This window comes from Flavobacterium sp. ASV13 (assembly GCF_000745775.1).
Lineage (GTDB): Bacteria > Bacteroidota > Bacteroidia > Flavobacteriales > Flavobacteriaceae > Flavobacterium.
Genome location: NZ_JQJY01000001.1, coordinates 230,687 through 346,029 on the forward strand (window position 1 = coordinate 230,687; position 115,343 = coordinate 346,029).

Here is a 115,343-nt window from a genome sequence, read left to right on the forward strand (position 1 = left end):
TATGAACATCTCCATAATATTGTGCTTCAGGAACATTCAATTTATAGTTTTTAGCAAATAATTCAGGTAATCTGCTTTCCCATAATGAATGAATTCCTTTTTGATCGCTTAATTGTCCGTCGTGATTTGCAGATGTATGCAAAGGCATGTGAGCATCTCCAATGTAATGACCTAAATCTGCAGCAAGAAATAAAATCTCAGCTCTGTTTTTATCTTTAAAAGCTTTAGTCAGCTTTGCCATCATATCTTCAATATACCAAGGCAAAATTCCGTTATCATTCAAAAATTTAGCATCGTATTTTTTCTTAGCTTCTTCCATAGTTTGCGGAATACTATCCACAACTCCGAAATTTTCCATGTCAAAATAATGTCTTGGATTTTCGTCTTTATAATTTAAGGCATACTTACGAATGTCTGGAACCGAAGCTTCCTGAGTAATAAAATCAATGTGATTGTAAAAGAATACTTGTAATTGTTTTGGTAAAGCCATTACAGCAGCTTTATTAATTCTTTCATGGCCTACAATTCCCCATGACAGAGTAAAAAAACCAATAATTAAGGCAAAAAAAGCAATTAACTTTGGTCTCATCTTGAAGTTTTTCATTTGTTTTTGTTATTTGAGGGTTCAAATTTAGCTTATTTTAAAGATAATTCAAAAGAGAACCATTTAAGATTCTCTTATTTTAACTTTTTTTAGTTTTTAAATACTATAACTACAATAAGTTCACATCTTCAACCATTTTTTCTTTGTATGTTTGTTATAGTTCAAAATCCATTTTATGCGTCTTATTCATACAAGTTTTCTTTTTATAGCTTTTAATTTTTTCAGTTTTTCCCAAACGCCAGAAGTTCAACTAAAAAATGTCAGCGACACTATACTAAATACTTCCAGATCACTTAAAATAGCTGATCCTTTTGACGGCATAAAAACCATGCAAAAATTGTTTCCAGGAAAGTTATATCATTTAGCAGATAAAAACACTTTTATAAGCTGGACTTGCAAAAACTGCAAACCAATTTCATTTATAGATGTTAATGGTGTTGAAGGCGATCAATTATTTCCTTATTCTGAAGGAGTCGCAACAAGACTTCTGTCTAATATTGATTATTCTGATTCAAAAGGAAATCAATTTAAAATTCTAACTTTCAATCATTCTGTTTACGACGAAGACGGTTTACAAACTGGCCGATTTTTCGGAGGATTATTAGGAATTGCCAAATTTGCAAAAAACGGAACATTATGGGAAATGAAATCCTTTCAACCCGGTGTTGCCGCTTTTGGTGCATTTGCTCAATGTCCAACGCCAAAACTTTTACAAATTGGTGAAGATCAATATGCTTTTACACTTTTGCATGTAAATGGAGGTGCGGGCGGGCCATTTGAAGGATATTTGTATTTAGTAGCTGGTTTTGGAGGTAAATATCAGCCTATTTTGGAAGTTCCTGAATATCAGCTCACCAATGTTGCAAGCACAACATGGACAAGTTCTTATGCAATTGCTCCCGATTCAAATAAAAAATATTTTAAAGATATTATTATTAAAACAAACGGTTCATTTGACAAAGCCGCTCAAGCTGACGATGAATTTGAAGTTAATCTTCCTGCCGAAATCAGTGTAATGGCCAAAACTAAAAAGCAATTTAATTTTGATATTGAAAGACGGTTTTTGTTTAATGGAAAACGTTATAATTTGATCGGAAAACCAATTGTGAAATTTTCAAACATTAAATAGTATATTATTTCAGAAAAATAATTGCGATTAATGCCAGAACCGCTATAAAAATCCAAAGAAAAATGCCTTGAAGCAAAGGTTTCACTCCTACTGTTTTTAAAGTGTTAAAATTTAAAGTCGCACCTATAAGAAACAAAGTTATTGTCAATCCTATTTTGGCAATATTTACAATATGTGGTGAAAAATGAGAAATATTCGGAACGTAAGAATTCAACAACATTGCCAAAACAAACAATCCGATGAAATAAGGAATTTTTATTTTTGAATTTTTGTTCTTGAAAATCAAAGCAGTTATAATAGAAATTGGAATAATCCATAATGCTCTCGCCAATTTAACTGTTGTTGCAATTTGCAAAGCTTCAGCACCATATTTATTAGCTGCACCAACCACAGAACTTGTATCATGAATAGCAATTGCACACCATAATCCAAAATCTTTTTGGGATAAATCCAATTGATGTCCAATAAAAGGAAAAACAAACAACGCGATTGAATTCAATATAAAAATGACGCCCAAAGCAATTGAAGTCTGATTTTCATCTGATTTAATTACAGGAGAAATGGCCGCAATGGCACTTCCGCCACAAATTGCTGTTCCGCATGAAATTAAGTGAGATGTTTTTTTCTCTGTTTTCAACCATTTTCCTAAAAGAAATCCGAAGATCAAAGTGCTGAAAATTGAAAATACAGTGAGTATAAAACCTTCTTTTCCTGCTGAAATTGCGCTAGAAGCATTCATTCCAAAACCTAGACCAACTACAGAAAATTGCAATAAAAAAGTGATTGCTTTTCCATTAAATTCTACAAATGGATTTCCAAAAACATTTACCAGAACAACTCCTAATAACAATGCAATTGGTGGAGAAATAATCGAAAATAAACACAACAAAACTATTACGGCAAAAAGTACTTGCTGTAAAGATTCATTGATTTCAAATAATTGTGATGCCGATTGTTGTTTCGTTTTCAAAATGTGATAATTGATATTTTACTCTGCAAAGGTCAGTTCTTTTTATTACAATCGCCAATCGCAAATAACAATCTCCTATAACTTCAAGTTATAATGAGATGAAATATTCTGAATAAACAATTCAGATAAAGGATCTGATTTACCTAATAAAGTAATAATGTAGAAATATCTATCTATGGTCAAATTTTCAACATCCAAAACAATCAATTCTTTATTTTTCAATTCATTACCTACAGCGTGAATAGACATAAAAGCAAAACAATCCGAATTTAAAAGATAGGATTTTATGCTTTCTGTACTTCCTAACTGCATTTCAATCTGCAAATCAGAAAGTTTTAAGTTTAAATTTTTCAAAGCATATTCAATAACTTCAAGTGTTCCGGAACCTCGTTCTCTGGTTATGAATTTCATTGATTTTAAATCATTTACTGAAATTTCATTTTGTTTCGCAAACGGATTTTTACTGCTGCAAACCAAAACTAATTCATCTTTCAAAAACGGAATATACTTAATCGACTGATTTTTAGATTGTCCTTCAACAATTCCGATTTCGATTTCTTTGTTGATTAAAGCATTTTCAATTTGCTCTGTATTTCCATTCAGCAAATTGACTTTTATGTCTTTTTGTTTCTGATGAAAACGTGCCAAAACTGGAGAAATAACATATTGCGAAATAGTTGTACTTGCTCCTAAACGTAGCAAACCTTGGCGTTCACTGATAAACGAACTCATTTCAAAATCTATTTCACGATAAATTTCAAAGATATCTTTTGTATGTTTCAGCAGAATATGCCCGGCAGGAGTTAATGCAATTTTAGAACCGTTTCGTTCAAACAACTTTGTTTTATAAGTTTCTTCTAGTTCCTGAATATGTTTTGAAACGGCTGGCTGTGTAACATATAACTCGGTTGCCGCTTTAGTAAAATTAAGGCGGAGTGCAACGGTATAGAAAACTTTTAACCTGAAATCCATAATCATAAATTTTTAATTCGTAATCCACTTTCCTCCGTAATATTTTTTTGAAATAAAATAATTTTAAAATTTATAACAAAAATTCAGGTCGATACTCAAAATGCATTGTGTCATAATGTTTCCAATTTCCTCCCCAAATAAAACCATATTTTTCAAAAATCGAAACTAGTTTGAGAGGAATTTGATTTCTATACAAAAGAGTCGCATCTTCATTTTTACATTTACAATCCCATTGCCAATAACTAGAATTTTTGACATTAATATCTATTGTCATTCCAAAACTATGCATACTCAATCGGTTTGTTCCTGAAATTTTTCTCCAATTAAATGTCCCTCCAATATCAGTAATGTATTTTTTAAATTCTGGATTATCATCTAATTCTGCTGAGAGTTTTTTCACTATTTTATCAATCCCATTTACGGTTGTTACTTTTACTTTTTGATTGACTAATTTCGGACACCAAATAATTTCAGTCATTTTTGATTCAACTTCTGATTTTGAATTTCCGTAAATTTTCTTAAAAAAAGCTTCATTTCGAATTCTTCCTGCATCTTCCTTTGGAATTAAATTCTTATCTGCTTTATTATAAACAAACTTAAATTGATCCTCAATATCAGGATTATCTAATAATTCTTGATTCGTTTTATTTTTAAAATCATCATAAATTAAACTCGATTTATCTCTAAAAATAATTTTATTGTCTTTATAACCAACAATTTGATCTGGATATGCTTTGATTAATTTTTGAACATTCAATGGGATTTCTTGCGAAAAAGCATTTTGAAATATAAGGACTAAAAAAAAGAATCGTTTCATTTAAAAACGTTTTAATTGTGAGGAACTAAAAGTCCATTCGGGTGTTTTTAGAGAAGCTCCAAAATCGACAGCGTACCAAGGACTCAACGAACTATTATTTGGATTTTTCAATATTTGAATTTCCTGTGCAGGCATATAACTTTGTGCTAATAGCATAATTTTTTGATTGTTTTTTGGATTCACAGCTATGTCAACTATAATGACAGCGTGACCCGGAAAGCCTCCTTTTATAAAAACATCCCCTATTTTTATGTCTGAAGCATTAATTGGTTTTAGTTCTTTTTCTAACGAAGCTGTTCCTGCATACATAAAAACCGTCTCTAAGTATTTCCAATAACTTTCATAACTGTCAGATGGTTTTGCAGTTTTAACCCAACTCGTTTTGTTGCCTTTAACTGCAATTCTGAAACCTGCGGCCCATTTACTAAAATCAGCTCGAAAACCATTTGTAAAATTAAAATGTATTTTATCGTACTCTTTTTGGCTATAAAAATAATCAGCTCGTAAACGCATCACGGCATCAGCACATTGATGCAAATCCTGTTTCCCAATGGGTAAATCCACAACCGCTTCATAAACGTTTCGATTTGGTTTTATAGTTCCATCAAAATACAAAACATTTGAACCCAAGGGTTTTAATGGAAGATTTCGTAAAAAAAAGTCAAACGAAGTTTTAGATTCCTCTTCTCTCACAAATCCCTGAGGCAGTTGAAAACGTTGTTGAATCGTGTTTCCCAAAAGATTGCTTTTGATGGTATTATTTGTCTCTGAAAATGAAAAAAGACAAAAAATTACCATCAAAATTGCTACAGTAAAAAAGTATTTAACTTTCATAATTTTGACTATTAAATTATAACCACAAGATTACAAAATGGCAGAAGGAATTCGATTATATTCCATCACAGCAATCCGTTATATTTTCTAACAAACCATTCCGTTGTTAATAAAGCAGCAATTAAGATTAACAACCAAACCCAATCTATTATTAGAGTTTTGGTGGTTACATTCTTTTCTATTGATTTGTATTCCTTATTTTCTAAAAGTGCATTAATCAAATCATCTGCCTGATTTTCGAAGAAAGCTTTTCCGTTTGTCTGTAATGCCAATTGCTTTAATTTTATAACGTCAGGATTTACAAATTGTTTTTCGATATCAAAATCTAAAATTTCAAAATGACTTGAATAAGAAGTGTTTGAATTTAATTCTTTTACTGTAAAATTATATTTTCCAGCCGTTAATCCATCTAGATTTACGGAGTATGAATTATTTCCTTTCAATAAATCGTAGTTTTTGCTTTGCTTCGTTTCAGAATTTGTAACCGAAATTGTTAATCTCGCTTTTTCATCAAATTCGTAGTTTTTATTGAAATACTGTGCGTTGATTACAAGTTCATCTCCTGAATTATAAAAGCTTTCATGCGTAACAACCAATGATTTTTTTGAAGCTGAAGTCGCTAAAAACTGAATAATCTTATCAATAAAAACATCGTATTTTTCAAAAGACTGATTATCAATATGACTTTGCAAACGCCATTTCCAGCTATTTTCTCCTAAAAGAAAAGCAGTTCTTTTTCCTTGATTTTCGGCGAAAGCCAATAAAGGTGCGTTTGTAGAAACATTTCTGATTCTTGAAGAAAGTAAAACAGAAAGATTTCCATTTGTAGTAATGGTTCCAAATGCGTTTTGCAATGGAGGAAAATTTTCAAAACCAATATTATCAATGGCAAACAAATTAAACTGAGATTGGAATTCAGATAAATAATCCTCAGTTTGTCCGCTCATTTTAAAAATCAGATTATTTTGCTGCTGATTTAAAAAATTGAAATCGGTATTGTTTCCTGTTATTATAAAAGTATTTCTTCCTGCATTTTTATTGTTGTCGAAAACCGATTTAAATGAAGCATTTGGCTGATATAAAACCAAAACAGAAGCTTCTTGTAATTGATTGATATCATTCGGTTTAACCAAAATCACTTTACGTTGTGCATTAACTTCAATTGAACGTTTCAATGCCGCAATATCAGGATGATTTATAGCTGAAACAATTGCAATTGTAGATTTTTGATCTATTATTTCAACCGCAAAATTCTTGATATTATTGTAACTGTTTTTCTCTTTTGCATTTGAAGAAATTGAGGCTCTAAAAATTTGCAATCCTACTTTATCTGCTGGTAAAAGCAAATTCAAAGAAGCTGTTTTTTTAGATGGAGAAAAAGAAACTTTCTCTTTAACAACAACCGAATTTCCTTGTGAAATTGTAAAATCGGCAGTTGCGGCTTTATCTCCAGAATACTGTAGAAAAACTTCGACAGGAAATTTATTCTTATGGAAAGCGTATTTATTTACGTTGAGCTGATTGATTTTTAAATCAAAAAAAGTGGTTGTATCTCCCACAACCAAAGGATAAACTTTATTGACAGGATCAAATCGATAAACATAATCGTTTCCTGTAGTCTGATTTCCGTCAGTAATAATAACCGTTGGAAAAATCAGATTTTTGTTGATGCTTTTTAGATTTTTGGCAACTTCATCAAGATTGGTTTGTTTTCCTTTAAAATCAAATTTATCAGAAGATTTAAAATCGGCATCAAATTGATAAGACTGAATGTCAAATTTCTCTTTCAGAGCAGGGTTTGAAATCAGTTTTTGATATAATTCAACTGCTTTTTTATCTGATTTCAAAACTTCGATCGAGCTCGAATTATCAACAGCAATTGCTAATGGCGTTTTGGTGATTTCAAGCGAACTTTTAGAAATTATTGGATTTATTAATAAAACCAATAACGCAAAAATGGCCAGAAAACGTAAAAAAGCCAAAAACCAAATCAGATTCGATTTGTTTTTGGCTTTAAAAAAATATTGAAAATACGACAAACCACCAGCAATTATTAAAGAAAGCAATAATAAAAAAATTGTGTTTGTAGTCATATATATTTAGTATTCAGTATCAGTTTGCAGTGATCAGATTAAAAATTGTGTTCTGTTCCAGAGTCAGATTAAAAAACTTAGCACCTCAGAACCTTAGCAACTTAGAATCTTAGGTAAGCATTCCTCCGCAAACATTAAGAACTTGTCCTGTAACGTATGCACTCATATCTGAAGCTAAGAAAAGACAAGCATTTGCAACATCTTCTGTAGTTCCTCCACGTTTCAACGGAATTCCTTCTCTCCATCCTTTTACTACATCTTCAGGTAATTTTGCAGTCATTTCAGTTTCGATGAAACCTGGAGCGATTGCGTTGCAACGGATGTTACGAGAACCTAATTCAAGTGCTACAGACTTTGTAAAACCAATTGCACCCGCTTTTGAAGCAGCATAATTAGTTTGTCCAGCATTTCCAGAAACACCTACAACAGAACTAATATTGATTATAGAACCTGCTCTTTGTTTCAAGAAAGTTTTTTGAATTGCTTTTGTCATATTGAAAACAGATTTCAAGTTAACATCAATAACTTGATCAAAATCAGCTTCAGACATACGCATTAATAAATTATCTTTTGTAATTCCGGCGTTGTTGATCAAAATGTCTACAGTTCCAAAATCAGCCAAAACAGCATCAACAAAAGCTTGTGCTTCATTAAAATCAGCTGCATTTGATTGATATCCTTTAGCTTTAACTCCTAAACCATTCAATTCAGCCTCAAGAGCTTCTGCAGATGCAGCAGATGAACTATATGTAAATGCTACGTTTGCGCCGTGTTTAGCAAAAACTTCAGCAATTCCTTTTCCAATTCCGCGGCTAGCGCCTGTAATAATTGCTACTTTTCCTTCTAGTAATTTCATATTAAGGTATTCGTTTTTATTTTTTGAAATACAAATATAGATTATTTGGGCGTTTAATAAAATAACAATACTATTATTTATAAGTGAATGAAGTCTAAAAAAAACCGTTTCATAAATTATGAAACGGTTTAATATTGAGAATTCTTATCGTAGTTTATAACTATCAATTAAAAAAAACTTGCTTTAAGGCTCGAATGGTTCTAATGGCTCTACAGGTTCATATATCTCAGCACATGGATAATTAGGATAGATTGCAGGATTTGCACCTGCAGGAGCCCAATTTTTACATTGAGCCACAGTTTGTCCTCCAAAAATAATTTGTTGTTGATTCCTAGTTAAAACTTCTACTCCATTAAAGTTTAAAATTGTTTTTAACATAATAAAATAATTACAAAAGTTAAATATCTCAATCATTTTAAGTCTGTCGAGTTTCAGACAAAGAACAAAGCCTAAAAGGCTAATTATCCATATATAAATGTAAGAATAATTTTCTATTATCAGTGGAATATGTTATTTTTCTTATCTAACAAAAAAAAGCAACTCAAAAAATATGAGCTGCTTTACATTCAAAATAAAAACAAAAATAAAAATTAGATGTGATTTTGTTTTGTTATAAAATACATAATTACTAGTAATACTGCCATAAAAATTATCCTATAAACTGCTGATTGAAATTTTATTGTTCCATTTTGTTTGTCTTCTTTTCTTTGTTTTACCAGATTGACAATCATTACTGGAAGAATAAAAAGAATTGATGCATATAAAAAATACCTTGTGTATTGTGGATATGATTCTGAGAATGTCACTAATACTAATCCCCAAAAAAGGAAAATAACATTTACTGGTGTTACAATTTTTTTTATCATGTTTTCTAAATATTTAATTTATTTAAAAATGATATTCATTCTTTGCAAAAGTGAAAAAAAGCAGCTCAAATTCTGAGCTGCTTTTCCTCCAAAATTAAAAACAAAACTAAAAAGTTTATAAAAATTTATCTTTCTAAAATCGTTATTGAAATGCGTAAGTTGTCAATCTAAAACCGTTATTGTTTGCATTAGCAAACGTGTATAACTTATTAGATGCATTAAATGTAAATGCTTCTTTTTTTGCATATAATCCTTTTGAGTTTGTTAATTCGGCGTCGATCTTTTTCAACAAATCTGGCTCAGGAATAGTTTGTCCTAAATTATTTTCCCAAGTTCCAGAAATCAATTGTAAAATTTTGTTCGCTGCATCTTCTTTTAGAGTTATATTATGATAGATCGTTGTTTTTCCTCCAGTAAAAGTATAAGCAATATAGCTATCTCCATTTGCATCATTAAAAGTAAACTGCACTCTATTTACTTTTTGTGTTGAAGGCAAATTATTATTTATCTCGTTCAATAATGCATTACATAAAGCAGAATTTGTAGGCGCAGTTGCTAGATTTGCTGCAATATATCCATAAGCAGTAGATGGGCTTTTTAACATCACTTTATAATCATCTGTAATTACAAAAGGAATATTTGAATATTTGATTGACGCACTAATACCGTTTGTACCAGTTGCAGTAAAACTTCCATCTGTATTATTATAAACAAAATTGCTTAATTTTTGTCCCCCAACTACAATAGCAGGACTTACAACTAATCCATTTGGCGCATATCCAATACCTAATACATTATTTGCCGAAGCATCACTATAACTTGTTGATCTAGTAATTGTTGAAAAAGGATTAAAATCATACGTTTTTTTGTTTGTGCCATCTACAATTTCCAAACCTCTATTAGCACCAAATGCATTTTTACCAATAATATTTGGAATCATCAAGAAATTCTTCGGCAAATCTGCCCAATCTTGAGCTGTTGCTTTTACAAAGCGAATTTCTTGTTTGTTTCTGTTGGCTTTAAAAACAATATCTCCGTTTTCTTGTCCATAATATAAAAACTGAAAATCTCCTAAATATCCTTTCGCTCTTAACGACGCAATTGGATAATTATCTGATTCTGATAATAAATGTATTCTGTTGGCAGTCGTAAAAACTAGACTCACTGTACTTCCAAGCTGAATAGCGTATTCACTTTTGTAAATATTTGTATCGGTATCAAAATCAGAAGCCATTTCTACAGTTCCATCTTGAGCAAACTTAAACAAATGTGTATAGCCACCTAAAACGGTGTTATCTGTAAAATAAACTGCTTTCCATCCAAATTGTGAAGACAATAATGCATCGTTAAGTTCGGATTTTTGATTATTCAAACGTGTCGTCGGATTTTCATCAAATAATTGTTCTGCATCTGTATTGCTGCAGGCGCTTAATTGCAGTACCAAAATACCAGCAATTAAGTACTTATATATGTTTTTCATTTTCATAATACTTCGTTTAATTGTTAATTACTGCTGTTGTATTCTTTTCTGCTTCATCTCTTAAAGCATAAAAATCCATTTCATAAGCTTCTTTAAAATACTTCACGACTAACGCTTCTTTAGCTTTTAACGCGGCAAGTGCTGTTGGACTTTTAATTTTAGATAAGAATGTCGCATATTCTGCTTTAGTACTTATCAAAATCATTGCTGCTGTTTCTGCAAAATCTTCGTTAATATTCAATCTTGCATAACTGGTAATAAAACCAATTTCATTAGAAACTGGAATAGAATAATTATACCAGTCTGCAGCATATCCAGCCGGAGTTATAGCACCCCATGCCTTTTCATCAAAAGGTTTATGCTGATTTAAAATATGAATGTATTCATGCTGAATAGTATGGATAAATTCAGTTACGTTAGCGCGGTTTGTTCTTTCTATGTAATCTGTTTCAAACAAGGTTACACGCTGTCCTCCTTCGGCCAAACCTAATGTTCTTGTTCCAACACTATTTAAGTTAACACCACCAATTAAAACAATTTCTCGTGGAGAGATCTTTTTTACAAAATCTGGTCCGCCAATAGTTGCATAACTATTCAACCATATTTTTTGCACAATTTCGAGTGCTGGTTGTACTCTATCAATTGTAGGTGGAAATAAATAACGACTATTATCTACTGTATTTTGATTCCATTTATATTGAACATTGATATTATATGGATTCAAATAATTCGTCGTAATCCATTTATCCAAATTTGTCTGAACAGGCGACGTGTAATCTAATTGACTTTCCTTTGGCTGCTCTTCGTGCTCACATGAAAAAAGCAATACTGAAGTAAGTGCCAAAACTAAAATTTTATTATATTTTAAAAGTTTCATACGAATTTAATTTAAGATTATCTAGGATTCAGTTCAACACCCGTGCTAGAAGCATGCAAAGGAATTTGCAACGCTCTGCGTTTATCATCTTTTACTAGAGTATTTGTTGGTTTATTAAATGTTTCGTGATTGACCACGATATTGAAACGCTTAACATCAAACCATCTCATTCCTTCATGAATAAAATCTCTTCTTCTTGTTTCTGCAATTGCTTTTACATATGAGGTTTGAACTGGAGTCATTGCATAAAAAGGAGTATATTCATTAGCAATTACAGGATATTTCGCCTCTACTTTGGCTTGTGTCACTTTATCTGTTGCTACATATCCAGTTGTTCTTGTCGATAAAAAGTATTCTAACTCATCATTTGCCAACGCAATTTGTCCTTTCATTACATGTGCTTCAATACGATTTAGAAAGAATTCATCATTGCTTAATAAAACTTCAGCAACGTATGGTTCTCCAATTCCAGCAGTTACATTTGTGTATTTAAAATATTCGTAGAATTTTGGACAAAAAAGTGTTATACTTGAATTGTAAGTATAAAAATTGTACAGCCATGTTTTATTAAATAAGCTTGTCGCTGCTCCAAACAATTCTGGTTGTCTTGGACCAGATAAGTAAAATCGATTATAACGTGCTGATCTTTGAACAATAGTGTTTGCAGATACAACTAACAAATTCGTTTCTGCACCACTGCTTGCATAAGCAATCATTTGATTCTCTGGAGTAAGAAGCTTATAACTTGCAAAGTCTCTTAATTTGCCTACAGGTCTAGAGCCTAAATCGTCAGATAATGAAATTACTTTATCCCAATCTCCTTTAATTAAATAGAAACGGCTTGCAAACGCTTTAGCAGCATTTTTATTGAAATGAAATTTAGGTTCTTTGTAATCGTTTGTTACTAAAGGAAGTCCATCTGTGATATCTTTTTCAATCATATCAAAAACTTCTTTTACAGTGTTTCTTGTGTACTTTACAACTAATTCTGTTTCTGGTTTTGTAACATAAGGAATTCCTAAATCAGTAGTTGCAGTTGCTGGATTATAACGCTGAGACCAAAAAGAAACCAACATAAAATGTGAATACGCTCTTGCTAATAAAGCTTCTCCTTTTTGCGGATTTAAACTCGCAGGATTGCCCAATTCTTCAATAGCTTGTAACGCTTTATTAGCGTGAGCAATTGCTCTATAACAAGCGTCCCAATAGAAAGCTTGAGTATCTATTTTGGCAGTTTCAGTATTTATTAACCAATTATAATTTTGCTCATCTTTAATCAGTGTTTCTGGCATTCCGCTGTCAAATGAATTATCAGACATTGTTTCAGCAATATCAAAATAACTCATTGTAGGATACGCTTCTACTAATAATTCAGATATTTTTTCAGGAGTATCAATTTCGGTTCTATTATCTGGTTTTTCAGAAAGAAAATCATCACAGCTATAAATACTTATGAGTATCAATAGTGATAAAACTATTTTTATTTTTTTCATAATTTCAAATATTATAATGAAAGATTTAAAGTAAAAGTATATTGAGATGTAACAGGTAACGCTACACCACCAGAATTACGAAACTCTGGATCCTGGCCATTTAATCTTTTGTCTGAATAAATCAACCAAGGGTTTACTGCAGATCCTTTTAAAGTAAAAGTACTAACACCTATTTTTCTCTTAAAATCACTTGGAAATTCCCAGCTTAAAGAAATGTTTTTCAATCTTACAAAATCACCATCAGCAATACGAACATCTGAGTAATTATATGTATTGTAAGCTCTAGCCAAAGTACGTGCACCTCCATAATTAGAATTCAAACGTTTATCAGCTATTACAGGAACATTAGTAAATTCTTCATCACCTGGATTTATCCATCTGTTTGTAAAATCTTTTGTGAATACAGTTAAATCATCATAAGTACTGTCATAAACAGGATTTAAACGAACTTTGTTTCCTCCTGATCCAACAAAAAACACATATAATGACCAGTTTTTATAAGTAAAAGTATTAGCTAAACCTATAGATTTATTAGGTTCAATTGATCCTTCATATTTTAAGTATTTGGTAACATCTATGTTATCCTGAAAATCAGCACCTGTAATATTACTATCAGCTCCATCTTGCATAACAAAAGTTGGAAGACCTTCATTATTTAAACCTGTAAATTGATATGAATATAACGAGTTACGAGGATGACCTACAGTATTTCCACCATTTGAATCAATTAAATCAAATGCAGTTGGCGTATTTTGCAATCTTGTGATTTCTTGATGATAAACAGAAAAATTAAGGGTTGTTGACCACTTGAAATCTTTATTGTCAAAATTTTTAGTTGTGAATCCAATCTCAAGACCTTTAGTCTCCATATCGGCATTATTTCCTTGTCTGATTCTTTGCCCTCCAATTCCTGAAGTGATTACATAATCAACCAAATCAAAGGCTTTACGACGATAAACATCTGAAGTAAATTGAACTCTATTATTGAACATTCCTAGATCAACACCAATGTTTGTCTCAAATTGTTTTTCCCATGTCAAATTTCCATTTTGAAGTTCATCAATTCGAATTGAAGTTTCTCTGTCATCAAGACTAAAACGATCAGTTATATAACTTTTATAAATTGCTAAAGAGTTCGTCGCAGGTCCCGCAGTTGCAGTCAAACCATAAGAAGCTCTTAACGCTAATGTATTGATAGACTCAACATTTTTCATGAATTTTTCCTCGGCAACATTCCATTTTCCACTAAAAGTATAAGTTGGAAGCCATCTTGACGAACCACTGTCGCCTTGTCTGTTTGAACCATCATAACGACCTGTAACAGAAGCTGTATAACGACGATCGTAAGTATAACCTACTTTCCCAAAGAAACCAACAGTTCTTTCTTTTTCTTCATTAAAACCATAATAAGAATCACCTCCATTTATAATTTTTTCAATAATTCTTGGATCTGTAAATGCTGTCAAACCTCTGTCATATTGCAAACCTGCAGCAGTAAAATTATCGCTGGTTCTGTCTACAACTCTCATCTCTGTTCCAAACAATCCTTCTAATTCGTGTTTCTCATTAAAAATATTTCGGTAATTAACACTGTTTCTTAAATTATAAGATGTCATGTCATTGGTGAACTTTCTTAAAAAACCTCCATTTGGTAAAACAGAAACTTTTGGAGCTGTTAAATCATTAGGATCTTGAAATAAAAAAATATTGTCATTACGAACTAAGGTGTTTACACCGTCTTCTCCTTGAGGAGTTCCTGCACGATATGCTCCTGCAACATTTGAGCCTTCTAAAATCTTATGTTCACGGCTAGTATTTGCATAACGAGCTGAACCTGTTAAGTTATAAGTTAAATGTGGCGATATCTTGTAATCTAGATCCAATTGAAAGCGAATGTCTTTCACTTCGATTTCCATATAATTATTAGCCAACTCATTGATAATATTCATTTTGGCCCAGTTATTTCTGTAATATTCTAGATTTCCATTATCATCATAAGGTCTTAAAGTTCTGCTTGTATTCAAAACATAATTAAATGGGTTGATATCAAAATCACGAGTTACTTTACCAAAAACAACATCTTTTTCGCTCTCATAACTTCCTGGCGCGCCCTGATCACGAACAGATGCCAAAGTAGACAACGTAATATTCAACTTGTCATTTACGTAGAATGTCCCTTTAATGTTGCTTGAAATTTGTTTTACATCATCAGCAATTGTCCAACCTGGATCTGTATAATATCCCAAAGAGGCATAAAAAGTGTTGTTCTTTCCTCCACCTGAAAAACTTAATGAATGATTTTGTGTTATAGAAGGTCTAAATAAAACTTTAAACCAATCAGTATTTGCCAATTCATATTTTTTCAAGAAATTATTTCGGCTTACTGGATCATTATTTACTAAATAAGTTCCCGTTTCAGGATTGAAAGTATTTATAGCTCTACCTAAAATATTGTATGCCCCACCATATCTTCCATTTACTGTAGTAGGCAAATCTAAGTAACCTTTTGATTCCATTTCTTTTAAAATACTCATCGTTTCTTGAGAATTTAAAATATCATATTGCGTATAACTAGGAACCGCTCTAACAGTTTGTTCTAAACCATAAGTAATTTTCAATGGAGAATCTCTTCTTCCTTGTTTTGTAGTTACAACAACAACTCCGTTTAACGATCTTGAACCATAAATTGACGTAGCCGATGCATCTTTAAGAATTTCAATGCTTTGTATATCATTGGCATTTAATCCGGCAACAGATGAGCTTAATAAGGTTTCAGAATTCCCGGAAGTCAAATCAGCAAATGACAAGTTAATTATGTCCTCTTGAACAACACCATCAATTACCCAAAGCGGTTTTGTATCTCCAAAAATAGAAGATGAACCACGAACTGTAATTTTTGGAGCTGTACCAAAAGTACCTGTAACATTCTGCACAGTAACCCCCGCAGCTTTTCCTTCGATCATTCGGCTTACGTCAACTACACCATCAACTTTTAATTCGGCACCAGAAATTTTGCTTATGGCACCAGTAAATGTTCTTTTAGAAGTTTTTTCATAACCAGTTGTAACCACAACTTCTTTCAAATTTTGACCTAATTCAGTCAAGACAATAGTTGGTGAAGTATTTGAAATACCGATTTCTTTTGTTTCCATCCCAACATAAGAAATCACTAATGCTGTACTGTTTGCAGGCATTTCGATAGAAAAATTTCCATCAAAATCTGTTAGAACGGCAATTTTAGATCCTTTTGCCATTACTGTTGCTCCAGGAAGCGGACTACCCGATGCATCTGTTACTTTTCCTTTAATAACAGGACCTGCAGTAAAAATATTTGTTAAACCATCATGATTTGCTGTACTTGAAAATGAGTCTGTCGACACACTTTTTTGCAAAACAATCTGATTGCTTACTTCTGAAAAAGTTATATTAAATGGAACCAGAATTCTGCTAAGAATACTAGCTAATGTTTCTTGATTTGCTTCAATGCTTACTTTTTGGTTTAATTGAGGTAATCTTGAATTATAAGAAAATTTTACTTGTGCAGACTTTTCAATTTTAGATAATGCATTATCTAAAGTTAAATTTTCAACTGTAATTGTAACTTTAGTATCTAATTTTTTTTGCCCATTTACACTGTTTGCCATTGTAACACTTGAAAATATAAGTGCTAAGACAAACTGAAATAGTGTTATTTTCATGATTCGATGGAGTAATCGTTGTTTACCAACTGGTTTTTTCATAATTTTGGTTTGTTTTGATTAATACTGATTCGCGTGTATTTTAAGAAACGAACTGAATGTCTCTTTACAGAGAGAAATTCAATCCAAATAAGTGTCGATAATGTTACAGCATTTCGGCACTTTTTTTATGCAATTGTTTTTACATAGGCTTATAATATTAGTTTTGGTTTTGGTTAATTTTTAGTTTAGTTGAAAAAAGACAGAAATTAAAAATGAATTATAATTACAGTTATAAAACACAATTAATTACAACCTTCAGAAGTTATAATTATCTGATTACCATTCATTTCGAAATTGGTTTCAGCACTAATACTTTTACAAACAATTTTTAATTTTTCCGGCAAAGGCTGATCACTGAGCGACGTTGTCAAATGACAGTCTTTCAATTTATTTACAGGGTAATCAATCTTAACCAAATATGCTTGTTCGATTGTCTCGAAGATTTGTGAAACCGGAATATCGCTAAATTCGAAACTTAGCTGCTCAATATTGCCTACATTCTGTACCAGCTCTTTATCTTGAGTGATGTTTGTGATTTTATTGAATTTCAAATCACTTCTAAAGAACCGAAGTGCCTGATTGGGCAAAAGAATCACTTCTTCCTGATTTGAATTGGCAACCAAGTCATTTGATTTTACCTTCACTTTACCGGTGCGAACAAGAACTTCTACATCAGGCTGATCAGAATAAGCTTTAACTCTAAAACTAGTTCCAACTACCTTTGTAACAATCTCATTAGCGTAAACGAAAAAAGGCTTTTTAGGATTTTTACTAATTTCAAAGAAACCTTCGCCGGATAAATACACCTTTCTTTCGTTCCCGGTAAAGATTTTAGGGTAACTCAATTTACTATTTGGCTGTAATAAAACAGAACTTCCGTCTGATAATGTGATGATTTGTGGATTGTCAGAATTATTGGTTTGTTCAACTAATCCTTCACTATTTTCTGCTATCAGTTCTTTATAGGTAACAATATTGTCTGCAGGAATATAATTTTTATAATACCAAATCGAAATCAGGCAAAAGAATAAACTAGCCGCAATACCGGTTAAAAAATAGTTTTTAAAAAACTTTGTCCCGGCATTCTTGCTGAAAAGTATTTCATTTTCCTTTTCTTCAATTTTAATCCAGGTGTTTTGTAGTGCTTTTTGAACATCAGAAGTTGATAAATCAGATTCTGGAACTTTCATTGCCAACAACAAAAGTCTGGCGTCTTCAACAAGTTTAGCGCGCTGCAGACTTTCTAGAGTCCACTCTTCCCAGCCGTCCTGATCAATTTTAAGCAAAATCCAGGATTGGAATGATTCGTCTGACAAGAAGTCTTCAATTTGAGTATATGTGTTACGTTTTTGCATCTAAAAATAAGGTTACAAAAACATAGAGGACAGCTCTCTTATTATATACTCACCAAATTGTGATTTTTTTTATATTTTTTGAAATAAAATTAAAAACTACTTGCAGATAGCAGAAGAAATAAGGAAAAAGTCCCTTTCCAATCCTTGCGAAGACTCATTAAACCGCGATGCAATAAATTACTTGCAGATTGATAATTCACATCCAGCATTTCGGCAATTTGTTCTACACTAAGACCTTGATGATAACGAAGATACAAGGCTTCTTTTTGTCTTGTCGGCAAATCATTCAGCAATTTATTTAAGTGAACTATTTTTTCTTTTGCATCATCATCTGCGTCATCTAAAAGTTCATGATCAACTGAAAATTCCAGAAGAAAAGCAATAGAATCTGTACTGGCAGTTTTGCGAAAGATATGATCTCGCTCATGTAAACGTGCAATTCTTTTTCGGACACTCGCTAATAAATAAGCTTTAACTACAACTGAATTTTGAAGTGAATTTCGATAAATCCAAATATCTGTAAAAACATCCTGAATACAGTCCTGCACTTTTTCTTCAAATGGAGAAAGAGAATTACCATACCGAACTAAATCGGCATAATATCTTTCAAATAACATTGAAAATGATTTTTCATCACCATCTTTCAATTTATTCCAAAGTGCATTATCGTCAAAAAGACTTGGAGTTAAAGTTGATATATTCATTCTTGTTGGGGCTGTATTCTAAAAGAGTTTAGTTTTTATTTAATGAAAAGATTTTAGTTTTTTAACATTATCCTTCACTTTTGTTCGATAAATATATAAAAGCAAATATTTAAAAACAATTATTTTACACAAAAGAGACAGTTTCCTAATATAGAAAACTGTCTCTCTTTATTGATTTAGCTAAGCTTATGACTAAATGTTAAAATTAATTCTATTAACTAACTATAGTTATATTGTAAGATTTTATCGCCTATAGATTTTATTAGTGTTTAACGAATTTTGCAGCTGTAATTCCTGAATTTGTTTTAATTTTTAAAATGTAATTCCCTGCCTGAAGTCTTGAAACATCAATATTTGAAACATTTTCAGCATGTGGCACAGCAATAACTAATTGTCCTAACATATCATAAACATATATCGCTTGCTTTTCTGTTTCCTTTTTAGTGTTGATATTTAAAACATCTTTTACAGGATTCGGATAAATGTTGAAATACTGTGAAAACTCAAAGTCCTGAGTTCCTAACGTACTAAAAGTTGAACTTGCTTTATTTGTTAAGATTGGGAAATTATAATCAAAGTAAATATTGGCTTCATTTGTAAAAGAATCCCCAACTTTTAAAGTAGCCAAGGTTTGGATTTTAAAAGCAATATAGCCGTCATTATGTGCATCATCAAAAGGAAGATTGATTTTTTCAAAGATAAACTCCACTTTATTTCCATCGGAAATTTTGGTTATAAATGAATGACTCGCATTAGTCGGAACCAAAGTCGAAATATCAAATTTTGACAAATCAATCATATCTTTAACTACAATATTTTCTGCTGGATAGGTTCCTGTGTTTTCAAAACGAATTAAATAATGCACATACTCCCCAATTAGTTCTGGTTTAATTACATCTCCTTCGAGACAAGTTTTATCATTCGGATCGTATGAGCCAACAACAATCTGACGTAGTGCAAACGAATTATCAACAGGTTTTTCATCATTTGCAATTGGCATTATTAAAGCATTAAAACTCAAACGATCATTAATGTTTACAGCTGGGGTTTCCATTGGAGAATTTGCATTTAGGGTAAGTAAAATTTCTCTGGTTTCAAATGGCTGTAAATTTTCGTAATTCCAAGTCAACTTATTTGTTGCTTGACTAGTAACTGGTGGCATTGCAGAAACAAAATCTAAAACCGCATCATTAAAATCAAGTGTTACTGAACCTGACTTTACTTGATTCCCTTTGTTTTTAAAAACTATTTTATATGTGGCATCAAACCCTGGTCTTGCAGGGATTACAGGCACAAAAACAATTTCTAAATCTTGGTGGATGCCATTTGGAGTAACACAAAAGTTTTGAATCGATGGACTTGTTTCTGTTGGAAAAACAACGGAAATAGATCCCGGAGAAACGTTAAAATAAGTTGAATTTTCAATCATTGGAGTTATTGTATGTTTTCCTACTCCCATCTGAATTTCATAATTCCCGCTTGAATTTGAAATAATATTTGATGTTTTAATTCCGTCACTAATTTTATAATTTAAACTATTAAGCATAATATCAGATTCATCGCATCCATTATTATTACTGTCAAATGTATTTTTACCCTTAATAACATAATAAACTCCACCCGGTGTAAATGAACAATATGAATTTAACGAAAATGGATAAGGTGCATTACGGCTAGGAAATAAAAATTCTAACTCATCTTCATCACAGCAAATATATTTTAGATTGTTGTTATCAGAACATTGGTAATTACTCTTTTTAATTCCATTCTTTTGATTAACAAATACTAAATTATTGTTATTAATATGAAGGTTTGCTAATAAAGGACATTGGCTAATGTCTAAAGTTTCTAAATTATTAAAACTTACAATTAGCCATTCTAACTTCTTCAAACTGCTTACATCAATGGAGGTCAAATTGTTGCGTGAACATGACAAATTTTTAAGATTCAACAGTTTTTCAACTGCTAAAGAACTTATTTTATTGTTATCACAATTTATATCTTCGAGATTATTAGAATTTTCAAGATTTAAAACCTGCAATTCATTACTCAGTACAGAAATGCGTTTAAGATTTGGCAAATTTGAAACGTCAAGAGTAGTCAATTTATTAATCCAAGCATCTAATTCAGATAGACTTGTACAGCCTGACAATTTTAATGAAGTCAATTTGTTATTATAGACATTTACTTTTTCAAGTTTTGACAAACCTGTTAAATCTAAAGAAACCAGCTCACCAGAATCCATCATAACTTGATTTAAATTTTTACAACTAGTCAAATCAAGAGTTTGTATTTGATTGCCAATAGCAAACAATGTTTTAAGACTTAATAAACCATCTATCTTTAACGAGGTTAAATGACTACCATTACATTGAAGAGTTTCTAACTTTGTATATGGTCTCAAATCAATAGTTCCTATATTAGTGCTGTTGATATTAAATGATGTAAGATTTGTACAGCCTGAAAAGTTAAGATTTACAAGATTATAATTTGATTCACAATTAAATTCTTGAAGCTTTACAAGCATACTTATATTTAGTGACTTTACATCATTATTATTAACGCCTCCTTCATTACCAATATCCAAATAATTTAATTGAGTAAAATTTTCAATTCCTGATAAGTCAGTGATTAATGAATTTCCTGCACTCAACCAACTTATATTTTGAGCTTCAGATACTTGTATTTCATAATCATAATTTGAATCGATCCTGCAATAATTTCCTTGTAAATCTTTAGCTATTAAATTGTTAGAGCTAGATTGAAGCAATCGTGTCTTAAAATTTTGATCTTTAAAATCAATAGTTTGTGCATTTAATTTAAAAAATAAAAAAAGTACCGTTAGTACAAAGTAGTTTTTCTTCATAAAAAGTTTTTTGGAATCGTAAATATAATATTTTAACTCGTAAACCAATTCGTGCAAAAATATTTTATTAAGAATTTATTAAGAAAACTAAAATGTCTTCATTTGGTTAATTATATTTGTTTTTCTATCTCTATTATTTTTAAAATTTCTAATGAAGAAACTCCTACTTGTCATTGTATTTATATTTGTTTCAAACTTTGTAAGAGCACAATTAATTATTGACAATACAAGTTTTACTCCTCAGCAATTAGCACAAAATGTGTTGCTTGGACAAGGAATTAATATTTCAAATATTAAATTTAATGGATCTTCATCAAATGCTATAAGTGACCAAATTGCTCTTTTTGACAACGGATCTACCACTAACATTGGAATAAATAAAGGAATAATTTTAGGAACTGGAAATACAATTATTGCCAAAGGTCCGAATGACCGTTCCTTGGCTACTCTTCCAACATCAAACTCTTTTGAAGGTGATGCGGATTTATCTATTTTAACCAATAATCAACCCATCCGAAATGTTGCCGTTTTAGAATTTGACTTTGTTCCAATAGGAAACAAACTCACTTTCAATTTTGTATTTGCTTCTGATGAATATCCTGAATTTGTAAATGATCTGTATAACGACAACTTTGGTTTCTTTTTAAGTGGCCCGGGAATAAGTGGTCCGTATACCGGAAATGCAAAAAACATTGCTTTGATTCCTACCAGCACATTGCCAGTATCAATAAATAACTTAAATAACGGAAAATCAAACGCTGGTCCATGTGAATACTGCCAATACTATATTGATAATACAAATGGCGCAACAATACAATATGACGGATTTACAAAAGTTATACAGGCAAGTTCAGATGTTGAATGCGGGCAAACTTATCATATAAAACTAGCAATTGCCAATGTAGATGATAATAATTATGACTCGGCAGTTTTTATAGAAGGCGCAAGTTTTAAATCTTCCGGTATTGATTTGGGTGAAGATTTAAAAATTTGTTCAGCCACAACTTATACTTTAAAAACGGGATTAGATCCTTCAGTTGTACATGAATGGAAATACAATGGAACAGTAATTCCATCTCAAACTGGTCCGGAAATAACCGTTAATCAATCTGGAACTTACGCTGTAAAAGCAACTCCTAGCGGAATTGGATGCCCTGTTTCTGATGATATAAAAATAGATTTTGCTACGATTGCTCAACCCTATCTTTATTGTGGCACAAAAACGTCCAATTCCATTACTTTTGATTGGTTGGCACTAGGATATGCAGAGTTTTCTGTTGCTTACCAAATAGGCAGTAATCCAAAAGTAGATGTTGGATTTTTAGGCAAAGTATATTCCTATACTGTTCAAAATGTACCAGCTGGTGAAACTGTTACCATTACGGTTACCCCTATTGGAACACCTGCAGAATGTTATGGTCCAAACTCCATTTCTTGTATTCTTGACACCTGTGTTATTACTCCCACCTTAACTCATAGTCAAGGAGCTGTCTCACAACAAGTTTGTCAAAATACAGCAATAGCGGACATTGTTTATATTATTGGCGGAGGAGCCACAAGTGCATCAATTACTTCTGGAAATCTACCAGCGGGCGTGACAACAAGTTTAGTTGGAAATACATTTACCATTAGTGGTATTCCAACTTCATCAGGAACGTTTAATTATACTATTTCTACTCAAGGTGGTTGTGGCACGAGTGCAACAGTAACAGGAACTATAATTGTCTATGCTAAAACTGATCCTTTATTTACAACTATTGCTCCAATATGTGAAGGTGAATTATTCACGCTCCCATTACAATCAAACAACGGAATAACTGGAACCTGGACACCTGCTTTAAACAATTTAACTACAACGGAATACACTTTTACTCCAAATTCTGGACAATGCGCCAATACAACAAAATTAACGGTAAGTGTAAAAACCAAAACAGTTCCAACATTTAATACCATTGCGCCAATTTGCGAAGGTGATATTATTGTTCTTCCATCACAATCTAATAATGGAATTTCGGGAACATGGTCACCCGCTATAAACAATCTAACGACAACTGAATATACTTTTATTCCAAATTCTGGCGAATGTGCCATTTCAGGAAAATTAACGGTTGAAGTAAATCAAAAAACAATTCCAACATTTAATCCAATTGCACCAATTTGTGAAGGTGATTCTTTTGGTCTCCAAGTACTATCGAATAACGGGATTGCAGGAACTTGGTCACCAGCTATAAACAACTCACAAACAACTGAATATACTTTTACACCGAATTCCGGAGAATGTGCCACAAGCATGAAAACAACCGTAGTTGTAAATAAAAAAATAGTTCCAACCTTTGCACCGATTGCTCCATTATGCTACGGAGAAACCATGTACCTGCCATCATCGTCAACTAACGGAATTACTGGAAGATTTTCATCTGTTTCATACAATACTACTTATGCAGAAGGCATTTTTACTCCAGATCCAGGCCAATGTGCAACAATAGGAAAAGTAGTTGTCGAAATATTTTCTAAAATTGAACCAAAAATTGAAAATGGCCAGATTTGTATTGAAGATATAACGAGTAAAGTTGTTCAATCCTATTTATTGAATACTCAGTTATCCAATTCATTATATACTTTTGAATGGTTTTTAGATGGAACAAAAATCGAAAATGAATACAATAGTACATTAGAAGCTAAAAAGGCGGGACATTATGCTGTGATTGCCATTGACAGGAACACAATATGCACTTCAAGCGCTTCTGAAGCTACTGTTACTAGTGTAAAAACCAACTCAGGCGAATTAACAATTATACAATCTGATACTTTTTCTGAAAACGCTAATGTAGCGGTTAACGTAACCAATGCTTTAGGTTTTTTTGAATATCAAATAGACAATTTAAATTTTCAATCTTCAAATGAATTTACAAATATTACTCCCGGTAAACACATTATTACTGCGAGAAGTAACACTGGTTGTATTACGCTGAGCAAAGAATTTACAATAATTGGATATCCAAAATTCTTCACCCCAAATGGAGATGGACATAATGATACTTGGAATATTACTTCTTATGAAGAAATTGAAAATGATAGAATTTTTATATTTGATCGTTATGGAAAACTTTTAAAACAGCTAAACTCTAAAACTTTAGGTTGGGACGGAACTTATAATGGGCATCAAATGCCGGCAACCGATTATTGGTTTAAAATACTTTTTACTGAAAATAAAATTGAAAAAGAATTTAAATCGCATTTTACTTTAAAAAGATAATCATATTACAAAAAAAAGAGTCTTAAATTTTCAGACTCTTTTTTTTGTAAACTATTAATATTTAATAAATTTTGTACTTGAAAACCCTTTATCAGATTTAATTTTTAGAAAATAATTTCCAGTTATCAATTTTGAAACATCAATACTCGAAACATTCAAAGCATTGGGAACTGCAATAATTAACTGCCCTAATACATCATAAATTTCAATTGATTTAATTTCTGTATTATTTTGCAAGGAAATATTTAATCGATCTTTTACAGGATTTGGATAAATATTAAAATAGTGAGAAAATTCAAAATCCGAAGTTCCAAGGGTTTTAAAAGTTGCAGTTGCTTTGTTCGTTAAAATCGGGAAATTATAATCAAAATAGATATTAGCTTCATTTGTAAAAGAATCTCCAACTTTTAATGTTGGTAACGTTTTGATTTTAAAAGCAATATATCCGTCATTATGAGCGTCATCAAAAGGAAGATTTATTTTTTCAAAGATGAATTCTACTTTATTTCCTTCTGAAATTTTAGTTGTATAAGAATGGCTTGAACTTGTTGGAACAAGTGTTGAAACATCAAATTTCGATAGATCAACAATATCTTTAACTACAATATTTTCAGCAGGATATGTACCTGTGTTTTCAAAACGAATCAAATAATGAACATATTCTCCAATTAATTCCGGTCTAATAACATCCCCTTCCAAACATGTTTTATCATTTGGGTCAAAAGAACCAACAACAATCTGGCGCATTGCAAAAGAGTTATCGACTGGTTTTTCATCGCCAGTTATTGGCGTAATTAAAGCATTAAAACTCAAACGATCATTATTATTAACTGGAGGAGTTTCCATTGGAGAATTTACATTGAGCGTAAATTCTATTTCTCTAGTTTCAAAAGGTTTTAAATGAACATAGTCCCAAACTAATTTGTTCAAAGATTGATTTGTAATTGCAGGCATAGAAGAAACAAAATCCAAAACAGCATCATTAAAATCTAATGTCACAGAACCTGACATAGTTTGAGTTCCTTTATTTTTATAGATAATTTTATACTTTGCGTCAAAACCTGGTCTTGCAGGAAGTATTTCTAAAATAGTAATTTCTAAATCTTTGTGAATTCCTTTTGGACTTATACAGAAATTTTGTTTAAATGAGTTATTTTCATTAGGAAAAGTAACTGATACCGACTCTGGGAAAGCTGTAAAATAATTAGGATTTTCTAAAACCGGAGTTATTGTGTGTGTTCCCTCTCCTACTTGAATTCTATAATTTCCAGAAGCATCTGAAATGATATTTCCCTTTATCGTTCCATTTGTAATATTAAAATTTAAATTAATATAATTAGAATCAGCATCATCACATCCATTATTATCAGCATCTAATTTTTGATTTCCTAAAATCGTATAAGAAGTTCCTCCAGGAGCAAATGTGCAATACGAATTTACAACGCAATTTGTATAACCTAAATATCCAAGCTGCAATTTTAAATTTTCAGTTTCATTTTCATCACAACATATATAAGCCAAATTAGGATTATCATCTAATATCATTCGCGAATTATCAGAAAATCCGTTTTTTAAAAAGATTGATCTTAAATCATTATTTCTTAGTTCAACAAAAGCACCATATTTTAAATTACTTAAATCAATTGTCGTTAATTTAGTATGATGACATTGTAGGTCTATCAAATTTTGTTGGGCTGATATATTCAATTGGCTTAATTCATTATTGTAACACCATAATCTTTCAAGTTTTTTTAAATTAGAAATATCAAGATTTTTAAGTTTATTACTTGAGCATCCTAAAGTTTTCAAACTCAAATTATTTGATAAATCTACAGAGGAAATTAAATTTGAATCAAAAGAAAAATCTACTAAATTAGTCAATAATGAAGAATCAATATTTGTCAGCTTATTAAATGCACAAGACAAATACATCAAATTCTTAAAGCCTTTAAGTTCAATTTTATTTATCTGATTATAATTGCAATTCAAACTTTGCAACTCAGACAAATAACTTAAATCAAGATTCGTTAATAAATTAGTATTACAATCTAAATCCTTTAATTTTTTTAATCCAGTTAAATCTAAATTTGTGATTTTATTTGATCGACAATATAATACTGTAAGATTTGTAAAGTTGTTAATTCCTGATAAATCCGTAATAATCTGTTCATCAAAATAAGGCTGATCAATATTTAATTGAGATACATTTGATGCTTCATTAAGGTCAATTTCGCCATCATTATTATAATCAATCTTTAATTTATTTCCGCCACTATCCTTAGCAATTTCATTAGTATAACTAGATTTTAATAATCGAGCCTTAAAATTAGGATCAGAAAAATTAATAATTTGGGATTTTACTGAAGAAAAAATGCATAAAGCCACCAACAGCAAGTAGTTTTTGGTCATAGGTTAAATTAATTTTTGGTTTTTAAATATATAAAATCAAAGAATCAAAACCTAAACATATAAAGCCTTAATAAATTCAGCAAAGCTTTTAAAAGTTTATAACTTTATGAATTTAACACTCGAATTTCCCTTATCTGATTTTATTTTTAAGAAATAGCTTCCAGACTGGAGCCTAGAAACATCAATATTTGAAACATTTTCAGCATGAGGAACCGCAATAATTAATTGTCCCAGCATATCATAAACATACATGGCTTGTTTTTCGATAGTATTTTTAGAATTAATATTTACTACATCTTTAACTGGATTTGGATAAATATTAAAATATCGAGAAAACTCAAAATCTTTTGTTCCAAGCGCTTTAAATGTTGACTTTGCTTTATTAGTCAAGATTGGAAAATTATAGTCAAAATAAATATTAGCTTCATTTTCAAAAGTGTCTCCAGTTTTTAAAGTTGGTAATGTTTTGATTTTAAAAGCGATGTATCCATTTCGATTGACATTATTAAAAGGAAGAATTATATTTTCGAAGATAAATTCGACTTTATTTCCATCAGAGATTTTTGTCGTATACGAATGACTCGCGCTAGTTGGTACTAAAGACGAAATATCAAATTTTGAAAGATCAATCATATCTTTAACTACAATATTTTGAGCCATATAAGTTCCCGTGTTTTCAAAACGAATCATATAGTGAACATATTCACCAATTAGACTTGGAGTAATAACATTTCCTTCAAGACAAGTTTTATCGTTTGGATCATACGAACCAACTACTATCTCATTATATACAAAAGTATTATCTATAGGCAGCTCATCTGTTTCAGAAGAAGTTATTGAAGCGGTGTAATGAAGAATATCCCCGTTATTAATCGCAGGAGTTTCAATTGGAGAATTTATCTTTATATTTAAAACAATTTCTCTAGATTCAAATGGTTTTAAATTAGTGAAGTTCCATGAAATTTTATTTGATGTTACATTAGAAACTGAAGGACTAGAACTTGTTAAATCAAGAACAGAATCATCAAATACCAAATTTACTGTTCCGGACTGAACTTTATTTCCTTTGTTTTTATATATAATTTTATATTTTGCTGTAAAACCTGGTCTTGATGGCCATATAGGCAATATTGTTACTTCCAAATCATTATGAATTCCTAAAGCCTTAACACAAAAATCCTGCACAACTGGACTTAAAACTGTTGGAAAATCTGCTTGAATTTCAGCTGGTGAAATAGAAAAATAACTCGGATTTTCAAAAACTGGTGTAATTTTATAATTTCCTGCTGGAACTTTCACATCATATTTTCCCATTTCATTGCTTATAATATTTCCTGATTTCGTTCCATCGTCAATTTTAAACTTTAGAAAAGAAGCTGGGATATCTAAAGCATCACATCCATTATTATTCAAATCATTACGATTTGTTCCTTGAATTGAGTAACTTACTCCTCCTGGTTTAAAAGAACAATAGGAATTAACGTTATAATCCGTATATCCCTCTTGCCTAAGAATATTTTCAATGCTACTTATCTGCTCATCATCAACACAGATATATTCTAACTTAGAATTATTTGAAAAGTCTAAATCTATTTCAATACTACCGTTTTTCAAGAAAACATTTTGCAAGAATGGGTTATCATTACAATAAAAATTTTGTAAACCTTTACATTCTGTTGCATCAATTTCTGTTAACAAATTTCCAAAACAATTTAAAAAAGTCAGATTCGGCACATCCGACAGTCCTAAACTGCTAATTTCATTATTATAGCAATCTAAATATTGAAGCTTTTCAAGTCCTTTCAAATCTAACTTTTTTATATTATTAGATCCGCACATTAATTCGAGAAGACCAGACAAATTACTTAAATCGACGTTTGTTAAAAAATTATGACTATAACCCAATTGCCATAATTTATCAGTGACTGGTAATTTTAAACTAGTTAGTTTATTATTGTCACAATGCAGTGTTTTCATATGAATGGAGTTACTTAAATCTAAAGTGATCAATTCATTATAACCACAAAATAAATTTTCAAGTTTTGAAAAACTGCTTAAATCTAAATTTGATATTTTATTCTTATAAACTCCTAAATTTATTAAATCAGGGCATTGAATAAGATCAAGTGAAGCAATGATATTTTCACCACATTGCAGATTTTGCAAACCTGATAATCCATTCAAATTTAGCTCTGTTAATTTGTTAGTCCAACAACTAATAGTTTGAAGTTTTGACAATTGTTGAACATTTAAATTTGTCATATTGTTTCTATCACAGGATATTATTTTAAGGTTTGACAAACTTCTTAAATCCAATGTTGTTATCTTATTGTCAGAACATTCCAAAAACAATAAATTTCTAAAGTTTTGAATTCCTTCCAAGGATAATATATTACTATTTCGAATATCTAATGATGAAATTAATAATGCTTCTGACTCTTGAATCTCACCATCACCGTTTATATCAATTTTTCTTGCAGTACCATCATCATTCATAGATATTGAATTATCTACGTCGGCTCCTAGCAATTTTGCCTTAAAATTAGCATCAGGAATATCAATTATTTGAGAATTTACAGAGGCAAATATACATAAAGCTAGCAATAGCAAGTAGTTCTTGATCATAGGTTTAGTTTAGTTTGGTTTTGGTTTTTAAATATATAAAATCAAAAAATCAAAACCTAAAATTTCATAAAAAAAGCCTTACTAATTAAAGTAAGGCTTTTTGATGCTTTTATATTGAAAAATAACTTTAGAAAGCTACATTCCATCTAGGTAATTTAGCATTTTGATCTAAGAAATTTTGCAAAACCTGTCCTTCAACAGCAGTTGGAATTGCTTTAGCATCAGCATTGAAAGTTTCGTACCAAACTACTTCTAATTCAGAAATGTTTTCCAATTTCATTTGTGCTGGCCAAGAATATTTTCTTCCTGTTTTTGCAAATTGGTGTCCGTTTACAATTTTATCATATAAACCACCATTTTTGCTTTTTAATGTTCCATCATTCTGAACAGTTCCTGTAGAACCAACCATAATCAATTCTTTCTCTGCTCCTTCAACAGCATATACTACAAAAATTCCAGCACTTCCCTCTGGAGCGTTGCAAACTTCTTCTAAACTGTCTTCAATCGTAAAAGCAAAACTATTGGTTGCTTTAAACTTTTCTAATTCTTTGTACATATTTCTTTTTTAAGCCTCTAAGATACTGAGGTTCTACGATGCTAAGTTTTTTCTATTTATACCTCAGTATTTTAAAATGTAAAAAAGTCTCAACAAAATATTGAGACTTTTTTTTGGAATTTTTTATTTTGAAACTTGAAGATTATCCAAGTACTTCTTTAACTTTTTTACCAATTTCAGCTGGTGAATCAACAACGTGAATTCCGTTATCTCTCATGATTTGTTTTTTAGCAGCAGCTGTATCGTCAGAACCTCCAACAATAGCACCAGCGTGACCCATTGTTCTACCAGCAGGAGCAGTTTCTCCAGCGATAAAACCAATAACTGGTTTACGGTTACCATCAGCTTTTACCCATTTAGCAGCATCAGCTTCTAATTGACCTCCAATTTCACCAATCATAATGATTACTTCAGTCTCTGGATCGTTCATTAATAATTCAACAGCTTCTTTAGTTGTAGTTCCAATGATTGGATCTCCACCAATTCCGATAGCTGTAGTGATTCCTAAACCTTGTTTTACAACTTGGTCAGCAGCCTCATAAGTTAAAGTTCCTGATTTAGAAACGATACCAACTGTTCCTTTTTTGAAAACGAAACCTGGCATAATACCAACTTTAGCTTCACCTGGAGTAATAACTCCCGGGCAGTTTGGTCCAATTAATCTAGAGCTTCTTTCTTTAACATAATTATTTGCTTTAATCATGTCTGCAACAGGAATTCCTTCTGTAATAGCAATAATTACTTTAATTCCGGCATCAGCAGCTTCCATAATTGCATCAGCAGCAAAAGCTGGCGGTACAAAAATAATAGATGTATCAGCTCCAGCTTGATCTACAGCATCTTTTACTGTATTAAAAACTGGACGATCTAAATGGCTAGTTCCTCCTTTTCCTGGAGTAACACCACCAACAACATTAGTACCGTACTCAATCATTTGAGAAGCGTGGAAAGTTCCTTCGCTCCCTGTAAATCCTTGAACAATTATTTTGGAATCTTTATTAACTAAAACACTCATGATATATATTTTATGTAGTTTTTAAAATTGTGATGCAAAAGTAAGGTTTTGTAATGTATTTTACCTTTTTATTATCAAAAAAAATTAAGAAAATTGACTCATTTGATAACCGCGATAAAGCTTATCGTCTTTTATTTGCCAAATTGCCGTAAAATGCGCTAACAACATTTCTTCTCTTGGGTTTTCAATCGTTTTTACAAAATGAGAATAACGTACTGATACTAAATCATCTTCTTCAATGATATGACTCATCCTCACTTTTGAACGAACATAAGCACGACCTAATTCATTTGCCATATCCAACATCGAATCATAATCCATTTCGATTAATCCTTTAGTGCTGTGCCATTCTAACTTTACTTCAGGATGCAAGTAGATTTTCATAATTTCACTATCAATTAAGGCATCCGACTTATAAAATCTTTGAACAAATTCTTTTATAGACATATTACTTCAATTTATTTAGAATTTCAGGAATCTTTTTGATATTAGCCAATTGTTTTAACTTTTCTCTTGATTCTTCGATTGGGGTTCCAAAATAAGATTTTCCACCTTCAACCGATTTAGTAACACCTGTTTGTCCCATAATAACAGCTTTCGCTCCTATTGTGATACCGCTAGTTGTTCCTACCTGACCCCAGATAGTAACTTCATCCTCAATTACCACGCATCCGGCAATACCGGTTTGTGAAGCAATTAAACATTTTTTACCAATTACAGAGTCATGTCCAACATGAACTTGATTATCAATTTTTGTTCCTTCTCCGATTGTGGTATCACCCGTTACTCCTTTATCAATAGTACAAAGTGCTCCGATACCAACATTGTCTTCAACAACAACTCTTCCACCAGAAATTAATTGATCAAAACCTTCTGGACGCTTTTTGTAATAAAATGCATCAGCTCCCAAAATAGTTCCAGCATGAATAATGACATTGTCGCCAATTACAGTATGATCATAAATTGAAACATTGGAATGAATTAGACAGTTTTTGCCAATTTTTACGTGATTTCCAATAAAACTATTTGGCTGAATTAAAGTCCCTTCTCCAATTTCTGCTGATGAGGCAATAGCTACATTTGCAAATTGAAAAGGTTTGAAATGTTTAGTCAAAGTATTGAAATCTCTGAAAGGATCGTCAGAAATCAAAAGTGCTTTTCCTTCTGGACAATCTACTTTTTTGTTAATCAAAACAATAGTTGCTGCAGATTGCAAAGCTTTATCATAATATTTTGGATGGTCAACAAAAACAATATCTCCGGGCTCCACAACATGAATTTCGTTCATGCCCAAAACCTGAAAGTTTTTATCGCCTATAAATTCGCAATTAAGCAAATTTGCAATTTCTTCTAAAGAATAAACCTTTGGAAATTTCATATGTTATAATTAGAAAATTTGTCAATTAGAAAATATGTCAATTAGAAATGAGTCAGTTAGATTATGAATGTTCAAAATTATATCGATTCACTAATAATCTAATTGACTCATTGACAAATTATCTTAATTAAAAACTACTCTTTTACACGCTCCATGTAAGAACCTGAAGCTGTATCAATTTTAATTTTATCACCTTCGTTAATGAATAAAGGTACATTTACAGATGCTCCAGTTTCTACCGTAGCAGATTTTGTAGCATTTGTTGCTGTATTTCCTTTTACTCCTGGCTCAGCATAAGTAACTTCAAGAATTACAGATGCAGGCATATCAACTGATAAAGGTAAATCAGTTTCTGTATTAATCTGAACCATTACATTTGTTCCTTCTTTCAACAAATCTGGAGCATCTAAGATGTTTTTGTTTAAAGAAATTTGCTCAAATGTTTCAGCATTCATAAAGTGAAAATCATCTCCTTCTGGATATAAATATTGGAATGTATGTGTCTCAACACGAATAACGTCAATTTTATGACCTGCAGAAAATGTATTATCCAATACTTTACCTGAAGTTAAACTTTTTAATTTAGTTCTTACGAAAGCTGGACCTTTTCCAGGTTTTACGTGAAGAAATTCAATAATTTTATAGATGTCGTGATTAAATTTAATACATAATCCGTTTCTAATATCTGATGTAGATGCCATTGTAATTTGTTTTATTTTATTTTTTGTTGAACGTTAATCGCTTAATTGTTTTTCCGATTGAACGATTCAACAAATAAACAATTAAACTTTATTTTTAATAGTTTCCTGAATAACCTTTCATAATTCCTCGTGATGAATTTCTGATAAAATCTAAAATTTCATCTCTCTCAGGAGTCGCTTCCATTTCAGCCTCAATAATGCTTAAAGCTTGTGTAGTATTGTAATTTTTTTGGTATAAAATTCTGTAGATTTCCTGAATTTCTCTGATTTTTTCAGTGCTAAAACCTCTTCTTCTTAAACCAACTGAATTAATTCCAACATATGATAATGGCTCTTTCGCTGCTTTTGTGTATGGCGGAACGTCTTTTCTAACTAATGATCCACCAGAAATCATCGCGTGATCTCCAATGTGAATAAATTGATGAATAGCCGCTAAACCTCCAATAACAGCATGATTTCCAACAACAACGTGTCCTGCCAAAGCAACACCATTTACAATAATTGCATTGTTTCCAATTTCACAGTCGTGCGCAATGTGAGCATAAGCCATTACTAGACAATTGTTTCCAAGAATAGTTTGTCCTGAAGCTACTGTACCTCTATTGATTGTAACACATTCTCTAATTGTACAGTTATCTCCAATTATAGCAAGAGAATCTTCTCCGCCGAATTTTAAATCTTGTGGCACCGCAGAAATTACCGCTCCTGGAAAAATATTACAATTTTTACCGATACGCGCACCTTCCATGATGGTCACGTTTGAACCAATCCAAGTACCATCACCAATAACAACATTATTGTGAATTGTTGTAAAAGGCTCAATTACAACGTTTTTAGCGATTTTAGCGCCAGGATGAACATATGCTAATGGTTGATTCATATGTATGTTTTATATTTTAAATTAAAATAGTCTAATTTGAGGGCAACAAACCTAAACAATAAATTTGATTAATTATTGTTTTCTTGCAATTTGTGCCATTAATTCTGCCTCAGTTACTAATTTACCATTTGCGTATGCATTTGCCTGCATATGACAAATTCCTCTTCTGATTGGAGAAATCAATTCGCATTTGAAAATTAAGGTATCACCTGGCAATACTTTGTGTTTGAATTTAACATTGTCAATTTTCATGAAATATGTCAAATAATTTTCAGGATCCGGAACAGTGCTTAAAACCAAAATCCCTCCTGTTTGTGCCATAGCTTCAACAATTAAAACTCCTGGCATAACTGGCGCTTCAGGGAAATGCCCTACGAAGAAATTCTCGTTCATAGTAACATTTTTCAAACCAACCACATGACGATCAGACATTTCAATAATTCTGTCAATCAACAAAAATGGAGGTCTGTGTGGAAGCATTGCCATGATTTTATGAATATCCATCAATGGCTCTTGGTTTAAATCATAAACCGGAACATGATTTCTCTGTTCTATTTTAATGATTTTAGCCAATTTTTTAGCAAACTGAGTATTTACAAAATGCCCTGGTTTGTTTGCAATAATTTTCCCTTGAATACGAACTCCGATAAGAGATAAATCTCCAATAACGTCAAGCAATTTGTGTCTTGCAGCTTCGTTTGGATAATGTAAAGTCAGATTGTCTAATACTCCGTTTGGCTTTACAGAAATTTCATCTTTACCAAACGCTTTCTTTAAGTTTTCCATAGTAGATTCAGAAATTTCTTTATCTACATAAACAATTGCATTATTTAAATCACCTCCTTTAATTAAACCATGCTCTAATAAAGACTCTAACTCATGCAAAAAGCTAAAAGTTCTAGAACTTGCAATTTCTGTTTTAAAATCGGCAATACTTTTAAGTGTTGCATTTTGCGTACCTAAAACTTTTGTACCAAAATCAACCATTGTTGTTACTTGATAATCGTCGCTTGGCATTACAAGAATTTCGCTTCCCGTTGCTTCGTCAGTAAATGAAATTACTTCTTTTACTACATAAACGTTACGTTGCGCATCTTGCTCTTCGATACCTGCTTTTTCTATAGCTTCGACAAAATATTTTGATGAACCATCCATAATAGGAAGTTCAGATGCATCTAATTCAATAATAATATTATCCAAATCGCATCCAACTACTGCTGCTAAAACATGCTCTGGAGTTTGTATTTTTACACCTAATTTTTCTAAATTAGTACCCCTTTGTGTATTAACAACATAATTAGCATCAGCCTCAATGATTGGCTGACCTTGCAAATCTACTCTAACAAAAGTGAAACCATTATTAATAGGAGCTGGTTTGAAAGTCATTGTAACTTCTTTTCCAGTGTGTAATCCTACGCCTGTTAGTGAAATTTCATTTTTGATGGTCTTCTGTTTAACCATTATTTCCATTTTTTGGGTTTATTATTTGTTTTTTTATTTCTTCAACTTCAGCCACAATTTTAGGAAGATTTTTAAAATGGACGTACGATTTATTAAAATCAGTATATCCAAGCGATGGAGTTCCTTGTAAAACTTCATCATCTTTAATGTTTCTGGCAACTCCTGACTGTGCCTGAAGCCTAACATTATTACCTATAATTAAATGGCCTGCGATACCTACCTGACCTCCAATCATACAGTTCTCTCCAATTTTAGTAGAACCTGCAACACCACTTTGAGCAGCTATAACAGTATTTTTCCCAATTTCTACATTGTGAGCAATCTGAATCTGATTGTCTAATTTCACTCCTTTTCTAATAATTGTAGAACCAAGTGTTGCTCTGTCAATTGTAGTATTTGCACCAACATCAACATTATCTTCAAGGATAACATTTCCAATTTGTGGTACTTTACTATATTCCCCGTTTTCATTTGGAGCGAAACCAAAACCATCGGCACCAATTATGACACCAGAGTGAATCGTGCAATTATTTCCAATTACGCTTTCAGAATAAATTTTTGCTCCCGCAAAAACATATACATTATCGCCAATTACGACATTGTCGCCAATAAAGCTGTTCGGATAAATTTTCACATTATTTCCTAAAACTACATTTTGTCCAATATAACTAAAGCTTCCTAAATATAGATTTTCTCCATATTTTGTTCCTTCAGACATAAAAGACTGCGCTTCAATTCCGGTTTTATTCAATTTTACCTGATTGTAAAAATGTAAAAGCTTAGAAAATGCTGCATAAGCATCTTCTACTTTTATTAAAGTAGTAGTGATATCTTGTTCTGGTACAAAGCTGTCGTTAACAATTGTTACTGTCGCTTTTGTGCTATATATGTAGTTAACATACTTTGGATTAGCCAAAAAAGTAAGCGATCCTTCTTCGCCTTCTTCGATTTTAGATAGCCGAGAAACTTCTGCATTGGGATTCCCAACAACTTCTCCTTCTAAAATTCCTGCTATTTGTTCTGCTGTAAATTTCATCGCGACAAAAATATAAAAAATAGATTTTAAATGTTAATTTTAGATAAGTTGTTTTGGGAAACAGATATAATATTTTGTTACCAATTTAGATAACGATTTCAAATTCAGCTGGTCAGATGCTTCCACAACATCTTCAATTGTTTTATCTTTTTTCAAAATTCGTATCGGTTCAGCAGCTTTACTATAGGCTTGGTTTTTAATTTTTCCTCTAAAAATAAAATAACCGGCTTCTAATAATGAAATATGATGATCTTGTGCAAACTCTTCTTTCATTGCCTGAGATTCTTCAATCGAAATCTTCTCTGCGCTCATTTTTATTTTTAGCAAATCTCTGTTAATGATCATTTTACTTAAAGTCGAAAGTATAAAATCATCTTGTCTTTGCCAGGCTTTTAGAGCACTGATTATATCAAAATCATCTAATTGAGAAAACAAATCCAGTTTTTCGGCATCAAAATCTTCAAGTGTGATTTTGTTTTGCATGAAAAACAAAAGTGGTTCGCTACAAGGAAGATTAATTCCTTTTAATGTCAGTTCTTTTGCTCTTTTCAATACTTTCATTAAAATCAATTCGGCAACCAAGCTTGTTTTGTGCAAATACGCCTGCCAATACATCAATCGTCTTGAAAGCAGAAATTTCTCTACAGAATAAATTCCTTTTTCTTCTATAACTAAAACGTCATTTTCAACATTCATCATCTGAATCAAACGCTCAGAATTCACATTTCCTTCTGCAACTCCAGTATAAAAACTGTCACGTTTTAGATAATCCATTCGATCCATATCCAATTGGCTTGAAATCAATTGCAACATAAATTTTCTGTGATATTCTCCTTTAAAAACCTGAATAGCCAAACTTAATTTTCCGCCAAATTCTTCATTCAACTGATTCATAAACAATAAAGAAATCGCCTCGTGATGTACATCTTCAACAATACTTTTTTCCATTGCATGAGAAAACGGCCCGTGTCCTATATCATGAAGTAAAATCGCTATCAACAATGCATTTTCTTCTTCTTCAGAAATTGCAACATCTTTAAAACGAAGTGTGTCTATCGCTTTTTTCATCAGATGCATACATCCTAATGCATGATGAAAACGTGTATGATTGGCTCCCGGATAAACCAAATACGAAAGTCCCATTTGTGAAATACGGCGTAAACGCTGAAAATATGGATGCTGGATTAGGTCGTAAATAAGTTCATTCGGGATTGTAATAAACCCGTAAATGGGATCATTGAATATTTTTAACTTATTGATATGAGTCACTATTTGGTTATTTTTTAGGTCAACAAATATAAGTAAATAACTATAGTTTTTCATTTAAAAGTTAACATTAAATTTAGCTGATTTTGAGGCAAATACTTAAAAATCAAAAAGATTTTATATCAAAATTAGGTTTCATTTATCTGAAATTTATACTATTTTTAATACTTTTTAAGTTCTATACTTCTAAATTGCATTAAAATTAAATTTGTTTATGGATAAGATAAAAATACTTTGGGTCGATGATGAAATTGATCTTTTAAAGCCTCATATATTATTTCTGGAGAAAAAAAACTACTCGGTAACAACTTGCAACAATGGTCTTGATGCAGTTGCTTTATTCGAAGAAGATAATTTTGACATTGTTTTTTTAGATGAAAATATGCCCGGAATGAGTGGATTGGAAACGCTTTCTGAAATGAAAGAAAAAAAATCGGCCATCCCTATGATCATGATCACTAAAAGTGAGGAAGAATATATAATGGAAGAAGCAATTGGTTCTAAAATTGCTGATTACCTTATAAAACCGGTAAATCCGAATCAGATTTTATTGAGTTTGAAGAAAAATCTGGATGACTCGAGATTGATTACTGAAAAAACGACTTTAGATTATCAGAAGGAATTCAGAAAAATTTCGATGGAATTAGCAATGGTTAATTCTTATGAAGACTGGGTTGAACTGTATAAAAAACTGCTTTTTTGGGAATTGAAACTTGAGGATATCAATGATACTGCGATGATTGAAATTTTGGAATCTCAAAAAGTGGAAGCCAATTCTCAATTCGGAAAATATATCGAAAGAAACTATGAAGATTGGTTTGCTCCAAAAGCAGATAAACCTATTCAATCACACAATTTATTTAAAGAGTTGGTTGTTCCTGAACTTAAAAAGAAGGACAAACCAATTTTATTTGTAGTGATCGATAATTTAAGATACGATCAATGGAAATCATTTGAAACTGTTATTTCTAACTATTACAAATTAGAAAAAGAAGTTCCTTACTTCTCTATTTTACCAACTGCAACACAATATGCCCGAAATGCTATTTTCTCTGGTTTACTGCCAATTGAAATGGAAAAACAGTTTCCGCAATATTGGAAAAATGATGTCGAAGATGGTGGAAAAAACCTTTATGAAGCTGAATTTCTTTCAGCTCAATTAAAACGTTTGGGCTTAAATATTAAGGAAGATTATTTTAAAATCACCAATTATGCCGGCGGTAAAAAACTCGCAGAAAATTTTAAAGCTTTAAAAGGAAACGACTTAGTAACGGTAGTTTACAATTTTGTCGATATGCTTTCGCATGCTAAAACAGAGATGGAAGTTGTAAAAGAGTTAGCTTCTGATGATAAAGCATACCGCTCCTTAACATTAAGCTGGTTCAAAAACTCACCTTTATTAGAGATTATCCAGCAAGCACAACTTTTAGGTTTCAAATTAATTCTGACAACAGATCACGGAACAATAAATGTAAAAAATCCGTCAAAAGTTGTGGGAGATAAAAATACAAGCCTAAATTTGCGATACAAAACTGGACGTAGTTTGACTTACGAACAAAAAGATGTTTATGTTGTTAAAGAGCCTAAAACAATTGGCTTACCAGCAATAAACATGAGTAGTTCGTTTATTTTTGCCAAAAATGATTTCTTTTTGGCCTATGTAAACAACTACAATCATTATGTGAGTTATTACAAAAACACGTATCAGCATGGCGGAATTTCGTTAGAAGAAATGATTATTCCGTTTTTGGTGTTTAACCCTAAATAAAGTTTTCAGTCTTTCCCGATAAATATCAGGAAAGACTGAAATTAAAATAAACAGAAATAGAAATGAATATCGTTTTTTCATTAGACCAAATTCAAGAAGTTGCAGAGCAGATTATTGTTTCAAATCCTAAAAAAATTATCCTTTTTAATGGAGAAATGGGAGTTGGAAAAACAACTTTAATCAAACAATTATGCAAAACTTTAGGTGTTGAAGATGCAACCAGCAGCCCAACTTTTTCTTTGGTGAATGAATACCAAACCAACAATAATCAAACGGTTTATCACTTTGATTTTTACCGATTAAACAAAGAAACCGAAGCACTCGATATGGGTGTTGACGATTATTTGTATTCCGGAAATTGGTGTTTTATTGAATGGTCTGAAAAAATTACCAATTTGCTTCCTGAAGAATATTCTACAATAAATATTGAATTATTGGCAGATGGAAAAAGAAATTTAGAATTAGCATAAAACTTTGCGAGAGAATTACTCACAAAGAAAAAACAACAAAAATGAATACCTCAAAAGATATAGAAATAATTCCCTTCTCTCAAGATTTAAAAGAACATATTAAAACCTTAAATATTGCCTGGCTTGAAAAGTATTTTAAAGTCGAAGAAAAAGATAAATTAACCCTTTCAAATCCACAAGAAGAAATTATTGACAAAGGCGGAATGATTTTTTATGCTCGCCATAATGGCAAAATTATTGGAACAGCGTCATTAATGAAAGTCAATGATTCAACCTATGAATTAAGCAAAATGGCGGTTTCAGATGAAGCTCAAGGACTGGGAATTGGAAATAAACTTCTCGAACATTGCATAAATGTTGCTAAAGAAAACAACATCGCAACATTGTTTTTATACTCCAACACGATTTTACTTCCTGCAATTCACTTATACAGAAAATTCGGTTTTGTTGAAATTCCTTTAGAATCGGGCATTTACGAGCGAGCCGACATAAAAATGGAGAAAAAAATATCTTAACATTGTCCTTACAGTATTAGCAGAATTTTTGCACTAATTTTAAATCTTTTTACGTAATTTGTACCTTTAATTTTTTGCACACCCATGTCAATCACGTTAACTCCATTTACAAAACAACAATTGCTGCCACAGGAAGAAAAGCTTGAGGTTGGTCGTTTTAAAAGAGAACTTTTTATAGGAATTCCTAAAGAAACAAGTTATCAGGAACGTCGTATCTGCCTTACCCCTGATGCTGTGAACTCATTAACTTATGAAGGTCACAGAGTTATGATTGAATCTGGAGCGGGTGAAAGTTCAAGTTATACAGACAAAGAATATGCAGATGCAGGTGCAGAAATCACAAAAGACACAAAAAGAGTTTTTGGTTGTCCGTTTTTATTAAAAGTAGAACCGCCAACTTTAGCTGAAATCGAAATGATTAATCCTGAAACAGTTATTATTTCGGCGATTCAGCTCAAAACAAAAAAGAAAACTTATTTTGAAGCTTTAGCACAAAAGAAAATCACAGCACTTGCTTTTGAATATATTAAAGATGAAGACGGATCTTACCCGGCTGTAAAATCTTTGAGCGAAATTGCAGGAACTGCATCAATCCTTATTGCTGCCGAATTAATGATTACAGATGAATTCGGAAAGGGCCTTTTGTTTGGAAATATTACCGGTGTCCCTCCTACTGAAGTTGTAATTCTAGGAGCCGGAACTGTTGGTGAATTTGCTGCAAAAACCGCAATTGGACTAGGAGCAAACGTAAAAGTTTTTGATAATTCGATTACTAAACTGCGCCGTTTGCAAAATAATTTAAGTCAAAGAATTTTCACTTCAACTATTCAGCAAAAAGCTTTATTGAAAGCTTTAAGACGTTGTGACGTCGCAATTGGCGCCATGCGCGGTAAAGAACGCTGCCCCATTGTAGTTACTGAGACCATGGTAGAACACATGAAAAAAGGCGCCGTGATTGTTGACGTCAGCATAGACACAGGCGGCTGTTTTGAAAGTTCTGAAGTGACAACTCATGAAAAACCAACTTTCATTAAAAATAATGTCTTGCATTATTGTGTACCAAACATTCCTTCAAGATATTCAAAAACTGCCTCATTATCAATTAGTAACATCCTAACACCTTATCTACATCAGATAGCCGAAGATGGTGGTATTGAAAGCGCAATTCGATGCAACAAAGGGCTTAAAAACGGAATTTATCTTTACCATGGAATTTTAACAAATAAAGCAATTGGCGACTGGTTTGATTTGCCGGACAACGATATTAATTTACTTGTATTTTAAAGGAACTTTAATGTACCTTTGCAAAAATTTTATTTCATGAAGTTCGTACACCGTTTTGCATATTATTTGATTGGTTTAGTGATGGGATGCTTTTTTGTAGCTCTTGTTTTTAGTGGTAAAGACACTCGTTGCAACTATTTTCCAAATGCCCGAGTTTTAAATAATCTAAGAACAAAACCTTTTCAATATTCAGCTAAAGCAATTCAGACTTTAAACGAAAAATGGGTCGATACTGCCGATATTAAAAGTACTTTAACTTACGGAGATGTTGATTTTGACCAAAGCAATGTTCCGTTTAAAAAAGGGAAATTATACATCATTGAGGGCAAAACAGCTAAAAATCAAGAGATTATTTTAAAAGTAGTGAATTTTGAAAACAAAGCTGTTTTAGAAGAAATCATCAAAAAAGAAACTGAAAAATAGTTTTAAAAATTTTAAAACCATTCTATTTCTTTAATTCCTTTTGACTTTAAAAAAGCATTTGTTTGACTGAAGTGCTTGTTTCCAAACCATTTTCCTTGATTTGCACTCATTGGTGATGGATGTCCGGATTCTAAAATATGATGTCTTGAACGATCTATTTTCAAACCTTTTTTCTGAGCGAAGCTGCCCCATAAAAGGAAAACAACATTTTCTTTTTGATCAGAAATAGCCTGAATAACAGCATCTGTAAATAGATTCCATTTTAAATGTTTATGACTATTTGGACTATCTTTTCGAACGGTTAAAGAAGCATTTAAAAGCAAAACTCCTTGCTGCGCCCATTTTTCAAGATTTCCAGATGTTGGCATAAAAATCGAATCAAAATCAGTATTTATTTCTCTGAAAATATTGCGAAGTGAAGGCGGAATTTTAACAGTATCATTTACAGAAAAGCTTAAACCATTCGCTTCTCCTTCACCATGGTAAGGATCCTGGCCAATAATTACAACTTTTAAGTCTGAAAAATTGCAATTATTGAACGCTGCAAAAATCAATTCGGCTGGCGGATAGCAGGTATGTGTTTTATATTCAACATCCAGCGCATCCATTAATTCTTTAAAATAGGGTTTCTGGATTTCGTCTTTTAAAACATTCTGCCAATCTTGAGCTAAATTAATTTTCATTTTAAAAATTTTATTACAAATTACGCAAAGTTTTATCCAAACTGCCAAATTATTAGTGCTATTTAGTTTTAAAACTTTGTAACTTTGAAATCTTTACAACTTACGATATATAATGGTATCTATTACAGAAAAAACATTACAAGATTTACAATTTCCAACCGTGCTTGAAACCATTTCAGATGGCTGTAACACTGATATAGGGAAAGAAAAGGCTTTACAAATAAAACCATTCAGAGATAAAGAAGAATTGATGCAATCTTTGATGCAAACATCAGAGTATGTTTCTTCTTTTCAAAATAATAACGCAATTCCGAATCACGGTTTTGACGCTATCACGCATGAAATTAAATTTTTAGCAATTGAAGACAGTTTTCTTGAAGTAGGAAGTTTTAGAAAAATCGCCAATCTTTCTGCAACAACAAATGTCTTGTTGAATTTCTTAAAAAAATTCGATGATTATTATCCGAATTTAAATGCAAGAGCTTCACGTGTCGAATTGACTAAAGAAATTATCACAGCAATTGACTCAATTGTAGATAAATACGGAGAGATAAAAGACAATGCTTCTCCTGCTCTTTCTGGAATTCGACAAAATATGAACTTGGTTCGCGGAAAAGTAAACCAAAGTTTTGGTGTGGCTTTAACGCAGTACAACGGTTTAGGATATTTGGACGATATTAAAGAAAGTTTTGTTCAAAATCGCAGGGTTTTAGCAGTTTTAGCGATGTATCGCCGTAAAGTAAAAGGTTCAATTTTAGGTAGTTCTAAAACTGGAAGTATTGCTTACATCGAACCAGAAGCTACTTTAAAATATTCAAGAGAATTAGCCAATTTAGAATATGAGGAGAAAGAAGAAATCACAAGAATTCTAAAAAATTTATCCAATGTTATTCGTCCATATCTTCCTTTATTGATTGAATATCAGGATTTTTTAAGTGATATTGATGTCGTTGCCGGAAAAGCAAAATATGCAAATCGCATTAATGGAATCTTACCTGCAATTACTGAAGAAAGAAGATTGTTTTTTAGAGAAGCCTATCATCCTATTTTGTATTTGAACAACAAGCAAAAAAAGGACGTTACATATCCTCAAACTATTGAGCTTAAACAAGAAAACAGAATTATTGTAATTTCTGGGCCTAATGCCGGAGGAAAAACTATATCCTTAAAAACGGTTGGTTTATTGCAATTAATGTTGCAATCTGGAATTTTGATTCCGGTTCATGAGCGCAGTGAAACTTTCTTATTTGACAGAATCTTAACGGATATTGGAGACAATCAATCTATTGAAAATCATTTAAGTACTTATAGTTATCGGTTAAAAAATATGAATTATTTCTTGAAAAAATGTAACAAGAAAACGATGTTTTTGATTGATGAATTTGGTACTGGTTCTGATCCGGAACTTGGTGGAGCTTTGGCTGAAATTTTCTTAGAAGAATTTTATCATCGTGAAGCATTCGGAATTATTACAACGCATTATTCGAATTTGAAAATTCTGGCGAACGAATTACCATACGCAACAAATGCGAATATGATGTTCGACGAAAAATCTCTTGAACCTATGTACAAATTAGCTTTGGGTCAGGCAGGAAGTTCGTTCACGTTTGAAGTTGCTCAAAAAAATGGGATTCCGTTTGGCTTGATTAATCGTGCGAAAAAGAAAATCGAAGTTGGAAAAGTTCGTTTTGACAAGACTATTGCAACGCTGCAAAAAGAAAGATCAAAACTGGAAAAAACTTCTTTGAATTTAAAAGAAGAAGAAACTCGAGCGCGCGAGGAAAGCAAAAAGATGGAAAACATCAATACAAAAATCCAGCAAAAATTAGAAAGCTATCAGGAATTATATGACAGCAATCAAAAGATAATTTACATTGGGCAAAAAATTGATGATATTGCCGAAAAATATTTCAACAACAAAAATAAGAAGGAACTTATTGGTGAATTTTTGAAAATTGTCGAAATCGAAAATTCAAAACGTAAAAAAGCAACTCCAAAAGAAACCAAAGCAAAAGTTGAAAAACAAAAAGAAATTATTGCTGAAGTTCAAGTAAAAGTTGAAGAAATTCGAAAAGAGAAAAAAGAGAAAAAACTTAAACCTGTTATCGAAAAACCAAAACCAATTTTAAAAGTTGGTGATCGAGTAAGAATGCTGGACGGAAAATCTGTTGGAAGTATTGATTCTATCGAAAAAAATAAGGCAACTGTCAATTATGGTATTTTTACTTCGAAAGTAAGCCTTGATGAATTGGAATTAGTGGAAGCGGTTAAGAAGTAATCTTTTCTATAAATTTTATTTAAAAAAACATAAAAATTTGACCAGAATTAAAATAAGACGATTTAAGCAATTGTTTTAAAAATTACGATTCGAAATATAGATAAATTTTAAAAACGGATTTTAAACAATTTATTCAAGCTGTTTTTGATTTGTAAAATTTATCAAAATTAAAAAAAACAATAGATTTTACAAATAATCTTTCGTTGCTAAAATACAATTTTATAAATCTTCTACGTTAATATAAATACAAAACTTGATTTACAATAACAATGGAAAGTCTTCCAAAAAATAAAAAAATAGTTCTCTTTGATGGAGTTTGTAATCTTTGTGATTCTGCTGTTCAATTTATTATTAAACACGATAAAAAAGACATTTTTAGGTTTGTGGCATTGCAGTCAGAATTAGGAATTTCAATTTGCAAACATTTAGGAATTAGTTTTTCTAAAATGGACAGTATCATATTCTATGAACCTGGAACAGCCTATTTTTACAAATCTTCAGCGATTATTGAAATAGGTAAAAATTTTGGCGGACTTTGGAAATTGATTCCGATTTTTAGAATTGTACCAATTTTCATTAGTGACAGAATTTATGATTATGTTGCTAAAAACAGATACAATTGGTACGGCAAAAAAGAAAGCTGTATGATTCCAACTCCGGAATTAAAATCAAAGTTTCTTTAAAAATTCCAATTTCTTAAATTTCAAATTTCAACAAACAAAACGGGAAAAATTTGATAAATAAAAAATCCCAAATTCACAATAAATGAATTTGGGATTTTTTTATTTAAAATTTATTAGACTTTTATTATCTAATTAATTTTCTGTATTTCAAACGTTTTGGAGTTAAATCACCACCAAGACGTTTCTTTTTATTCTCTTCATAATCAGAGAAACTTCCTTCGAAAAAATAAACTTCAGAATCTCCTTCAAAAGCTAGAATGTGCGTACAAATTCTATCTAAAAACCATCTGTCGTGAGAAATAATTACGGCACAACCAGCAAAATTCTCCAAACCTTCTTCAAGAGCACGAAGTGTATTTACGTCAAGATCATTCGTAGGCTCATCCAGTAAAAGTACGTTTCCTTCTTCTTTCAAAGTCATTGCCAAGTGTAAACGGTTACGTTCTCCACCTGAAAGCATAGATACTTTTTTGTTTTGTTCACCACCACCAAAGTTGAAACGTGATAAATAAGCTCTAGAATTTACTTGCTTTCCACCCATCATAATTAATTCCTGACCGTCTGCAAAGTTTTCCCAAATCGATTTATTCGGATCGATATTAGAGTGAGACTGATCTACATAAGCAATTTTTACAGTTTCTCCAACTGAAAATTCTCCACTATCAGTAGCTTGTTCACCCATAATCATTTTGAAAATGGTAGATTTACCAGCACCGTTAGGTCCAATAATTCCAACAATTCCGGCTTGTGGCAAAGTAAAGTTCAAATTATCATATAATAATTTTTCACCAAATGCTTTTGCAACGTTTTTAGCTTCAATAACATTCGTACCTAAACGTGGACCATTTGGAATGTAGATTTCCAAGTTTTCGTCCAATTGTTTTTGGTCTTCATTTAATAATTTGTCATAGTTCTGTAAACGTGCTTTTTGCTTAGTCTGACGACCTTTAGCACCTTGACGAACCCATTCCAACTCACGCTCTAACGTTTTTCTACGTTTCGAAGCTACTTTTTCTTCCTGAGCCATACGGTTTGATTTTTGATCTAACCAAGAAGAATAGTTTCCTTTCCATGGAATACCTTCTCCTCTATCCAACTCAAGAATCCAACCAGCAACATTATCTAAGAAATATCTATCGTGCGTTACAGCAATTACAGTTCCTGAATATTGTGCTAAATGCTGCTCTAACCAAAGAACTGACTCAGCATCAAGGTGGTTGGTAGGCTCATCAAGAAGTAATACATCAGGCTGTTGCAATAACAAACGACATAAAGCTACACGACGGCGCTCACCTCCAGAAAGGTTTTTAATTGGCGTATCACCTTCTGGCGTGCGCAATGCATCCATTGCGATTTCTAATTTTGTATCGATTTCCCAAGCACCAAGCGCATCAATTTTATCTTGCAATGCCGCTTGACGGTCCATCAATTTATCCATTTTATCTGGATCTAAGTAGTTCTCTTCAAGACCAAATAAATCATTAATTTGGTTGTATTCTTCTAAAACTGCCATAGTTTCAGCAGCTCCTTCACGAACAATTTCAATTACAGTTTTAGAATCATCAAGAATTGGTTCTTGCTCTAAATATCCTACTGTATAACCAGGCTGAAAAACTACATCTCCCTGATAGTTTTTATCAACTCCTGCAATAATTTTTAAAAGAGAAGATTTTCCAGAACCATTAAGACCTAAAATACCAATTTTAGCTCCGTAAAAGAAACTTAGATAAATATTTTTAAGAACAGGCTTGTCTGCCCCCTGATAGGTTTTACTCAATTTTTGCATTGAGAAAATTACTTTCTTATCGTCTGACATTTGTTTTATTTTTATTTATATTGTTTTTATTATGATCTCTATTTCAATTAAAACAGATTAAACTCTGCCTTTCAAAGCATTGAATACCCAAGCATTAGCAAAAAAACCAACTCCAACGGCAGCAAATCCCCAGCCCGAAACATCACTGTATCTAAAAATTCCTAAACCTATAAGCAACAATCCCATAAGTACCATTATTAAAGTAGCCCATCCTAAAATGGTATTTTTATTCATTCCCATAATTGTGTAATTATTTTAATCTGATTATTTTTTAGAAAGGCAAATATCGTGAATTATTACGGCTTAATTAAATATTTTATACAGCATTTCTTTTAGCAAATCAGATTGTGGAAGCGCATTTGCACCAACACCTTTGCTCTTTACGTCAATATCACGCAATGCTCCAACTATCTGGCTCACTTTTCGCATCGGGTAATTCTTTACAGCCAGATCATATTCTTTTAGAAAGTAAGGATTTACACCAATTGCAGCAGCAACATTTTTCGGATTTTTATCTTTAAGTCCATGGTATTTTAAGAGTTGAACAAAAAATCCAAATACCAATCCTGTTGTCATTACTAATGGATATTCTTTTGGGTTGTGAGCAAAGTTTTCCGCGATTTTATACGCTTTCAACTGATTACGTTCTCCAATTGCTTTTCGCAATTCAAAAACATTGTAATCTTTACTGAAACCAATATTTTCTTCAATATGCTCAGCCGTAATCATTGTACCTTGTGGCAAAATAATCTGCAGTTTTTCAAGCTCATTATTGATTTTGCTTAAATCAGTTCCTAGGAACTCCACAAGCATTGCGTTTGCTTTTGGATCAATCGTATATTTTTTTCCCGCTAAAACTCGTTTTATCCAATCGCCAACCTGATTTTCGTAAAGTTTTTTACTTTCGTAAACCAAACCATTTTGAGCCAATACTTTAGTAACTTTTTTACGTTTGTCCAATGTTTTGTATTTGTAACAAAAAACCAAAACCGTAGTTTCCATTGGATTATTCGCATACGATTCTAATTTGTCTATATTTCTGGACAAATCCTGAGCCTCCTTAACTATAACAACTTGACGATCAGCCATCATAGGATAGCGCTTGGCCGTTGAAACAATATCTTCTACAGAAACATCTCTTCCATACAAAACAGTCTGGTTAAAACCTTTCTCTTCTTCTGCAAGCACATTTTCCTCAATATATTCAGATAATTTATCAATATAATAAGGTTCTTCTCCCATCAAAAAATAAATTGGCTTTATATTTCCGGCCTTGATATCATTGACAATTTTTACAACTTCGTCCATTAAATGTTTTGTTTCAAGTTTAAAGTTTCAGGTTCTGGTTCCAAAACTTGAAACTTTAAACCTGAAACCTAAAACTATTTTATATTTTTGCTTTATGCAGCAATTAAATTTTCCAACCTATAGTTTTCGATTCAAAAATAGCGAAAATAAAGTGTCAATTTTTGATGAAATCAGAAAAAAATTTATCATTCTTACCCCAGAAGAATGGGTTCGCCAGCATGTTGTTCATTATTTGATTATTGAAAAAAAATACCCGAAATCACTAATCAATGTGGAGAAAGTTTTAAAAGTCAACGGATTACGAAAAAGATATGATGTTGTTGTTTTCAATCCTGATGGTACTATACATATCTTGGTAGAATGTAAAGCGCCTGAAGTAAAAATCTCTCAAGCAACTTTTGATCAGATTGCCCGTTACAATATGACAATGCAGGCACGGTTTTTGAATGTCACAAACGGACTAAACCATTTTTATTGTCAGATGGATTTTGAAAACGAAAAATATGAGTTTTTGAGAAACTTGCCAGACTATAAAGAAAACCATTAAAATAAATAATTTAAGAACTTTTGGATAAAATTGCAGTTGTCATTTTAAATTGGAACGGAGTAAAATTGCTGGAGCAGTTTTTACCATCTGTTATCCAGTTTTCAGAAGGAGCGACAATATATGTTGCCGACAATGATTCTACAGATAATTCGGTTGAGTTTGTTCAACAAAACTTTCCTACAATTAAAATTGTAAAAAACACAGGCAATTATGGCTTTGCAAAAGGTTATAATGATGCTTTAAAACATATTGATGCCGAGATTTATGCACTAGTCAATTCAGATATTGAAGTAACTCAAAATTGGTTAAAGCCAATACTAGAAACTTTTGAATCTGAAAAACAAACAGCCATCATTCAGCCAAAAATTCTTGATTTTAAAAACAAAGAATATTTTGAATATGCAGGCGGTGCCGGTGGATTCATCGATAAATATGGTTTCCCATTTTGTCGCGGACGTATTTTTGATACTGTTGAAAAAGACAATGGGCAATACAACGACAATTGTGAATTATTCTGGGCATCAGGCGCTTGTTTCTTTATCCGAAAAGAAGTTTATGATGAGTTGGGAGGTTTTGATGAAAGCTTCTTTGCACATCAGGAGGAGATTGATTTGTGCTGGCGTGCCGCAAATGAAGGGCATATCATAAAATACAATTCGCAATCTGTTGTTTACCATGTTGGAGGCGCAACTTTACAACAAGGAAATCCACGAAAAACATTTTTGAATTTCAGGAATTCATTACTAATGCTTGTGAAAAATTTACCAAAGAAAGGTTTATTCTTTGTGATTTTCTTCAGAATGGTTTTAGATGGAATAGCGGGTATCCGTTTTCTTACACAAGGAAAATTCAGCCATACTTTTGCTATTTTGAAAGCACATTTCTCTTTTTATTGCCTATCTTTAAAGTATCTAAAAAAGCGAAAAGATTTTCAAATACAGCAATACTATACCGTAAAAAGTATCGTTTACCTCTATTACATAAAGAAATTACTGGTTTTTAAAGAAATCTTTAACAGTAATCAAAATATTAAAAACTAAATTTGTAATCAACGTTTAATTAAATATAATACCTATGAGAAAAATAGTTATCGCACTATCAGTATTAATGGCCTTAACTTCGTGTGTATCGAAAAAGCAATATGCTGCACTTGAAGCTAAGAACAAAGAGACCCAAGATTTATTAAACTCTTGCACTGTTAAATTAAATTCTTGTTTAGAAGAAAAAGCTGGTTTAGCTGCTACAGTTGAAGGCTTAAAATCACATAATCAAGACTTAATCAACAGTTCAAAAGATTTAACGGTTTTAACTACTAAAGGAGCTGAAAACCTAGAAAAATCTCTAGAAAGCTTAAAAGAGAAAGATTTGAAAATCTCAAGACTTCAAGATGCTCTTACGAAAAAAGACAGTGTAACTTTAGCATTAGTTACAAGCTTAAAAGGAGCAGTTGGAATCAACGATCCAGATATTGAAATCAATGTTGAAAAAGGAGTTGTATTTATTTCTATCGCTGATAAATTATTATTCAAAAGCGGAAGTTATGACGTAAGCGACAAAGCAAAATCTGTTTTAGCGAAAGTTGCAAAGGTTGTAAACGACAAACCTGATTTTGAATGTATGGTTGAAGGACACACAGATGACGTTCCTTACAAAAGCAACGGAGTTTTGTTAGACAACTGGGATTTAAGTGTTAAACGTTCTACTTCTATCGTTCGTGTATTAACAAATGATCTTGGTGTAAACCCTGCAAAATTAATTGCTGCTGGTAGAAGTTCATATGTACCATTAGTTGCAAATGATACTCCGGACAACAAAGCACGTAACAGAAGAACTCGTATTGTGGTTATGCCAAAAATCGATCAGTTCTATGATATGATTGAAAAAGAAATGAAAAAACAAGCGAAATAATCCTTGTTTTACATATCATAAAAACAGAAAAAGCAGGTCTTACGACCTGCTTTTATGTATCCTTAATTTTTTTAATAACCAATTAAATATAAATCAAGAATAGCATTATTTTTAATCAACTAACTAAATTTTAACTATACTAAAGTTAGTGATTATTTTTTAACATTTACACAATTTCAGTTTTTTTTTACAAATATACCATGTTTCCATTTTCAGTATTACAATTATTCTATCCCATAATTTAAAGGCAACATATCTCCAACTCTTTTTTCCGATATTTTCCCTGAAAAAAGTATGTCTTCAATATTTGAATTATTTCCATACTTGTAAATATAAAAACTATTTGTTTCAAAAGTGATTTTCGATACTTCCTTTTTATCAAAGACAAGATTATAAACAGCTACAATTTTTTTTGAGTTTAGATTTATATTTTCACTTTTATCCTGATCAATTAATTCTACTTTTGCAAAATCTCCTTCTTTAGTTATTTTGAAGCATTTAGCTGGATCCTGATTATATTTACCTTTAAACAATAAAAACTTCTTGGCTTCCCAATCTGTATTTGCTAAATTTCTGAAAAACTGAATTTGAGATCCCTGGAATGTTTTTTCTCGTTTTTTTAAGACTTTAGCGCTATTATCAATTTCTTCAAATCGGCTAACGCCACCATAAAAATTCTTAAAAGCATCTATTGAATTAATACTAAATATATTAAAAGAAACTTCAAAAATTACCAATTCAAAATCAATTTTATATCCTAAGGCCGGATTTATAATCACCAAAGGTTTATCTGAAGAGGCTGTAAAAAGTAAATTCTTTTTATCATAATTAAATTTAATATCATCTTCATTTTTAATAATAGCTGATTTTGCATTACTAGTTGTTCCTAAAAAATATTCTCTAAACAACTTTAATTTCTGAGCTCTTGTAAACTGATTGTTATTATTAACAACAACTTCTTTAAGCTCATTTTCCGAAATCTTCATCGTTATATTTAATGGTTTCGAAACATCTAATCCTGACAAATACTCGGTCTGATATCCCATTGAACTAATCACTAAAATATTATTAGCATTAGATTCATACTTGATAGAAAATTTCCCATCAGCATCTGAAACTGTTGAAATTGTTGTACCATCATAGTAAACATTTACTCCTTCTAACGGAATATTACCTTTCCCTGTAATTTTACCTTTAAGATTCTGTTGCGAAAATATAGTGACCGCAGAAAACAAAAATAAAAGAGTTAGTAGATTTTTCATTAAAGCCAAAAGGTTTGATTAATTAGTAGCTAATTAACCAAACCTTTTTGTATTATCCTAAACAATCTGTTTTTTTTCTTACAAAATATCAATATCGCCTTTCCCTTCTCTCACGATAACTGGCTCATAATCTGATAAATCTATAATTGTTGAACCAACGTTGTCGCCATAACCTCCATCAATAACCAAATCTACAAGATTCTGCCATTTTTCAAAAATCAATTCGGGATCTGTTGTATATTCAATCACATCATCTTCATCACGAATAGAAGTCGAAACAACAGGATTTCCTAATTGACGAACAATCTCTAAAATAATATTATTATCAGGTACACGAATACCAACTGTAGTTTTCTTTTTAAACTCTTTTGGTAAATTATTGTTTCCTGGCAAAATAAAGGTGTACGGACCTGGTAAAGCTCTTTTCAAAATTTTGAAAGTCGATGTATCAATCTGACGTACATAATCTGATAAATTACTCAAATCATGACAAATAAACGAAAAATTAGCTTTCTCTAATTTAACGCCTTTTATTTTTGCAATTTTTTCTAAAGCCCTAGAATTGGTAATATCACAACCTAAACCATAAACAGTATCTGTCGGATAAATTACCAAACCTCCATTCTGAAGCACTTTAACCACTTTTGCAATTGCAGCTTCACTAGGTTTATCTGGATATATTTTTATGAATTCGGCCATAACATTTTTGTTTCAAGTTTTTGTTTGTTTCAAGTTTCAAGTTTGCGCTCCAACAACTTGAAACTTTAAACCTGAAACTTGAAATATTTTTCTTTATCCTACAACATCTAATTTAGCAAATCTTAACAACAATTTCTTAATTCCGCCTACCTCAAATTTAATTTCAGCTTTTTTATCAGCACCAATGCCTTCCAGATTAATCACTTCGCCTTTTCCAAAACGTTCGTGCATCACAACATTTCCAACCGTTAATTTACTATCAAATAAATTTGGAGCACCGGCATTTGGATTCGTTCCTCCAACTGGTTTTAATTTACGAATATTCAAATCCGGTTTCGGATTATTATCGGTAATATGTTTTGGCGGCGTTCCTCCTACTGGTTTTGCCAATCTTAATTTAGACTTATCGACATCTCCAAAGATATCACCGTCAATTGGTGATTTATAACGATAATTGCTTTCAGATGGAGTTAAATATTCTAGATACTGACCATCAATTTCTTCAATAAAACGAGATGGTTCACTGTCTGTCAATTTTCCCCAACGATAACGCGACTGTGCATAAGTCAAATACGCCTGATGTTCGGCACGAGTTAAAGCTACGTAAAATAAACGACGTTCTTCTTCTAATTCGCTTCTGGTACTCATACTCATAGCACTCGGAAACAAATCTTCTTCCATTCCCACAACAAAAACATGAGGAAACTCAAGTCCTTTTGCTAAGTGAATCGTCATCAAAGCTACACGATCTTCATCATTTGTATCTTTATCCAAATCTGTTGCCAAAGCCACATCTTCCATAAATTCAGAAAGCGCACCTCTTGCTCCATCAATCTCTCTTTGACCTTCAGTAAAATCTTTAATACCGTTTAAAAGTTCTTCGATATTCTGAATCTTCGCCATTCCTTCCGGTGTAGCATCTTTTTTCAATTCCTGAACCAAACCAGTTTTCTTTGCAACGTGGTCTGTAATATAAAAAGCATCCTGATTCTGATCAATAACCTGAAAACTCTGAATCATCGTAACAAAATCTTTCAATTTGTTTTTTGTACCAGTATTTAGTTTCAAGTCGATTTTATCGATATTCACCATTACTTCCCAAATCGAACGTTTGTAATGATTGGCTGCAATTGTCAGTTTTTCAACAGTTGTATCCCCAATTCCACGTGCAGGGTAATTGATTACACGAATCAATGCTTCTTCATCTTTTGGATTCAAAACCAAACGCAAATAACACAAAACATCTTTAATTTCTTTACGCTGGTAAAATGACAATCCGCCGTAAATTCGATAAGGAATATCACGTTTTCTTAAAGCGTCTTCCATCGCACGCGATTGTGCATTTGTACGATACAAAATAGCAAAAGCGCCATTGTGCAATTGATTCTGCATTTTCTGCTCAAAAATTGTACTTGCTACAAAACGTCCTTCTTCAGCATCGGTCAAACTTCGGTGGACTTTAATTCTCGGCCCAAATTCATTTGCAGTCCAAACCACTTTATCCAGTTTGGTTTTATTATGCTCCATTACAGTATTTGCCGCTTCTACAATATTTCTTGTCGAACGATAATTCTGCTCCAAACGAAACATTACTACGCCTTCATAATCTTTCTGGAAATTCAAAATATTATTGATGTTCGCTCCACGAAACGCATAAATACTTTGCGCATCGTCACCAACCACACAAATATTCTGAAATCTGTCTGATAAAGCCCTAACAATCAAATATTGAGAGTGATTTGTATCTTGGTACTCATCCACCAAAATGTAACGGAAACGATCCTGATATTTTGCTAAAACTTCTGGAAAACGAGTTAGTAACTCATTAGTTTTCAATAATAAATCATCAAAATCCATTGCACCGGCTTTAAAACAGCGCTCTACATATTGCTGATAAATTTCACCCAATCTTGGTCTTTTTGCCATTGCATCGGCTTCAACCAATTCCGGATTATTAAAATAGGCTTTTACCGTAATCAAGCTATTCTTATAACTAGATATACGTCCTAAAATCTGTTTTGGTTTATAGATATCACGATCCAGCTGCATTTCTTTAATAATTGAAGAAATCAATCTCGCCGAATCCTGAGAATCATAAATAGTAAAATTGGAAGGATAACCTAAATGATCCGATTCTGCGCGAAGAATACGAGCAAAAATCGAGTGAAAAGTTCCCATCCAAAGATTCTTAGCTTCAGATGCTCCCACAATATCCGAAATCCTGTGCTTCATTTCACGCGCTGCTTTATTGGTAAAAGTCAGCGACAAAATATTGAAAGCATCAACTCCTTGAGCCATCAAATAAGCAATTCTAATTGTTAAAACACGGGTTTTTCCCGAACCTGCACCAGCAATAATAATCATTGGCCCGTCTTTCTTTAAAACAGGCGCTCTCTGCGCTTCGTTGAGCTGGTCAATATATTTCTGCATGTAATTTATCTCCTTTATATGCAAAAATAAGAATTAAAAGAGAAAGTTCCTAAGGTACTAAGATTCTGAGATGCTAAGTTTTTTTTGAAGCCGAACAATAGGCATTTTATTGAACATGGTTTCCCGCTTTCGGCTATATCTCTCCTCCCGATAGCCATCGGGATGCGAGGATACCGCCTCAATCGGGGCTAAATTCAAACAATTGGCTTTCTTTAAATATTTTGAACCATATAAGTAATAATAAGTTCATTTAATTCTATTACTGAGTAAAATATTGTTAATACTCATATGACCAGAAATCTTGAAAACCTTATTGAAGATACAGCTTATAATTTCTTATATAACTTATATTGTTTAAGAAAAAACTACTTAAAGAAAACGTCGTAAGCAAAGCGAATCAACGTCCCAACCACAACCACCAAAAAGAAAATCCTAATAAAACCATTTCCTTTATTAATTGCCAGTTTTGCGCCAAGCCATCCTCCAAGTCCATTGCTAATTGCCATCGGAATAGCGATTGACCAGATTATTTTTCCTTTAATCATAAACAAACAAATCGAACCAAAATTTGTAGCCAGATTTACCATTTTAGCATTCGCGGAAGCGTGAAGAAAATCAAAACCTAAAAGCGCAATAAATGCAACTACAAAAAAACTTCCAGTCCCTGGGCCAATAAATCCGTCATAAAAACCAACGATCATACTAATTACAACTGCATAAATAATTTGTGTTGTAGCCGAATGTTCTTTGGCTTCATGCTGACCAAAATTCTTCTTTGCATAGGTATAAACAAACAATAACGACAAAACTACCAACAAAAGCGGTTTCATAAAATCGTTGCTTACCAATGTCAAAATCGTAGAACCCAAAAATGCCGATGGAACTGCCAAACACATCATTATGATTAATAATTTCCATTGAATAACTACTTTTTTTAAATATTGAAAAGCAGCAAATGCCGTTCCGCTGAAAGCCGGGATTTTCAAAGAACCAATTACTGTAGAAACAGGCAAATTAGGCAATAAAATTAATCCCATTGGAGTTTGGATTAAACCGCCGCCACCAACAATTGCATCAATAAATCCTGCAGCAAATGCGGCTAAGCAAAGAAAAAGTATTATGTATGAATCCATTAAAAGTAAAATTGTGTAGAATTTAAAAAACAGCTACAAAAGTAAGTTTTCCGTTTTGTTTATTACCGAAAATTTAAAACGGATTTCTCCTCAAAAAGTATATTTTTGCTAAAAAATTTAACCCAAATGGATTTTACAAGAATTATAGAATTAGCCAGTTATACACTTCCTGCAATTGTTACGGGATTTGTTGCCTACAGTTTTTTTGAACTGCATATTAAAAACAATGATAAAAAACGTGCTTTTTTATTGAATAGAGATTATCAAAAACAATCACTACCAATACGTTTACAGGCCTATGAGCGTATGACGTTATTTTTGGAACGTATAAACTTGACCAAATTATTAATTAGAATTGCACCAATTTCACAAAATAAACACGATTATGAAAACTACATAATCGATCAAATTGAGCAGGAATTTGAACACAATTTAACGCAACAAATCTACATGTCTGATGAATGCTGGACAATTATTACAACGGCAAAAAATGCTACAATTCAAATGATTCGCAAAGCTGCAATGAGCGATAAAGTAGAAAATGCTGATAAATTGCGTGAAGTAATTTTAAATGATTTATTAGAAAAACAATCTCCAAGTAATGCCGCTTTAGGATATATTAAAAATGAAGTTGCAGATCTTTGGTAGAATATAACTTACTCGAAAGATTGAGTATGTTTTAACTGCTCAATCTTTCATTTTTTTAGCTAACCCATTCTTCACGATATTTTACTACTTCCCATTTTCCTTTCTTTTTTTCTAAGAAAACTTTGTAACCTGCACCACACAAACCAGAACAATTTAAAGTATACTTAACATAAGCCTTTTTTCCATCAAGTGAAATTATTGGAATCGTAGCGTAATAATAACTAAAATATTTCACGCTTTTAATATCATTCCTAACTTCTTTGACTGATTTGATATCAACTTCATTAAAATCATTTTGCAATATTTTGAAAGTATTAAAATTTTTGCTTTGAAATTCAATATACAACGAATCTGATTTTGAAAAGAAAAATTTTTCCTTGGGAATATCAGGAAATCCAATTAGAAATTCTATCAGTTCAGACTCTCCTTCTGCTTTCTTAGGCAACTTGTTTTTTTCAATATGCTCAATTTTCAACTTTTGCAAATCTTCGCAAAAAGAAATTTTTGTTTTCTTTCCTAAATATTGAGCTATTTCTAAACTATCACTATTAATGACAGCTTTAATTATTGCAGAAATATCTTCATTTTTGGGTAATTTAAAATTGCTGCTTGATTTTTCTTTCTGACAACTTGCAAAAAAGAAAGTCAAAAATATAAATGAAACTAAACAACATAAACTTCTCATATTTTCAGATAAATTAAACTTCACATCTACCTATTATCACTCATAACTTCTGACTTATTCTGAGCATATTCATATCCTTGTTCCCACCATTCTTTCATTACTTCTTTATTGAAAATAAGTGCATTATCAGTAAGTTTTGTTGGTGTATAATATAAGTTAAGTTTAACATTCTTATTGTTTGCCATAAGTTTTCCTATAGCAATATCATGTTTTTCAACCTGATCCAAAGCAATTCGGAACAAATCAATCATTAACGAAAATGGATTTTTGCCAATAACCGTTTTATCCATATTTACTTCAGTTTCTAAAATAATAACATCAATTTCAGTGGCTCCGCGATTAATTGCTTCACGAATTGGAACTAAACTCGAGAATCCTCCATCGCCATATTCGTAATTATTTTTCTCCACCAAACTCATAAACGGAACATAATTACTTGAAATCCAAGACCATTCTATAAACTCTTCGTAACTACAATCTTTCACCGATTTATATTCCGATTCATTTTTGGTGAAATTGGTTACCGTGATAATAACATCTGTTTTCAGTTTTTTTAGTTTATTGAAATCAGATAATGAAAAGTTATTTCGAATATATTTTCTTAAGCCTTTACTCTCGCCAAAAGTCCTTTTTCCTTTAAAAAACTGGCGCAAAACATTGAAATGATTAATCGTTACAATATCAACACCTTCTTTATTTTTAACCACAAACGGACAAATATTAAAAATACTTGCCATCGTAACATTAGTATAAACCGAATGAATTTTTTTAATATGTCCCAAAGCTAAATGCGGAATCAGCAAACTTCCGGTAGAAGTGCCTAAAAACAAATCATATTCATAATTTTTTTCTTCGATTAAATACTGCGCAACTCCTCCGGCAAAGGCGCCTTTACTTCCGCCGCCAGAAATAACTAATGCTCTCATATGTGGTATTGTAGGTTTTATTTTTTTTTTAGAAAACAGATAAAAGAATAAAGAGCAAAGACTTTTATATTCGGTTAAATCTTTACTCTTGCTTCTTTGTTCTATTCTCTATATTCTATTCTCTTTTCACTCTTTCAGCAAACGATTCAATTGAAACTGTTCATCGGGGGTCAAATTAGGCAAAATTCTTTCAAACGAAGCACGCATTTCAGAATTTTTTAATAACAATCTTATAGTGTCTCTTCCAAATTTTGAAAACTGCCACATATGATGCGTAGTTGAAGCAACTAAGTTACTCAGAACCTGATCGTTGATAATTTTAAAAGCGATCAGTTTTTCGAGTGCATTCTGTCGAGTTGTTGCTTCATATTTAGTTGAAGAAAAATCAATTAATTCAGCGACAAGTTCATCTGGATTTGATGCATAATTTGGTGTAGATAAAGCCAAAGAAAGCCACATTGTACGAAGATTATAATCGTTAAAACCAATCCAGTTTTTTGATTTATCTAAATATTCATTTCGATGTTCTGGAAAATTTCTCCATAACCAATACAGCGCTATTTCTTGTGTTTGATATGATTTATCGTCTAACAAAGTTTCATACTCGGCTCTAAAATCTTCTGGAATTTTAGCCAAACTTTCGGCTATTGTTTGGCGAATCTGAATATTATTGGTTTTCATGGCCAGAATCAGCAATTCTTTTTTTGATTCGTATTTCTCATTTTCTAATTGATTGATAATCGTTTCTTTTACCGTATGATAAACATCTGAATTTAAAGTTTTAATGAAAAAATCTTTCTTTTCTGCCAATGGAGTTTTCTTCAATTTATCAACTTCAAGTCTGACCTGAATAGATTTATTCTTACTCAACAAAGCATTCGCAACAGGCGTATCAAAAACAGTTGATTCCAACCAGGTTTTTTGGAATTTTTCCAAATCAAAATCAGATACTTTTTTAATTTCGTTAAAGAAATCTTCCGTATTTACTGTTTGATATGCGTATTTTTTGAGGTAACTTTTTATCGCTTTCTTAAATGCTTTATCTCCAATTGATTCATGGAGCACAAAAAGTGCCCACGCTCCTTTTTCGTAAAAAGTAAGTGAACTCGCTTTTGGATTTAAAACCGGAATTGAATCGGTTCTTGATGCAAATTTTATTTGCTGTGCAGTGTCATAGAGTTTGGAATAAAAATAGTCATCGCCAAAAATATCACGCTCCGCCAAAGCCGCATAATAAGTCGCAAAACCCTCCTGAAGCCAGTGATGTTTACTACTTTCGGCCGTAATTAAATCGCCAAACCAATGATGCGCTAACTCGTGAGCATCGACATTTGTGTAATTACGATCAACAAATCCGATTGAATCCACAACATATCGCGTTGCTAAAAGTGTTGAAGTTGTGTTTTCCATTCCCGCATACAAAAAATCCCGAACTGGAATTTCTCTATAAATCTCCCACGGATATTGAACACCAATTTCTTTTTCTAGAAAATCAAAAATGCGTTTTGAATATCGAAATGTTGGTTCAAAACGTGAAGCATCTTTATTTTCTAAATAATATTCAAGCGGAACATTCGATTTTGATTTAGAACTTTTTTTATCATATTTTCCAATGGCAAGCATCAACACATAAGAACTCATTGGTTTTTTCATTTCATATTGCCAATGATATGAATTTCCGTTTTGTGATTTTTCTTTTAAAATTCCGTTCGAAACAACCTGATATGCTGTGTCATAAGTTATTCCTAAGTTAAAAACCACTTTTTCATTAACATCATCAAAACTCGGAAACCAATTGCTTGTGTATCTGCCCTGACCTTGTGTCCAGATTTGAATTTCTTTGCCTTCAATATCAATAAAATACAACGCTTGTTTTGGTTTTGCGGTATATTCAAAAGTCAAATGATTATCTCCTTTTTGAAAATTCCCAATAATCTGTAGTTGTTTGCCTGAATTAACGAAAACAACATCTTTATTGTCAATCTGCACTTTGGAGAATTCCATGTTTTTAGCATCAATTTTTATGGTATCAATTGGTTTTAAAATCGTAAAACCGTAATCTAAAATACCTGAAATTGATTTTTCTTTGGCATTTAAAGTTAATTGTCCGGATGCAGTTTTAAAATCAACAAATTGAGTTTGTTGTGCAAAAATAAATCCAGTAAAAAACAAAAAGATATATTTCATTGAAAATTTTATTTTAAAGAATCTGTTTCCCAAGATTGTGGATTGTTTTTAATGTAATCGTAAATTATTTCAAAACGTTTATAATTTCTAACGATGTGATCGTGATAATTATCTTGCCAGATTGATTCCGTTCCATTTATTTGCTTTGTTATTATGGATTTGAAAATTGCTACGAAAGATGAAATGGATTTCGGTTTACGTCCAAAATTCGATTCAGATTGCTTTTCGTCCCTATTGTCACGTAGAGGCGCACAGCAGTGCGTCTCCGCAACGTTTGTCGTCATGATATGTCCGTTATTTAATTCTGCACCGTTTTTCGTTGTGGATATGCTGGACGGAGACGCACTGCTGTGCGCCTCTACGATATGCGTCGTGGTTTTACATCCATTTGTGTTTTCAAATTCATTCATTTTTTGAATTTCATATTTGTTTTGAATTTCGATCAATAAATGAATATGATTTGGCATAATAATCCAATTATGAAAAAACCAATTTTTACGAATAGTAATTGATTTTAAAAGTTCTTTCTCAACAATCTTTCCATTTTCATTTAAAATCATTTTACTGTCTACAATCGTTCCAAAAATACATTCTCTATTTTTAGCAACCATTGTAATAAAATATACTGCTTCACTCGAGTAATCCCAATTCTTCAATCTGGTTGAATCGGTTTTAAATTTATCTTTATATAATGACATATTTTGGCGTGTAAAATTCCAAAGTTACAAAGGTTTCGTCAACAAATAGAATGAAATTTGTAAGTTTACCATTTAAAATTCCAAATCGTGTCTACACCTAAAAAAGCCTTATTCAACTGGAGCAGCGGAAAAGATTCTGCTCTTGCCTTATATAAAATTCTACAAAATTCTGCATATAAAATCGAATTCTTAGTTACGAGCGTGAATCAGCAATTCCAACGAATTTCGATGCACGGCGTTCGTGTTGAATTATTAGAAACGCAAGCAAAAAGTATCGGAATTCCATTGAAAATTTTGCAAATTCCGGAAATGCCAACAATGGAAGTTTATGAAGATGTAATGACAAAAGCCTTAACCGAATTAAAAGAACAAGGTATTTCTCATTCTGTTTTTGGTGATATATTCTTAGAAGATTTACGCAAATATCGAGAAGATCAATTGGCAAAATTGGGTTTTGAAGGCGTTTTTCCAATTTGGAAAATTCCATCGCACGATTTAATTCAGGAGTTTATCTCACTTGGATTTAAAACTATTGTGGTTTGTGTTAATGAAAAATATTTAGACAAAAGTTTTGTTGGCCGAATTATCGATCAGGATTTTATAAATGATTTGCCAGAAAATGTGGATGTCTGCGGAGAAAACGGCGAATTTCACACTTTTGCTTTCGACGGGCCAATTTTTTCTAAACCCATAGATTTTGAAATTGGCGAAATTGTTTATCGTAAATATGAAAAACCAAAAACTGAAGATTCTTCAAATACTGCATGCGATACAAACGACGAAACTGCTTTTGATTTTGGTTTTTGGTATTGTGATTTGATTCCGAAATAAAACAGTATAAAAACCGCCACGAATTCACGAATTTTTATTTATCAAACAAAAGAAAAATTCGTGAATTCGTGCCGGTTTTTCTTTTATTCATTATACATTGCCAGCAAATTAGTTACCGTATTCCAGTTTCGCATTGTTACTATAACATTCAGTTTTTTTTCAATGTATTTGCCTTCGAGCCTAGTTTTTCCGGCTCCAACCGCATATTTTATAAATATTCTATTGCCGTCAATACTCGCTTCATCTGGTTTAAACTGACTGATTTTTAAATCGTTTATATTTTCACTTTTCAAAACAGTCGAAACAAAAGCAACATAAAGCTTTTTGGTGTCTAAATCTTTTTCTTTTAAATACGGACTGTTTTTAAAACACAGTTCTAAATCTTCTTTTGCAATGACAATTACAGGAACTTCATGTCCAAAAACCTTAAAAATTTCCTGTTTTATCATGAAACCAACTTTCGAAGCTTCTTCTTCGCTATCAACAAAAACATTTCCAGATTGCAGATACGTTCTGATATTTTGAAATCCGATGTTTTCCAGCATGGTTTTCAATGCTTCCATTTTCATCATATTGTGACCAGAAACATTTATTCCGCGTAAAAGTGCTAAGTGTGTTTTCATTTTTGCAAGTGTTTTAAAAAAAGTACTCAATACCAAAATTGAATACTTTTAAGAGTAAACAAACTTACATTTTTATTTTTGTTTTATAAATAGTCCGTAACGATCACACATTCCTGCTTGGTCTACTAAATTGCCATACTCATTCAATGTAAAAGCTTCCATTAAAGTACCACTTATACAAGTAGATATCCAATCATTTTTGCTTGGATAAGTTAGAACAAAATACGTCCCTTTATCATCTTTTACTATTTCAAATGTACCTGAAAAAGAGGCATTTTTTTCATTTGGTATCGTTTTGACAAAAGTTTTATTTTCTTTAAACACATAATAAGGCTCTAAAGTAGGAATGCTATTGTAAGCAGGATTAGAAGCCCGAACCCATTTTCCATAATATTCCGAATTAACAGAGACCTTTTCATCCTCATGATCTTTAGAGCAAGAAACAAGTGAAACAAACAATACAAGTAATAGTCCAATTTTCTTCATTTTTATAGTTTTTGATGGTTAACTATTAATAAGACTTTACTTTCTTAAAATAGTTGCGTCTTGACTTTACAACTTAACGATAAGTTAATATTCAAACACTTGAAAACGATAATTCATTTTCAAAATTCCTAATTAAAATCTATCTTCGCTTTCCAAAGAAAATAGAGCAAAGAAGAAAGAATATAGACTGAAAAATTGTCTTTGTTCTTTCTTCTTGGCTCTATTTTCTAAAATCTAAGCCAGTCTAAAATCTAATAATCTAAGAAGTCTAAAAAAAATGTCTAACAATCTTCTTGAAACCCCTATCGAATACTTAAAAGGTGTTGGCCCGAGTCGCGGTCAATTGCTTCGTAAGGAATTGGGAATTCATAAATATGGAGATTTAGTCAATTTTTTTCCGAATCGATACATTGACAGAACCCGTTATTATAAAATTAATGAACTTCAAAATACAGGAACAGAAGTTCAGATTATTGGAAAAATAATCAATATCAAAACAGTTGAATTTGCCAAAAACAAAAAACGTCTGGTTGCCAGTTTCGTTGATGATACGGGGCAAATTGAACTAAATTGGTTTCAAGGACATAAATGGATTCGTGAAAGTTTGAAACTGAATGAAACTTTAGTGATTTTTGGAAAATGTTCTTTATACGGAAGTCAATTCAGTATGGCACATCCGGAAATTGAACTCTTGACAGAGCACGAAAGAAGTCTTCGCTCAGCCATGCAGCCGGTTTATCCTTCTACAGAAACACTTGCCAACCGTGGAATTTCCAACAGAACCATCAATAAACTGATGGAACAATTGTTTATCGAAACTCAGGCTTTGTTTACCGAAACTTTTCCTCCTTATTTAATCGAGGAATTGAAATTAATTCCGAAAAGAGCGGCCTTATTTAATATACATTTTCCAAAAAGCACTGATATTTTGGCGAAAGCCCAATTCCGATTAAAATTTGAGGAATTGTTTTTTATTCAGCTTCAATTAATTACCAAAAACTTAATTAGAAAGCATAAAATAAAAGGACATCCGTTTTCTAAAGTCGGTGAATTATTTAATGACTTTTATCAAAATCACTTGCCTTTTGACTTGACTGGCGCTCAAAAAAGAGTAATCAAGGAAATCCGTACCGACATGGGAAGCAACGCTCAAATGAACCGTTTACTTCAGGGAGATGTTGGTTCCGGAAAAACAATTGTTGCCTTTATGAGTATGCTTTTAGCAATTGACAATGGTTTTCAGGCTTGTTTGATGGCGCCTACAGAGATTTTGGCTAATCAACATTTCATAGGATTATCGGCATTTGCGAATACCTTAAATATCAATATCCGAATATTGACGGGTTCGACTAAAACTTCTGAAAGAAAAATTATTCATGAAGAACTTGAAAACGGAACCCTGCAAATTTTAATTGGAACGCATGCTTTATTAGAAGACAAAGTTCAGTTTAAAAATCTAGGTTTGGCTGTTATTGATGAACAGCATCGTTTTGGCGTGGAGCAACGTTCAAAATTGTGGAAGAAAAATGATATTCCGCCACATGTTTTAGTAATGACCGCCACTCCAATTCCGAGAACTTTGGCGATGAGTTTATATGGAGATTTAGATATTTCTGTAATTGATGAATTACCGCCGGGCAGAAAACCTATTCAGACCGTTCATAGATATGATACAAACCGATTGAAAGTTTGGAAATTCCTTCGTGATGAAATTACGCTCGGAAGACAAATTTATATTGTTTATCCGTTGATTCAGGAATCGGAAAAAATGGATTACAAAGATTTAATGGACGGTTACGAAAGTATTTCGAGAGATTTTCCACTACCACAATATTCGATTTCTATACTTCATGGAAAAATGAAACCAGCAGATAAAGATGCTGAAATGAAACGATTTTCTGAAGGAAAAACCAATATCATGGTTGCAACAACCGTTATTGAAGTTGGAGTTAACGTACCAAATGCCAGTGTTATGATTATTGAAAGCGCAGAACGTTTTGGATTATCGCAATTGCATCAATTACGAGGACGAGTTGGTCGTGGCGCCGAACAAAGTTATTGTATTTTAATGACGAGCCATAAACTTAGTACCGATAGCAAAACCCGAATGGAAACTATGGTAGGGACCAATGACGGTTTTGAAATTGCCGAAGTAGATCTTAAACTTCGTGGTCCTGGTGATTTAATGGGAACTCAACAAAGTGGTGTTTTGAATCTGCAAATTGCTGATATCGTAAAAGATCGAGATATTTTATCTTTGGCCCGAAACTATGCAATGAAAATTCTAAAAGAAGACAGCGCACTGCAAAAACCAGAACATGCCGTTCTAAAAGCTGTTTTTATTGAATTGACAAAAAAGAAGAATATTTGGAATTATATTTCTTAATCTAAGATGCTAAGATTCTGAGGTACTAAGGCTCTAAGTTTTTCCATTAGCTTTCAACTTCACTCAGGATAACATTGAGATTTTATTTTCATTTTAACTTTTGTACTTTGATCCTAAAAAAAACTTAGAACCTTAGCATCTTAGATCCTTAGTAGCTTAAAAAAAAACTTCACTGCATCAAACTTTAAAATATTCTATTATTTTTTCTTGGTGATTAGATTTGTTGGGGGACAAATTTAAGGTTGAATATTTCGATTGATACAGCAAAGTTTTTTGAATTTCATACTTATTTTTTAGGAGTTTCTTTCTTTTCAAAAAGGCCGCTAAACAAACCTTTGCTTACTTTATTTTTGTCATCTTTTCCTGTTGCTATAAGATGGTCAATATATTCCATATATGTTTTTTTGCGCTCTTCCAGAAAACCAATCAAATATTCTTCAGATGCCAACATGCCGCTGGCTTCTTCAATTTGCAAAAGCTTTTTATACAAAGGCTCAATAAATTTGACTATAATATCTTCTGGAACAGATTTTCGAGTTCCAAAATAACCAACTATTTGGCCATCAGAATCGGCTATAATTTTAAAATCGGTAATTACCCAATAGTATCTGCCCGTTTTTGACATATTCTTGATGATGGCATGAATATTCTTATTCGATTTGATACTATCCCACAAAAATTTAAAAATTACTTTGGGCATATCGGGATGGCGAATAATATTATGAGCTTGTCCAATCAGTTCAAATTCATCATAGCCTGATACGTCAATAAAATCTTCATTGGCATATAAAATAGTTCCCTTTGTGTCCGTTTTGCTAAGTAATATTTTATTTTTATTCCAATCAACTTCTCTCTCTGATGGCGTTGGGCGGGTAATTCTGGTATCCATAAATTTTCTGCATTTAAAATTAGTATCTGTTTACATTGTTGCGGGTAATATTAAATTTTGAGTTAATGATTTGGATTTGTTTTTCCACTAACTGACTTAAAATGAATATCATTCACAAGATCATCAATCTTTTTAGCGCTTTCTTTCATCATTTCCAGATAATTTAAAAGCTGATCGTTATCAGTATGTCCTTTTGAAACATCAATTAGCTTTAAAACCGAACTTACAGGCATTTTTAAATCTAAAGTTGTTTTGTGAATAAAATCATTATATTCTTTAGTAGCCGACATAGAACTGAATTTTGCGGAAGCCAATTTGATGTTTTCCAATTCATATTCATCAGAGATTTTTGAAATATGATTTTGGCTATGCGCTTTAAAATAATAAGCCCAATATCCGTTCATGAAAAAGACAGCACCCGCTAATACAACATGTACTAAAAAAGTTTCCATATCAAAATTCACCTGCGAAAAATAAATTTGCAAGCCATTTGCATCGTTATATACATAATTTTGAAGATAAGCTAAAGCACCGTGATGTAATATAACCAAAAGAGTAAGAGGTATTTGTAATTTCCAGTTTTGATAAATAATTAAAATTGTACTCGCCACAAAAACGGTAAAGTGCATTTCAAACAAACCATGCATTTGATAAATGTATTGCGCCATAAAAATGGCCAGTACAACTGAAAGCACATATTGATAAAACTTAGAGTTTTTAAGAAAAAATTTAGCCGAATAATAAGCCAGTAAATTCAGTGTTCCTACTCCTGCTCCAATCTCCCAAGTGTCATATTTAAAAGATAAGGCGATACCAAGGAGAAAATAGACCGCAAGAACATAATTAATAATTGTATCCGATTTTTCTGTCATTGTAGACATGAAACTGTGCAGGTAGTCCTGCTCATTCAAACTAGCTTTTCTTTTCATAAATTAGGTAATTAAGGGGTTAGATTTATTTAGTGCATTTTGGTAATGAACATCCGTACGCTCTTAGTGCCAAAGCATCAAATGATGGGGCATTTGTATGTCTTAATAAAGATTCTATTGCCTGCTGGGCATAATTGGTTTCGGAATCGGTACAATATCTTGTTTTATTGTAATTCCCCCGAAAATATAATTTTTGTGAACTATCTATTAATGTGGCCTGCGGTGTAGAGAAAACGCCGACGCTTTTTGCAATTTCCCGATCAAAATAAACAGGAATCTTAGCATCAAATTTCTTCTGGATTTCTTCAATACTAACGCTCTTTTCGTTATTAATTACCACTATTTTAAAATTAACGCGGTCACCGTATTTTTTTATCAGTTCGCTTACATGAGGAACATTAAACCGGGAACAAGGACATTCTGGATTAAAAAAATGGATAAAAACTGGTTTTTGATCCATTGTACAACATTTCAAATCAATTTTAGTTCCTGTTGCGACGGCAACATAATCTTTAGGAATGGGTGTGGGAAGACTGTACTGAAATTCATTTTTCCAAAACAAAACCGAAATAGCGGCAAAAAGCAAAGAAAGCCATAAACCAAGAAGTAGTTTTCTCTTCATAAATAAATAGATTTTGAATCAAAAATATAAACAGTTGTTAATTTTGAAATTTTATTAATGCGCAAAAAATCAACTCTAAACAAATAAAAAACCTACAAATATCAATGCTAAATACAGAAAAACGATATAATTCATACTAAAATACCGTTGTTTTGTTTAACCTTTATCAATGTTACAAATAAAATCGATAAAGCACAAAATAATTCAGATAAAATGCATTCAAAAAAAAATACTGTACGTTTTTTCTGTAGTTATTTCCGCGTATTTTTACTTTTTTTATAAATAAAAACCTACTTTTAAAATTATTATTTTTAGATAAAAACCACAAGTTCAGATTAAAAGCTAATTTTAAGAATGAAAATTGATATTTTTTCTCAACAGCGTTAAACCATTGTAAAGAAAAATAGTCTAAACCTCGCAGCTAAGTAAAAACTTGTACATACAAATGTTAAATTAAGAGTAAGCTCTTTCGTTTTCGCATCAAAAAGTTAAATTTGTTAGCTACAAAAACAAAAACCCAAAAAATATATCACTTTAATTTTATGAAAGTAAAAAACCTAATTTATGCCTTGATTATTATTGTTTTAGGAGGATTCATTGCTTACAGAGTAATGTCCAATAAAAGCAAAAATGACGAATCAAAAAAGTCTGGTGACAAAGACAAGCCAACAACTGTTACTGGTATTGTTGTAAAAACAGCCACTTTTGATAACAATTTATCTTTGTCAGGATCAATTGAGGCAAATGAACAAATTGAAATCAGAAGTGAAGTTTCGGGAATTGTTGAAGGCATTTACTTCAATGAAGGAAGTTATGTAAATAAAGGCCAAGTACTTTTCAAAGTTAATGATATTGAACTAAGAGCTCAGCTTCGTCAGGCACAAACCAGAGAAGGTTTAGCTGGTGAAAACGAAAGAAGAGCAAAATTACTTCTTCAAAAAGAAGCCATCAGTCAGGAAGAATTTGATGTAGCAAACGCAGATTATGCTTCAGCAAAAGCACAAACACAATTAATAAAAGCGCAAATTTCGAAAACTTCAGTAAAAGCTCCTTTTTCAGGAAAAATTGGTTTGCGTAATATTTCTCCGGGAACTTACATTACACCAACAATTTTAGTAGCGAAATTAGTAAACACTGGAAAATTAAAAATCACTTTTTCAATTCCTGAAAAATATGCTACACAAGTAAATAATGGATCGAACATTGACTTCACCGTTTCTGGTTCAGACAAGGTTTACAAAGCTAAAATATATGCAATAGAACCAGAAATCGCTGTAGCAACAAGAACTTTGCAAATTCGCGCGATTGCAGATAATATTGATGGAAAACTTTTCCCGGGAACATTTGCCGATGTAAAACTTCCTTTAAACATTATTAAAGATGCTATTGTAGTTCCGTCTGAAGCTATTGTTCCTGTACAAAGTGGAAAAAAAGTTTACATCTCAGATATGGGAAAAGCGAAAGAAGTTATGGTTGAAGCAACTACTCGTACAGATTCGTCAATCTTGATTTTATCAGGACTAAAAGCTGGTGATACTCTCGTAACAAGCGGTGTAATGTCTCTAAAAAATGAAGCACCAATTAAAGTTATCGTGAAATAGTCATAAAGTCGCAAGACTAAAATATAGATTTAAAGATATCAGTAAAATTTAGCAATAAATCTGAAATCTAAAATCTAAAATCATAAAAGTATATATGAGTTTATCAACCACAAGTATAAGAAGACCCGTTTTAACGATTGTACTGAATCTTTTGATTATTCTGTTCGGTTTCATTGGTTATACCTTTTTGGGTGTTCGTGAATTCCCTTCTATTGACCCGGCGCAAGTTTCAATCAGAACAAATTATACCGGAGCCAATTCAGACATTATTGAATCGCAAATTACAGAACCTCTTGAAAAAGCTGTAAATGCTATTGACGGAATTAGAAATATTACTTCCTCAAGTAATCAGGGAAGCAGCAATATTACAATCGAATTTAATTTAGATAAAGACTTAGAAGAAGCGGCAAATGACGTTCGTGACAAAGTTTCACAAGCCATCAGAAGTTTACCGCAGGATATTGACGCACCTCCAGTTGTATCAAAAGCCGATGCGGATAGTGATGCCATTATTTCGATGACAGTTCAAAGTGATTCAAGAAATTCACTTGAATTAAGTGATTATGCCGAAAACGTAATTTCACAACGTTTAGAAACTATTCCAGGCGTAAGTGGCGTGCAAATTTGGGGACAAAAACGTTACGCAATGCGTTTGTGGATCGATCCGGCAAAACTGGCTGCATATGGCTGCACGGTTGCAGAAGTACGTACTGCCTTAAACGCTCAAAACGTTGAACTTCCATCAGGAAAACTGACTGGAAATAATACAGAACTTACCGTAAAAACAATCGGAAATTTATCTAAGCCAGAAGAGTTCAATAATATTATTATTCGTACCGATGGAGATAAAATTGTTCGTTTCAGCGATATTGGCGGAGCTGAATTAGGACCAGAAAATATCGAAACAAAATTAAGTCAGTCTGGTTTGCCAATGATTGGTTTAGCAATTGTTCCAATGCCTGGTGCAAACTATCTTGATATTTCAAAAGAATTTTATAAAAAATATGAAGCCTTAAAAAAAGATCTTCCAAAAGATATCAAACTAAATATTGCGCTTGACAATACTATTTTCGTAAAAAAATCAGTTCTTGAAGTTGCTGAAACACTGGGGATTTCAATTATTCTGGTAATCATCATTATTTACCTTTTCTTTAGAGACTGGGCGATTGCATTTAGACCTTTGATTGATATTCCGGTTTCATTGATTGCTACGTTCTTTATAATGTGGCTTTTTGGATTCTCAATCAACGTACTGACTTTATTAGCAATTGTATTAGCAACAGGTTTGGTGGTAGATGACGGTATTGTTGTTACCGAAAATATCTTCAAAAAAGTGGAAGAAGGAATGTCTCCAATTGAAGCTGCTATCAAAGGTTCAAATGAAATTTTCTACGCTGTAATTTCGATTTCGGTAACATTGGCTGCGGTATTCCTTCCTGTAATTTTCTTAGAAGGTTTCGTAGGCCGACTCTTTAGGGAATTTGGGGTTGTAATTGGTGCAGCAGTATTAATTTCTGCATTTGTATCTTTAACGCTTACGCCAATGTTGAACGCTTATTTAATGAAAGGCGGAGAGCAGAAAAAATCAAAATTCTATATTAAAACCGAACCATTTTTTGAAAAGATGAACAGCAGTTATGCCGAATCACTTTCAAAATTCATGGATAAAAAATGGATCAGTTTCCCAATTCTAATCGTTTGTTTTGGATTGATTTATTTGTTTTTTACAATTCTTCCAAAAGAAACTGCTCCACTTGACGACAGAAGTTCTGTAACAATGCGTATGACAACTCCAGAGGGTTCATCATACGAATATACAGATCGTTTTATGCAGGAAATCTCAAAGTTAGTTGATGACTCTATTCCGGAGAAAAAAGTGAGTTTGGTTATTACTGCGCCTGGTTTTGGAGCTTCGGCAACGAATACAGGTTTTATCAGACTTTCATTGAAAGAACCAGATGAACGTAAAGCTGCACAAAAAGACATTGCTGATAAATTAACAAAATGGACTAAAAGATATCCCGAAGCTAAAACTGCCGTTCTTCAACAGCCTACAATTGCTGTAAACAGACGTGGAGGTTTACCAATTCAGTATGTTATTCAGGCTCCGAATTTTGAAAAATTAAGAGAAAAAATTCCATTGTTCATGGAAGAAGTTGGTAAAAGCGATGTTTTCTCAACAACAGATGTAAACTTAAAATTCAACAAACCTGAAATCAATGTTAGCATCAATCGTGAAAAAGCCGAAAGTTTAGGAATTTCTATTTTAGATATTGCTCAAACATTGCAACTTTCTTTGAGCGGACAACGTTTTGGTTATTTTATCAAAAATGGAAAACAATATCAGGTTATTGGTCAATTTGATCAAAAAGACCGTTCAAAACCTTTGGATTTAACTTCAATGTTCGTTAAAAACAACAAAGGCGAATTAATTCAGATGGACAACGTAGTTGATGTTGAAGAACAAAGTAATCCACCACAATTGTACCACAATAATCGCTATATGTCGGCTACAGTTTCTGCAGGTTTAGCTCCAGGAAAAAGTATCAGCGACGGTATTCAGGAAATGGATCGTATCAAAGCAAAAGTTTTGGACGAAAGTTTCACAACTGATTTAAGTGGAGAATCTAGAGATTTCGTAGAAAGTAGTTCGAATACGTCTTTCGCTTTTGGATTGGCATTGCTTTTAATCTTTTTAATATTAGCAGCACAATTTGAAAGTTTTATCGATCCGTTTATCATTATTTTAACTGTGCCAATGGCTGTGGCGGGAGCTTTATTTTCATTATGGCTTTTCAACCAAACGTGGAATATATTCAGCCAGATTGGAACGGTAATGCTTATTGGGTTAGTAACTAAAAATGGTATTTTGATCGTCGAATTTGCAAATCAGCTTCGAGAACAAGGCAAGCCGAAATTAGAAGCCATTTTAGAAGCTTCAGAAGCACGTTTACGTCCAATTTTGATGACCAGTTTAGCTATTGCTTTAGGAGCTTTACCAATTGCGATGTCACTTGGAGCAGCTTCTACAAGTAGAATTGGTATGGGAGTTGTAATTGTTGGAGGAACCATTTTCTCTCTTGCTTTGACACTTTTTGTAATTCCTGCCATTTATTTAATGTGGTCAAAACAAAGAAAACATTATCCAGAATTTGATCATATCGACGAATACGAAAAAGAAAGTATAAAATAGCAGCCAAAAAATCATGAATTTTACACTTTGTAAGATTCATGATTTTCTGGTAAAAGAATATAAATATGAATATTAAAAATATATACGGCACTTTACTAATTCTCTTCTTTTGCATTGTAAAAACAAATGCGCAAGGAGTTTTGACTATTGAAGATGCTACCAAAATTGCTTTAGAAAACAACTTTGAAATTAGAATTGCAAAGAATAATTCGAAAATTAGCGAAACAAATGTTACAATTGGAAATGCAGGATTACTTCCAACTCTAGCAGCTACAGTAAACGATAATAATAGCGTTACAAATTCATCGCAAACACGTCAGGACGGAACTTCAACTTCATTAAACAATGCAAAAAACAATACTTTAACTTATGGAGTTGGCTTAAACTGGACTGTTTTCGACGGAATGAAAATGTTTGCGCGTCTGGATCAATTAAAAGAACTTCAAAATTTAGGTGATTCTGAATTAAGAAGAACCGTTTTAATCAAAATTGTACAGGTAAATTCGGCTTATTATGATCTTGTACAACAACAGCATCAATTGGCTGCTTTAGATACCACAATAGTAATTTCTAAGCAAAGATTAACATTGGCACAAAACCGTTTTAGTATTGGAAAAGCTTCAAAATTAGAGGTTTTAAATGCTCAAGTCGATCTAAATTCAGATCAGGTTGCTTTATTACGCCAAAAAGAAACATACGCAAATTCTAAAATATTACTGAATCAATATTTAGCACGTGACCCTAAAATTGATTTCACTGTAACCGATTTAGTTACGGTTGATAATGCAATGAATCTAGCTGAATTGTCTGATTTGGCACATAAACAAAATCCTGCTGTAGAAGCTCAAATTATTAATAAACGAATAGCTGAATTACAGTTAAAACAAATAAAAGCAGACCGTTATCCTGTTGTTAACTTAACATCTGGATATAATTTTTCTGAAAATCAGTCAAGTTTGGGTTTTACAAGCCAATCATCTTCAAAAGGTTTTAATTACGGCTTTAATGCAAGATTAAATATATTTGATGGTTTGAATCAGCACAGAAATGAAAAAGTCGCTAAAATGGAAATCGAAAATTCACAGATTGCTATTGATCAGCAAAATATGATTTTAGACACACAATTGAGCACCGCATTTCAAACTTACCAAACAAACTTAGAATTAATTGATTTAGAAGAAGATAATGTAACAATTGCCAAACAAAACTTAGATATTACATTAGATAAATTCAGAATCGGAACTATCACAACGCTTGATTTCAGAACGGCACAATTAAATTATGTCAACGCAAAAGTGCGTTACAGCAATGCTCAATATCAAGCAAAATTATCTGAAATTGCTTTGAGAGAATTAGCCGGAAATATTAATTTTTAATTTAAATTTGTTTCAAAAAACAAATATAAATGATCGCATACAATACAAAAGAATGGTTTAGTTTTATCTTTCATTTTCATAAATCAGACACTATCAGGCAATTATTTCCTGTAATGATTGGCATTGGTATTTATGCCGGCATTGTAGGTTATGTTGAAGTAATTTATTTTGGAATTGATGAAAACCATTATCTTAAAAATATTCCCGTAATGCACGGAATATTAGGTTTTGTGATTTCACTTTTATTGGTTTTTAGAACAAATACTGCATACGACCGCTGGTGGGAAGCCCGAAAATTATGGGGTGGCTTAGTCAATAACAGCCGTAACTTTGCGATAAAACTTTCGGCTATTTTAAAAGATGAAAATGACCGAAAGTTTTTCAGAAAGTTTATTCCTGGATACGCTTCTATTTTATACAAACATTTAAACAACTCTGAAACTGCAAAACAGCTTTTTGAAGACGTTGATTTAGAATTGGATCATCATAAACACAAGCCTAATCAGGTAAAGCAAATGATGTACAATAAAATAAATGCTTTGTATGAATCAAAAAAAATAACCGGAGACCAGCTTATCATTTTAAACGCTGAATTAGTTGCTTTTACAGATATCTGTGGTGCTTGTGAACGCATAAAAAACACTCCTATTCCCTACTCTTACAGCGCTTTTATAAAGAAATTTATTTTCTTTTATATTATGACTTTGCCTTTTGGTTATTCCTTGAGTTTGGGTTATTATGTTGTTCCTGTAGTTGTTTTTATCTTTTATGTTTTGGCCAGTTTAGAATTAATTGCCGAAGAAATTGAAGATCCTTTTGGAGATGATGAGAACGATTTGCCAATCAAAAAAATATCAGAGAATATCAAAAAACATGTTGAAGAATTGATCTAGTCAACACTGTATTCGCAATCAAATCCTTACATTAAAACCGTTTAACCAATAAAACATTTCAATGAACGACTATTCTTTGAAATGTTAAAATTTTGCCATAAACTTTGTATTAGCAATTTAAACCGCCTCTTTTTGGGTTGCATCTAATTTTTTCTTATTACTAACTTAAATTTTGTTACTATGAAAAAAATTATTTTACTCATGGTTTTTGCTTTTCTAATTGTCAATTGCACTACTGAACCTTTAAGCACTGACATGCAAACCGAAGCTGAACAAACGAATAGTTCTTCTCTAACTGCAAAAGGAACTTATTCAGAATGTGATCCTATTTCAATTAATATTATGGCCGGGCAATTTACGAACTCGGGAAAAATCTTAGTTGAAAATGATGCCACAAACCTTTATGTGACATACACTGCACTGCCAAACTGGTATTTTAGCGAAATGCATTTATATGTTGGTCCATATGCCAATGTTCCTGTAACAAATGGAAATCCAATTCCTGGAAAATTTCCATACAAAAAAAGCTTTAATCCCTTAGTTCAAACGTACACTTTTACAATTCCACTTTCGTCAATAGTTTTAGATTCAAATAAATGCCTGTTTATTGCCGCTCATTCCAGCATGAAAAATATTGTAAACGGAACAACAGTAGGTACTGAAACCGGATGGGCTGGAGATATTAAATTTCCCGGCAAAAACTGGGCAACCTACTTTAATTACTGCTTAAGAAACTGCAATACACCACCACCTGTTACAACTTGCGATACCGCTTATATGTTTGGAAATAATACATTCATAGATTTAGGAATTTCTGATAAATGGGGCTGGGCTCAAGAATTTTTCCCTGTTCAAAACGGCAGCTACACAGCCAATTTATATGCCGGTGCTGGACAAAATGATATTACAAAGGGATATTTGGCAGGAACAGTTACAATAGTCATACTAGACGGTAACATCACCGTTACAATCAATACAACACATCCTGGAACTGTTTTAACAGAAACACATGTGTATATCTCAAATTTCCCACCAATTACTGCTGCTCCGGGACAATATGGTAATGGACACGTATTAAACAACGTTACTACCGATAGTTACACCTTATCTCATAACGGAGATGGAAGTCTTTGGATAATTGTACATGCGGGAGTATGCACTACAGAATAAATTTAAAATTAAAAAAAAGAGAGACGTTATTCTCTCTTTTTTTTGCTTATTATTTAAAATAAAGCCTGTTTTATTTTTGAAAACAAACCCTAATCAAAAAACAAAAAAATTGTTTTCAACTCCGCCGATCAATCCTTATATTTACATCCTCATACAAGAATAATAAAACTAACATGAAAATATCTTACAACTGGCTAAAACAATTTATTAAAACAGACTGGACTTCAGAACAAACTTCGGAATTGCTTACAGATTTAGGCCTGGAAGTAGAAGTAGTTGAAAAATACCAATCTATAAAAGGTGGATTGGAAGGAGTTGTTGTTGGTCATGTTCTTACTTGCGAAAAACACCCAGATGCTGACAGACTAAAAGTAACAACTGTAAATATTGGTTTAGAAGCTCCTGTACAGATAGTGTGCGGTGCGGCAAACGTTGCAGCTGGTCAAAAAGTTCCTGTTGCTACTATTGGTACTGTTTTATATGATAAAGAAGGAGCAGAATTTACTATTAAAAAAGGAAAAATTCGCGGTCAGGAAAGCCACGGAATGATTTGTGCTGAAGATGAATTAGGACTTGGAACAAGCCATGACGGAATTATGGTTCTTGATGAAACTTTAGTTCCTGGAACTCCAGCTGCAGAAGTTTTTAAAATTGCAAATGATGAAGTTTTCGAAATTGGCTTAACGCCAAATCGTGCTGATGCGATGAGTCATTACGGAACTGCACGTGATTTAAGAGCTGGAATGTTGCAACGTGGTGTAAACGTTGAACTAATTACACCATCTGTAAGTAATTTTAGAGTCGATATGCGTACATTAAAAATTGATGTTAACGTTGAAGATTCGCATTTAGCTCCAAGATATTGTGGTGTAACCATTTCTGGAATTACCGTTCAGGAATCTCCAAAATGGCTTCAAGACAGACTAAAAGCGATTGGATTGACTCCAAAAAACAATATTGTCGATGTTACTAATTATGTTTTACACGAATTAGGGCAACCTTTACATGCTTTTGATGCTGCAAAAATCAACGGAAAAGTAATTGTAAAAACACTTCCGGAAGGAACAAAATTCATCACTTTAGACGATGTTGAAAGAACATTGCACAAAGAAGATTTAATGATCTGTGATGAAAAAGGTCCATTATGTATTGCAGGAGTTTTTGGAGGAAAAAAATCAGGCGTAACAGACGGAACAACTACAATCTTCTTAGAAAGTGCTTATTTTGATCCAGTAAGCATTCGTAAAACGGCAAAAAGACATCAATTAAACACAGATGCTTCTTTTAGATTTGAAAGAGGAATTGATCCAACTATTACAGAATATGCTTTAAAACGTGCTGCTCTTTTAATTCAGGAAGTAGCAGGTGGAAAAATCACATCTGATGTGGTTGAAGTATATCCTAAAAAAGTAGAAGATTTTTCAGTTTTATTGAATTTCAGTCATGTTTCAAAAATCATTGGGCAGGAAATTCCGAAAGATACAATCAAAAAAATATTAGTTTCATTAGACATCAAAGTCAACAGCGTTTCAGATTCTGGTTTAGGATTGACTATTCCTGCGTATCGTGTAGATGTTCAGCGTGAAATTGATGTAATTGAAGAAATCCTGCGTGTTTATGGCTATAACAACATTAATTTTTCTAAAAAATTCAATGCAACTGTAGCAAATTCACCTAGAACTGAAGATTACAAAGTACAAAACGTAATTGCTTCGCAGTTGAATTCTCAAGGTTTCCATGAAATGATGGCCAACTCTTTGACAACGGCAGCTTACGCAAAACTTTCGGCTTCGTTAAAAGAAGAACATAATGTAACGATGCTGAATCCTTTGAGTGGTGATTTGTCAACGATGCGTCAATCATTGTTGTTTTCTGGATTAGAGGCTATTTCATATAATATTAACAGAAAGAATTCTGATTTAAAATTATTTGAATTCGGAAAAACATATCATAAATACCTTACTGGATATGAGGAACACAAACACCTGACTTTATTGGTTTCTGGAAACAGAAACAAAGAAAGCTGGACAAATCCTCAGAAAACAACAGATTTCTTTTTATTAAAAGGATATGTAAAAGCAGTTTTAGCTCGTTTGGGAATTGAGAAAATTTCAAATGCTCCAGTTCAGTCTGATATTTTTTCTGAAGGAACTGCCATTTGCTACAACAATGATACTTTAGTAGAAATGGGTGTAGTAAAAAAATCAATTTTAAAGAATTTCGGAATCAAACAAGATGTTTATTATGCTGATTTTAATTGGGATTTAATTCTGAAAATTATCACTGGTAAAATTAAATATACTGAAATTCCGAAGTATCCTGAAGTACGAAGAGATTTAGCATTGTTGATTGACCAAGCTACAACTTACGAAAACATCTTCAATTTGGCAAAACAGACTGAAAAATCACTTTTAAAAGACATCAATTTATTTGATGTTTATGAAGGAAATAAACTGCCAGAAGGAAAAAAATCGTACGCTTTAAGTTTTACGATTCAGGATAATACTAAAACACTTACAGATGCTCAAATTGACAAGATCATGTCGAAATTGCAGCAAACTTTTGAAACTGAGCTTGGTGCAAGCTTAAGATAAAAAAAGTTATTTAATAAAAAACCCGACCTTCAAAAGTCGGGTTTTTCTATTTTAAAACGTTACGCGCGTTGATAATCTCCTCGCTCCTGCCGAGTTTGGATGAATTTCATCTCTCCAAAGTTCTGATGAATTCAATAAACCGCGGTAATCTATGATTCTGCTTTGAAAGCGATAACCATAATACGCAAAATGATTTTTGATTTGACATAAAAGAGCATAAAACTTATCCAATAATCGGATAATAATATATGCTCTTAAAATTTCATCGGCAATTCCTAAACGATCAAAAACAGGTTTTATCCAAGGTCCCAAAGGCAAATCAACACCAACAATCGACGGTCTTACGCCAAGTTTGAATAACGGATAATCGTAAGTATGCATGTAAAATATGGTATTTGGGGTTGAATGTGCATTTATAATACTTCCAAAACCCAGATAATTTCGCATAATTGTGCTGAAAATTGAATTTAGATTAACTGAATTAAAAAGCGCACGATCGAAAGTAGTTGTATTTAAATATCTTTTATATAAAATACATTTTTGATACAAAGCATCGCCAGACAAACTTCTTAGTTCAGTGAGTTTTGCCTGATCTGTAAAGAAACTTGGATCAAAAGAAGTAATTCCGGAGTTTAATATTCTGCCAAGTTGCGGGAAAACATCATTTCCGCCTCCGCTAAAATAAATTCGGTCTATGCGATAACCGCTTACATATTGCACAAAATGAGCTCTGTCAGCATACATCTGGGAAGTTGTCTCTCCAAATTTCGCTAAATGCAAACAGTTTAAATTGAGTCTTTGATTTCGATCTGTAATAGTATCATACAAATCCAAAATTGTCGGAACAGGATAATCCAGCCAGGAATCACCTTCAAAAATAACATTCAATGTATTTGCGTTTCCGGCATTTCTTCTAAACAAAAATGAATTGGTCAAGAATGGCTGATGCAGGGATTCGTCTTCCGATTCAACCAGCGAGGTATTCACACTATTCAGTTGTTTCAGGGTATTATAAGTCACATCACCCGGATTAATATTCCCAGTGACCTGAATTCTATTATTTGCCTGAAAATTGAGAATAGAAATAATGGTGCTATCCGTTTGATTATTTACTATACTTCCGCTGGTTGGCACGGGATAACCTAGTGCTTTTAAATAATTTTGTATTTGCAATACATCAGATCTATTGTTTACTGCATTTAATCCTACACTGCTCAAAAGTGCACTTATTGCAGGGGAATTTTGATTTATAACTGAGGGATTCGAAACTAAATTTTCCATAGTATTCCAGATTTACGTTATTTTATTTGGATTGATATAGCCGTGTCCTGCTCTAAAAACCTCAAAATTATTTTCTTTAAAAGAAGCAGCATCACAGGCTTTAAATAGTTTTTTGCGAATTGAAAAAATATCCAGATCAGGTTCTTTCTCTAGAATTTTCATTACTAAAGAAGCTACATAAGGCGCCGCCATACTACTACCACTTTTAGAAGTTAGCTTGTTTGATGCTCTGTTTTCTCTGCTTGAGGATGAACAGGACGATTTTATTTTAAAACCGGGTGCAACAAGTTCTGGTTTCATGCGTCCATCAGCTGTTGGGCCGGAACTGCTGAAAGACAAAATAGGTTTTGTGTCATCATTCTGGTTATAAGCGCCAACAACAATACTATATTTTGAATTGCAGATTGAATTTGTGGTGTGGGTTTTATTAGCAATTGCAGGCAAAAATATGGATTGTCCACCATCATCGCGTTCTATGTAACAATGATAACGTCCATTTTTTACAGTTCTTCCCACTAATTCAATAGTCCAAAATTTTGAATTTAATTTACCATTAACCAAAATATTGATTTGATTTTTTCCTGTATTTGGTTCGTTGCATCTATGCAGACAGATTCCGACTTCATCATTATCTTTTAAAATTAATTCATCTTTAAAAGGAGTTGACGAAAGCAGCAATTTCATATTATCATCATAAATATCAACGCTTAAAATATCGTCTCCATGATACCAAATTTCCATTTCATTGGGCGTTCGATCGTGTTTTTTAAACATCCACGGAATTTTAATTTTCTGATTCAATTTGATATCCCCGTAGGTATGAGCATTTGACTGGTGATAATTTCCTGTGCTTTGAACAATCGCCGTTCCTTTACGTGTCGTTACAATATGATCGATGATTTGTTCAAACAAAGTTTTTCCCATATGCGCATCGCCATGACCGCCTAAACTCATATTGATTACCAAAGGTCTTTCTCCAGCTTCATTCGTAATCAAACACAAGCCTTCGGCGCCTTTTACAGAATCGCCTAATGACAAATTAGATCCGTTAACTAGATTAGTTCCCATATCAACAGCTATTATTGGCACATTTGGAGCGAAACTTTTTGGCGCTACAGCTCCATTGCCACAAGCAATTCCGAGTACATGCGTACCGTGTGTTCCATTTCCAAATAAATCTGATTTTCCAGGATGATAACCTAGTTTTTTGAACGGAAACTCATCTAATAAAGCTTCATTTATCTGTACTTTTGTAATGATTCTGCCATAACCAAATCTATTTCCGTCATAGCGATCAGATTGTACCCAAATTTTCTCGAAACGCGTTTTTCCATTGCTTATAAAATCCGGATGAGTAAAATCAAATCCAAAATCAATAATTCCGAATACAACATTTGAAACACCGTCGTCTAAAACATCATTTTTTCTGTCTAGAATTTGGGTTTCAGGAGCAAGTTCAGCATTATCATTTGCAGGAACAACACTTGGAGCTTTAAGGCTTTTTACCTTTTTACTGTTGTAAATCGAACATAAAAATCGTCGTTGTGTTCTAATACTCACGACCTTGCCAAAATCTGAAATAATTTTACAATGATCAGGATAATCTTTTTCTTTTTCTAAACGCATTAAAAGTGATAATTCTTCGTCTGGATTACCATATAATATAACTTTGAGTCTTGGATCCATATTCTCGAATTTAGTGGTGTAAACGAATTGTAATTAACTTACCATCAATTTCAAAAAGCTCAGAATTTAAATAATTGAAATAAAGCATCTCTTCAGCCAAAGAATTGAAGACTACGTCCAACTCATTTCCTTGCAATACAAAACTGTTTATTTCATTTACATAATGACTATTTTTAAGATCAATATTTTTTAATTCTAAAATAAAATTTTGATCTTTTTGATCCAGTTTTGAAAAATCAGAATCTGCTAAGATTTTATTCAATAATTCCAGCGTTTTATCAATCGAAAAAATCTTTTTCGGAATTAATTCCTGAAACAGCTTTGTCTTTTCCTCTTCAGCTTTTTTTGAAAATTTTAGGTTTTTCGAATAAAAACTTGGACGGATAGCATTTATTTTTTTCAGAATTTGAGTTGTATTTTCTTCAATTCTGTTTAAACGCACGCTTTCTTGGTCAGTTGCTGCAGTTTTCATCTCTTTTCGTTTTTAGCTGGTGCTTTTTGATTAGAAACACTATCTGGAGCTGGAACACCTTTAGAAAATGCTTCCAATCGACTTTTAATTTCCTGAATAGCGTCATTTAGAGTACCAGTACTTTTTTCTATTAAAGCGATTTTAGCATCAAATTTTTCTACAATTGCTTTAGTCAATTCTGCGTTATTGCTTGCTGCAATTTTAGCGATCTCTTCTTTTAAGAGATTATTGCTAATTGAAATCTCGTTTCTTACATTCTCTAAGGTTACAACATTTGCCGCTCCATTAGTTGGTGTTTCAGTATTTGTTGGAGGATTTACTATAGGAGCTGTACTAGGAGCTGGTAAACCCGGAGCACTTCCTGCAGCAGATGTTACGTCAGCTGAAGCATTAAATTTATCTCCTTCGGCTTTAGCTTTGTTCTCTATAAGTAGATAACTCAATAATGGATTTTCGGAAACTACGCCAGCTAATAGTGCTGTATTCGTAATTTCCTGATTTCCTGAAACATTGTAGAAACTGGCTCTGCTATTTGCAATCACATAATTGATTAATAAATTAAATGGATTCATCATTTCATAATTTTAAGGTTAATAGAAATTAAAGGGCAATTGAGGATCAACTGCCCTTTCTATAATTTACTTATTCATCATCATCATCAATGCAATAGGCAAAATAGTATTGTTAGTATTTCCAGCATTGTTTTGATTTTGCTGTGACATTATAAGTACTAATGGCAACATCATGTTTGAATTATCTGATTTTCCAGAGCCAGAATCACCCATTGTAGTCATCATTGGCAATAATAAAGACATAGTTGGATCTATATAAATAGCACTCGTATTCGGTTTTTCAATAATCTTAGCTTCAACAGCCGGATTATTACCTTCCGCCGCTTTAGCCGGAATATATTGTAAATTCTCAGCCTTTAATTTTGGCTGATTTAACAATGATCCCACCATACTCATCATTTGCATATTTTTTAAAACCTTTGTCTGGTTATCGCCTTTTCGGGCGTCGATTTTTGCAAATTCAGTATGTTTTTGATCTAATGCAACCAATGCTTTATTTGTTGCTAATGATGTCTTTTTAAGCTCATTAACTTGGTTAGAAATAGCATCTAATGATTTTTTAAGTTCGCTTTTAGTAGCATAATCATTAGCTCTTCCGCTCAATGCTTTTCCAAAATTTGATCTTTGTTTTACGGCCGAACTTACATTAGGTCTAATGCCGCGTGTTGAAGGTCTTCTTCGTTTTGCAGCTTCATCATAACTTTCGTCATAACTTTCTAATAAATCTTCGCTTAAAAGATCTTCGTTGAAATAATCTTCATTCAATAAATCTTCGTCTAAATAACTTTCAAAATAGCTCATAATTTTAATTTTTAATGGTTAATTTTTGTTGAAATAATGTTTGTTATATTTCTGGATGGCTGGCTGAATATATTTGTTGAAAAGAATAAAATCTGGAACATTGTTACCTGGTTTTCCAGTGCCGAAGCATTCTGGACAGTCTGGATTTTCTCCAAAACATTCTGTGCAGGCGCCAATAGCTTTTGCTAAATCATCATTTTGATTTAATTCAAATTCCAATTGAAATTTCAGCCCTTCAATTATGGTAAAAAGTTTATGATTGATTTTTTTTAGTTTCTTGACTCTTTCCTCAAGTTCTAAATCAACTTTTGGGATTTCTTTTTCCTCTTCAGGCTCTTTTTTTTCCATCATGGGCTGCATAAGCTCAAAATATTTAGCCATTTCAGGATTATGTTCTTTCAAATATTCTAAATAAGCATCCATTGGTATAACATTTAGGTTTTATAAACTTGCAATAGAATTTTCAAGTCTATTGATACGGTTAGGAGTATTTGTGCCAACAAACTGGCCATATTGATCCACGTAATAATCTTCAGTCGGAATTAATCCTCCGTTGTAATATTCGTATAAAATATTCTCTGTTAAGTAATTAACACTTTCGATTAATTCGGCAAAAGAGTGGCTTTCAATTGGTGCATTTGGGCTTGCAGTACCTAAACTTTGCTGTGCCTGACCTGCCTGAAATTGAGGGTTATTTATCACGCCTCCTAATTGATTATATAAACCTTGAACTCTGCCAATATCCTGCGCCGCCTGTGGACGAAGCACTACCGGGTTATCCTGCACATATTGCTGAATGGCAGGCAGGGCTGCTCTACCGGCATCAGCTATATAACGGGTTGTATTTCCCCATGCTTGTCTAATTGGTGAAGGCTGTGATGGTCTACGTGGTTGTTGTGGTGCTGGTCTGTATTGTTGTGGCTGAGATGGTCTGCGTTGTGGCTGACGACTATTGTCTAAAGCCGTACTACCGGCTCCGGCTAAATTGCTAACCAAACCTCCAACAGCACCGCCAATTTGAGGTGCGCCAAAATAAGTACCAATAGCAGTTCCTGCAATTGGAGCTAAGGCAGAAACACCGCGCAAAACTCCAGAACCAATACTGCTGGCTACATTTCCTAAACTTGACCAAAATCCTTCTGCTTCACTTTCAGACATTTGATCTACTCGTGACAATAGGACATCTTCTAATTCACTTTCGCTTAAATTAGAATATTCTGGTCCCAAAACATATCGTACAGCTTCAAAATAATTGTCTTCGCTGAATGATTCTCCCTGAAAAACTTCATGATATAAACTCATAATTTTTAGTATTACAATTAACTCTTACTCTTTTAACAGGCTTTTCAGATTTCGCCTATCCATTTTGTGCACAAAAAGGAACGATGTAAAATTGATTTTTTATAAATTACTACAAAACAGTACTTTAACCCAATTTTTTAAATAAATTTACCCTAAGAAAAAGGGTACATTTCCCCTTGTCAATTTTTGGGGTTTAAAATATTTTTGCTCTCAATGTTTTTATCAAAACACTATTTACCAAACAATTAACCCATAAACTATTAATAATCATGGAAAGACAACCTGGAAGACCAACACAGTTGATTACTAAAAAATTCGCGAAAGAATTACACACGAATTTTATGAAGTATAGAGCCAGCATTATTGCTAAATACATCAAAAAAGAAGACGCCAATGCCGTTTGGTTTTCTGTGGAAGAACTCGAAAATTACATTCATTATATCAAGTCTAAAGGAGAAAAAACAGGTTATAATGTAAATGGAATTCGGATTTATTTTGGAGTATATCCGGAAGATAAAAAATATGAAGAAAAAGCTGGTTTGATGACCGTATTTTTAACCGCAACGGGCAAAAAAATCAAAACACCTAAAGCTGGAGAAATACAGACTTTTGCCTTGATGAGTGACGGAACCTCTGACATAGCAAGCATTGAACCAATGAATTACGGAAGCATCGGAAGACCGCCTAGCTTAGACTATTAATTAAACAATTATGTTCGAATTTTTAAGATTTTATATTTTCTATTTAGCTTTATTTTCTGGAATTATAGGCCTGATTTCATGGCACAAACTTCCTGGATATAAAGCTAAATCGCTCGTAATTTTGATTTGGTTTTCTGTTATAATAGAAAAAGTAGGTTATTATTTTACAGAGTGGACAGGTTTACTGAATTATTATGTTTTTAATTTTTATATGCTGGTCAGTTTTTCTGCCTATATATTGCTCTTAAGAAGCCTTTTAACTAAAACAAATCATAAAATAATCGGCTCTCTGAGTTTAATACTTTTCATATTATCCTTTTTTCTGAATATTTTATATTTCAAAGAAGATGTAAATCATTCTTACACATACAGTTTTGCCATTGGAGTATTATTAATTATGATTTTATCCTGTTTGTATTTGGTAGAAATTTTTAATTCGGATAAAATATTGAATTTTAAAAAATCGGTCTTTTTTTGGTACATACTCGGAATATTAGTTTTTCATGTACCTTTTTTGCCCTTTATGCTGGCTTTAAATTGGTTTTTAATCAAACACGATGAATCGGTTTTCAGTTTAGTAGTTTTTATTTTAAACCTTTTAGCGCAGAGTTGCTATATTATTGGATTTTTATGGAGCGAAAAGAAATACAACTATTAGTCATTTCGTTAGGTATTGTTTTTTTAACTTTACTGATCATTTTGCTTGTGATATTCTTTTATTTCCTTAAAAAGAAAAACACTTATTTGGTTGAAAAAATGGAGTCAGAACTCTATTTTCAATCGGAATTAATTAAAACCCGAATTGAGATAAAAGATCAGACACTCAGCGAAATAAGTAAAGAACTTCATGATAATATAGGCCAAATCATTTCCGTAGGCATTATGCAGCTCAATATCTATTTGGACAGCGGAAAATCTATTAAAGCCAATGAACTTCAGGATCTTAAAGAAATACTCGCCAAATCATTAGATGAAATAAGAATTTTATCCCGAATCATTAATAAAGACAATTTACTACACAGCAATTTCATCGAAGCCATTAAACAGGATTTGGAGCGCATAAAAAAACTGAAAAACATACAGTATAAATACAATCTTACGGGTGAAATTCCGAAGATTAGTCGAGAACATGATTTGTTCATTTATCGAATTTTTCAGGAAGCATTGCACAACAGCTTAAAACATTCGCACAGTGATTTATTTGAAGTAAACATCAGCACTGTTAACACCGTTTTCCGATTAGAAATAAAGGATTTCGGAATTGGTTATGATGCCAATCAGATAAATTCTGGAATAGGTTTAAACAACATGAAATTAAGAGCCAAATTGATTGGCGCTAATTTAATTATGGAATCAGATTCATCAGGAACAACTGTAACTTTAGAATACCCCTTAACCCTAACCAATGAAACCTAACACTAAAAACCGAATTATTATTGTAGATGATCATCAGCTTTTTTCGCAATCTCTGGAACTTTTAATCAACAGTTTCAAAGGTTTTGAAGTAATTAACCGCTTTGAAAATGGTAAATTATTTGTTTCCTATTTGCAGGAACATGCTAACGCTGATGTCGATTTAATTTTATTAGATGTGAATATGCCTGTTTTAGATGGTGTAAGCACAATGAAATGGATTAAAGAAAATAGACCCGACTTAAAAGTTATTGCACTGTCTGTAAATGATGATGAAGAAATCATCATCAAAATGATTACAAACGGTGCCAAAGGTTATCTCCTAAAAGATACTTCGCCCGAAATATTTAAAGAAGCTATAATTTCTGTTATTGAAAAAGGTTTTTATTTTACCGAATTAGTTTCAGGCATGCTGGTCAAAAAAGCAAATACCGATTCAAAAAAAATCAATTTAAAAGAAAAGGAAATTGTTTTTATAAAACATGCCTGTACTGAAAAAACGTATAAAGAAATTGCTTCAGAAATGTGCTTAAGTCCAAAAACAATTGATGGATACCGAGAATGTCTATTTGACAAACTCGAAATCAAAACCCGAATTGGATTGGTACTTTACGCAATCAAAAATAAAATCGTTCTAGTTTAAATTAATAGGTAATCGCAGAAAATATCGGATATTCTTTTATTTTTTCTCTACCATTAAGAAAAGATAATTCCATCAGAAAATTGCATTGTACGATTTCGCCTCCTAAACGTTCTACCAATTCGCAAACGGCTTTTGCAGTGCCGCCGGTTGCCAAAACATCATCATGAATTAAAATACGGTCTCCTTTTTTAATGGCATCTGTATGCATTTCTAAGCTGTCTGTACCATATTCAAGTTCATAAGAAGCTGCAATTGTTTCATAAGGCAGTTTTTTAGGTTTACGAACCGGAATAAAACCAGCATTTAATTCCTGAGCTAATAAAATTCCGAAGAAAAAACCTCGGCTTTCTGCGCCAACAACCTTATCAATTTTCTGATCTTTTAAAGAATTTACCAAAACCGAAAGGCATTCTTGTCTTGCAATTGGGTCATTTAAGAGCGGAGTAATATCTTTAAACAAAATTCCTTCTTTTGGAAAACCTTGAATATCACGTATATAATTTTCTATCTTCATTTTTTTTTATTTTTATCGTATTTTATGTTTGTATATCTCACATTTATGTCTATCTTTGCACCCGCAATAAGCAATCAACAAAGCTACAAAAAATAGCCTAATTGATAACAAAAAAGGCCTCGTGGCGCAACTGAATAGCGCATCTGATTACGGCTCAGAAGGTTACTGGTTTGAATCCAGTCGAGGTCACTCTTAAAAAAACGTTAAAACATCAGTTTTAGCGTTTTTTTTATGCTTTTTCGTATGATTTAACCCGCTTTAACTTAAAAATATAAGCGGTTTGTAAATCTTGTAAAGTTAACTCTACGAGACACAAACCTCACTTAAAATCCTGTAAACATTAACTTAAAGAAATTTCATTATTATTATGATAACAAAATTTTATGCTTATGGAAAACTTTAATTTAGTGCAGAATCGGTTCATTTAGCCTTAGTACTAAATTAATTGCCGCATAAGCTTATTATTTGCAAACTTTGATTTTTAAACATGGTTTATTGCAAGATATTGTAAAGCGCTTTACCTTATCTTAAGTTGCTTAATGCGTTGTCAAGCATTAATTTTTCCTGCATACAATCTTGTTTTAGCGAGTCAAGAGTATGCTCTAAATCAGGATCGTAATCTTCTATATGAGTTGCAAAAATGCGGATGTTTTGAACTTTATTTTTAAAACGATCAAGGTGCTGCTGCGCTTCATCAATACACCTGCCTATATACAGGCGTTCATCCTGCGGGTGATACTCTATCTGGTCATTCTGTTGCTGAATTATCAACTTTGCCGAATTCATGATGCTGTCTGACTGCTTATCCAATAAAAACCATTTTTTTAATGTCTTGTCATCAATGTTTGAAAAGTGGACTGAATTGAGATCACTGCTGTTTTCGTTTGAATCTGTCCAATCCTTTTTCTGACAGGAGTATAACAGCGCGACACTGAGGATAAGTAACATAATCCTTGTATTCATAATTTGATTTTTTTATTTTTAATATTTTCCTTAATTCCTAAATAAAATAAGTAATTTCAAATCGGAAAACTTTCATTTTTTAGTGCTCTTTTTAGAAGTCAATTCTTTTCCTTTTACCTTTGGCAATATAACTTTTTCTATTACCGGAAGATTCTCTGGCAAAGTTTCTCCCGTCTTTTCAATTGCTCGACGTATTTTTGATCCTACTGCAAAATGGATGCTATTAGCATCAACATTATCATTGGCTTTATCATTATTGAGCAATTCAGCAGTTTGTTTTACTCGCAATAAATTCACTGCCAGCTCAGCGCTGTCCATATGATCCAGAATATTCTCATCAGGATCAAGTTCTCTTAGTTCGCGAATTGCTTTTACATCGAGCCCTCCATAAAGTCCTCTATATCCATGATTTTGAAATAATGCATAATCTTTTGGTTTTATGATGCCTGCTTGGCGTGCTGCTCCTGCAAGCTGAAGGTTATATTTAGAGAGTTCATTTCGAAGAAAAACCCTTCTCTTCTTTACAATTTTTAAACTATTTTGTCTTTGTAATGCACTGATTTCGGCAAATCGGGTCTGCGTTGCCAGATAAGTCTGTGCTATCGCTACAGGCTTTAATGCAGGATCTGAATTTTGTATTACAAGATAGCATGCGTATCGAGACAGATTTATATCCTCACTTTCAAAAGCGCCATTTTTCTGTGTTTTTTTAACTGCAATTTCCTTAAAATGATGCTCCTGCTTTTGTCCCGCATTCCTGCAGGCTGTTTCAGCTTTTTTAATAACAGGCAAGAATAATTTAAAATCAGCATAACCTAACTGCCCCGCAAGTTCCTTTGAACTCCAAAACTCATTGCCTGCTTTATCAAACCTGCGCATTTTGTCAAAAACTGATATACTTCTTTTTGGTGATTTTTTTGTTTTCATAATACTCTAGAATAACATCTGCAATAAAATAGAATCAGCTCATTACCTGATTTGGCATTAACTGATACAGCAAATTTCATCAATAAACCAGTGCGCAAAAATGACCTTCATCACAAAACTAAATTCTCTTCACAAAAAGTAAAAATTAGGATTATGACCCATATCATTTTAAACTGCGCCGTGATGTATTACTTTTAGATTATTATAACCAACATAAGCTGCAAATTGATTCAACAAATAAAATGGAAGAGCTGATTTTAAAATTTAGCGAAATAGGCATTGATAATATAAATAAAGTTGGACGAAAAAATGCCAATTTGGGCGAGATGTACAACAACCTTTCTTCGAAAGGGATTCGGATTCCGGATGGGTTTGCTATTACAGCAAAAGCATACAAGTATTTTATAGAATATAATAAGCTCCGCAGCCCGCTGCAGGAACTTATGACCCAATTAGACAATATCGATCTTTCCAATTTAGCGGAAATCGGGTCAAAAGCAAGAAAACTGATCCTTGAGGGCAGATTTCCGTTGGATCTTGAAACAAGCATAACAACTGCTTACAATTGTTTGTCGGAAAATAAAAAAAGAGATATTGTGGTGGCGGTACGAAGCAGTCCTTCTGCAGAAAATCACTTTATCGACAGTTTTTCTGGACTTCACGATTCCTTTCTCAACATAAAAGGTATTGTCCCATTGGTATATGCCGTGAAGTGCTGCTTTGCGTCGCTCTACACAGACAGGGCAATTAAACACAGACATAATATATGTTTTGATCACAACAAAGTATTTCTCTCTGTTGGAATACAAAAGATGGTGCGCTCTGATCTTGGCTGCTCTGGAATCGGTTTTACCATTGAGCCCAAATCAGCATTACCTGGCATGGTGCACATTGCCGGAACATGGGGATTCGGTGAAACTATAGCAGAAGAAATGGTTGCTCCTGATGAATTTATTATATTTAAAAATTCTCTTAAAAACAACAAGAAAGCGATATTGCAAAAAAAGCTTGGCAGCAAAAGCAAAATCCTAGTATCTAATGAAAATGCTTCTGGCATCAACTCCACTGTTCTGAAAATAACACCACGAAAATACACAGAAAGATTTATACTTGAAGATCCGGAAATTGAGAATCTGGCAAGATGGGCTATAATACTTGAAGACTATTTTCAAAAACCTGTTGATTTCGAGTGGGCAAAAGATGGGCTTAGTAGTGAACTCTATATCATTTAGTACTCCTACTACTCCTTTAAATTACTTACTTCTGCTAAAAAAATAAGCACTTTAATAAATTATGCCTCTGATGAGCTTATAAATAGTACAAAAGATATAAATTTTTACTTCTCCAAATTGAGGTAATAAAAATTTGTCGCGCCATGAGGCATCTATTAAAAAAAAAAGAGTGAAAAATTCAAAAAAAACGGTTGCATTTTCAACATTTTCATAACGCACAACATTGATTATAAAAAACATTTAACGATATTTGTTAGTGTATAATTCCAATGGCAGATGAAAAACCAAGCACTTTTAAATGCTATAATTGAAAATGCAATAGACGGGATCATTACAATTAATGACAAAGGTATTGTAGAGTCGATAAATCCGTCAGCTTGCCGGCTTTTTTTATATGAGCCCCAAGATGTTATCGGAAAAAACATCTCCATTCTGATGCCTTCACCCGACCGGGAAAAGCATGATTCCTATCTTGAAAGCTACAAGTCTTCGGGAGTGCCCCATGTTATTGGTCATGGAAGGGATGTGTTGGGACGAAAAAAAGACGGCAATATATTTCCTTTCCGTCTTGGTGTGAGTGAAGTCAAATTTGAGGATACAAGAATTTTTGCAGGTTTTATACACGATTTAAGCCATCAGAAAGAAGCAGAAAACCGCCTGATGCAATATACACAGCATCTGGAGGAGCTGGTAAAAGACCGCACTATCATATTAAATGAGACTATCGAGGCTCTCACAAATGCCAAAGAGGAAGTAAGTACTACTCTGGAAAAAGAAAAAGAACTTCATCAAATAAAGAGCAGGCTTTTATCAATGGCCTCCCACGAATTCAGGACCCCGCTGAGCACCATCCAGCTTTCTTCCTCCTTGATGCAGCGCTATGCCGAAGGATTGAACAGCCCAAAGATTGACGCTCATCTGCTGAAAATAAAAAGCGCCGTAGCCAATTTGACCGTTATACTGGATGATTTTCTTCTTCTTGAAAAAGCGGAATCCAATAAAATAACAATTCAGCTTTCGTGTTTTGATCTTTACGTCTTTATTAAGGAATTATTGGGAGAGCTCAAGCTGCTCACCAAAAAAAAACAGAAAATAATCAGCAGGCCCAATAACGAAATCACGCTGGTAAAACTAGACAAAAACCTTCTTAAAAACTGCATCATCAATCTGGTTTCCAATGCTATAAAATACTCAGGAGAGGAAACAGAAATTGAAATTTGGACCACCCTTGACAGTAATAAGATAACCATCAATGTTAAGGATAACGGCATCGGGATACCACAGGAAGACCACGAGCATCTGTTTGAAGCCTTTTTCAGGGCCCATAATACAGGAAATATTCCGGGCACCGGTCTGGGACTCCATATAGTTTCACGTTATGTAAAAATTATGAACGGCTCCATATCCTTTAAAAGTGCCGTTGATAAAGGAACCTTGTTTACCATTGAACTGCCGCGTATATGAATAAAGTGCTTATTATTGAAGATAATGACAATATCAGGGAAAATGTTGTCGAAATACTGGAACTTTCAGGCTATGAGGTTTTTTCAGCTGAAAATGGAAAAAAAGGAGTTGAATTGGCCCTCAAAACCATTCCTGATATAGTCCTATGTGATATAATGATGCCCGAACTCGATGGTTACGGCGTAGTGCACATTCTGCATAAAAATCCGCAGACATTGGCAATTCCCATCATCTTTTTAACCGCTAAAGCAGAAAGGGCCGATCTTCGGAAAGGCATGGAACTTGGCATTGACGACTATCTGACAAAACCATTTGATGACTTGGAACTTCTACAAGCTATAGAAGCAAGGCTCAAAAAAAAAGAGACACTCGAGCTATTTTATGGACAGACCCCCGAGAACCTCGATACAATAATTTCAAAAGAAGACGGACTATCGAAACTTAAGGAAATCATGCTCGAGAGGAGTTCCAGAAAGTATAAAAAAAGCCAGTATATCCATTATGAAGGTGATCGGGTTGCAGGTATTTACTACATCATTAGCGGAAAAGTCAAAACAGTGAAGCTCACAGAAGAAGGCCGTGAACTTATTACTGGCATTTATAAAGAAAATGATTATCTGGACATCAGTGTATTATTTACAAATGATACTTATAAGGATACCACTATCGCTCTGGAGGAAACAGAACTCAGCTTCCTTCCTATTGAACAGCTTGACAAGCTGCTGTTTCTTTATCCTGATGTAGGAGCTAAATTTATCAAGATCCTTTCCAATGATATGAAGGACAAGGAATCCCGCCTATTGCAGATTGCCTATATGTCGGTCAGAAAAAGAATTGCCCAAGCAATCGTCCAATTATTGCAGCAACACAGTAATGACGGCTGCACCATCAAATTCAGTCGCGATGATTTGGCCGCATTTTCAGGCACCTCACCTGAAACGGTAAGCCGAACATTAAGCGATTTTAAGGAAGAGGGATTAATTGAAAAAACTTCAGGGGCAATCCGTATTCTAAATCTGGAAAAACTCAGCAAAATCAAAAACTGAATTTCAATTATGATCGAGATCACGTAATGCAGTGATTACTCTCATTCTTCAAACCGCCAATACGTTGTATTTTTGAGTAATTCATTTCAGAATGTTTAACTTAAATTTATTACACCATGACAACACTTGTTCCAACAAAGAAGAAAAATAGCAACGGCCTTGGCATTTTTGAAGATTTTTTTACCGATCGTTTTCTTGATATTCCATCTTTTTTTGCATTTGCGAATCAAAATGGTGCATCGATGCCTCAGGCAAATATCATTGAAAACAATGCTGATTTTGAAATTGAAATCGCTGCGCCAGGTCTTACAAGTAAAGACTTTAAGGCTGAAATAAAAAATGGCGTTTTGAACATTAGTGCGCAAAAAGAAGAGGAATCTGAACAGGAAGATAAAAATTTTAGAAAAAAAGAATTTTCCTTTACCTCTTTCAGCCGCTCTTTTGTACTGCCTGAAAATATAGCAGAAGATAAAATCGATGCTAAATATAATAACGGGGTCCTAAAACTGACCCTTCCTAAAAAGAAAAGCAGTCCCGAAAAACCGGTGCAGCAAATTGCAATTAACTGACTCTGAATCGGGATGTCCCACATACCATCCCGATTTTTAGCATCAAGCCCATTGAGAACCAAACCGCCTGTTATGAAAGTTATAAAACACTCAGGACATGTTGTTCCATTCGACAAACAAAAATTAAAGCGTTCGCTTCAAAAATCCGGCGCCAGCCCAGAACTTATAGAACAGACTTTACAGATTATCGAAAATCAGCTGTATGAGGGCATCAGTACAAAAGAAATATACAAACTGGCTTTTGCAATCTTAAAAAAAGCCTCAAACGGCCATGCGGCACGCTACAACCTTCGTCATGCCCTCCAGCTTCTTGGCCCCGATGGCTTTTTCTTTGAAAAATTCATTTCCAGATTATATCAGGCAGAAGACTATGACACCAAAACAAACCTGACCCTTCAGGGCAAATGCGTATCGCATGAGGTGGACATTGCACTTAAAAAAAACAATACGGTCTGGATGGCTGAATGCAAATTCCACAGCAGCAGGGAGAGTGCCTCCGATGTGAAGGTTCCCATGTATATTCTCTCACGATTTAATGATCTTAAAGCACTTCAGCATACTATCTTCTCGGGCAGGGAAACTTTTACCTCCTGCCTGTTGGTAACTAATAACCGTTTTACAAAAGATGCCGAAACTTTTGCACTATGCTCGGGCATCAGTCTTTTGAGCTGGGACTTTCCCAAAGACAACGGAATTAAAAACAAAATTGACAAAGGAATGCTTTATCCGATAACCTGCCTGACAACCCTTTCACTGGTTGAAAAAGAAAAACTGCTGATTCTGAACCAGCTGTTGGTCAAGGATGTTTTAAATGATTCAAAGAGTCTTTCAAAAATCGGACTGAGCGAAAACCGGATCAGAAATGTATTAAAAGAGGCTTCACAAATTTGTAACTTTATATAAAATGAAAATAAAATTTATAGGAGGTGCAGGAACCGTGACAGGTTCAAAAACCCTCATAGAAAGTAATGGTACACGAATTTTGGTTGACTGCGGTCTTTTTCAGGGCCTCAAAGCGCTTCGTGAACTCAATTGGGAGCCTCTGCCCGTTCCTGCTTCTACTATCGACATCGTGTTGCTCACCCATGGCCATCTGGATCATTGCGGCTGGCTACCGCGGCTTGTTGATCAAGGATTTAAAGGAAAAATCTATTGCACCGCTCCCACTAAGGCAGTTGCAGAGCTTGTACTTCTGGACAGCGCCAAAATACAGCAGGAAGAAGCTGAAAGGGCCAACAGGGAGCATTATTCAAAACATAATCCCGCAGAACCGCTCTACACCTTGCAGCAGGCAGCGTCAGTTTTTCCGCTCTTTAAAGTCGTCCATACCAATGAATCCATAGTTATAACCAATGAAATAGATGCTGTTTTTTCCAATGCCGGACATATAATCGGAGCCTGCAGCATAAGCGTAAAATTGGAAGGTAAAACATTGATCTTCTCCGGCGATATTGGCCGCGATGACGATGTTTTGATGTATGCTCCGCAAAAGCCAACTCAAGGGGATTATCTCTTTCTGGAAAGCACCTATGGCAACCGCATTCATCCGAATCTTGATCCAAAGAAGGAACTGGAAAAATTCATCAATGATACCATAAAGCAAAAAGGAACTGTTATCATCCCTGGATTCGCGGTAGAACGGGCCCAGTCAATTATGTATCTCTTGTGGGAGCTTAAAAAAGAAGGCCGTATTCCAAATGTACCCTATATACTGGATACTCCGATGGGCACAAGCGTATTGAATATTTTTTTAGAAAACCTGAAATGGCACAAGCTCTCCGCCGATGACTGCCATCAGATGTGTGGCATGTTCAGGATAGTTTCTGAATTTGAGCAGACCATGCGTATTATTGAGGATCCATCACCAAAAGTCGTTTTAGCGGCAAGCGGTATGGCTACTGGCGGGCGTGTATTGTCCTACTTTGAACATTATTTGGGCATTGAGAAAAATACTGTTATAATTGTTGGTTATCAGGCCGAAGGCACTCGCGGAAGAAAGCTCCTGGATGGAGCGGATGAAATCAAAATATATGGAAATTATTATTCAGTCAAAGCCAAAATAGTACAGATAGAAGGCCTGTCGGCTCATGCAGACCAAAAAGGTCTTATCAGCTGGCTCTCAGATCTTAAAAATCCTCCCAAATTCATTTATCTGGTTCATGGCGAGAATCAGCCCGCAGATGAACTGCGCATTAAAATTAAAGAACAATATGGATATTACTGCAGGGTTGCTTTAATGGGCAGTGAAATAGAGATTTAAACGAATGTGTTTCTAAGGTATTTCAATGCCTCAATCCACAATACTGACAATGCTCCAATGGCCACACAGACTAAAGTCTGAAAAAATGATATGAGTTCAAAATCAAAAAGAGAACGCAAAAATGGTATTGTAAAAAGCAGTACGACAATCAATATTGTTATGCTTATTATAACAGCCACCAGCGGATTATTAAACTTCAGTATTGTAAAAAGTGAATACTGAAAAGATCTGTTGACAAGGGTGAGAAGAATATTGGCCGTAATTAAAACCAGAAAAACCATGCTTCTCGTACATTTTTCGCCTAAATTCATTTCTACAGAAAATTGATAGATTAACAATGCTCCCACAGTTATCATCATTCCTTGAAAAAAACTGGCCATAATCTCTTTGCTATTAAAAAAAGTTGTTCTCGGTGGACGTGGCTTTTCTTGCATAATGTTATCTTCAGCTGGTTCGTTTTCATACAATATGGAACAGGTCGGCCCCATCACAAGTTCAAGGAGAATGACGTGTATAGGATTTAAGATATTAGGATAGACCCATCCCAGAGCAAGCGGAACAAAAACAATCATTATAATAGGTATGTGTATTGATATAATATAACGTATCGCTTTTTTTAGATTGACATAAATTTTTCGTCCCATTGCTACAGCTTCTACCATTTTTGAAAGGTCGTCCTCAGCAAGTATGAGAGAAGCTGCTTCTTTTGCTATAGCTGTGCCTTTTTTCCCCATTGCAATGCCAATATGCGCCGCTTTAAGCGACGGTCCGTCATTAACGCCGTCTCCGGTCATTGCAACAATCTGCCCCTTTGCTTTCAAAGCATTGACAATTCGCAATTTGGCATCTGGAAACATCCGGCTGAAAACATTGATATCCATAACGCTGCTTTGCAGCTCTGAATCGCGCATTTCCATAAGTTCTTTACCAGTAATGGATTTTTCATAACCCCTAAATTCGATCTGCTTCGCAATTGATGCTGTCGTTCCGGCATTGTCCCCGGTAATGATTTTGACTGAAATACCTGCATCATAAAAGGATTTAAGCACTTCTCGAATATTATCTTTTGGAGGATCGTAAAAAGCAATCAAGCCTTTGAAGGCAAATGAAATTTCCTGCTGCTTAGCCGGATAATCAGATCCCTGCAGATCGCCCTTGGCGACACCAAGCACTCTATAACCTTTTTGGGTCAGTTTATCAAGCGCTGCGATAATTCTTTTATATTCCGGAGATGAAAGACCACAGACTTCCAAAATTGCTTCAGGCGCACCTTTTGCCGCAATAATCCGGGTGCCTGAACTATTTTCAAAAACATGGGTCATCATTGGCGGGGTGCCAGACAAAGGGTATTCATGAACCATTTTAAAATCTGCTCGCCAATCTTGATCTGTACTTTTTTTATATGCATTATGAAGTGCGGCCTCCATCGGGTCAAATGCAATAGGCTCGCTTGCCCACATTGCATTTCTTATCAGGCTGCGCGAAGCTTCTGTTTCAGAAAAAGCCGTAGCAGTTATCTCTAATCCTGAAGGAAGATATAATGCTGCAAGCTCCATTTTATTCTGGGTGATTGTTCCTGTTTTGTCTGTACAGATAACTGTCGCACTTCCTAGGGTTTCAACAGTTTTCATCTGTTTGACTATTATGCCCTTTTTCATCATTCTTTGTGCTCCCAAAGCCATAAAAGCTGTAAAAGCAACCGGAATTTCCTCAGGCAGTATGCTCATCGCCAAAGTTAGCGACATCAATAAGCTTTTCTCCAAACTGCCTATTTTTGAATAATTGAGTATCCATACCAAAATAAATACAAAGGCTCCGGCTATAACCATTTTTTTTACAAAACCGTCAATCTGCATTTCAAGAGGTGTTTTCTCCTCTTTTATAGTTTCTATGCTTGATCCTATTCTGCCTAATCTGGTCTGGAGACCAATATTTGTTACTCTGACAAATGCCAGTCCGCTGGCAACTATAGTTCCTGAAAATACTTTATTATCTTCTGTTTCCGAGCTTTTGAAAACAGCCATAGACTCACCTGTTAATATAGACTCATCTATAGAAAAATCATTTGAACGCATTATATTGCCGTCAGCCGGAACTAAACTTCCTTCTTCAATAATAATTACATCCCCAAGTACAATATCCTGTACAGGTATCCTTTGCCGTTCGCCCTGACGAACAACCTCATATGCCGGTTGCGTAAATTCTTGAAGTTTCTTTAAGGCATTTCGGCTTCTTCTATCCTGATAAATCGATATGCCTGCAATAAGCAAAATCGAAATCGAAAGAAGAACGGCATCACTATATTGCTGATTGGTGTAATAGATTCCAGAGGCCACAAGCAGTAAAAGGATCATTGGTTCTGAAAAAATACTTTTTAAAAATAAATAAAAATTATTCTGTTTTTTATAATCTAGTTTGTTCAGACCATACTTTTTTCTGCTCTCAGCAACTTCTTCGGAGCTCAATCCTTCTAATTCCTCTTCTTTTAAATCCATACTAATTATTAAAATTAAGATTCGCTCAAAAACGTTTGCAGAATATCTTTTAGGCCATAGACTAATTCAAATCTGATTCTATCCCAAAACTACAGAAGGGAATATATGTATTCTGATCTTTAAAGCATTCAGTACAAGGCTGTGATCTCTGCATAATGAAAAAATCTTTAGTGCTTTATTGATCTGGCTGCTTTTAATAATAACGATTGTGGGCCTTATCAGGATATCAGTAATCTCAGAAACATCATCCGAAATAGTAAAAGATGCCCTTCCGGTGCTTTTGAAGCTTTTGTAATCAATACCCTTATTTTTAGCTGTTCTTAAATATGCTGTCATGTACGAACCTAAAATAGAAGCAATAAAAAGATGCTCGGCCGTCCATGTGTCTTTTTTAGAATGGCTGAGGCACCAATTTTCCGTTATTTGAATTTTATCGTCGAAAAGCAGTGAACTCGCTTCTGCATTTTGATCCTCTTTCCAGTGAAGATCTACTTGATATTCCTCTGACGTTTCCATAATGTTCTTACTTATGATTTAATTTTATGGAATATGTAATTACGCTACTAAATTAAGCATACTATTATTAAAACTACATGACAATCATCACATTATACAAAGTTTTTAAAAAATTCATCTGACTAAAATCATTTTTAACAATGATTAATATCATTTCTTTTTTCAAATTTTTAAGGCAATTTTACCATATAAAACTCATTGAAAGAAGCTCTGAATTTTATTTTCTACACCCAAGAAAAATTAATCACCAAAATCAACAGTCATGAAAAATCATAAATTATTTGTAGCGCATTTTGAAACCCAGCAACAGGCTGAGGATGCCATAATAAGGCTTAAAAAACACGGTTACGATATTACAAAACTATCACTGATTGGAACAGACTGCTATACCGAGCAGAATGTTATGGGATATTACAGTATTTATGACCAGATGGAAAAATGGAGCTCCATAGGGCTGTTTGCAGTCGGACTGACTTCAGTCATATTTGGCACATTGTTCTTCTTTAATCTGGGAGCAAGCCTGCCTATCGTAAAAATGCCAATAATCTATGCCTGTATCGCTGTATTAATTTCGGCCGCGATTCCACTGATTGTCATCTCGTTTTCAAAAGACAAGACCATTGAGTACAAAACTGAAATCAGGGCTCATAAATTTATGCTCTGCGCCGAGGAGCCCGCTGCTAAAATCGAAAAAATGCAGACCGTGCTCCACGTACACATTCCCAAAGAGAACTCTCTTTCTGAGAAAGAAAATCAGGTACTGCTGGAAAATTGATTAAAACAGATCAAGGAACTTTATTAATTAACTGAGTTAAATAGGAATAAAATGAAAACAAATGAAGAATTGCAGAAAGATGTGCAGAATGCCATCAAATGGGAACCGCAGCTTCATGCTGCGGAAATTGGGGTAACAGCCAAGGACGGCATCGTAACTCTTATGGGAACTGTAGATGCTTATTTCAAGAAAATCGAAGCGGAAAATGCTGCCAAAAATGTAGATGGGGTAAAAGCAATTGTCGAAGAAATTAATGTGAGATATTCCAACAGCCAGAAATCGGATACCGATATCGCTAATGATGTAATTAAATCTTTAATTGACTGCTGGTCAGTTCCAAATGAAAAATTAAAGGTAAAAGTGGAAGACGGATGGATTACTCTTGAAGGATATCTCACCTGGAATTATCAAAAAGAAGCCGCCGAAAAAGCAATTGCATATTTACCTGGAGTCAAAGGAATTAATAATGAGATCAAAATCAAATCCGAAATTCAGGATCATATTGAGAAAAAAGATGTTGAAAGAGCTTTAAAAAGCAACTGGACACTTCATTCCCAAGAAATCCTGGTTCGTGTAGAAGGCACAAAAGTTATTTTGACAGGTGCCGTTTCTTCATTGTTCCAAAAAGACCTCGCCGAAAAGACTGCGTGGAAAACACCTGGTGTTTGGTCAGTGGACAACCAGCTGGTTGTGGAACACAAATATGCAACTATAATCTAGTCAGAAAAAAATCTAATTGCAATTGCAACAGTCATTGAATCGCTAAACAATTTTAGAAGCCTGATTCAAAAGAAAATCTATAAGGAAACTAATCTTAAATAATTACTATTAGTTTTTTCGGATCTGCAAATTTTGGTACATAGAATATTACATTGAATCAAATCTGCAAAATTATAAAAATTAAATTTTTAATAACATGGAACCAAGCTGGATTATTTTAGCCTTTTCAGGATTAATAGTTTTAGTAGTCATGATTTTTGTGTTTATCCAAAATGCAAAAGACCAAAAGAAATACGAAGAAGATTTAAACAAGCCTTTATATCCTTATGAAGAGGAATCCGAAGTTGATGATGTGAAATAAAAATTAATTTAATGTAGCTGTTTATTATAACTTAAAATAATTAAGTACATGAAAAAAGCCTTAATTTATACTATTTTCTTAAGTACAACTGCCTTGATACTATTAAACCGTTATACTGCATTATACATTAATAATTCTATTGTGCATTTTATTATTCTTTATGCCTGTGCTCTTTCTTTGTTTTTCATAATAGGCCGCTTTATGGGTAAACTAAAAAGTTTAAAATCAAGAATCGTCACTTCTCTTTTTGTTGCGCTGTCATGTTTTATAAAAGCTTTCCTCACATGGGGCGGAGACTGGAAAACACAAAATATTTTGTATCAAAACATAAACAACCCTCATAAAACTATAGAATTCCAAATGAGAGGCGATCGTTTTTCATTTGGATATAAAAAACGCATTGTAAAACGCACTAAATTATTTCCTGCCTTTGACTGGACCACCGATATAGATACCGCGGCTATCAATGCCAAAGAATGGAAAAAGAACCAAATCTACGTAAACGAAATGAAATTTCATTCCCAAAACACAGTAGACTAATCACCTGTCTTTTGGCACCTTAATTACTTTCTTATCTTAAATTTTATAATTATGAAAAAAATACTAGTAACAACAGACCTCTCCATTAATTCAAAGACAGCCCTGCGTTTTGCTATACAGCTTGCATCACAGACTCCTTGTGAACTGTTTTTTTATCATGTGGATTCCGCCTATATAATAGATCCGTTTGCAGGGGCAACATTTGTTGATATACCTCCGGCCGACACTAAAATACAGCAGAAAGAACTTGTGAAATTTGTAAACACGCTCTATAAACAAACCGGAAAAATTCCCGGAAAAATAAACTTTATCGTAGAAAACAGGCTTGATATAAGCAGCGCAGTAATAGAATCCGCTGTAAAAGTTAAAGCGGATTACATATGTATCGGAACACGTGGAGGCGGATTGATCAATAAACTGCTGGGCAGCCATGCATCCCGAATTTTAAGTGAATCTCCAGTTCCCATTTTTGTAGTACCCCGACATTACCGTGTCAAACCTTTAAAATCGATCCTCTACCCTTCTGACGTGGAAAATTTTTCTCATGAGATTCATCTGATTAAGAAGTTCGGAGCATTATTTGACGCTCGAATCTCAGTATATCACTATGACTATTTTACCAATGAACAGCAGATCAAAAATAAACTACATGCCATTGAGCAAAAATTTCAGAGCGATAAAATCAGTTTTAATTTTAAAAAACTTTCTTCAGATAAATCTTTATTCAGGAGTCTTCAAATTGATATTATAAGTACGAAACCCTCGATCGTCGTTATGTTTGCCAAAGAAGACCGGACTTGGTTTGAACAGCTCCTGCAATCTGTTAAAACAGCCGAAAAAGGATTTGATACCAGGACACCAATGCTGGTTTACAGAAGAGAATAAAAAAGCAGACCATCAGTATTGATGGTCTGCTTTTCTTTTTTGAAATTAGTTATGTCTGCATTTTAATCGGTTGAGGCTGATCGTTGTCAAATTTTACGGCACTTGATAAGTATTAAATTCGCACAGAGCTGCTTCAAGTTTAATTTTTTCCTGCAGATAATCGACCCTTAAAGAATCTAATGTATGACTTACGCCTTGGTCAAAATGATCCGTATTGGCCGCATACTCTTTTATATACTTAACTTTCTTGTTGAATTCTCGCAGATGGTAGTTAGCATTCAACACATTATTTTTAGTCTTCCCAATCATCTCATGGTGATCAGCCTCAAATTCAATAGCCGTTTCTGCCGCAGCAATTAAGCTGTCGGCTTCTCTGTTGAAAGAAAACCATTTTCTAAGGGTCTGCTGTTCAATATTTGCAGTCTTAATCGAATCCTCACTGATTTCACCTTCGGCAGAATTTACATCTATTTTCTCCTGACAGCAATACATCAGTGCTGCTGCCAGTCCCACTATGCTCCATTTTGTTTTCATACTTTTATTGACTTAAAATGTTGGTTTTATTTTTTGTTCATTTATTATTTTTTCCAAAATGTTGGCCTCGGTCCATCGAGGACTTAACATCCGCTGGTAATGCTATATAACGCTGCAGGCTGATAAACAATATCAAAAGCCATTTTGAGACAGATTTAAATCATATTTTAGAAAGTAAAATCTTGTTTAAAGTGACGAAAGTCATATTTCATTTTTTGGGATATCGATAACTTTACTTTGCATTTTAATTGCCATCCTAATGAAAACAGCTCCATACATTATCGCATTTTCCTCCCTTATATTGATTCAGTGTTCAAGCAGCAGGATCATCAGCTCTTATGTATCGCCACAGGAGATAAATCTTGAAAAAGGAAAAATTATAGTGGCAGCATTGGCAAAAGAATCGGATTATGAGCTGCAGAAAAAAATGGAAAATCATTTGGCTGATGATTTATGCAATCTGGGCTATAATGCGGTGTGCTATACTGATCTTTCCGATTTAAGCGCTTCCAATATCCAGAATGAAAAACTTATTTTAAAAAAACTGCAGCAGGCTGGTGCAGATGCGGTATTGACTATTGTCCTGCTTAGCCATGACAAAGAAAAATATCATGTCCCTGCCAGTATGTATGGCATTACAGATCAATACAGTTACAGTCGTTTTTATCCATATTATGCAGCCATTTACAGTAAAATTTATCAGGAAGGCTATTATATAAATGATACATCATACTTTTGGGAAAGCAATTTATATAGTATGCCTGATCAAAACCTGGTCTATTCTGTTCGTACAGAGTCCTTTAATCCTTCAAGTATTTCAAGTCTGGCGCATCAATATGGCAGATTGATAATACAGGATATGTTTGCAAAAAAAGTGATCAAAAATCTGAAGAAATAATTTTTTTGATATACCGAAGTCATAACCTACTGAAACATTCCTTGTTATTAAACTGAAATTTTGGCTTAAGTCCGTAACGCTTGATGCTATGCTCAATAATAAAAAGTCTTGCCTGCTCAATATCGTCCGTTACAATAAAAAGCTTTAAGTCAGCTTCATTTATAGTCCCTTTTTCTTTCAATGAATTGATATGCTCAATGAGCTGCTTATGGTATTGGGTATTGAATATGATGATCGGAAAATTTCTGATCTTGCCTGTTTGAATCAGTGTCAAGGATTCAAAAAATTCATCCAAAGTCCCAATGCCTCCGGGCATTACAATAAAGGCAAAGGAATACTTGACCAAAAGTATCTTGCGCACAAAAAAATGCTTTGCCTCTACCCATTTATCAAGGTAAGAATTGGGGCTCTGATCAATGGGAAGCTTAATGTTGCAGCCAACGGATTTTCCGCCGGCTTCTCTGGCTCCACGATTTGCGGCTTCCATTAAACCCGGACCGCCGCCGGTCATAATGGTAAATCCAAGCTTGGCATATTCACCAGCCGCCTGTCTGGTAAATTCGTAATAAGGATGACTTTCATTAAAACGTGCCGACCCGAAAAAAGTGATGCAGGGGCCAATTGAACGAAGCTTGCCAAAACATCTTGCCAGTTCCAGCAAAGTTGAAACGATAAATTTCAGCTCTGCAAATCTTGACTGAGGGCCATCCAAAAATTTAATTTCCGCCTTTTCATTTTGATTGATCATAATCTTTAATTTAAATTCTGAAGATTATTTGACTGTCTTGTTGCAGTCTTTTCGATTCTAACATAAATAAGGCTGTTCCAAATCTACTTTTAAATGATTTACGACTTTTATTACGCCAGGAGTCTTGTAAGCAATCCTTTCAGCTTCCTCCTTTTGAAAAATGGAACCCACCGTACCGGAAAGCTGAACGGTTGCCCCGGCAACCTGAATGTCTATTTCATCCATATCAAAAGCCCAATGTCTGCGAAGCGCTTTTTCCAGAATTTCCTTTTCAGCCTGATCATAAAGTTCCCTTTTTAGTTTTATATTATTTGTAACATCTCTTACTCCTGATTGGTTTCTAATAATATCCAGGGCAGTCTCCCTTTGAAAGTTCCAGGGCACAATTCCTTCCGCTGTTACATTTCCGTTCTCGACGGTCAGACTAATTGTATTTTGTGGGACAACCAGATTTTCTTTCAGCTTTTTTACAATTTTTGCTGCAATATCCTGATCGGAAAGAACCAGAGACTTGTCAAGCTTCACTTCAATTTCATCTACAATTGCCGCCACTCCCTTGATTTTTTTTGCAGCATGCAATGCCTCGGTTTTCTTTATCAGGTTATCCACTATCCCATTAAGGGTAACAATACCTTCTTTGACAGCGACACCAATTTCGGCGGCATGAAGCATTGGTTCGAACTTCATTGCTTCCTGTATTTCCTGCTGTAATGCTTCATTGTTTTTCATAACTTTAAATTTTTATTATCCATTTCAGTTAAACTCCACCAAAAGTTCATTATCCACAAAGCAGACTCCGGGTGTATTCCAGGCAATTCTCTCTGCTTCTTCTTTTTCGAAAAGCGAGTCAACAATTCCGCTCAAAAAGATTGTCTTTCCATCTACTCTGACTTTGATGTTATCGACATCCAAGAGCCAGCTGTGGCGCAGCGCCTTTTCAACAATTTCTTTCTCAATTTCATTTTTGATCTCAGCTTCTATTTTGATCTCATCAATAACACCCCTCACTCCATTAAGATAGCGGATTGCTTCATCAGCTGCTTTTCTTTGGAAATTCCAGTGTAAGATTCCTTTCAGAGTAACCCAGCCGTCTTTTACTGTAATTGTTAATCTATGGTTTGGGACTGCCCAGTTTTCCTTTAGGGTTTTAATGACTAAATCTGTTATCTCCTTGTCACTTCTAATATCTGATGTAAACAAATCAACTTTTACATTATTAACCACATCCCTAACCCCTGGAATTTTTTTAACAACATGTTCCGCTTCCTTTTTCTGAGCATAGGTATCTACAGTCCCTCCCAGATCAACTGCACCTTCGTTGACATGCACATCAATTTCAGTACTATGTAAAATAGGCTCCCATTTTAGGGCTTCTTTTACTTCTTTTCTTAAAATGTCATTATTCTTTTTCATGGCGCTTTTTAGTTTAAAAAATTAATTCAGTGCTGCAGATCAAACCTCTACAGCAAACCTCCTGTTTGTGATAAAACAAAATTGATTAAAGAATACGGGGAAAAAAATGATGTACATCAATCTCAAAAATGACCTGAATCATTATTGGAATTGTTACTTTTTTTTTACCACAAAAAGTTAACACGGTTCTTTAATTTTTTGGAAATTCTAAGTTTTAGTCAAAATCTTAGCACAACGAATTATAAAAGCAGAAATTCACCTAAAGAATAATCAAAGAGATCAAAATACTAATAAGCAACATGCTGTAATTGAATGCTAAACAAAAAATAGAAAATAAAAATTTAGAATCATTCTAATGCAATTGCTCTAAAACGGAAGGTATTTTGAGTTAAATTTACTTGGAAAAAAGATTGAAATGAATGTCATTGATAAAGAGCTCTTAGAAGGCACACTTAAAAACATTGATAAAAAAATTGACCGGCTAAACAATCAAAAAATAACAGCTTTCTTTGAATCGCTGGCGTTAGACAAGAGAAATGATATTAGCAAGGACTATCTGAATTGGGAAAATATACTGATAATGGTTCCCAGCCGCAGTATTTTGAATGAAGTAATAAAATATAAAGACTTAATATCACGGATTTCTTTTATAACAAATCCAAATGCAGTAGAAATTCATATTTATGATTTCAATGATTGGAAAAAAAGCACCAAGAATAAAACAAAATTTCAAATTAGGGAATTGCTGAAAACAAATTTTGGAGGTACCGAAAAAATCGCTGAAAAGCGTGACTGGGTTAAACTGTTATTCAAATAAAAATGCACGTAGAAAACCATTTCATCAATAGAAGCGGCTGGTTAAGGGCAGCGGTCCTTGGAGCTAATGACGGGATTTTATCCACTACCAGTTTAGCAATCGGCGTGGCTGCCGCCAGTGTTTCTAGAGAACCAATTTTGCTGGCATCAGTCGCAGGGCTGGTTGCTGGTGCACTTTCAATGGCTGCTGGTGAATACGTATCGGTAAGTTCTCAATCTGATATTGAGACGGCAGATTTAAAAAGAGAAAAAAAGGCGCTTGAAAACCTGCCGGAGGAAGAACTGGAAGAACTAACGGATATTTATATTCAAAGAGGATTAAATAAAGAATTAGCCCGACAGGTTGCCGTCGAATTAACAGCTCATGATGCACTTGGAACCCATTCAAGAGATGAACTCGGCATTAATGAAATAACGCAGGCCAATCCGCTTATGGCTGCTTTTGCATCAGCAATATCTTTTACCATCGGAGGATTATTACCGCTCTTGGTAGCCATTTTCGCTCCTATAAAGCAAATGGTCTTTTATCAATATGGGTTTTCAATTGTATTCCTTGCATTTTCCGGCTTTTTAGCTGCACAGGCAGGAGGTTCAAAAATATTTACCGCAGTTCTTCGTATTTGTATCTGGGGAACTTTTGCAATGGTGATGTCAGCATTGGTAGGTTATATCTTTGGTGTTCAGACCTCATAAGATAGAATGTGCTTTTTAACTAATTAAAAAATTAATTCAATCTTAAGCAATAAAAGAAAATAAGACCACTAACAATCCGTTATTTCGTAAATATCTAAAAACTAAACTCTGAAATGAAGCTCATTAGCCTGTTCCTTTTATTAACAACAGCAATTACCATAAACTGGGAACCTGATTTTAATAATGCTAAAAAAATTGCAAAGGAAAAACACGAATTGATTCTATTGAACTTCTCCGGCTCAGACTGGTGCGGTCCATGTATAGTAACACGTAGAGACTATTTTGAAAGTGAAGTTTTTACTGCCATGGCCAATGAAAATCTAGTACTGGTTAATGCTGATTTTCCAAGAAAAAAGAAAAACATTGGAACTCCTGAGCAGGTTAAACGAAACGAAGATTTAGCAGAAATTTATAATAAAGACGGAAGTTTTCCTTTAACACTTCTTTTGGATGCTGATGGCAAAGTAATCAAAACCTGGCATGGAAAACCAGAAACTACTCCTGAACAATGGACTGCCGAAATAAAAGCGATCTGTGACAGCCGAAAATAACATATTACACAAAAAAAAATATTCGCAATCCCTGAAACTCATGGGGAACAACTTTACTATAACAGTTGTTGCTGAAAATGAAAAAGTTGCAAATGAATATATCAATCTGGCTATTGAAGAAATCAGACGGATTGAAAAACTTTTAACTACCTATAAAGAGGACAGCCAAACCAATCTGATTAACGAAAATGCAGGAATCAAGCCTGTCAAAGTAGATTTGGAAGTTTTTAATCTTATCGAAAGATCTATGGGAATTTCGAAAATTACACAGGGAGCATTTGACATTTCGTATGGAAGCATTGACAAAAATTTATGGAATTTTGACAAATCCATGACTAAATTACCAGATGCCGAAACAGCATTAAAAATGGTATATCTCATTGATTATCGAAATATTATCCTTGATAGAGAAAACACAACCGTCTTTTTAAAAGAAAAAGGAATGCGTATTGGTTTTGGAGGTATCGGAAAAGGATATGCCGCAGAAATGGCAAAGCAGATTCTTATAAAACATAATGTACAAAGCGGTATTATTAATGCCAGCGGAGATCTTTGCGCATGGGGACTGCAACCGAACGGTAAAAAATGGACAATAGGTGTGGCTAATCCTGATGCGCCAAATGCGGCATTTTCGTTTATGGAAATATCCAATAAAGCAGTGGCAACATCAGGCAACTATGAAAAATTCGTGACCATTAACGGAAAAAAATATTCGCATACCATTGATCCAAAAACAGGACTCCCGATAACAGGAATAAAAAGCGTCACCATTATCTCCTCAAATGCAGAATTTGCAGATGCAATGGCAACTCCAATTGCGGTTATGGGAATTAAAGCAGGCTTGTTTTTAATAGATCAGATTCCTGATTTATACTGCATAATAATTGATGACAATAATAAAATTTACACATCCAAAAACATCCGTCTAAAATGAAAAAGCCAAAGCAAAAAATTCTCGTATTGTTATGCAGTACTGCTCTTGCCGGCCTGCAGCTTACCTCCTGCACTTCGGTTAAGGAATACCAAAAGGGGAAACTCAACGATTCTGAAATGGTGCTTTCTAACAGGAAAATCGAAAAAACGGAACTTAGTTTCCAATCCTACCGTGAAGGAGCTTCCGGGGCGAATTCAGGAAAAAGTGGTGGTGGCTGCGGTTGTAACTAATTTTCATACTATAAAAAATGAAAAGAATATTCATAACAGGATTTGCTTTATTGGCATTATTTCAGACAAGGGCGCAAAATGTTCCCACCGATTCTACCAGTTATAAAAGCAAAAAATTAAAATTGGAAGAAGTTAATCTAGTTTCGAGCTATTATAAACAAGATGGAGATAATTCAGCCGTTACGGGCGGAATTGGTTCTGAACATTTAACCGATATTGCAAACACGATCGATGTTAAACTGGTAAAGTACGGCGAAACCGGAATCAAACATACTTTTGATATAGAAGCCGGAATTGATCATTATACCTCCGCGTCGTCAGATATGATTGATTTGAGTGCGAATTCATCTGCTTCTTCATCTGATAACAGATTTTATCCTTCATTGACTTATTTAAGAGAAAATGAAGAAAAAGGAAGAACCTATGTCTTTGGGATTTCATCATCAACCGAGTTTGATTATCAGTCTTTTGGAGGAAATATTGCTTTCTCGCAAAAAACAAAAGACAAGAACGGGGAATTTACCGCTAAATTCCAAACTTATATTGATCAGCTTAAATTAATTGAACCCATTGAACTCCGTACACCAGGAAACGAAGGGTATGATAGTGCCAACAGAAACACTTTTGCCGGAACTTTAAGTTACTCACAGGTGGTAAACAAAAATCTGCAGGTGATAATCGTAGGTGATGTTATCAGCCAAAACGGATATTTAAGCCTCCCTTTTCACAGGGTATATTTTACTGATGGGTCTGTTCATCAGGAGAAAATGCCTGATACTAGACTTAAAATTCCACTGGGAATAAGAGCGAGTTATTTCTTTAGTGATAATGTGATTATCCGCGCTTATTATAGATATTATACAGACGACTGGAGCCTGAAAGCACATACTGCTGATCTGGAGATTCCTGTAAAATTAACTCAGGCATTTTCATTGAGCCCTTTTTATAGGTATTATACCCAAAGTGGAACCAAGTATTTCAAACCTTACGGCGAACATACTGCAGCCGATGAATTCTATACCAGCAACTATGATTTATCAAAGTTTGACAGCAGTTTCTTTGGAATGGGAATGAAATTTACTCCTCCAAACGGTATATTTGGTTTAAAACACTGGAACACTCTAGAAATACGCTATGGTCATTATACCAGAACCACTAATATGACTTCTGATATTATCTCCATTAATATAAAATATAAATAGTCAAAGTTAAAAAACGCCAGCATCAAGTACATTCCTATCCTAAACAAATTTTGCTATATATTTTCTAAAAAGATTTATATAATTTTAAATATTATTTGAATCAAATTCTTGCAATAATAAATCAAATAATCTTATAGATTTTAATCTAATAAATATTCTTTAGAGATTCAATTATATTTTAAAAATAGCCTTTTTAACATTTAACCTCTACGATACATACAAACCGCTTCCTAACAAAAATTCAAAATAATTATCTTACAAATTCACTTGAAAATAAGCCAATTTCTTTAAATCATTCATAAAATGATTTGTAAATTGTTCAGTGAGGGTCACTCTTAAAAAAAAGTTAAAACGAGAGTTTTAGCTTTTTTTTTGGCCTTTTTGATTTGATTTAACCCACTTTAACCTATAAATATTAACGGTTTGTAAATCCAGTTAAGTTAACTCTACAGTACACAAACCATCTTTAAAACTCTGTAAACATTGACATTACAAAAAACCATTGCCTTCATCTTAACATTAATTTAAGTTTATGGAAATTGAAGAAGAAAAATATAGAGGAAAAATTACGCCTAAAAAAGCTCAAAAAATACTTAGCGATGAAGGAAAGAATGTTACTCTGGAAGAAGCAGAAGAGATTTTAGAATTTCTACAAAAAATCGCATATGTTCAAGTAAGAAAATCTCTAAACAAAAAAGATTAAGATATGTAATCCAAAAATTGGACTTGATTCTTTTTGCCATAAAAAGCTGTCGAAAGATGCAATATAAACAGAGTATTAATTTGAATTGGATGCAGAATCGGTGCATTTAATTTAAAGTACAAATCAAGACACTGAATAATTGCTAATTATAAGCTTAAGTTCATATCATTACTACATCAAAAACTGTCTGAGCTATTATGAATCAGATACTATATGAACTGAAAAACCTCTAAAATCACTTGATTTTAGAGGTCCATAATTTAACTTGAAATAAGTAGCTTAAACTATTGTAGTATCCTCAGCTATCTTTCACTATTTATGCTGATATTCCCCCATCTATAGTAAAACTACTTCCTGTAATATAACCGGATTCTGGTCCAGCTAAAAAATTAACCAATCCTGCTACTTCTTCCGGTTTACCAAAACGTTTAAGAGGAATTGCATTGATGAAAGCTTCTCTAATAGCCTCATCACCAGGTAACATGTCTGTATCTATTGCACCAGGTTCAACTGTATTTACAGTAATATTTCTTGGCGCTAAATCCCATGCAAGTCCTCTTGTATAAGCTCCGATTGCTGCTTTAGTAGCAATGTAATCCGACATGTAAGGACTACCAATACGTTTTGCTCCCACTGAACCGATACTAACAATCCTTCCACCATCCGGCATATATTTAATAACCGTACGAACAGCTTCAGATACAGCCCTTATATTAACATCGATCTGACGGTCGTATTCATCGGTTCTTTCTGATGCTGTTTCTAATGGTCCTTTTATTGAAATTGCAGCATTATTAACTAAAATATCTATTTTTCCATATTTCAATGCAATCTCATCAATTGATTTTTCTAAAGCCCCCTTAATTGAGCTATCTACTTTGATAGCCAATGATTCACCTCCTGATTCTTTTATTCCTTTTACTATACTTTCTGCTGTTTCTTCGGAACTTACATAACTGAAGATAACATTTGCTCCTTCAGATGCCAAGCGTTTCACAATTGCTGCACCCATGCCGCGTGTACCACCAGTAACAAATACTGTTTTACCTTTTAGTGTTGACATTACATATTTTTTTTAATGATTAATAATTAATTATGTGAGTTAATAATTGGTTGTAAAATATTTGGAAATGGTATAAGATATTAATCCATTACAATGACAATCTTCCCTTGTGTGTGTCCTTTTTCAATTTCAAAATGTGCTTTTGCTATATCCCTCCATGAAAAAACCTTTGCTATATGGGGAACTAATTTTCCTTCTTCTAAAAGTTTTGCAACGAATTTCATATCTTGTCCATTAAATGATACCATATTATAAAATGCATTAATATATAAGGATTTTGCTTTCAGATTTTCCTCTTGTGTTATATTTGACCAGAGACTAATTAGGCTTCCGCCTGGCTTTACTATTTCCATACTTCTCATAATATGCCCATCTTTTTTCACAGCCTCAATAGCCAGATCAATATCTTTTTTCATAATATTCTCAAAAGGACCAAGTTGGTAATCAATGAACTCATCAGCCCCCAAATTCATTAAGAAATCTTTTTTAGAACCTGATGCTAAAGCAATCACATGCGCACCAAAGTATTTAGCGAACTGGACAGCAAAATGACCTACTCCCCCTCCAGCTGCCGTGATAAATACACGGTCATTTTTTTTTATTCCTACTTTATTGATTGGTTGCAAAGCAGTAAGTGCTGCCAATGAAGCAGCTGCAGCCTCTTCATAAGTACTATTTTTTGGTTTAATAGCCAATTGGGAGTTCGGTGCTGCAACATATTCTGCATATGTTCTACCAATATATGGATGTTTAAGTACTCCAAAAACATCATCTCCAATTTGCATATCAGTAACTTTAGCTCCTATTTGAACTATCTGGCCAGAAACATCCCAGCCTAAAATCAATGGAGACTCTTCGCCGAATATCCAACTGACGCTTTTATTTTCTCTAACAATAGCATCAGCCGGATTTATACTTACAGCCTTTACTTTTATTAATACTTCATCGTCTTTAATAGCTGGAACAGTAACAGACTCAAAAGTAAAATTTTCAACTCCACCCTGCTCTTTCAGTACAATCGCTTTCATAATATATTGAGTAATTGATTATTTGTGTTTTATTTGAGTGCAAAGTTATTTCCAATTAGCCTAACTTTGCATTTAGTATAATCGATGTTACTAAAATGAGACATGGCAAAATCTGATAAAATAGATCAACAAGAGGCTGCAAAAGCATTAGCAGATACCATTTATGTTATTGGTGGTAAATGGAAACTGCCAATTCTTCATTCCATTTG

At 33.1% G+C, this 115,343-nt stretch carries 107 protein-coding genes and 1 tRNA gene (2 of these 108 running past the window's edge); 46 read left to right on the top strand and 62 right to left on the bottom strand.

What is annotated here, in order from left to right:
- Window positions 1-604, bottom strand: the 5' portion of a protein-coding gene (locus tag GQ47_RS01030) for a zinc dependent phospholipase C family protein (protein ID WP_035643842.1). 395 nt of this gene lie to the left of the window's left edge; only the first 604 of its 999 coding nucleotides appear in the window; the start codon lies at window positions 602-604; its stop codon lies beyond the left edge, outside the window.
- Window positions 605-779: 175 nt separating this feature from the next.
- On the opposite strand from GQ47_RS01030, the gene GQ47_RS01035 reads away from it, so the two are divergent.
- Complete coding sequence (locus tag GQ47_RS01035; RefSeq protein WP_035643844.1) at window positions 780-1,733, top strand: glycoside hydrolase family 68 protein; 954 nt, start codon at window positions 780-782, stop codon at window positions 1,731-1,733.
- Between the two features lie 4 nt (window positions 1,734-1,737).
- On the opposite strand, the gene GQ47_RS01040 is transcribed toward GQ47_RS01035, so the two are convergent.
- The 15 genes from GQ47_RS01040 to GQ47_RS01110 form a co-directional block, all read right to left on the bottom strand.
- Entirely contained in the window at window positions 1,738-2,703 is a 966-nt protein-coding gene (locus tag GQ47_RS01040; RefSeq protein WP_035643846.1) for a YeiH family protein, read from the bottom strand.
- Window positions 2,704-2,778: 75 nt separating this feature from the next.
- Window positions 2,779-3,675 (bottom strand): LysR family transcriptional regulator, encoded by an 897-nt coding sequence (locus tag GQ47_RS01045; RefSeq protein WP_035643847.1) that lies wholly within the window; start codon window positions 3,673-3,675, stop codon window positions 2,779-2,781.
- A 70-nt stretch (window positions 3,676-3,745) separates the two neighbouring features.
- Window positions 3,746-4,492 carry a M15 family metallopeptidase gene (locus tag GQ47_RS01050; RefSeq protein ID WP_035643849.1) on the bottom strand — a complete coding sequence of 249 codons (747 nt, stop codon included), beginning with the start codon at window positions 4,490-4,492 and terminating at the stop codon, window positions 3,746-3,748.
- The gene (locus tag GQ47_RS01055; protein WP_035643851.1) at window positions 4,493-5,326 is read right to left on the bottom strand and encodes a DUF4846 domain-containing protein; all 834 of its coding nucleotides are present in this window, start codon (window positions 5,324-5,326) and stop codon (window positions 4,493-4,495) included.
- A 65-nt stretch (window positions 5,327-5,391) separates the two neighbouring features.
- Window positions 5,392-7,419, bottom strand: a complete 2,028-nt coding sequence (locus GQ47_RS01060; protein ID WP_035643853.1) for a hypothetical protein — start codon at window positions 7,417-7,419, stop codon at window positions 5,392-5,394.
- A gap of 109 nt (window positions 7,420-7,528) precedes the next feature.
- On the bottom strand, window positions 7,529-8,275 hold the full coding sequence (gene fabG, locus GQ47_RS01065) for a 3-oxoacyl-[acyl-carrier-protein] reductase (protein WP_035643856.1): 747 nt from the start codon (window positions 8,273-8,275) through the stop codon (window positions 7,529-7,531).
- 183 nt (window positions 8,276-8,458) lie between these two features.
- Window positions 8,459-8,689 carry a hypothetical protein gene (locus GQ47_RS01070; RefSeq protein WP_152560973.1) on the bottom strand — a complete coding sequence of 77 codons (231 nt, stop codon included), beginning with the start codon at window positions 8,687-8,689 and terminating at the stop codon, window positions 8,459-8,461.
- A gap of 176 nt (window positions 8,690-8,865) precedes the next feature.
- A complete protein-coding gene (locus tag GQ47_RS23545) occupies window positions 8,866-9,141 on the bottom strand; it encodes a hypothetical protein (RefSeq protein WP_035643860.1) in 276 nt (91 codons plus the stop codon).
- A 142-nt stretch (window positions 9,142-9,283) separates the two neighbouring features.
- The gene (locus tag GQ47_RS01080; RefSeq protein WP_238567929.1) at window positions 9,284-10,621 is read right to left on the bottom strand and encodes a DUF4302 domain-containing protein; all 1,338 of its coding nucleotides are present in this window, start codon (window positions 10,619-10,621) and stop codon (window positions 9,284-9,286) included.
- 16 nt (window positions 10,622-10,637) lie between these two features.
- On the bottom strand, window positions 10,638-11,498 hold the full coding sequence (locus tag GQ47_RS01085) for a substrate import-associated zinc metallohydrolase lipoprotein (protein WP_035643863.1): 861 nt from the start codon (window positions 11,496-11,498) through the stop codon (window positions 10,638-10,640).
- 17 nt (window positions 11,499-11,515) lie between these two features.
- Complete coding sequence (locus GQ47_RS01090) at window positions 11,516-12,991, bottom strand: RagB/SusD family nutrient uptake outer membrane protein (RefSeq protein ID WP_035643864.1); 1,476 nt, start codon at window positions 12,989-12,991, stop codon at window positions 11,516-11,518.
- Between the two features lie 11 nt (window positions 12,992-13,002).
- On the bottom strand, window positions 13,003-16,731 hold the full coding sequence (locus tag GQ47_RS01095) for a SusC/RagA family TonB-linked outer membrane protein (RefSeq protein WP_035643866.1): 3,729 nt from the start codon (window positions 16,729-16,731) through the stop codon (window positions 13,003-13,005).
- Between the two features lie 242 nt (window positions 16,732-16,973).
- Complete coding sequence (locus GQ47_RS01100; protein ID WP_035643868.1) at window positions 16,974-18,086, bottom strand: FecR family protein; 1,113 nt, start codon at window positions 18,084-18,086, stop codon at window positions 16,974-16,976.
- An 89-nt stretch (window positions 18,087-18,175) separates the two neighbouring features.
- On the bottom strand, window positions 18,176-18,790 hold the full coding sequence (locus tag GQ47_RS01105; RefSeq protein ID WP_035643870.1) for an RNA polymerase sigma factor: 615 nt from the start codon (window positions 18,788-18,790) through the stop codon (window positions 18,176-18,178).
- Window positions 18,791-19,052: 262 nt separating this feature from the next.
- Window positions 19,053-21,656, bottom strand: coding sequence for a DUF7619 domain-containing protein (locus GQ47_RS01110; RefSeq protein WP_035645032.1), 2,604 nt, complete (start codon window positions 21,654-21,656; stop codon window positions 19,053-19,055).
- A gap of 151 nt (window positions 21,657-21,807) precedes the next feature.
- On the opposite strand from GQ47_RS01110, the gene GQ47_RS23550 reads away from it, so the two are divergent.
- A complete protein-coding gene (locus GQ47_RS23550; RefSeq protein WP_051951267.1) occupies window positions 21,808-24,912 on the top strand; it encodes a T9SS type B sorting domain-containing protein in 3,105 nt (1,034 codons plus the stop codon).
- A 54-nt stretch (window positions 24,913-24,966) separates the two neighbouring features.
- On the opposite strand, the gene GQ47_RS01120 is transcribed toward GQ47_RS23550, so the two are convergent.
- The 11 genes from GQ47_RS01120 to GQ47_RS01170 form a co-directional block, all read right to left on the bottom strand.
- Window positions 24,967-27,321: a T9SS type A sorting domain-containing protein gene (locus GQ47_RS01120; RefSeq protein WP_035643872.1), complete on the bottom strand. Its 2,355-nt coding sequence runs from the start codon at window positions 27,319-27,321 to the stop codon at window positions 24,967-24,969.
- 96 nt (window positions 27,322-27,417) lie between these two features.
- Complete coding sequence (locus GQ47_RS01125; RefSeq protein ID WP_035643874.1) at window positions 27,418-29,946, bottom strand: DUF7619 domain-containing protein; 2,529 nt, start codon at window positions 29,944-29,946, stop codon at window positions 27,418-27,420.
- 127 nt (window positions 29,947-30,073) lie between these two features.
- On the bottom strand, window positions 30,074-30,502 hold the full coding sequence (locus tag GQ47_RS01130; RefSeq protein ID WP_035643876.1) for a hypothetical protein: 429 nt from the start codon (window positions 30,500-30,502) through the stop codon (window positions 30,074-30,076).
- A gap of 142 nt (window positions 30,503-30,644) precedes the next feature.
- On the bottom strand, window positions 30,645-31,517 hold the full coding sequence (gene sucD, locus GQ47_RS01135; protein WP_035643878.1) for a succinate--CoA ligase subunit alpha: 873 nt from the start codon (window positions 31,515-31,517) through the stop codon (window positions 30,645-30,647).
- Window positions 31,518-31,601: 84 nt separating this feature from the next.
- Window positions 31,602-31,901 (bottom strand): nuclear transport factor 2 family protein, encoded by a 300-nt coding sequence (locus tag GQ47_RS01140; protein WP_238567930.1) that lies wholly within the window; start codon window positions 31,899-31,901, stop codon window positions 31,602-31,604.
- A 64-nt stretch (window positions 31,902-31,965) separates the two neighbouring features.
- Window positions 31,966-32,895 carry a UDP-3-O-(3-hydroxymyristoyl)glucosamine N-acyltransferase gene (locus tag GQ47_RS01145; RefSeq protein ID WP_035643883.1) on the bottom strand — a complete coding sequence of 310 codons (930 nt, stop codon included), beginning with the start codon at window positions 32,893-32,895 and terminating at the stop codon, window positions 31,966-31,968.
- A 134-nt stretch (window positions 32,896-33,029) separates the two neighbouring features.
- Complete coding sequence (gene efp, locus GQ47_RS01150) at window positions 33,030-33,596, bottom strand: elongation factor P (protein WP_035643886.1); 567 nt, start codon at window positions 33,594-33,596, stop codon at window positions 33,030-33,032.
- Window positions 33,597-33,690: 94 nt separating this feature from the next.
- On the bottom strand, window positions 33,691-34,476 hold the full coding sequence (gene lpxA, locus GQ47_RS01155; protein WP_029270176.1) for an acyl-ACP--UDP-N-acetylglucosamine O-acyltransferase: 786 nt from the start codon (window positions 34,474-34,476) through the stop codon (window positions 33,691-33,693).
- Between the two features lie 72 nt (window positions 34,477-34,548).
- A complete protein-coding gene (locus GQ47_RS01160; protein ID WP_035645037.1) occupies window positions 34,549-35,937 on the bottom strand; it encodes a bifunctional UDP-3-O-[3-hydroxymyristoyl] N-acetylglucosamine deacetylase/3-hydroxyacyl-ACP dehydratase in 1,389 nt (462 codons plus the stop codon).
- On the bottom strand, window positions 35,930-36,973 hold the full coding sequence (lpxD, locus tag GQ47_RS01165) for a UDP-3-O-(3-hydroxymyristoyl)glucosamine N-acyltransferase (RefSeq protein WP_035643888.1): 1,044 nt from the start codon (window positions 36,971-36,973) through the stop codon (window positions 35,930-35,932). The genes GQ47_RS01160 and lpxD overlap by 8 nt, the downstream gene beginning before the upstream one ends.
- Before the next feature lie 39 nt (window positions 36,974-37,012).
- Window positions 37,013-38,242: an HD domain-containing protein gene (locus tag GQ47_RS01170; protein WP_035645040.1), complete on the bottom strand. Its 1,230-nt coding sequence runs from the start codon at window positions 38,240-38,242 to the stop codon at window positions 37,013-37,015.
- A gap of 211 nt (window positions 38,243-38,453) precedes the next feature.
- Here GQ47_RS01170 and GQ47_RS01175 point away from each other — a divergent pair, with 211 nt between their 5' ends.
- The 5 genes from GQ47_RS01175 (at window position 38,454) to GQ47_RS01195 (ending at window position 42,699) form a co-directional block, all read left to right on the top strand.
- Window positions 38,454-40,007 (top strand): T9SS response regulator signal transducer PorX, encoded by a 1,554-nt coding sequence (locus GQ47_RS01175; protein ID WP_035643890.1) that lies wholly within the window; start codon window positions 38,454-38,456, stop codon window positions 40,005-40,007.
- A gap of 62 nt (window positions 40,008-40,069) precedes the next feature.
- Complete coding sequence (gene tsaE / locus GQ47_RS01180; RefSeq protein WP_035643892.1) at window positions 40,070-40,477, top strand: tRNA (adenosine(37)-N6)-threonylcarbamoyltransferase complex ATPase subunit type 1 TsaE; 408 nt, start codon at window positions 40,070-40,072, stop codon at window positions 40,475-40,477.
- A 41-nt stretch (window positions 40,478-40,518) separates the two neighbouring features.
- Window positions 40,519-40,992, top strand: a complete 474-nt coding sequence (locus GQ47_RS01185; RefSeq protein WP_035643894.1) for a GNAT family N-acetyltransferase — start codon at window positions 40,519-40,521, stop codon at window positions 40,990-40,992.
- Window positions 40,993-41,076: 84 nt separating this feature from the next.
- Complete coding sequence (locus GQ47_RS01190) at window positions 41,077-42,276, top strand: alanine dehydrogenase (protein ID WP_035643897.1); 1,200 nt, start codon at window positions 41,077-41,079, stop codon at window positions 42,274-42,276.
- Between the two features lie 36 nt (window positions 42,277-42,312).
- The gene (locus GQ47_RS01195) at window positions 42,313-42,699 is read left to right on the top strand and encodes a DUF4258 domain-containing protein (protein ID WP_035643899.1); all 387 of its coding nucleotides are present in this window, start codon (window positions 42,313-42,315) and stop codon (window positions 42,697-42,699) included.
- A gap of 11 nt (window positions 42,700-42,710) precedes the next feature.
- Here the strand turns inward: GQ47_RS01195 and GQ47_RS01200 are convergent, their stop codons facing one another.
- Window positions 42,711-43,382, bottom strand: a complete 672-nt coding sequence (locus GQ47_RS01200) for a uracil-DNA glycosylase (RefSeq protein ID WP_035643901.1) — start codon at window positions 43,380-43,382, stop codon at window positions 42,711-42,713.
- Between the two features lie 112 nt (window positions 43,383-43,494).
- Between GQ47_RS01200 and GQ47_RS01205 the strand changes: the two genes are divergently transcribed.
- Both GQ47_RS01205 and GQ47_RS01210 read left to right on the top strand, forming a co-directional pair.
- Complete coding sequence (locus GQ47_RS01205) at window positions 43,495-45,660, top strand: endonuclease MutS2 (protein WP_035643902.1); 2,166 nt, start codon at window positions 43,495-43,497, stop codon at window positions 45,658-45,660.
- Between the two features lie 269 nt (window positions 45,661-45,929).
- The gene (locus GQ47_RS01210; RefSeq protein WP_035643904.1) at window positions 45,930-46,343 is read left to right on the top strand and encodes a thiol-disulfide oxidoreductase DCC family protein; all 414 of its coding nucleotides are present in this window, start codon (window positions 45,930-45,932) and stop codon (window positions 46,341-46,343) included.
- Between the two features lie 124 nt (window positions 46,344-46,467).
- Here the strand turns inward: GQ47_RS01210 and ettA are convergent, their stop codons facing one another.
- From ettA to holA, 3 genes are all read right to left on the bottom strand, one after another.
- Entirely contained in the window at window positions 46,468-48,159 is a 1,692-nt protein-coding gene (gene ettA, locus GQ47_RS01215; RefSeq protein ID WP_035643906.1) for an energy-dependent translational throttle protein EttA, read from the bottom strand.
- 57 nt (window positions 48,160-48,216) lie between these two features.
- Complete coding sequence (locus GQ47_RS01220) at window positions 48,217-48,399, bottom strand: CAL67264 family membrane protein (protein WP_035643908.1); 183 nt, start codon at window positions 48,397-48,399, stop codon at window positions 48,217-48,219.
- A 63-nt stretch (window positions 48,400-48,462) separates the two neighbouring features.
- On the bottom strand, window positions 48,463-49,467 hold the full coding sequence (gene holA / locus GQ47_RS01225) for a DNA polymerase III subunit delta (RefSeq protein WP_035643911.1): 1,005 nt from the start codon (window positions 49,465-49,467) through the stop codon (window positions 48,463-48,465).
- A gap of 94 nt (window positions 49,468-49,561) precedes the next feature.
- On the opposite strand from holA, the gene GQ47_RS01230 reads away from it, so the two are divergent.
- Genes GQ47_RS01230 through GQ47_RS01240 form a run of 3 tightly spaced genes read left to right on the top strand, consistent with a single transcriptional unit; the run spans window position 49,562 to window position 51,922 of the window.
- A complete protein-coding gene (locus tag GQ47_RS01230; RefSeq protein ID WP_035645043.1) occupies window positions 49,562-50,014 on the top strand; it encodes a type I restriction enzyme HsdR N-terminal domain-containing protein in 453 nt (150 codons plus the stop codon).
- 20 nt (window positions 50,015-50,034) lie between these two features.
- Window positions 50,035-51,054, top strand: coding sequence for a glycosyltransferase family 2 protein (locus GQ47_RS01235; RefSeq protein ID WP_035643913.1), 1,020 nt, complete (start codon window positions 50,035-50,037; stop codon window positions 51,052-51,054).
- A 34-nt stretch (window positions 51,055-51,088) separates the two neighbouring features.
- Window positions 51,089-51,922, top strand: a complete 834-nt coding sequence (locus GQ47_RS01240; protein ID WP_035643915.1) for an OmpA/MotB family protein — start codon at window positions 51,089-51,091, stop codon at window positions 51,920-51,922.
- Between the two features lie 224 nt (window positions 51,923-52,146).
- Here GQ47_RS01240 and GQ47_RS01245 read toward each other — a convergent pair whose 3' ends face one another.
- The 4 genes from GQ47_RS01245 to GQ47_RS01260 all read right to left on the bottom strand — a co-directional run bounded on the left by GQ47_RS01245 (window position 52,147) and on the right by GQ47_RS01260 (window position 57,446).
- Window positions 52,147-53,184, bottom strand: coding sequence for a carboxypeptidase-like regulatory domain-containing protein (locus tag GQ47_RS01245; protein WP_035643917.1), 1,038 nt, complete (start codon window positions 53,182-53,184; stop codon window positions 52,147-52,149).
- 78 nt (window positions 53,185-53,262) lie between these two features.
- Window positions 53,263-53,883: an L-threonylcarbamoyladenylate synthase gene (locus tag GQ47_RS01250; RefSeq protein WP_035643919.1), complete on the bottom strand. Its 621-nt coding sequence runs from the start codon at window positions 53,881-53,883 to the stop codon at window positions 53,263-53,265.
- A 93-nt stretch (window positions 53,884-53,976) separates the two neighbouring features.
- Window positions 53,977-56,313, bottom strand: coding sequence for an ATP-dependent helicase (locus tag GQ47_RS01255; protein ID WP_035643920.1), 2,337 nt, complete (start codon window positions 56,311-56,313; stop codon window positions 53,977-53,979).
- 365 nt (window positions 56,314-56,678) lie between these two features.
- Entirely contained in the window at window positions 56,679-57,446 is a 768-nt protein-coding gene (locus GQ47_RS01260; protein WP_035643922.1) for a sulfite exporter TauE/SafE family protein, read from the bottom strand.
- A gap of 126 nt (window positions 57,447-57,572) precedes the next feature.
- On the opposite strand from GQ47_RS01260, the gene GQ47_RS01265 reads away from it, so the two are divergent.
- A complete protein-coding gene (locus GQ47_RS01265; protein ID WP_035643924.1) occupies window positions 57,573-58,094 on the top strand; it encodes a DUF7935 family protein in 522 nt (173 codons plus the stop codon).
- Between the two features lie 55 nt (window positions 58,095-58,149).
- On the opposite strand, the gene GQ47_RS01270 is transcribed toward GQ47_RS01265, so the two are convergent.
- The 4 genes from GQ47_RS01270 to GQ47_RS01285 all read right to left on the bottom strand — a co-directional run bounded on the left by GQ47_RS01270 (window position 58,150) and on the right by GQ47_RS01285 (window position 62,590).
- The gene (locus GQ47_RS01270) at window positions 58,150-58,803 is read right to left on the bottom strand and encodes a hypothetical protein (RefSeq protein ID WP_152560976.1); all 654 of its coding nucleotides are present in this window, start codon (window positions 58,801-58,803) and stop codon (window positions 58,150-58,152) included.
- A gap of 2 nt (window positions 58,804-58,805) precedes the next feature.
- Window positions 58,806-59,705 carry a patatin-like phospholipase family protein gene (locus GQ47_RS01275; RefSeq protein WP_035643928.1) on the bottom strand — a complete coding sequence of 300 codons (900 nt, stop codon included), beginning with the start codon at window positions 59,703-59,705 and terminating at the stop codon, window positions 58,806-58,808.
- 126 nt (window positions 59,706-59,831) lie between these two features.
- Complete coding sequence (locus tag GQ47_RS01280) at window positions 59,832-61,892, bottom strand: M1 family metallopeptidase (RefSeq protein WP_035645046.1); 2,061 nt, start codon at window positions 61,890-61,892, stop codon at window positions 59,832-59,834.
- Between the two features lie 8 nt (window positions 61,893-61,900).
- Window positions 61,901-62,590 (bottom strand): transposase, encoded by a 690-nt coding sequence (locus tag GQ47_RS01285; protein ID WP_035643929.1) that lies wholly within the window; start codon window positions 62,588-62,590, stop codon window positions 61,901-61,903.
- A gap of 87 nt (window positions 62,591-62,677) precedes the next feature.
- Between GQ47_RS01285 and GQ47_RS01290 the strand changes: the two genes are divergently transcribed.
- A complete protein-coding gene (locus GQ47_RS01290; protein ID WP_035643930.1) occupies window positions 62,678-63,421 on the top strand; it encodes a Dph6-related ATP pyrophosphatase in 744 nt (247 codons plus the stop codon).
- An 83-nt stretch (window positions 63,422-63,504) separates the two neighbouring features.
- Here GQ47_RS01290 and GQ47_RS01295 read toward each other — a convergent pair whose 3' ends face one another.
- Complete coding sequence (locus tag GQ47_RS01295) at window positions 63,505-64,044, bottom strand: DUF1697 domain-containing protein (protein ID WP_035645049.1); 540 nt, start codon at window positions 64,042-64,044, stop codon at window positions 63,505-63,507.
- Window positions 64,045-64,116: 72 nt separating this feature from the next.
- Window positions 64,117-64,530 (bottom strand): hypothetical protein, encoded by a 414-nt coding sequence (locus GQ47_RS01300; RefSeq protein WP_035643932.1) that lies wholly within the window; start codon window positions 64,528-64,530, stop codon window positions 64,117-64,119.
- A gap of 277 nt (window positions 64,531-64,807) precedes the next feature.
- Here GQ47_RS01300 and recG point away from each other — a divergent pair, with 277 nt between their 5' ends.
- Entirely contained in the window at window positions 64,808-66,916 is a 2,109-nt protein-coding gene (gene recG / locus GQ47_RS01305; protein WP_035643934.1) for an ATP-dependent DNA helicase RecG, read from the top strand.
- 286 nt (window positions 66,917-67,202) lie between these two features.
- Here recG and GQ47_RS01310 read toward each other — a convergent pair whose 3' ends face one another.
- The 3 genes from GQ47_RS01310 to GQ47_RS01320 form a co-directional block, all read right to left on the bottom strand.
- Window positions 67,203-67,805 carry a PAS domain-containing protein gene (locus tag GQ47_RS01310; RefSeq protein ID WP_035643936.1) on the bottom strand — a complete coding sequence of 201 codons (603 nt, stop codon included), beginning with the start codon at window positions 67,803-67,805 and terminating at the stop codon, window positions 67,203-67,205.
- A 62-nt stretch (window positions 67,806-67,867) separates the two neighbouring features.
- Window positions 67,868-68,734 carry a hypothetical protein gene (locus tag GQ47_RS01315; RefSeq protein WP_035643943.1) on the bottom strand — a complete coding sequence of 289 codons (867 nt, stop codon included), beginning with the start codon at window positions 68,732-68,734 and terminating at the stop codon, window positions 67,868-67,870.
- Window positions 68,735-68,759: 25 nt separating this feature from the next.
- A complete protein-coding gene (locus tag GQ47_RS01320) occupies window positions 68,760-69,356 on the bottom strand; it encodes a peroxiredoxin family protein (RefSeq protein ID WP_035643945.1) in 597 nt (198 codons plus the stop codon).
- Window positions 69,357-69,898: 542 nt separating this feature from the next.
- On the opposite strand from GQ47_RS01320, the gene GQ47_RS01325 reads away from it, so the two are divergent.
- The 6 genes from GQ47_RS01325 (at window position 69,899) to pheT (ending at window position 80,183) form a co-directional block, all read left to right on the top strand.
- The gene (locus tag GQ47_RS01325; RefSeq protein WP_035645052.1) at window positions 69,899-70,957 is read left to right on the top strand and encodes an efflux RND transporter periplasmic adaptor subunit; all 1,059 of its coding nucleotides are present in this window, start codon (window positions 69,899-69,901) and stop codon (window positions 70,955-70,957) included.
- A 94-nt stretch (window positions 70,958-71,051) separates the two neighbouring features.
- Entirely contained in the window at window positions 71,052-74,150 is a 3,099-nt protein-coding gene (locus GQ47_RS01330) for an efflux RND transporter permease subunit (protein WP_035643947.1), read from the top strand.
- A 65-nt stretch (window positions 74,151-74,215) separates the two neighbouring features.
- Window positions 74,216-75,526, top strand: a complete 1,311-nt coding sequence (locus GQ47_RS01335) for a TolC family protein (protein ID WP_035643949.1) — start codon at window positions 74,216-74,218, stop codon at window positions 75,524-75,526.
- A 29-nt stretch (window positions 75,527-75,555) separates the two neighbouring features.
- Window positions 75,556-76,419 carry a bestrophin family protein gene (locus GQ47_RS01340; protein ID WP_035643951.1) on the top strand — a complete coding sequence of 288 codons (864 nt, stop codon included), beginning with the start codon at window positions 75,556-75,558 and terminating at the stop codon, window positions 76,417-76,419.
- A 180-nt stretch (window positions 76,420-76,599) separates the two neighbouring features.
- A complete protein-coding gene (locus GQ47_RS01345; RefSeq protein WP_035643953.1) occupies window positions 76,600-77,589 on the top strand; it encodes a hypothetical protein in 990 nt (329 codons plus the stop codon).
- A gap of 173 nt (window positions 77,590-77,762) precedes the next feature.
- Window positions 77,763-80,183: a phenylalanine--tRNA ligase subunit beta gene (pheT, locus tag GQ47_RS01350; protein ID WP_035643955.1), complete on the top strand. Its 2,421-nt coding sequence runs from the start codon at window positions 77,763-77,765 to the stop codon at window positions 80,181-80,183.
- A gap of 51 nt (window positions 80,184-80,234) precedes the next feature.
- Here pheT and GQ47_RS01355 read toward each other — a convergent pair whose 3' ends face one another.
- The 7 genes from GQ47_RS01355 to GQ47_RS01385 all read right to left on the bottom strand — a co-directional run bounded on the left by GQ47_RS01355 (window position 80,235) and on the right by GQ47_RS01385 (window position 86,297).
- Window positions 80,235-81,464, bottom strand: a complete 1,230-nt coding sequence (locus GQ47_RS01355) for a peptidoglycan-binding domain-containing protein (RefSeq protein WP_035643957.1) — start codon at window positions 81,462-81,464, stop codon at window positions 80,235-80,237.
- A gap of 12 nt (window positions 81,465-81,476) precedes the next feature.
- Window positions 81,477-83,150 (bottom strand): S8 family serine peptidase, encoded by a 1,674-nt coding sequence (locus tag GQ47_RS01360; protein ID WP_035643959.1) that lies wholly within the window; start codon window positions 83,148-83,150, stop codon window positions 81,477-81,479.
- A 10-nt stretch (window positions 83,151-83,160) separates the two neighbouring features.
- Entirely contained in the window at window positions 83,161-83,622 is a 462-nt protein-coding gene (locus GQ47_RS01365) for a hypothetical protein (protein ID WP_035643961.1), read from the bottom strand.
- Window positions 83,619-84,197, bottom strand: coding sequence for a hypothetical protein (locus GQ47_RS01370; protein ID WP_035643963.1), 579 nt, complete (start codon window positions 84,195-84,197; stop codon window positions 83,619-83,621). Before GQ47_RS01370 ends, GQ47_RS01365 begins: the two co-directional genes overlap by 4 nt.
- A gap of 63 nt (window positions 84,198-84,260) precedes the next feature.
- Window positions 84,261-84,995, bottom strand: coding sequence for a hypothetical protein (locus tag GQ47_RS01375; RefSeq protein ID WP_035643965.1), 735 nt, complete (start codon window positions 84,993-84,995; stop codon window positions 84,261-84,263).
- A gap of 18 nt (window positions 84,996-85,013) precedes the next feature.
- A complete protein-coding gene (locus GQ47_RS01380; RefSeq protein WP_035643967.1) occupies window positions 85,014-85,418 on the bottom strand; it encodes a hypothetical protein in 405 nt (134 codons plus the stop codon).
- An 18-nt stretch (window positions 85,419-85,436) separates the two neighbouring features.
- Window positions 85,437-86,297 carry a hypothetical protein gene (locus tag GQ47_RS01385; RefSeq protein WP_035643969.1) on the bottom strand — a complete coding sequence of 287 codons (861 nt, stop codon included), beginning with the start codon at window positions 86,295-86,297 and terminating at the stop codon, window positions 85,437-85,439.
- Window positions 86,298-86,566: 269 nt separating this feature from the next.
- Between GQ47_RS01385 and GQ47_RS01390 the strand changes: the two genes are divergently transcribed.
- From GQ47_RS01390 to GQ47_RS01405, 4 genes are all read left to right on the top strand, one after another.
- A complete protein-coding gene (locus GQ47_RS01390; RefSeq protein ID WP_035643971.1) occupies window positions 86,567-86,998 on the top strand; it encodes a hypothetical protein in 432 nt (143 codons plus the stop codon).
- 10 nt (window positions 86,999-87,008) lie between these two features.
- Window positions 87,009-87,656, top strand: a complete 648-nt coding sequence (locus GQ47_RS01395; protein WP_035643973.1) for a hypothetical protein — start codon at window positions 87,009-87,011, stop codon at window positions 87,654-87,656.
- A gap of 98 nt (window positions 87,657-87,754) precedes the next feature.
- Window positions 87,755-88,414: a sensor histidine kinase gene (locus GQ47_RS01400; protein ID WP_238567931.1), complete on the top strand. Its 660-nt coding sequence runs from the start codon at window positions 87,755-87,757 to the stop codon at window positions 88,412-88,414.
- Window positions 88,404-89,054 carry a response regulator transcription factor gene (locus tag GQ47_RS01405; protein WP_035643977.1) on the top strand — a complete coding sequence of 217 codons (651 nt, stop codon included), beginning with the start codon at window positions 88,404-88,406 and terminating at the stop codon, window positions 89,052-89,054. The genes GQ47_RS01400 and GQ47_RS01405 overlap by 11 nt, the downstream gene beginning before the upstream one ends.
- A gap of 1 nt (window position 89,055) precedes the next feature.
- On the opposite strand, the gene GQ47_RS01410 is transcribed toward GQ47_RS01405, so the two are convergent.
- A complete protein-coding gene (locus GQ47_RS01410) occupies window positions 89,056-89,568 on the bottom strand; it encodes an adenine phosphoribosyltransferase (RefSeq protein WP_035643979.1) in 513 nt (170 codons plus the stop codon).
- A gap of 115 nt (window positions 89,569-89,683) precedes the next feature.
- Here GQ47_RS01410 and GQ47_RS01415 point away from each other — a divergent pair.
- A tRNA-Arg gene (locus tag GQ47_RS01415) sits at window positions 89,684-89,757 on the top strand.
- Window positions 89,758-90,090: 333 nt separating this feature from the next.
- Here the strand turns inward: GQ47_RS01415 and GQ47_RS23390 are convergent.
- Together GQ47_RS23390 and dinD are read right to left on the bottom strand one after the other, a co-directional pair.
- On the bottom strand, window positions 90,091-90,531 hold the full coding sequence (locus tag GQ47_RS23390; RefSeq protein ID WP_152560977.1) for a hypothetical protein: 441 nt from the start codon (window positions 90,529-90,531) through the stop codon (window positions 90,091-90,093).
- A gap of 72 nt (window positions 90,532-90,603) precedes the next feature.
- The gene (dinD, locus tag GQ47_RS01425; protein WP_035643983.1) at window positions 90,604-91,458 is read right to left on the bottom strand and encodes a DNA damage-inducible protein D; all 855 of its coding nucleotides are present in this window, start codon (window positions 91,456-91,458) and stop codon (window positions 90,604-90,606) included.
- 242 nt (window positions 91,459-91,700) lie between these two features.
- On the opposite strand from dinD, the gene GQ47_RS01430 reads away from it, so the two are divergent.
- From GQ47_RS01430 to GQ47_RS01460, 6 genes are all read left to right on the top strand, one after another.
- Window positions 91,701-92,690 carry a PEP/pyruvate-binding domain-containing protein gene (locus GQ47_RS01430; RefSeq protein WP_035645055.1) on the top strand — a complete coding sequence of 330 codons (990 nt, stop codon included), beginning with the start codon at window positions 91,701-91,703 and terminating at the stop codon, window positions 92,688-92,690.
- Window positions 92,691-92,966: 276 nt separating this feature from the next.
- Window positions 92,967-94,154 (top strand): PAS domain-containing sensor histidine kinase, encoded by a 1,188-nt coding sequence (locus GQ47_RS01440; protein ID WP_035643988.1) that lies wholly within the window; start codon window positions 92,967-92,969, stop codon window positions 94,152-94,154.
- Window positions 94,151-95,200, top strand: a complete 1,050-nt coding sequence (locus GQ47_RS01445) for a response regulator (RefSeq protein WP_035643990.1) — start codon at window positions 94,151-94,153, stop codon at window positions 95,198-95,200. Before GQ47_RS01440 ends, GQ47_RS01445 begins: the two co-directional genes overlap by 4 nt.
- Before the next feature lie 116 nt (window positions 95,201-95,316).
- Window positions 95,317-95,769 (top strand): Hsp20/alpha crystallin family protein, encoded by a 453-nt coding sequence (locus tag GQ47_RS01450; RefSeq protein WP_035643992.1) that lies wholly within the window; start codon window positions 95,317-95,319, stop codon window positions 95,767-95,769.
- Between the two features lie 72 nt (window positions 95,770-95,841).
- On the top strand, window positions 95,842-96,672 hold the full coding sequence (locus GQ47_RS01455) for an ATP cone domain-containing protein (RefSeq protein WP_035643994.1): 831 nt from the start codon (window positions 95,842-95,844) through the stop codon (window positions 96,670-96,672).
- 1 nt (window position 96,673) lies between these two features.
- Complete coding sequence (locus GQ47_RS01460) at window positions 96,674-98,029, top strand: MBL fold metallo-hydrolase RNA specificity domain-containing protein (RefSeq protein ID WP_035643996.1); 1,356 nt, start codon at window positions 96,674-96,676, stop codon at window positions 98,027-98,029.
- Here the strand turns inward: GQ47_RS01460 and GQ47_RS01465 are convergent.
- Both GQ47_RS01465 and GQ47_RS01470 read right to left on the bottom strand, forming a co-directional pair.
- On the bottom strand, window positions 98,026-100,524 hold the full coding sequence (locus GQ47_RS01465) for a cation-translocating P-type ATPase (protein ID WP_035643998.1): 2,499 nt from the start codon (window positions 100,522-100,524) through the stop codon (window positions 98,026-98,028). The two genes, GQ47_RS01460 and GQ47_RS01465, sit on opposite strands and share 4 nt — an antisense overlap.
- Window positions 100,525-100,602: 78 nt before the next feature.
- Window positions 100,603-101,040, bottom strand: coding sequence for an OsmC family protein (locus tag GQ47_RS01470; protein ID WP_035644000.1), 438 nt, complete (start codon window positions 101,038-101,040; stop codon window positions 100,603-100,605).
- Window positions 101,041-101,302: 262 nt separating this feature from the next.
- Here GQ47_RS01470 and GQ47_RS22745 point away from each other — a divergent pair, with 262 nt between their 5' ends.
- The 5 genes from GQ47_RS22745 (at window position 101,303) to GQ47_RS01490 (ending at window position 104,321) form a co-directional block, all read left to right on the top strand.
- A complete protein-coding gene (locus GQ47_RS22745; RefSeq protein WP_051951269.1) occupies window positions 101,303-101,815 on the top strand; it encodes a hypothetical protein in 513 nt (170 codons plus the stop codon).
- 51 nt (window positions 101,816-101,866) lie between these two features.
- Window positions 101,867-102,535, top strand: coding sequence for a BON domain-containing protein (locus GQ47_RS01480; protein WP_035644002.1), 669 nt, complete (start codon window positions 101,867-101,869; stop codon window positions 102,533-102,535).
- 196 nt (window positions 102,536-102,731) lie between these two features.
- Window positions 102,732-102,896, top strand: coding sequence for a hypothetical protein (locus GQ47_RS23555; protein ID WP_193745199.1), 165 nt, complete (start codon window positions 102,732-102,734; stop codon window positions 102,894-102,896).
- Between the two features lie 48 nt (window positions 102,897-102,944).
- Window positions 102,945-103,436, top strand: a complete 492-nt coding sequence (locus tag GQ47_RS01485; RefSeq protein ID WP_152560978.1) for a hypothetical protein — start codon at window positions 102,945-102,947, stop codon at window positions 103,434-103,436.
- Between the two features lie 51 nt (window positions 103,437-103,487).
- The gene (locus GQ47_RS01490; RefSeq protein WP_035644005.1) at window positions 103,488-104,321 is read left to right on the top strand and encodes a universal stress protein; all 834 of its coding nucleotides are present in this window, start codon (window positions 103,488-103,490) and stop codon (window positions 104,319-104,321) included.
- Window positions 104,322-104,414: 93 nt separating this feature from the next.
- Here GQ47_RS01490 and GQ47_RS01495 read toward each other — a convergent pair whose 3' ends face one another.
- Window positions 104,415-104,855, bottom strand: a complete 441-nt coding sequence (locus GQ47_RS01495; protein ID WP_035644007.1) for a hypothetical protein — start codon at window positions 104,853-104,855, stop codon at window positions 104,415-104,417.
- A gap of 259 nt (window positions 104,856-105,114) precedes the next feature.
- On the opposite strand from GQ47_RS01495, the gene GQ47_RS01500 reads away from it, so the two are divergent.
- Window positions 105,115-105,753, top strand: a complete 639-nt coding sequence (locus GQ47_RS01500) for a hypothetical protein (protein ID WP_035644009.1) — start codon at window positions 105,115-105,117, stop codon at window positions 105,751-105,753.
- A 19-nt stretch (window positions 105,754-105,772) separates the two neighbouring features.
- On the opposite strand, the gene GQ47_RS01505 is transcribed toward GQ47_RS01500, so the two are convergent.
- Genes GQ47_RS01505 through GQ47_RS01515 form a run of 3 tightly spaced genes read right to left on the bottom strand, consistent with a single transcriptional unit; the run spans window position 105,773 to window position 107,914 of the window.
- On the bottom strand, window positions 105,773-106,501 hold the full coding sequence (locus GQ47_RS01505; protein ID WP_035644011.1) for an LOG family protein: 729 nt from the start codon (window positions 106,499-106,501) through the stop codon (window positions 105,773-105,775).
- A 57-nt stretch (window positions 106,502-106,558) separates the two neighbouring features.
- Window positions 106,559-107,230, bottom strand: a complete 672-nt coding sequence (locus GQ47_RS01510; protein WP_035644013.1) for a BON domain-containing protein — start codon at window positions 107,228-107,230, stop codon at window positions 106,559-106,561.
- 24 nt (window positions 107,231-107,254) lie between these two features.
- Window positions 107,255-107,914 (bottom strand): BON domain-containing protein, encoded by a 660-nt coding sequence (locus GQ47_RS01515; RefSeq protein ID WP_035644015.1) that lies wholly within the window; start codon window positions 107,912-107,914, stop codon window positions 107,255-107,257.
- Window positions 107,915-108,329: 415 nt separating this feature from the next.
- Between GQ47_RS01515 and GQ47_RS01520 the strand changes: the two genes are divergently transcribed.
- The 7 genes from GQ47_RS01520 to GQ47_RS23560 all read left to right on the top strand — a co-directional run bounded on the left by GQ47_RS01520 (window position 108,330) and on the right by GQ47_RS23560 (window position 113,043).
- A complete protein-coding gene (locus tag GQ47_RS01520; protein WP_035644017.1) occupies window positions 108,330-108,731 on the top strand; it encodes a hypothetical protein in 402 nt (133 codons plus the stop codon).
- A gap of 2 nt (window positions 108,732-108,733) precedes the next feature.
- Complete coding sequence (locus GQ47_RS01525) at window positions 108,734-109,423, top strand: VIT1/CCC1 transporter family protein (protein WP_035644019.1); 690 nt, start codon at window positions 108,734-108,736, stop codon at window positions 109,421-109,423.
- A gap of 113 nt (window positions 109,424-109,536) precedes the next feature.
- Complete coding sequence (locus tag GQ47_RS01530) at window positions 109,537-109,974, top strand: thioredoxin family protein (protein WP_035644020.1); 438 nt, start codon at window positions 109,537-109,539, stop codon at window positions 109,972-109,974.
- A gap of 40 nt (window positions 109,975-110,014) precedes the next feature.
- Window positions 110,015-110,908, top strand: coding sequence for an FAD:protein FMN transferase (locus GQ47_RS01535; RefSeq protein ID WP_051951270.1), 894 nt, complete (start codon window positions 110,015-110,017; stop codon window positions 110,906-110,908).
- The gene (locus GQ47_RS01540) at window positions 110,905-111,138 is read left to right on the top strand and encodes a DUF4266 domain-containing protein (RefSeq protein ID WP_035644021.1); all 234 of its coding nucleotides are present in this window, start codon (window positions 110,905-110,907) and stop codon (window positions 111,136-111,138) included. The genes GQ47_RS01535 and GQ47_RS01540 overlap by 4 nt, the downstream gene beginning before the upstream one ends.
- Window positions 111,139-111,155: 17 nt before the next feature.
- A complete protein-coding gene (locus GQ47_RS01545; protein ID WP_035644023.1) occupies window positions 111,156-112,340 on the top strand; it encodes a DUF3570 domain-containing protein in 1,185 nt (394 codons plus the stop codon).
- Between the two features lie 532 nt (window positions 112,341-112,872).
- Window positions 112,873-113,043 (top strand): hypothetical protein, encoded by a 171-nt coding sequence (locus tag GQ47_RS23560; protein ID WP_193745200.1) that lies wholly within the window; start codon window positions 112,873-112,875, stop codon window positions 113,041-113,043.
- 316 nt (window positions 113,044-113,359) lie between these two features.
- On the opposite strand, the gene GQ47_RS01550 is transcribed toward GQ47_RS23560, so the two are convergent.
- Window positions 113,360-114,106 (bottom strand): SDR family NAD(P)-dependent oxidoreductase, encoded by a 747-nt coding sequence (locus tag GQ47_RS01550; RefSeq protein ID WP_035644025.1) that lies wholly within the window; start codon window positions 114,104-114,106, stop codon window positions 113,360-113,362.
- An 80-nt stretch (window positions 114,107-114,186) separates the two neighbouring features.
- The gene (locus tag GQ47_RS01555) at window positions 114,187-115,134 is read right to left on the bottom strand and encodes an NADP-dependent oxidoreductase (RefSeq protein ID WP_035644027.1); all 948 of its coding nucleotides are present in this window, start codon (window positions 115,132-115,134) and stop codon (window positions 114,187-114,189) included.
- A 102-nt stretch (window positions 115,135-115,236) separates the two neighbouring features.
- Here GQ47_RS01555 and GQ47_RS01560 point away from each other — a divergent pair, with 102 nt between their 5' ends.
- Window positions 115,237-115,343, top strand: partial view of a winged helix-turn-helix transcriptional regulator gene (locus GQ47_RS01560; RefSeq protein ID WP_035644029.1) — the start only. Its footprint extends 235 nt past the window's final position; the window shows 107 of its 342 coding nt (coding positions 1-107); its start codon is at window positions 115,237-115,239; its stop codon lies off the right edge, out of view.

Bases quoted from the DNA above. Each gene is read 5' to 3' on its own strand.
- GQ47_RS01035 (WP_035643844.1), top strand. From the start codon at position 780: ATGCGTCTTATTCATACAAGTTTTCTTTTTATAGCTTTTAATTTTTTC.
- GQ47_RS01045 (WP_035643847.1), bottom strand. From the start codon at position 3,675: ATGGATTTCAGGTTAAAAGTTTTCTATACCGTTGCACTCCGCCTTAAT.
- GQ47_RS01050 (WP_035643849.1), bottom strand. From the start codon at position 4,492: ATGAAACGATTCTTTTTTTTAGTCCTTATATTTCAAAATGCTTTTTCG.
- GQ47_RS01055 (WP_035643851.1), bottom strand. From the start codon at position 5,326: ATGAAAGTTAAATACTTTTTTACTGTAGCAATTTTGATGGTAATTTTT.
- GQ47_RS01060 (WP_035643853.1), bottom strand. From the start codon at position 7,419: ATGACTACAAACACAATTTTTTTATTATTGCTTTCTTTAATAATTGCT.
- fabG (WP_035643856.1), bottom strand. From the start codon at position 8,275: ATGAAATTACTAGAAGGAAAAGTAGCAATTATTACAGGCGCTAGCCGC.
- GQ47_RS01070 (WP_152560973.1), bottom strand. From the start codon at position 8,689: ATGATTGAGATATTTAACTTTTGTAATTATTTTATTATGTTAAAAACA.
- GQ47_RS23545 (WP_035643860.1), bottom strand. From the start codon at position 9,141: ATGATAAAAAAAATTGTAACACCAGTAAATGTTATTTTCCTTTTTTGG.
- GQ47_RS01080 (WP_238567929.1), bottom strand. From the start codon at position 10,621: ATGAAAAACATATATAAGTACTTAATTGCTGGTATTTTGGTACTGCAA.
- GQ47_RS01085 (WP_035643863.1), bottom strand. From the start codon at position 11,498: ATGAAACTTTTAAAATATAATAAAATTTTAGTTTTGGCACTTACTTCA.
- GQ47_RS01090 (WP_035643864.1), bottom strand. From the start codon at position 12,991: ATGAAAAAAATAAAAATAGTTTTATCACTATTGATACTCATAAGTATT.
- GQ47_RS01095 (WP_035643866.1), bottom strand. From the start codon at position 16,731: ATGAAAAAACCAGTTGGTAAACAACGATTACTCCATCGAATCATGAAA.
- GQ47_RS01100 (WP_035643868.1), bottom strand. From the start codon at position 18,086: ATGCAAAAACGTAACACATATACTCAAATTGAAGACTTCTTGTCAGAC.
- GQ47_RS01105 (WP_035643870.1), bottom strand. From the start codon at position 18,790: ATGAATATATCAACTTTAACTCCAAGTCTTTTTGACGATAATGCACTT.
- GQ47_RS01110 (WP_035645032.1), bottom strand. From the start codon at position 21,656: ATGAAGAAAAACTACTTTGTACTAACGGTACTTTTTTTATTTTTTAAA.
- GQ47_RS23550 (WP_051951267.1), top strand. From the start codon at position 21,808: ATGAAGAAACTCCTACTTGTCATTGTATTTATATTTGTTTCAAACTTT.
- GQ47_RS01120 (WP_035643872.1), bottom strand. From the start codon at position 27,321: ATGACCAAAAACTACTTGCTGTTGGTGGCTTTATGCATTTTTTCTTCA.
- GQ47_RS01125 (WP_035643874.1), bottom strand. From the start codon at position 29,946: ATGATCAAGAACTACTTGCTATTGCTAGCTTTATGTATATTTGCCTCT.
- GQ47_RS01130 (WP_035643876.1), bottom strand. From the start codon at position 30,502: ATGTACAAAGAATTAGAAAAGTTTAAAGCAACCAATAGTTTTGCTTTT.
- sucD (WP_035643878.1), bottom strand. From the start codon at position 31,517: ATGAGTGTTTTAGTTAATAAAGATTCCAAAATAATTGTTCAAGGATTT.
- GQ47_RS01140 (WP_238567930.1), bottom strand. From the start codon at position 31,901: ATGAAAATCTACTTGCATCCTGAAGTAAAGTTAGAATGGCACAGCACT.
- GQ47_RS01145 (WP_035643883.1), bottom strand. From the start codon at position 32,895: ATGAAATTTCCAAAGGTTTATTCTTTAGAAGAAATTGCAAATTTGCTT.
- efp (WP_035643886.1), bottom strand. From the start codon at position 33,596: ATGGCATCTACATCAGATATTAGAAACGGATTATGTATTAAATTTAAT.
- lpxA (WP_029270176.1), bottom strand. From the start codon at position 34,476: ATGAATCAACCATTAGCATATGTTCATCCTGGCGCTAAAATCGCTAAA.
- GQ47_RS01160 (WP_035645037.1), bottom strand. From the start codon at position 35,937: ATGGTTAAACAGAAGACCATCAAAAATGAAATTTCACTAACAGGCGTA.
- lpxD (WP_035643888.1), bottom strand. From the start codon at position 36,973: ATGAAATTTACAGCAGAACAAATAGCAGGAATTTTAGAAGGAGAAGTT.
- GQ47_RS01175 (WP_035643890.1), top strand. From the start codon at position 38,454: ATGGATAAGATAAAAATACTTTGGGTCGATGATGAAATTGATCTTTTA.
- tsaE (WP_035643892.1), top strand. From the start codon at position 40,070: ATGAATATCGTTTTTTCATTAGACCAAATTCAAGAAGTTGCAGAGCAG.
- GQ47_RS01185 (WP_035643894.1), top strand. From the start codon at position 40,519: ATGAATACCTCAAAAGATATAGAAATAATTCCCTTCTCTCAAGATTTA.
- GQ47_RS01190 (WP_035643897.1), top strand. From the start codon at position 41,077: ATGTCAATCACGTTAACTCCATTTACAAAACAACAATTGCTGCCACAG.
- GQ47_RS01195 (WP_035643899.1), top strand. From the start codon at position 42,313: ATGAAGTTCGTACACCGTTTTGCATATTATTTGATTGGTTTAGTGATG.
- GQ47_RS01200 (WP_035643901.1), bottom strand. From the start codon at position 43,382: ATGAAAATTAATTTAGCTCAAGATTGGCAGAATGTTTTAAAAGACGAA.
- GQ47_RS01205 (WP_035643902.1), top strand. From the start codon at position 43,495: ATGGTATCTATTACAGAAAAAACATTACAAGATTTACAATTTCCAACC.
- GQ47_RS01210 (WP_035643904.1), top strand. From the start codon at position 45,930: ATGGAAAGTCTTCCAAAAAATAAAAAAATAGTTCTCTTTGATGGAGTT.
- ettA (WP_035643906.1), bottom strand. From the start codon at position 48,159: ATGTCAGACGATAAGAAAGTAATTTTCTCAATGCAAAAATTGAGTAAA.
- GQ47_RS01220 (WP_035643908.1), bottom strand. From the start codon at position 48,399: ATGGGAATGAATAAAAATACCATTTTAGGATGGGCTACTTTAATAATG.
- holA (WP_035643911.1), bottom strand. From the start codon at position 49,467: ATGGACGAAGTTGTAAAAATTGTCAATGATATCAAGGCCGGAAATATA.
- GQ47_RS01230 (WP_035645043.1), top strand. From the start codon at position 49,562: ATGCAGCAATTAAATTTTCCAACCTATAGTTTTCGATTCAAAAATAGC.
- GQ47_RS01240 (WP_035643915.1), top strand. From the start codon at position 51,089: ATGAGAAAAATAGTTATCGCACTATCAGTATTAATGGCCTTAACTTCG.
- GQ47_RS01245 (WP_035643917.1), bottom strand. From the start codon at position 53,184: ATGAAAAATCTACTAACTCTTTTATTTTTGTTTTCTGCGGTCACTATA.
- GQ47_RS01250 (WP_035643919.1), bottom strand. From the start codon at position 53,883: ATGGCCGAATTCATAAAAATATATCCAGATAAACCTAGTGAAGCTGCA.
- GQ47_RS01255 (WP_035643920.1), bottom strand. From the start codon at position 56,313: ATGCAGAAATATATTGACCAGCTCAACGAAGCGCAGAGAGCGCCTGTT.
- GQ47_RS01260 (WP_035643922.1), bottom strand. From the start codon at position 57,446: ATGGATTCATACATAATACTTTTTCTTTGCTTAGCCGCATTTGCTGCA.
- GQ47_RS01265 (WP_035643924.1), top strand. From the start codon at position 57,573: ATGGATTTTACAAGAATTATAGAATTAGCCAGTTATACACTTCCTGCA.
- GQ47_RS01275 (WP_035643928.1), bottom strand. From the start codon at position 59,705: ATGAGAGCATTAGTTATTTCTGGCGGCGGAAGTAAAGGCGCCTTTGCC.
- GQ47_RS01280 (WP_035645046.1), bottom strand. From the start codon at position 61,892: ATGAAATATATCTTTTTGTTTTTTACTGGATTTATTTTTGCACAACAA.
- GQ47_RS01285 (WP_035643929.1), bottom strand. From the start codon at position 62,590: ATGTCATTATATAAAGATAAATTTAAAACCGATTCAACCAGATTGAAG.
- GQ47_RS01295 (WP_035645049.1), bottom strand. From the start codon at position 64,044: ATGAAAACACACTTAGCACTTTTACGCGGAATAAATGTTTCTGGTCAC.
- GQ47_RS01300 (WP_035643932.1), bottom strand. From the start codon at position 64,530: ATGAAGAAAATTGGACTATTACTTGTATTGTTTGTTTCACTTGTTTCT.
- recG (WP_035643934.1), top strand. From the start codon at position 64,808: ATGTCTAACAATCTTCTTGAAACCCCTATCGAATACTTAAAAGGTGTT.
- GQ47_RS01310 (WP_035643936.1), bottom strand. From the start codon at position 67,805: ATGGATACCAGAATTACCCGCCCAACGCCATCAGAGAGAGAAGTTGAT.
- GQ47_RS01315 (WP_035643943.1), bottom strand. From the start codon at position 68,734: ATGAAAAGAAAAGCTAGTTTGAATGAGCAGGACTACCTGCACAGTTTC.
- GQ47_RS01320 (WP_035643945.1), bottom strand. From the start codon at position 69,356: ATGAAGAGAAAACTACTTCTTGGTTTATGGCTTTCTTTGCTTTTTGCC.
- GQ47_RS01325 (WP_035645052.1), top strand. From the start codon at position 69,899: ATGAAAGTAAAAAACCTAATTTATGCCTTGATTATTATTGTTTTAGGA.
- GQ47_RS01330 (WP_035643947.1), top strand. From the start codon at position 71,052: ATGAGTTTATCAACCACAAGTATAAGAAGACCCGTTTTAACGATTGTA.
- GQ47_RS01335 (WP_035643949.1), top strand. From the start codon at position 74,216: ATGAATATTAAAAATATATACGGCACTTTACTAATTCTCTTCTTTTGC.
- GQ47_RS01340 (WP_035643951.1), top strand. From the start codon at position 75,556: ATGATCGCATACAATACAAAAGAATGGTTTAGTTTTATCTTTCATTTT.
- GQ47_RS01345 (WP_035643953.1), top strand. From the start codon at position 76,600: ATGAAAAAAATTATTTTACTCATGGTTTTTGCTTTTCTAATTGTCAAT.
- pheT (WP_035643955.1), top strand. From the start codon at position 77,763: ATGAAAATATCTTACAACTGGCTAAAACAATTTATTAAAACAGACTGG.
- GQ47_RS01355 (WP_035643957.1), bottom strand. From the start codon at position 81,464: ATGGAAAATTTAGTTTCGAATCCCTCAGTTATAAATCAAAATTCCCCT.
- GQ47_RS01360 (WP_035643959.1), bottom strand. From the start codon at position 83,150: ATGGATCCAAGACTCAAAGTTATATTATATGGTAATCCAGACGAAGAA.
- GQ47_RS01365 (WP_035643961.1), bottom strand. From the start codon at position 83,622: ATGAAAACTGCAGCAACTGACCAAGAAAGCGTGCGTTTAAACAGAATT.
- GQ47_RS01370 (WP_035643963.1), bottom strand. From the start codon at position 84,197: ATGATGAATCCATTTAATTTATTAATCAATTATGTGATTGCAAATAGC.
- GQ47_RS01375 (WP_035643965.1), bottom strand. From the start codon at position 84,995: ATGAGCTATTTTGAAAGTTATTTAGACGAAGATTTATTGAATGAAGAT.
- GQ47_RS01380 (WP_035643967.1), bottom strand. From the start codon at position 85,418: ATGGATGCTTATTTAGAATATTTGAAAGAACATAATCCTGAAATGGCT.
- GQ47_RS01385 (WP_035643969.1), bottom strand. From the start codon at position 86,297: ATGAGTTTATATCATGAAGTTTTTCAGGGAGAATCATTCAGCGAAGAC.
- GQ47_RS01390 (WP_035643971.1), top strand. From the start codon at position 86,567: ATGGAAAGACAACCTGGAAGACCAACACAGTTGATTACTAAAAAATTC.
- GQ47_RS01395 (WP_035643973.1), top strand. From the start codon at position 87,009: ATGTTCGAATTTTTAAGATTTTATATTTTCTATTTAGCTTTATTTTCT.
- GQ47_RS01400 (WP_238567931.1), top strand. From the start codon at position 87,755: ATGGAGTCAGAACTCTATTTTCAATCGGAATTAATTAAAACCCGAATT.
- GQ47_RS01405 (WP_035643977.1), top strand. From the start codon at position 88,404: ATGAAACCTAACACTAAAAACCGAATTATTATTGTAGATGATCATCAG.
- GQ47_RS01410 (WP_035643979.1), bottom strand. From the start codon at position 89,568: ATGAAGATAGAAAATTATATACGTGATATTCAAGGTTTTCCAAAAGAA.
- GQ47_RS23390 (WP_152560977.1), bottom strand. From the start codon at position 90,531: ATGAATACAAGGATTATGTTACTTATCCTCAGTGTCGCGCTGTTATAC.
- dinD (WP_035643983.1), bottom strand. From the start codon at position 91,458: ATGAAAACAAAAAAATCACCAAAAAGAAGTATATCAGTTTTTGACAAA.
- GQ47_RS01430 (WP_035645055.1), top strand. From the start codon at position 91,701: ATGGAAGAGCTGATTTTAAAATTTAGCGAAATAGGCATTGATAATATA.
- GQ47_RS01440 (WP_035643988.1), top strand. From the start codon at position 92,967: ATGAAAAACCAAGCACTTTTAAATGCTATAATTGAAAATGCAATAGAC.
- GQ47_RS01445 (WP_035643990.1), top strand. From the start codon at position 94,151: ATGAATAAAGTGCTTATTATTGAAGATAATGACAATATCAGGGAAAAT.
- GQ47_RS01450 (WP_035643992.1), top strand. From the start codon at position 95,317: ATGACAACACTTGTTCCAACAAAGAAGAAAAATAGCAACGGCCTTGGC.
- GQ47_RS01455 (WP_035643994.1), top strand. From the start codon at position 95,842: ATGAAAGTTATAAAACACTCAGGACATGTTGTTCCATTCGACAAACAA.
- GQ47_RS01460 (WP_035643996.1), top strand. From the start codon at position 96,674: ATGAAAATAAAATTTATAGGAGGTGCAGGAACCGTGACAGGTTCAAAA.
- GQ47_RS01465 (WP_035643998.1), bottom strand. From the start codon at position 100,524: ATGGATTTAAAAGAAGAGGAATTAGAAGGATTGAGCTCCGAAGAAGTT.
- GQ47_RS01470 (WP_035644000.1), bottom strand. From the start codon at position 101,040: ATGGAAACGTCAGAGGAATATCAAGTAGATCTTCACTGGAAAGAGGAT.
- GQ47_RS22745 (WP_051951269.1), top strand. From the start codon at position 101,303: ATGAAAAATCATAAATTATTTGTAGCGCATTTTGAAACCCAGCAACAG.
- GQ47_RS01480 (WP_035644002.1), top strand. From the start codon at position 101,867: ATGAAAACAAATGAAGAATTGCAGAAAGATGTGCAGAATGCCATCAAA.
- GQ47_RS23555 (WP_193745199.1), top strand. From the start codon at position 102,732: ATGGAACCAAGCTGGATTATTTTAGCCTTTTCAGGATTAATAGTTTTA.
- GQ47_RS01485 (WP_152560978.1), top strand. From the start codon at position 102,945: ATGAAAAAAGCCTTAATTTATACTATTTTCTTAAGTACAACTGCCTTG.
- GQ47_RS01490 (WP_035644005.1), top strand. From the start codon at position 103,488: ATGAAAAAAATACTAGTAACAACAGACCTCTCCATTAATTCAAAGACA.
- GQ47_RS01495 (WP_035644007.1), bottom strand. From the start codon at position 104,855: ATGAAAACAAAATGGAGCATAGTGGGACTGGCAGCAGCACTGATGTAT.
- GQ47_RS01500 (WP_035644009.1), top strand. From the start codon at position 105,115: ATGAAAACAGCTCCATACATTATCGCATTTTCCTCCCTTATATTGATT.
- GQ47_RS01505 (WP_035644011.1), bottom strand. From the start codon at position 106,501: ATGATCAATCAAAATGAAAAGGCGGAAATTAAATTTTTGGATGGCCCT.
- GQ47_RS01510 (WP_035644013.1), bottom strand. From the start codon at position 107,230: ATGAAAAACAATGAAGCATTACAGCAGGAAATACAGGAAGCAATGAAG.
- GQ47_RS01515 (WP_035644015.1), bottom strand. From the start codon at position 107,914: ATGAAAAAGAATAATGACATTTTAAGAAAAGAAGTAAAAGAAGCCCTA.
- GQ47_RS01520 (WP_035644017.1), top strand. From the start codon at position 108,330: ATGAATGTCATTGATAAAGAGCTCTTAGAAGGCACACTTAAAAACATT.
- GQ47_RS01525 (WP_035644019.1), top strand. From the start codon at position 108,734: ATGCACGTAGAAAACCATTTCATCAATAGAAGCGGCTGGTTAAGGGCA.
- GQ47_RS01530 (WP_035644020.1), top strand. From the start codon at position 109,537: ATGAAGCTCATTAGCCTGTTCCTTTTATTAACAACAGCAATTACCATA.
- GQ47_RS01535 (WP_051951270.1), top strand. From the start codon at position 110,015: ATGGGGAACAACTTTACTATAACAGTTGTTGCTGAAAATGAAAAAGTT.
- GQ47_RS01540 (WP_035644021.1), top strand. From the start codon at position 110,905: ATGAAAAAGCCAAAGCAAAAAATTCTCGTATTGTTATGCAGTACTGCT.
- GQ47_RS01545 (WP_035644023.1), top strand. From the start codon at position 111,156: ATGAAAAGAATATTCATAACAGGATTTGCTTTATTGGCATTATTTCAG.
- GQ47_RS23560 (WP_193745200.1), top strand. From the start codon at position 112,873: ATGGAAATTGAAGAAGAAAAATATAGAGGAAAAATTACGCCTAAAAAA.
- GQ47_RS01550 (WP_035644025.1), bottom strand. From the start codon at position 114,106: ATGTCAACACTAAAAGGTAAAACAGTATTTGTTACTGGTGGTACACGC.
- GQ47_RS01555 (WP_035644027.1), bottom strand. From the start codon at position 115,134: ATGAAAGCGATTGTACTGAAAGAGCAGGGTGGAGTTGAAAATTTTACT.